General features: G+C 58.7%; 96 protein-coding genes and 1 pseudogene (1 of these 97 running past the window's edge). 46 read left to right on the forward strand and 51 right to left on the reverse strand.

What is annotated here, in order from left to right; all coding sequences use genetic code 11:
- The 4 genes from dnaA (at nucleotide 1) to CFter6_RS25860 (ending at nucleotide 6,614) form a co-directional block, all read left to right on the forward strand.
- Nucleotides 1-1,431, forward strand: coding sequence for a chromosomal replication initiator protein DnaA (gene dnaA / locus CFter6_RS00005; protein WP_061538190.1), 1,431 nt, complete (start codon nucleotides 1-3; stop codon nucleotides 1,429-1,431).
- Between the two features lie 294 nt (nucleotides 1,432-1,725).
- On the forward strand, nucleotides 1,726-2,832 hold the full coding sequence (gene dnaN / locus CFter6_RS00010; protein ID WP_061538191.1) for a DNA polymerase III subunit beta: 1,107 nt from the start codon (nucleotides 1,726-1,728) through the stop codon (nucleotides 2,830-2,832).
- A gap of 112 nt (nucleotides 2,833-2,944) precedes the next feature.
- Nucleotides 2,945-5,425, forward strand: coding sequence for a DNA topoisomerase (ATP-hydrolyzing) subunit B (gyrB, locus tag CFter6_RS00015; RefSeq protein WP_014003997.1), 2,481 nt, complete (start codon nucleotides 2,945-2,947; stop codon nucleotides 5,423-5,425).
- 91 nt (nucleotides 5,426-5,516) lie between these two features.
- Nucleotides 5,517-6,614 (forward strand): AbiTii domain-containing protein, encoded by a 1,098-nt coding sequence (locus CFter6_RS25860; RefSeq protein ID WP_167351324.1) that lies wholly within the window; start codon nucleotides 5,517-5,519, stop codon nucleotides 6,612-6,614.
- A gap of 101 nt (nucleotides 6,615-6,715) precedes the next feature.
- Here the strand turns inward: CFter6_RS25860 and CFter6_RS24665 are convergent, their stop codons facing one another.
- The 6 genes from CFter6_RS24665 to CFter6_RS24675 all read right to left on the reverse strand — a co-directional run bounded on the left by CFter6_RS24665 (nucleotide 6,716) and on the right by CFter6_RS24675 (nucleotide 13,132).
- The gene (locus CFter6_RS24665) at nucleotides 6,716-7,321 is read right to left on the reverse strand and encodes an HNH endonuclease (protein WP_167351325.1); all 606 of its coding nucleotides are present in this window, start codon (nucleotides 7,319-7,321) and stop codon (nucleotides 6,716-6,718) included.
- An 11-nt stretch (nucleotides 7,322-7,332) separates the two neighbouring features.
- Nucleotides 7,333-7,956: a hypothetical protein gene (locus tag CFter6_RS00025; protein WP_150118556.1), complete on the reverse strand. Its 624-nt coding sequence runs from the start codon at nucleotides 7,954-7,956 to the stop codon at nucleotides 7,333-7,335.
- Nucleotides 7,953-10,190: a sensor histidine kinase gene (locus CFter6_RS00030; protein ID WP_061538193.1), complete on the reverse strand. Its 2,238-nt coding sequence runs from the start codon at nucleotides 10,188-10,190 to the stop codon at nucleotides 7,953-7,955. Before CFter6_RS00030 ends, CFter6_RS00025 begins: the two co-directional genes overlap by 4 nt.
- An 81-nt stretch (nucleotides 10,191-10,271) precedes the next feature.
- Nucleotides 10,272-12,083, reverse strand: a complete 1,812-nt coding sequence (locus CFter6_RS24670) for an HsdM family class I SAM-dependent methyltransferase (RefSeq protein ID WP_236904469.1) — start codon at nucleotides 12,081-12,083, stop codon at nucleotides 10,272-10,274.
- Between the two features lie 238 nt (nucleotides 12,084-12,321).
- Nucleotides 12,322-12,753, reverse strand: coding sequence for an SDR family oxidoreductase (locus CFter6_RS00035; RefSeq protein WP_082814479.1), 432 nt, complete (start codon nucleotides 12,751-12,753; stop codon nucleotides 12,322-12,324).
- Nucleotides 12,754-12,919: 166 nt separating this feature from the next.
- Nucleotides 12,920-13,132, reverse strand: a complete 213-nt coding sequence (locus CFter6_RS24675) for a helix-turn-helix domain-containing protein (protein ID WP_082814480.1) — start codon at nucleotides 13,130-13,132, stop codon at nucleotides 12,920-12,922.
- Nucleotides 13,133-13,325: 193 nt separating this feature from the next.
- Here CFter6_RS24675 and CFter6_RS26870 point away from each other — a divergent pair, with 193 nt between their 5' ends.
- Entirely contained in the window at nucleotides 13,326-13,586 is a 261-nt protein-coding gene (locus tag CFter6_RS26870; protein ID WP_150118557.1) for a SymE family type I addiction module toxin, read from the forward strand.
- Nucleotides 13,587-13,628: 42 nt separating this feature from the next.
- Here the strand turns inward: CFter6_RS26870 and CFter6_RS25340 are convergent, their stop codons facing one another.
- The 4 genes from CFter6_RS25340 to CFter6_RS00045 all read right to left on the reverse strand — a co-directional run bounded on the left by CFter6_RS25340 (nucleotide 13,629) and on the right by CFter6_RS00045 (nucleotide 16,025).
- Nucleotides 13,629-13,784 carry a type II toxin-antitoxin system YhaV family toxin gene (locus CFter6_RS25340; RefSeq protein WP_150118558.1) on the reverse strand — a complete coding sequence of 52 codons (156 nt, stop codon included), beginning with the start codon at nucleotides 13,782-13,784 and terminating at the stop codon, nucleotides 13,629-13,631.
- A 139-nt stretch (nucleotides 13,785-13,923) separates the two neighbouring features.
- Nucleotides 13,924-14,571 (reverse strand): CPBP family intramembrane glutamic endopeptidase, encoded by a 648-nt coding sequence (locus CFter6_RS00040; protein ID WP_082814481.1) that lies wholly within the window; start codon nucleotides 14,569-14,571, stop codon nucleotides 13,924-13,926.
- Between the two features lie 242 nt (nucleotides 14,572-14,813).
- Nucleotides 14,814-15,170 carry a hypothetical protein gene (locus tag CFter6_RS25345; protein WP_150118559.1) on the reverse strand — a complete coding sequence of 119 codons (357 nt, stop codon included), beginning with the start codon at nucleotides 15,168-15,170 and terminating at the stop codon, nucleotides 14,814-14,816.
- A 6-nt stretch (nucleotides 15,171-15,176) separates the two neighbouring features.
- On the reverse strand, nucleotides 15,177-16,025 hold the full coding sequence (locus tag CFter6_RS00045; protein WP_167351326.1) for an HNH endonuclease: 849 nt from the start codon (nucleotides 16,023-16,025) through the stop codon (nucleotides 15,177-15,179).
- Nucleotides 16,026-16,449: 424 nt separating this feature from the next.
- Here CFter6_RS00045 and abiEi point away from each other — a divergent pair, with 424 nt between their 5' ends.
- Nucleotides 16,450-17,007, forward strand: coding sequence for a type IV toxin-antitoxin system AbiEi family antitoxin (gene abiEi / locus CFter6_RS00050; protein ID WP_061538197.1), 558 nt, complete (start codon nucleotides 16,450-16,452; stop codon nucleotides 17,005-17,007).
- Nucleotides 17,004-17,945 (forward strand): nucleotidyl transferase AbiEii/AbiGii toxin family protein, encoded by a 942-nt coding sequence (locus CFter6_RS00055; protein WP_061538198.1) that lies wholly within the window; start codon nucleotides 17,004-17,006, stop codon nucleotides 17,943-17,945. Before abiEi ends, CFter6_RS00055 begins: the two co-directional genes overlap by 4 nt.
- Here CFter6_RS00055 and CFter6_RS25350 read toward each other — a convergent pair.
- From CFter6_RS25350 to CFter6_RS00065, 3 genes and pseudogenes are all read right to left on the reverse strand, one after another.
- A complete protein-coding gene (locus CFter6_RS25350; protein ID WP_150118560.1) occupies nucleotides 17,923-18,192 on the reverse strand; it encodes a hypothetical protein in 270 nt (89 codons plus the stop codon). The genes CFter6_RS00055 and CFter6_RS25350 overlap by 23 nt on opposite strands.
- A 13-nt stretch (nucleotides 18,193-18,205) precedes the next feature.
- A pseudogene (locus CFter6_RS00060) lies at nucleotides 18,206-18,721 on the reverse strand (type II toxin-antitoxin system YhaV family toxin).
- Nucleotides 18,718-19,047: a type II toxin-antitoxin system PrlF family antitoxin gene (locus tag CFter6_RS00065; protein ID WP_061538200.1), complete on the reverse strand. Its 330-nt coding sequence runs from the start codon at nucleotides 19,045-19,047 to the stop codon at nucleotides 18,718-18,720. Before CFter6_RS00065 ends, CFter6_RS00060 begins: the two are co-directional and overlap by 4 nt.
- A 375-nt stretch (nucleotides 19,048-19,422) precedes the next feature.
- Between CFter6_RS00065 and CFter6_RS00070 the strand changes: the two genes are divergently transcribed.
- From CFter6_RS00070 to CFter6_RS00080, 3 genes are all read left to right on the forward strand, one after another.
- Nucleotides 19,423-19,740, forward strand: a complete 318-nt coding sequence (locus tag CFter6_RS00070) for a helix-turn-helix domain-containing protein (RefSeq protein ID WP_061538201.1) — start codon at nucleotides 19,423-19,425, stop codon at nucleotides 19,738-19,740.
- Complete coding sequence (locus tag CFter6_RS00075) at nucleotides 19,737-20,981, forward strand: type II toxin-antitoxin system HipA family toxin (protein WP_061538202.1); 1,245 nt, start codon at nucleotides 19,737-19,739, stop codon at nucleotides 20,979-20,981. Before CFter6_RS00070 ends, CFter6_RS00075 begins: the two co-directional genes overlap by 4 nt.
- A 153-nt stretch (nucleotides 20,982-21,134) precedes the next feature.
- A complete protein-coding gene (locus CFter6_RS00080) occupies nucleotides 21,135-21,692 on the forward strand; it encodes a plasmid pRiA4b ORF-3 family protein (RefSeq protein ID WP_061538203.1) in 558 nt (185 codons plus the stop codon).
- Here CFter6_RS00080 and CFter6_RS25355 read toward each other — a convergent pair.
- Entirely contained in the window at nucleotides 21,666-21,872 is a 207-nt protein-coding gene (locus CFter6_RS25355; protein WP_150118561.1) for a hypothetical protein, read from the reverse strand. The genes CFter6_RS00080 and CFter6_RS25355 overlap by 27 nt on opposite strands.
- 103 nt (nucleotides 21,873-21,975) lie before the next feature.
- A complete protein-coding gene (locus CFter6_RS00085) occupies nucleotides 21,976-22,416 on the reverse strand; it encodes a pentapeptide repeat-containing protein (protein ID WP_082814482.1) in 441 nt (146 codons plus the stop codon).
- A 412-nt stretch (nucleotides 22,417-22,828) separates the two neighbouring features.
- On the opposite strand from CFter6_RS00085, the gene CFter6_RS00090 reads away from it, so the two are divergent.
- Nucleotides 22,829-23,275 (forward strand): mobile mystery protein A, encoded by a 447-nt coding sequence (locus CFter6_RS00090; RefSeq protein ID WP_061538205.1) that lies wholly within the window; start codon nucleotides 22,829-22,831, stop codon nucleotides 23,273-23,275.
- A gap of 361 nt (nucleotides 23,276-23,636) precedes the next feature.
- Complete coding sequence (locus CFter6_RS26200; protein ID WP_236904470.1) at nucleotides 23,637-23,858, forward strand: Fic family protein; 222 nt, start codon at nucleotides 23,637-23,639, stop codon at nucleotides 23,856-23,858.
- 19 nt (nucleotides 23,859-23,877) lie between these two features.
- Here CFter6_RS26200 and CFter6_RS00100 read toward each other — a convergent pair whose 3' ends face one another.
- The 6 genes from CFter6_RS00100 to tmpT all read right to left on the reverse strand — a co-directional run bounded on the left by CFter6_RS00100 (nucleotide 23,878) and on the right by tmpT (nucleotide 28,814).
- Entirely contained in the window at nucleotides 23,878-24,468 is a 591-nt protein-coding gene (locus CFter6_RS00100) for a hypothetical protein (protein ID WP_061538206.1), read from the reverse strand.
- 23 nt (nucleotides 24,469-24,491) lie between these two features.
- A complete protein-coding gene (locus tag CFter6_RS00105) occupies nucleotides 24,492-25,256 on the reverse strand; it encodes a DUF899 domain-containing protein (protein ID WP_061538207.1) in 765 nt (254 codons plus the stop codon).
- A 162-nt stretch (nucleotides 25,257-25,418) separates the two neighbouring features.
- Nucleotides 25,419-26,030, reverse strand: coding sequence for a glutathione transferase GstA (gstA, locus tag CFter6_RS00110; protein ID WP_061538208.1), 612 nt, complete (start codon nucleotides 26,028-26,030; stop codon nucleotides 25,419-25,421).
- A gap of 115 nt (nucleotides 26,031-26,145) precedes the next feature.
- A complete protein-coding gene (locus tag CFter6_RS00115) occupies nucleotides 26,146-26,826 on the reverse strand; it encodes a Vgb family protein (protein WP_082814483.1) in 681 nt (226 codons plus the stop codon).
- A gap of 57 nt (nucleotides 26,827-26,883) precedes the next feature.
- On the reverse strand, nucleotides 26,884-28,110 hold the full coding sequence (locus CFter6_RS00120) for a hypothetical protein (RefSeq protein ID WP_061538209.1): 1,227 nt from the start codon (nucleotides 28,108-28,110) through the stop codon (nucleotides 26,884-26,886).
- A gap of 59 nt (nucleotides 28,111-28,169) precedes the next feature.
- Entirely contained in the window at nucleotides 28,170-28,814 is a 645-nt protein-coding gene (gene tmpT, locus CFter6_RS00125) for a thiopurine S-methyltransferase (protein WP_061538210.1), read from the reverse strand.
- Nucleotides 28,815-29,107: 293 nt separating this feature from the next.
- Between tmpT and CFter6_RS00130 the strand changes: the two genes are divergently transcribed.
- Nucleotides 29,108-29,395 carry an XRE family transcriptional regulator gene (locus tag CFter6_RS00130; RefSeq protein ID WP_061542134.1) on the forward strand — a complete coding sequence of 96 codons (288 nt, stop codon included), beginning with the start codon at nucleotides 29,108-29,110 and terminating at the stop codon, nucleotides 29,393-29,395.
- 67 nt (nucleotides 29,396-29,462) lie between these two features.
- Here the strand turns inward: CFter6_RS00130 and CFter6_RS00135 are convergent, their stop codons facing one another.
- The 5 genes from CFter6_RS00135 to CFter6_RS00155 form a co-directional block, all read right to left on the reverse strand.
- Nucleotides 29,463-32,456, reverse strand: a complete 2,994-nt coding sequence (locus CFter6_RS00135; RefSeq protein WP_061538211.1) for a beta-galactosidase — start codon at nucleotides 32,454-32,456, stop codon at nucleotides 29,463-29,465.
- 649 nt (nucleotides 32,457-33,105) lie between these two features.
- A complete protein-coding gene (locus CFter6_RS00140; RefSeq protein ID WP_150118562.1) occupies nucleotides 33,106-34,161 on the reverse strand; it encodes an SEL1-like repeat protein in 1,056 nt (351 codons plus the stop codon).
- A complete protein-coding gene (locus CFter6_RS00145) occupies nucleotides 34,158-36,164 on the reverse strand; it encodes a phospholipase D-like domain-containing protein (RefSeq protein ID WP_061538213.1) in 2,007 nt (668 codons plus the stop codon). The genes CFter6_RS00140 and CFter6_RS00145 overlap by 4 nt, the downstream gene beginning before the upstream one ends.
- Nucleotides 36,165-36,259: 95 nt before the next feature.
- Nucleotides 36,260-36,874 (reverse strand): hypothetical protein, encoded by a 615-nt coding sequence (locus CFter6_RS00150; RefSeq protein WP_061538214.1) that lies wholly within the window; start codon nucleotides 36,872-36,874, stop codon nucleotides 36,260-36,262.
- Between the two features lie 69 nt (nucleotides 36,875-36,943).
- Nucleotides 36,944-39,661, reverse strand: coding sequence for a type VI secretion system Vgr family protein (locus CFter6_RS00155; RefSeq protein ID WP_061538215.1), 2,718 nt, complete (start codon nucleotides 39,659-39,661; stop codon nucleotides 36,944-36,946).
- A 696-nt stretch (nucleotides 39,662-40,357) separates the two neighbouring features.
- Here CFter6_RS00155 and CFter6_RS00160 point away from each other — a divergent pair.
- Entirely contained in the window at nucleotides 40,358-41,395 is a 1,038-nt protein-coding gene (locus tag CFter6_RS00160) for an AraC family transcriptional regulator (RefSeq protein WP_167351327.1), read from the forward strand.
- Nucleotides 41,396-41,437: 42 nt separating this feature from the next.
- On the opposite strand, the gene CFter6_RS00165 is transcribed toward CFter6_RS00160, so the two are convergent.
- The 10 genes from CFter6_RS00165 to CFter6_RS00210 form a co-directional block, all read right to left on the reverse strand.
- Nucleotides 41,438-42,235: an alpha/beta fold hydrolase gene (locus CFter6_RS00165; protein WP_150118563.1), complete on the reverse strand. Its 798-nt coding sequence runs from the start codon at nucleotides 42,233-42,235 to the stop codon at nucleotides 41,438-41,440.
- Between the two features lie 57 nt (nucleotides 42,236-42,292).
- Entirely contained in the window at nucleotides 42,293-43,315 is a 1,023-nt protein-coding gene (locus CFter6_RS00170) for an aromatic ring-hydroxylating oxygenase subunit alpha (RefSeq protein ID WP_061538218.1), read from the reverse strand.
- A gap of 160 nt (nucleotides 43,316-43,475) precedes the next feature.
- Nucleotides 43,476-43,661, reverse strand: a complete 186-nt coding sequence (locus CFter6_RS00175; RefSeq protein WP_014005064.1) for a rubredoxin — start codon at nucleotides 43,659-43,661, stop codon at nucleotides 43,476-43,478.
- On the reverse strand, nucleotides 43,654-44,607 hold the full coding sequence (locus tag CFter6_RS00180) for an alpha/beta fold hydrolase (RefSeq protein WP_061538219.1): 954 nt from the start codon (nucleotides 44,605-44,607) through the stop codon (nucleotides 43,654-43,656). Before CFter6_RS00180 ends, CFter6_RS00175 begins: the two co-directional genes overlap by 8 nt.
- Before the next feature lie 43 nt (nucleotides 44,608-44,650).
- The gene (locus CFter6_RS00185; RefSeq protein WP_061538220.1) at nucleotides 44,651-45,751 is read right to left on the reverse strand and encodes a fatty acid desaturase; all 1,101 of its coding nucleotides are present in this window, start codon (nucleotides 45,749-45,751) and stop codon (nucleotides 44,651-44,653) included.
- Between the two features lie 14 nt (nucleotides 45,752-45,765).
- On the reverse strand, nucleotides 45,766-46,098 hold the full coding sequence (locus CFter6_RS00190; protein ID WP_014005067.1) for an acyl carrier protein: 333 nt from the start codon (nucleotides 46,096-46,098) through the stop codon (nucleotides 45,766-45,768).
- A 43-nt stretch (nucleotides 46,099-46,141) separates the two neighbouring features.
- Nucleotides 46,142-47,110 carry an acyl-CoA desaturase gene (locus CFter6_RS00195; RefSeq protein WP_061538221.1) on the reverse strand — a complete coding sequence of 323 codons (969 nt, stop codon included), beginning with the start codon at nucleotides 47,108-47,110 and terminating at the stop codon, nucleotides 46,142-46,144.
- A gap of 15 nt (nucleotides 47,111-47,125) precedes the next feature.
- Nucleotides 47,126-48,073, reverse strand: coding sequence for an acyl-CoA desaturase (locus tag CFter6_RS00200; RefSeq protein WP_061538222.1), 948 nt, complete (start codon nucleotides 48,071-48,073; stop codon nucleotides 47,126-47,128).
- 3 nt (nucleotides 48,074-48,076) lie between these two features.
- Nucleotides 48,077-49,957 carry a fatty acyl-AMP ligase gene (locus CFter6_RS00205; protein ID WP_061538223.1) on the reverse strand — a complete coding sequence of 627 codons (1,881 nt, stop codon included), beginning with the start codon at nucleotides 49,955-49,957 and terminating at the stop codon, nucleotides 48,077-48,079.
- Between the two features lie 345 nt (nucleotides 49,958-50,302).
- On the reverse strand, nucleotides 50,303-50,935 hold the full coding sequence (locus CFter6_RS00210) for an ABC transporter ATP-binding protein (protein ID WP_061538224.1): 633 nt from the start codon (nucleotides 50,933-50,935) through the stop codon (nucleotides 50,303-50,305).
- A 242-nt stretch (nucleotides 50,936-51,177) separates the two neighbouring features.
- Between CFter6_RS00210 and CFter6_RS00215 the strand changes: the two genes are divergently transcribed.
- Genes CFter6_RS00215 through CFter6_RS00225 form a run of 3 tightly spaced genes read left to right on the forward strand, consistent with a single transcriptional unit; the run spans nucleotide 51,178 to nucleotide 54,925 of the window.
- Nucleotides 51,178-51,456 carry a hypothetical protein gene (locus CFter6_RS00215; RefSeq protein WP_061538225.1) on the forward strand — a complete coding sequence of 93 codons (279 nt, stop codon included), beginning with the start codon at nucleotides 51,178-51,180 and terminating at the stop codon, nucleotides 51,454-51,456.
- Nucleotides 51,456-53,135 (forward strand): PA domain-containing protein, encoded by a 1,680-nt coding sequence (locus CFter6_RS00220; protein ID WP_082814486.1) that lies wholly within the window; start codon nucleotides 51,456-51,458, stop codon nucleotides 53,133-53,135. Before CFter6_RS00215 ends, CFter6_RS00220 begins: the two co-directional genes overlap by 1 nt.
- Before the next feature lie 38 nt (nucleotides 53,136-53,173).
- Nucleotides 53,174-54,925 (forward strand): YadA family autotransporter adhesin, encoded by a 1,752-nt coding sequence (locus tag CFter6_RS00225; RefSeq protein ID WP_061538227.1) that lies wholly within the window; start codon nucleotides 53,174-53,176, stop codon nucleotides 54,923-54,925.
- Here CFter6_RS00225 and CFter6_RS00230 read toward each other — a convergent pair whose 3' ends face one another.
- The 4 genes from CFter6_RS00230 to ahpC all read right to left on the reverse strand — a co-directional run bounded on the left by CFter6_RS00230 (nucleotide 54,926) and on the right by ahpC (nucleotide 61,122).
- The gene (locus tag CFter6_RS00230) at nucleotides 54,926-57,400 is read right to left on the reverse strand and encodes a phosphocholine-specific phospholipase C (protein WP_061538228.1); all 2,475 of its coding nucleotides are present in this window, start codon (nucleotides 57,398-57,400) and stop codon (nucleotides 54,926-54,928) included.
- A gap of 217 nt (nucleotides 57,401-57,617) precedes the next feature.
- Complete coding sequence (locus CFter6_RS00235; protein ID WP_061538229.1) at nucleotides 57,618-58,655, reverse strand: isocitrate/isopropylmalate dehydrogenase family protein; 1,038 nt, start codon at nucleotides 58,653-58,655, stop codon at nucleotides 57,618-57,620.
- Between the two features lie 219 nt (nucleotides 58,656-58,874).
- Nucleotides 58,875-60,470 carry an alkyl hydroperoxide reductase subunit F gene (gene ahpF, locus CFter6_RS00240; protein ID WP_061538230.1) on the reverse strand — a complete coding sequence of 532 codons (1,596 nt, stop codon included), beginning with the start codon at nucleotides 60,468-60,470 and terminating at the stop codon, nucleotides 58,875-58,877.
- Nucleotides 60,471-60,558: 88 nt separating this feature from the next.
- Nucleotides 60,559-61,122, reverse strand: a complete 564-nt coding sequence (gene ahpC, locus CFter6_RS00245) for an alkyl hydroperoxide reductase subunit C (protein WP_061538231.1) — start codon at nucleotides 61,120-61,122, stop codon at nucleotides 60,559-60,561.
- Between the two features lie 444 nt (nucleotides 61,123-61,566).
- Between ahpC and CFter6_RS00250 the strand changes: the two genes are divergently transcribed.
- The 4 genes from CFter6_RS00250 (at nucleotide 61,567) to CFter6_RS00265 (ending at nucleotide 66,735) form a co-directional block, all read left to right on the forward strand.
- Nucleotides 61,567-63,672 (forward strand): bifunctional 2',3'-cyclic-nucleotide 2'-phosphodiesterase/3'-nucleotidase, encoded by a 2,106-nt coding sequence (locus CFter6_RS00250; protein ID WP_061538232.1) that lies wholly within the window; start codon nucleotides 61,567-61,569, stop codon nucleotides 63,670-63,672.
- Nucleotides 63,669-64,421 (forward strand): tetratricopeptide repeat protein, encoded by a 753-nt coding sequence (locus CFter6_RS00255; RefSeq protein ID WP_082814487.1) that lies wholly within the window; start codon nucleotides 63,669-63,671, stop codon nucleotides 64,419-64,421. The genes CFter6_RS00250 and CFter6_RS00255 overlap by 4 nt, the downstream gene beginning before the upstream one ends.
- 249 nt (nucleotides 64,422-64,670) lie before the next feature.
- On the forward strand, nucleotides 64,671-65,486 hold the full coding sequence (locus tag CFter6_RS00260) for a creatininase family protein (protein ID WP_061538234.1): 816 nt from the start codon (nucleotides 64,671-64,673) through the stop codon (nucleotides 65,484-65,486).
- Between the two features lie 55 nt (nucleotides 65,487-65,541).
- Nucleotides 65,542-66,735, forward strand: a complete 1,194-nt coding sequence (locus CFter6_RS00265) for a YncE family protein (RefSeq protein ID WP_061538235.1) — start codon at nucleotides 65,542-65,544, stop codon at nucleotides 66,733-66,735.
- A 30-nt stretch (nucleotides 66,736-66,765) separates the two neighbouring features.
- Here the strand turns inward: CFter6_RS00265 and CFter6_RS00270 are convergent, their stop codons facing one another.
- Entirely contained in the window at nucleotides 66,766-67,848 is a 1,083-nt protein-coding gene (locus CFter6_RS00270; RefSeq protein WP_061538236.1) for an alpha/beta fold hydrolase, read from the reverse strand.
- Between the two features lie 269 nt (nucleotides 67,849-68,117).
- Here CFter6_RS00270 and CFter6_RS00275 point away from each other — a divergent pair, with 269 nt between their 5' ends.
- On the forward strand, nucleotides 68,118-68,834 hold the full coding sequence (locus CFter6_RS00275) for an alpha/beta fold hydrolase (protein WP_236904471.1): 717 nt from the start codon (nucleotides 68,118-68,120) through the stop codon (nucleotides 68,832-68,834).
- Between the two features lie 97 nt (nucleotides 68,835-68,931).
- Complete coding sequence (locus CFter6_RS00280; protein WP_061538238.1) at nucleotides 68,932-69,726, forward strand: SDR family NAD(P)-dependent oxidoreductase; 795 nt, start codon at nucleotides 68,932-68,934, stop codon at nucleotides 69,724-69,726.
- Nucleotides 69,727-69,738: 12 nt separating this feature from the next.
- Here the strand turns inward: CFter6_RS00280 and gstA (CFter6_RS00285) are convergent, their stop codons facing one another.
- Nucleotides 69,739-70,344, reverse strand: a complete 606-nt coding sequence (gstA, locus tag CFter6_RS00285; RefSeq protein ID WP_061542135.1) for a glutathione transferase GstA — start codon at nucleotides 70,342-70,344, stop codon at nucleotides 69,739-69,741.
- Between the two features lie 125 nt (nucleotides 70,345-70,469).
- Here gstA (CFter6_RS00285) and CFter6_RS00290 point away from each other — a divergent pair, with 125 nt between their 5' ends.
- From CFter6_RS00290 to CFter6_RS00310, 6 genes are all read left to right on the forward strand, one after another.
- The gene (locus CFter6_RS00290) at nucleotides 70,470-70,820 is read left to right on the forward strand and encodes a winged helix-turn-helix transcriptional regulator (RefSeq protein ID WP_061538239.1); all 351 of its coding nucleotides are present in this window, start codon (nucleotides 70,470-70,472) and stop codon (nucleotides 70,818-70,820) included.
- Between the two features lie 61 nt (nucleotides 70,821-70,881).
- The gene (locus CFter6_RS25865) at nucleotides 70,882-71,019 is read left to right on the forward strand and encodes a hypothetical protein (protein WP_167351328.1); all 138 of its coding nucleotides are present in this window, start codon (nucleotides 70,882-70,884) and stop codon (nucleotides 71,017-71,019) included.
- A 37-nt stretch (nucleotides 71,020-71,056) separates the two neighbouring features.
- Nucleotides 71,057-71,659 carry an SIS domain-containing protein gene (locus CFter6_RS00295; RefSeq protein ID WP_061538240.1) on the forward strand — a complete coding sequence of 201 codons (603 nt, stop codon included), beginning with the start codon at nucleotides 71,057-71,059 and terminating at the stop codon, nucleotides 71,657-71,659.
- Nucleotides 71,660-71,845: 186 nt separating this feature from the next.
- The gene (locus tag CFter6_RS00300; RefSeq protein ID WP_061538241.1) at nucleotides 71,846-73,810 is read left to right on the forward strand and encodes an arylsulfatase; all 1,965 of its coding nucleotides are present in this window, start codon (nucleotides 71,846-71,848) and stop codon (nucleotides 73,808-73,810) included.
- Nucleotides 73,811-73,817: 7 nt separating this feature from the next.
- A complete protein-coding gene (locus tag CFter6_RS00305; protein ID WP_061538242.1) occupies nucleotides 73,818-74,852 on the forward strand; it encodes a formylglycine-generating enzyme family protein in 1,035 nt (344 codons plus the stop codon).
- 5 nt (nucleotides 74,853-74,857) lie between these two features.
- The gene (locus CFter6_RS00310; protein WP_061538243.1) at nucleotides 74,858-75,622 is read left to right on the forward strand and encodes a MetQ/NlpA family ABC transporter substrate-binding protein; all 765 of its coding nucleotides are present in this window, start codon (nucleotides 74,858-74,860) and stop codon (nucleotides 75,620-75,622) included.
- Nucleotides 75,623-75,637: 15 nt separating this feature from the next.
- On the opposite strand, the gene CFter6_RS00315 is transcribed toward CFter6_RS00310, so the two are convergent.
- Complete coding sequence (locus CFter6_RS00315) at nucleotides 75,638-76,363, reverse strand: GntR family transcriptional regulator (RefSeq protein WP_061538244.1); 726 nt, start codon at nucleotides 76,361-76,363, stop codon at nucleotides 75,638-75,640.
- Nucleotides 76,364-76,622: 259 nt separating this feature from the next.
- Between CFter6_RS00315 and CFter6_RS00320 the strand changes: the two genes are divergently transcribed.
- From CFter6_RS00320 to CFter6_RS25870, 5 genes are all read left to right on the forward strand, one after another.
- Entirely contained in the window at nucleotides 76,623-77,840 is a 1,218-nt protein-coding gene (locus CFter6_RS00320; protein ID WP_061538245.1) for a pyridoxal-phosphate-dependent aminotransferase family protein, read from the forward strand.
- Between the two features lie 108 nt (nucleotides 77,841-77,948).
- Nucleotides 77,949-79,232: an MFS transporter gene (locus CFter6_RS00325; protein ID WP_061538246.1), complete on the forward strand. Its 1,284-nt coding sequence runs from the start codon at nucleotides 77,949-77,951 to the stop codon at nucleotides 79,230-79,232.
- A gap of 67 nt (nucleotides 79,233-79,299) precedes the next feature.
- Nucleotides 79,300-80,067: a 2-keto-4-pentenoate hydratase gene (locus CFter6_RS00330; RefSeq protein ID WP_061538247.1), complete on the forward strand. Its 768-nt coding sequence runs from the start codon at nucleotides 79,300-79,302 to the stop codon at nucleotides 80,065-80,067.
- Nucleotides 80,068-80,110: 43 nt separating this feature from the next.
- Nucleotides 80,111-83,140: an FAD-binding and (Fe-S)-binding domain-containing protein gene (locus tag CFter6_RS00335; RefSeq protein ID WP_061538248.1), complete on the forward strand. Its 3,030-nt coding sequence runs from the start codon at nucleotides 80,111-80,113 to the stop codon at nucleotides 83,138-83,140.
- 439 nt (nucleotides 83,141-83,579) lie between these two features.
- Nucleotides 83,580-84,146 (forward strand): hypothetical protein, encoded by a 567-nt coding sequence (locus tag CFter6_RS25870; protein ID WP_061538249.1) that lies wholly within the window; start codon nucleotides 83,580-83,582, stop codon nucleotides 84,144-84,146.
- Between the two features lie 398 nt (nucleotides 84,147-84,544).
- Here CFter6_RS25870 and CFter6_RS00345 read toward each other — a convergent pair whose 3' ends face one another.
- Nucleotides 84,545-85,117, reverse strand: a complete 573-nt coding sequence (locus CFter6_RS00345) for an HNH endonuclease (protein WP_041740999.1) — start codon at nucleotides 85,115-85,117, stop codon at nucleotides 84,545-84,547.
- Between the two features lie 315 nt (nucleotides 85,118-85,432).
- On the opposite strand from CFter6_RS00345, the gene CFter6_RS00350 reads away from it, so the two are divergent.
- The 3 genes from CFter6_RS00350 to loiP all read left to right on the forward strand — a co-directional run bounded on the left by CFter6_RS00350 (nucleotide 85,433) and on the right by loiP (nucleotide 90,553).
- On the forward strand, nucleotides 85,433-88,204 hold the full coding sequence (locus CFter6_RS00350) for a DUF2339 domain-containing protein (protein ID WP_236904472.1): 2,772 nt from the start codon (nucleotides 85,433-85,435) through the stop codon (nucleotides 88,202-88,204).
- 2 nt (nucleotides 88,205-88,206) lie between these two features.
- Complete coding sequence (locus tag CFter6_RS00355; protein WP_061538251.1) at nucleotides 88,207-89,598, forward strand: DUF3999 domain-containing protein; 1,392 nt, start codon at nucleotides 88,207-88,209, stop codon at nucleotides 89,596-89,598.
- A 175-nt stretch (nucleotides 89,599-89,773) separates the two neighbouring features.
- Nucleotides 89,774-90,553: a metalloprotease LoiP gene (loiP, locus tag CFter6_RS00360; protein ID WP_061538252.1), complete on the forward strand. Its 780-nt coding sequence runs from the start codon at nucleotides 89,774-89,776 to the stop codon at nucleotides 90,551-90,553.
- Nucleotides 90,554-90,591: 38 nt separating this feature from the next.
- Here loiP and CFter6_RS00365 read toward each other — a convergent pair whose 3' ends face one another.
- On the reverse strand, nucleotides 90,592-91,452 hold the full coding sequence (locus CFter6_RS00365) for a CPBP family intramembrane glutamic endopeptidase (protein WP_061538253.1): 861 nt from the start codon (nucleotides 91,450-91,452) through the stop codon (nucleotides 90,592-90,594).
- Between the two features lie 43 nt (nucleotides 91,453-91,495).
- On the reverse strand, nucleotides 91,496-92,401 hold the full coding sequence (locus CFter6_RS00370) for a hypothetical protein (RefSeq protein ID WP_061538254.1): 906 nt from the start codon (nucleotides 92,399-92,401) through the stop codon (nucleotides 91,496-91,498).
- A 162-nt stretch (nucleotides 92,402-92,563) separates the two neighbouring features.
- On the opposite strand from CFter6_RS00370, the gene CFter6_RS00375 reads away from it, so the two are divergent.
- The 4 genes from CFter6_RS00375 to CFter6_RS00390 all read left to right on the forward strand — a co-directional run bounded on the left by CFter6_RS00375 (nucleotide 92,564) and on the right by CFter6_RS00390 (nucleotide 99,435).
- Nucleotides 92,564-93,403, forward strand: a complete 840-nt coding sequence (locus CFter6_RS00375; protein WP_061538255.1) for a M15 family metallopeptidase — start codon at nucleotides 92,564-92,566, stop codon at nucleotides 93,401-93,403.
- Between the two features lie 312 nt (nucleotides 93,404-93,715).
- The gene (tssM, locus tag CFter6_RS00380) at nucleotides 93,716-97,666 is read left to right on the forward strand and encodes a type VI secretion system membrane subunit TssM (protein ID WP_061538256.1); all 3,951 of its coding nucleotides are present in this window, start codon (nucleotides 93,716-93,718) and stop codon (nucleotides 97,664-97,666) included.
- Nucleotides 97,663-98,649 carry a type VI secretion system-associated protein TagF gene (tagF, locus tag CFter6_RS00385; RefSeq protein ID WP_061538257.1) on the forward strand — a complete coding sequence of 329 codons (987 nt, stop codon included), beginning with the start codon at nucleotides 97,663-97,665 and terminating at the stop codon, nucleotides 98,647-98,649. Before tssM ends, tagF begins: the two co-directional genes overlap by 4 nt.
- 3 nt (nucleotides 98,650-98,652) lie before the next feature.
- Nucleotides 98,653-99,435 carry an OmpA family protein gene (locus CFter6_RS00390; RefSeq protein ID WP_061538258.1) on the forward strand — a complete coding sequence of 261 codons (783 nt, stop codon included), beginning with the start codon at nucleotides 98,653-98,655 and terminating at the stop codon, nucleotides 99,433-99,435.
- Nucleotides 99,436-99,442: 7 nt separating this feature from the next.
- Here the strand turns inward: CFter6_RS00390 and tssA are convergent, their stop codons facing one another.
- Nucleotides 99,443-100,531 (reverse strand): type VI secretion system protein TssA, encoded by a 1,089-nt coding sequence (tssA, locus tag CFter6_RS00395; RefSeq protein ID WP_061538259.1) that lies wholly within the window; start codon nucleotides 100,529-100,531, stop codon nucleotides 99,443-99,445.
- A gap of 404 nt (nucleotides 100,532-100,935) precedes the next feature.
- Between tssA and CFter6_RS00400 the strand changes: the two genes are divergently transcribed.
- The 5 genes from CFter6_RS00400 (at nucleotide 100,936) to CFter6_RS00420 (ending at nucleotide 110,655) form a co-directional block, all read left to right on the forward strand.
- A complete protein-coding gene (locus CFter6_RS00400; protein ID WP_061538260.1) occupies nucleotides 100,936-101,445 on the forward strand; it encodes a hypothetical protein in 510 nt (169 codons plus the stop codon).
- Nucleotides 101,446-101,740: 295 nt separating this feature from the next.
- The gene (locus tag CFter6_RS00405; RefSeq protein ID WP_061538261.1) at nucleotides 101,741-103,984 is read left to right on the forward strand and encodes a type VI secretion system Vgr family protein; all 2,244 of its coding nucleotides are present in this window, start codon (nucleotides 101,741-101,743) and stop codon (nucleotides 103,982-103,984) included.
- A gap of 23 nt (nucleotides 103,985-104,007) precedes the next feature.
- Entirely contained in the window at nucleotides 104,008-105,657 is a 1,650-nt protein-coding gene (locus CFter6_RS00410) for a hypothetical protein (RefSeq protein ID WP_061538262.1), read from the forward strand.
- A gap of 13 nt (nucleotides 105,658-105,670) precedes the next feature.
- Nucleotides 105,671-110,269: an RHS repeat-associated core domain-containing protein gene (locus CFter6_RS00415; protein ID WP_082814493.1), complete on the forward strand. Its 4,599-nt coding sequence runs from the start codon at nucleotides 105,671-105,673 to the stop codon at nucleotides 110,267-110,269.
- A 2-nt stretch (nucleotides 110,270-110,271) separates the two neighbouring features.
- Nucleotides 110,272-110,655, forward strand: coding sequence for an SMI1/KNR4 family protein (locus CFter6_RS00420; RefSeq protein WP_061538263.1), 384 nt, complete (start codon nucleotides 110,272-110,274; stop codon nucleotides 110,653-110,655).
- 53 nt (nucleotides 110,656-110,708) lie between these two features.
- Here CFter6_RS00420 and CFter6_RS00425 read toward each other — a convergent pair whose 3' ends face one another.
- The 4 genes in view from CFter6_RS00425 to tssF are tightly spaced (at most 24 nt apart) and all read right to left on the reverse strand, a layout consistent with a single transcriptional unit that may run on beyond the window.
- Nucleotides 110,709-111,077 (reverse strand): hypothetical protein, encoded by a 369-nt coding sequence (locus tag CFter6_RS00425; protein WP_061538264.1) that lies wholly within the window; start codon nucleotides 111,075-111,077, stop codon nucleotides 110,709-110,711.
- Nucleotides 111,078-111,089: 12 nt separating this feature from the next.
- Nucleotides 111,090-113,786, reverse strand: coding sequence for a type VI secretion system ATPase TssH (gene tssH, locus CFter6_RS00430; protein ID WP_061538265.1), 2,697 nt, complete (start codon nucleotides 113,784-113,786; stop codon nucleotides 111,090-111,092).
- Nucleotides 113,787-113,810: 24 nt separating this feature from the next.
- On the reverse strand, nucleotides 113,811-114,893 hold the full coding sequence (gene tssG, locus CFter6_RS00435) for a type VI secretion system baseplate subunit TssG (protein WP_061538266.1): 1,083 nt from the start codon (nucleotides 114,891-114,893) through the stop codon (nucleotides 113,811-113,813).
- Nucleotides 114,857-115,343: the end of a type VI secretion system baseplate subunit TssF gene (tssF, locus tag CFter6_RS00440; protein ID WP_061538267.1), read on the reverse strand. Its footprint extends 1,358 nt past the window's final position; the window shows 487 of its 1,845 coding nt (coding positions 1,359-1,845); its start codon lies off the right edge, out of view — the gene reads right to left on this strand; the stop codon is at nucleotides 114,857-114,859. The genes tssG and tssF overlap by 37 nt, the downstream gene beginning before the upstream one ends.

Consider the following 115,343-nt stretch of genomic DNA (forward strand, 5'->3'; position numbering starts at 1 on the left):
ATGGAAAATTTCTGGCAGAGCTGCTCTACCCAGTTGGAGCAGGAATTGACGCCTCAACAATTTAGCGCGTGGATAAAACCGCTGGCGCCACTCGATTACGAGGATGGACGATTGCGCATCGCTGCGCCGAATCGCTTTAAGCTGGATTGGGTAAAAACGCAGTTCGCCAGCCGCATCACGACCCTGGCGCACCAATATTGGGAGGCGCCGATCGAGGTGGTGTTCGTGCTCGATCCGCGCAAGTCGGCGCCGGCCCCTGCCAGCTCCAGCATGCCGGTTGCTATTAATAATAGTAACGAGCAGGCCGGCGCGCAGTCGTCAGCAGCCAGCGGCGGCAGTTATGGCAACAGCAACTTCGACCGCCTGCCGGAAGTGCAGACCGAGAACAGCACCGCCAGCGCCCGGCGCGACCAGTCGCGCATCAATACCGCCCTGAGTTTCGACAGTTTTGTCACCGGTAAAGCCAACCAGCTGGCGCGCGCGGCAGCGATCCAGGTCGCCAATAACCCCGGCGTTTCTTACAACCCGCTGTTCCTGTACGGCGGTGTCGGCCTCGGCAAAACCCACCTGATCCACGCCATCGGCAACCAGCTGCTGGCCGACAATCCGAACTCGAAGATCCGCTACATCCACGCAGAACAGTACGTTCGCGACGTAGTGACTGCTTACCAACGCAAGGGTTTCGACGACTTCAAACGCTATTACCATTCGCTTGATTTGCTGCTGATCGACGATATCCAGTTCTTCGGCGGCAAGAGCCGCACCCAGGAAGAATTCTTCTACGCCTTCGAAGCGTTGATTGCAGCAAAGAAACAAATCATCATCACCAGCGACACCTATCCGAAAGAAATCACCGGCATGGATGACCGCCTGATTTCGCGTTTCGACTCGGGCCTTACGGTGGCCATCGAGCCGCCGGAACTGGAAATGCGGGTGGCGATCCTGCTTAAAAAAGCGGCATCCGAAGGCGTCACCTTCTCCGACGACGTCGCGTTTTTTGTTGCCAAACATCTGCGTTCCAACGTCCGCGAACTGGAAGGCGCACTGCGCAAGATTCTTGCTTACTCTCGTTTTCATGGCAAAGACATCAGCATCGATGTGGTCAAAGATGCATTGAAGGACCTGCTGTCGGTACAGAACCGCCAGATCTCCGTCGAGAACATCCAGAAGACCGTGGCTGACTTTTTCAACATCAAAGTTGCCGATATGTACTCGAAAAAGCGCCCGGCCAATATCGCCCGTCCGCGCCAGATTGCGATGTACCTTGCCAAGGAACTGACCCAGAAAAGCCTGCCGGAAATCGGCGAACTGTTCGGCGGCCGCGACCACACCACGGTGTTGCACGCAGTCCGCAAGATCGCCGGCGACCGCACCAAGAATCCGGAATGCAACCACGAATTGCACGTGCTGGAACAGACCCTGAAGGGCTGATGTCGATATGCCGGGCGATTGTGCACGTTGCCTGCGGCCCTGTGGATAAGTTTGTATAGGGCAAGCTGAAAACTGGGCGGCGACTGTGGTTTTTTTGTCGATTGTGTGAAACGCAGCAGCTTGTTGGTTTATTAACTAACAATCGCAAAAAAGCCGGGAAACGGCGCAGATTTCCGGGCCGGATGGGTCCGTAGAGGGTCGATTTAAGTTACATTTACAGACTGCTTACCAAGCATTCAAACCCGTACTTCAGCAAGCAGCAATATTTGATTTTTAAATAACAAGGATATAGCTATGCAATTGGTCAAAACCAACCGAGATACCCTTCTCCGGCCACTGCAGATCGTGAGCGGTATTGTCGAGCGTCGGCACACATTGCCGATTCTGGCCAATATCCTCATTCGCAAAGAAGGCGAAAAGGTCTCTTTCCTGTCGACCGACATCGAAGTGCAAATCACCACCAACGCCAACGTCGGCAGCGGCGGCGAAACCGCAGCCACCACCGTTGCGGCACGCAAGCTGCTGGACATCCTGCGCGCCCTGCCAGACACCGGCGAAGTCTCGCTGACCCTGAGCAACAAACGCATGACCGTGCAGTCCGGCAAATCGCGTTTTGCGCTGCAAACCCTGGCCGCCGAAGAATTCCCGACGGTAGCCCAGGCAGACCATTACAACGCCACCGTCACCCTGCCGCAAAAGACGCTCAAGCACCTGTTCAACATGGTGCACTTCTCGATGGCGCAACAGGATATCCGTTACTACCTGAACGGCTTGCTGCTGGTCCTCGACGGCAAGAACGTCATCGCGGTCGCCACCGATGGCCACCGCCTGGCGTTTTGCCAGGTCGCCACCGAACAAGAGTTCGCGCGCCAGGAAGTCATCATCCCGCGCAAGACCATCATCGAACTGCAGCGCCTGCTGGAAGAAACCGACGAACCGGTCCAGCTCGAAATCGCCAACAATCAGGTCAAGCTGTCGTTCGCCGATATCGAACTGATCTCCAAGCTGGTCGAAGGCAAGTTCCCTGACTACACCCGCGTGGTGCCGAAGGGCTACAAGAACGATTTCACCATCAGCCGCGACCAGCTGCTGCGCTCACTGCAACGCGCCGCCATCATGACCAGCGACAAGTTCAAGGGCGTGCGCTGGGTAGTCACCCCAGGCAGCCTCAAGATCAGCTCCACCAACGCCGACCAGGAAGAAGCGATCGAAGAACTGGAAATCGATTACGGCGGCGATAGCGTCGACATCGGCTTCAACGTGACTTACCTGCTCGACGTCCTCAACAACCTCAAGGGCGACAACGTCAACATCGCCCTCGGCGACGCCAATTCCTCGGCACTGATCACCGTGCCGGAAAACGCTGACTTCAAATACGTCGTCATGCCGATGCGGATCTAGTCTGCATAAAAACAGGGCGGAAAGCATCGAGCTGTTCCGCCCTGTTTACTTGTAAAAATAGCACTCAGCCCCAATATAAGCAGTTCCGAAGTAAGCTTTTCAGAAGGTAGCCATGTCATCAGCCCCAGACAACACCAATCAGCCGCAACCCAATGCATACGGAGCGTCCTCGATCCAAATTCTCGAAGGCCTGGAAGCGGTACGCAAACGCCCCGGGATGTACATCGGCGACACCTCTGACGGCACCGGCCTGCATCACCTGGTGTTCGAAGTGCTGGACAACTCCATCGACGAATCGCTGGCCGGCCACTGCACCGAAATCCACGTCACCATCCACGCCGACAACTCGATCTCGATCACCGACAACGGCCGCGGCGTGCCGACCGGCATCAAGTTCGACGACAAGCACGACCCGAAACGCAGCGCCGCCGAAATCGTCATGACCGAGCTGCACGCCGGCGGCAAGTTCGACCAGAACTCGTACAAGGTATCCGGCGGCCTGCACGGTGTGGGTGTGTCTTGCGTTAACGGCCTGTCCAAGCTGCTCAAGCTGACCATCCGCCGCGACGGCAAAGTGCATTACATGGAATTCGTGCGCGGCGTCCCGCAAAACCGCGAAACCGAAACCATCGACGGTATGCTGGTCTCGCCGATCAAGGTCATCGGCGACACCGACAAGCGCGGCACCGAAGTCCACTTCTGGGCCGACGAAGAAATCTTCACCCACGTCGAATTCCACTACGAAATCCTGGCCAAGCGCATCCGCGAACTGTCCTTCCTCAACAACGGCGTGCACATCAAGCTGACCGACCAGCGCACCGGCAAGGAAGAAAACTTCGCCTTCGAAGGCGGCACCCGCGGCTTCGTCGAATACATCAACAAAGCCAAGACCGTCCTGCACCCGACGATTTTCCAGGCCACCGGCGAAAAAGACGGCGTCAGCGTCGACGTCTCCATGCAATGGAACGACGCCTACAACGAACAAGTACTCTGCTTCACCAACAACATCCCGCAACGCGACGGCGGCACCCACCTCACCGGCCTGCGCGCGGCGATGACCCGCATCTTGAACAAGTACATCGAAGAACATGACTTCGCCAAGAAAGCCAAGGTAGAAACCAGCGGCGACGACATGCGCGAAGGCCTCACCTGCGTGCTGTCCGTGAAAGTGCCAGAGCCGAAATTCAGCTCGCAAACCAAAGACAAGCTGGTCTCCAGCGAAGTGCGCCTGCCGGTAGAAGAAATCGTCGCCAAGACGCTCAACGACTACCTGCAAGAACGCCCGAACGACGCCAAGATCATCTGCGGCAAGATCGTCGAAGCCGCCCGCGCCCGCGACGCCGCCCGCAAGGCGCGCGAACTGACGCGCCGCAAAGGCGTGATGGACGGCCTCGGCCTCTCATCCAAACTGGCCGATTGCCAGGAAAAAGACCCGGCGCTGTGCGAACTCTACATCGTCGAGGGTGACTCCGCGGGCGGTTCCGCCAAGCAGGGCCGCGACCGCAAATTCCAGGCCATCCTGCCGTTGCGCGGTAAAGTGCTCAACGTCGAAAAAGCCCGTTTTGAAAAGATGCTGTCGTCGGAACAGATCACCACCCTGATCGCCACCCTCGGCACCAGCATCGGCGCCGACGAGTTCAACGCCGACAAGCTGCGCTACCACCGCATCATCATCATGACCGATGCGGACGTCGACGGCGCCCACATCCGCACCCTGCTGCTGACCCTGTTCTACCGCCAGATGCCGCAACTGGTAGAGCGCGGCCACATCTACATCGCCCAGCCGCCGCTGTACAAGGTCAAGCACGGCAAGGACGAGCGCTACCTCAAGGACGACGCCGAAGAAGTCTCCTACATGATGCAGGTCGCCCTCAACGACGCCGCCCTGGTGCCAAGCGAAGGCGCGCTGCCGATCAGCGGCCCGGCCCTGGCCGAGCTGGTGCGCCAGTACAACATGGCCAACTCCATCATCACGCGCCTGACCCGCGCGGTAGACGGCGCCGCCCTCACCTCCATCATGACCGGCGTCACGCTGAAGCTGGACACCCTGGCCGACGCCGAAGCCTCGGCCCAGGCCCTGCAAGCGTCGATCAACGAGCCATCGGTACAAGTCGTCGTCAAATCCGACGAACTCTCCGACAAGCACGCCCTGCGCATCCAGCGCCGCTACCACGGCAACATCAAGGTCAGCGCCATCGACAGCGATTTCGTCGCCAGCCCGGACTACACCGTGCTGGTCAACGCCGCAGAAACCTTCAAAGGCCTGATCGGCCCAGGCGCCCTGATCCGCCGCGGCGCCGGCGAAAAAGTCAAAGAGTCAGCCATCATCGATTTCCACCAAGCCATGGCCTGGCTGCGCGACGAAGCCGAACGCGGCGTCAGCAAGCAGCGCTATAAAGGTCTGGGCGAGATGAATCCATCGCAGCTGTGGGAAACCACGATGGATCCGACTGTGCGCCGCTTGTTGAAGGTGCAGATTGAGGATGCTATTGCTGCAGATCAGATCTTCATGACGCTGATGGGGGATGATGTTGAGCCGCGTAGGGCGTTTATTGAGTTGAATGCGCTGCAGGCGGGGAATATTGATGTTTGATTTGTAAGCTGCAGTGTCAGCAAACCATTTTTGTGCCTTCGCGTTAGTAAGAATATGGCGCAATCGTCTAAGATAAACTAGGTACTTGACCATGTCCGATGCGATTAAACCAAATGCGGTGGCGCGTAGAGAAGCTTTGATCCTTTCTGAGGAACTCCTACGGAATATTGAGCTTTCCGAGATTCCTTTGACGAATGCGGTGTTAAAAGCGTCGCGCTTGGCGCGGCTCCTAAATGAGTTTGAGTTTCAGAAGATTTTTGAGTACGAGGCAGGTGGCTATCCATCAACGCCAGAAGGTGTAAGTCCTGAAATTTGGACATATCTGGAGTCCGCAGGTCGGATATTCCAGGATAAGAACAGCGAAGGGGAGATCAAATCCTTTGGTGTGATGGAGTCAATTGAACAGCTTGAAGCAAAAGTGGAAGGGACTAAGCTAGGTCTCGACGCTGCTCGAGACGCGAGTGTGTCAATATCATCGGCGAACCCACATCAGTTTGTTAGTGCTGTTAAAGGTAATGCGGTAGAGCGAGGAAAACTTCATACAGAGCTGCAAAGAGCAGTTAAGCGCTTGGGTACTCGACGCGCATTCCTACACAGTTACGTCGTTCAACGAAATCTTGAGCTTAAATTTTCTACAATTGCTAGCGATGCATTTTCACGTATTCGTGAGCTTGTCGATAAGTCGGTAGGCGATCTTCTTCCCTCAACTGTACAAAAATTCACCGCTATTTACGAAAATCTTCAGTCAGAGAATCCTGAAGATTGGTCGAACGCAGTACACGGCTGTCGACGCGTGCTTCAAGACCTGGCTGATGTCGTTTTTCCTGCTACAGACCAACCCCGAAATATAGACGTTGGTGGGAAAAATCGTGAAATTAAGTTAGGTCCGGACAATTATATTAATAGATTGATTTGTTTTGTTGAGGATAACTCGACTTCGGGAAGAACCCAGGCAATAGTTGGCTCTCAAATGTCGTTTCTGGGTGATCGCCTTGATGCCCTTTTTCAGGCTGCACAAAAAGGATCTCATGCAACTATTGCAAGTCGCGAAGAAGCTGATAGATATGTGGTTTATACCTATATGGCGGTTGGAGATCTTTTGCAATTGCGCACCGATACTGATCAGGGGGGCAGAAAAACAGCTGTCTCTGAAAAACTAACGGTGGACATAAACTCAGCTATGCAATAAAACAATGAATGTCTATTTGAGCTAAATTGACTTAAGTATAGTGTGCGGTGTTACTCAAAATTATGAGAAATCGGGTGGATAGAAAGCTGTAGCGATATTTCTTAGGCTTCAGCCAGCATTTGTCGAATGCTGACAAGAGCATCGCTCAAAATCGGTAATCGGACTAGAACCTCATCGGAAGGCCGAGTGCTTAATGTAGAGATCTCTGCGTTAATTTGGTCAAATAGTGCAAATGCTGCTGCCCTTAGCGAGCGAGCTCGACGAATATGGCGACGAGTAGGGCGATTTAGTGCCATAAGATCGATCATATATTGTGATGGTTTCCGCAATGATTCTAAATTTCCCCCCTCATCAATACGAAAATAATCAAGTAGATGTTCATTGAATGGGTCAACGAAACCGTTTAGCCCGTCTTGGGCTGTCCCATCTTTTTCAGGCCACCAGTCAGATTTGAGTTGATTACATTTGGGGCACGCGAGCACTAAGTTGCAGGGATCATTCTCGAGCTCAGGAAAATGATTCTTCGGCCGGAAATGATCAAGATTCATGCTCTCCCCGCCTACTTCGACAACCAACACGTCGCAATATACGCAACGATGCTGACAATCCTCAGCTATTTCTTCGTAATAGGCGGAATAAGTTGCGTACCGTTCTCCATTTTTCTTAGTTTTATAGGCTGTTCTACGAGCAATTTTAGGAAAATACATATGGTCGCCTGTCATTTCAATGAATTCGAAATCTTAGCGAGCGCTGCTTGTGCTGTATCCAATTTTCGTCCGAGTTCAGTACTATCAAGTAATTCGGAAAATGCGATTTTTCGCTCACGCTGAAAACTTAGTTGTTGAAATTCCTCACTTTCAGCGGCAGTTAACGTGTCTTTATATCCTTTTCGCAATAGCTCTTCAAACCTAACTTCGCGTTCGACGAGAATATCTTGGAATACATTTATGTGCCGCCGCAATCGGGCCGCAATTGCATGCAATCGATTATCTTCACTTAAGTCATCCTTAGCGAGAACATATTCGATGTCTCCCAAAGCACCGTCTACATCATCAACAAAATTTGTCAAAATATAAATGGGAATTTTATGATCAGTTTGACGAATTGCGCCGGCAAGCTGAGTCCCAACATATGTCGCTGTGCCGGCAGCAAATAATTTTTGATCGATGACTATAGAGACGACTGGATGATAGGATTCAATTTTTTGAATCATCTTTTCTATCGTTTGATCGGGGGATATTGGGGTAACTTGAATTTCATTTCCAAAGCATCGCTGCAGTCGTTTTCCCATCGTGCGCAATGCCATTTCCTCTTCATCTATATAAAGCACAATTGGTTTCATTGCTCACGCTCGACAGGTATAGTAATAATAAATTCAGCTCCACCAATTCGACTGTCTGAAAGTGCTCTAATCGCTCCGCCGGAGTGTTCATTGACAAACGTTCTTACAATGGACAAGCCCATACCCGTCCCAACGGTGTTTCCTCTATCGTCCCTTCTGGTGCTATACATAGGGTCAAAAATATGTTCTTCAGAGCCCTTCTCGATCCCTTGTCCACTATCTAAAAAGCGAATTTCAATTCCCGAAGAAAGATTTTTCGCTTTGACCTGTATCGTTCTCTTATCATGTTCTGTTTTTGCCATAGCCCATACCGAATTCGATATCATGTTTACGAAGATGCTCTCCCAATCAATTTCATAAGCTTTTATAAATGCCAGGTCAGTTGATACCTCTGATAGATCAACCTTAATTTTTTGACGCTCAAGAGATTCGGCGAGGGCAGCGAAGACACGCTCGACAACCGCGCTAATACTCACTTTACTTTTCCTTCGCTTTTCTGTTCGCACATTACCTAGGGAAAAGGACGCAAAATTTTTAACAAACTTAGTACTGCTAATTATTGTATCAATGTCCTTTAATACCTCGATCTCGATCTCAGGTGTGACCATAAATTTTCCATCTAAAAAATCGTGTCGTAATTCCGCCGCCGCTGCCGCTGCCAGATTGCAGAATTCTTTGGCCTCATGTCCAAAGCAAACCGTCAGAATTCCTATTGACGCTAGGTTCGCTAACGTATCTTTTTCTCGTTCTAGTTCTTCGCGTTTCTGATCATAAGCAGCTTTTTGTTTTTCTGATGCAGCTTGTGTCGCAGCCACCAGTCGCTCCATTTCTTCGAGCTTCTCTTTAAACTCTTCGTGCTGTACTAATTCGCTATCTGCTACTGCTTTACTGAGGTTCGCGACGGCTTCACGACTCTTATCAATTGATTCGCTTAGTTCCGTCGCAGTCGATTCGACGGGATCAATTACTACCTCCATACGAGCGTATTTTGTAGCAATGATTTCGAATGTGGAAAGAACCTTAAGAACGAATGCACGCATGTCTCGGAAGGCATCGGATTCAACCATACCTTCACGATTGGCTTGATCGATAAGTTCGCTGTTCTCAATGCGACTGATGAAAATAGCCCCCAATAATTGCCTAGGCCCTACTTTCCATGGTCCTTGACGTATGCCAGATGGATTGCTTGCTTTACGCAAACCCAGATCAAGCCAATCTCCTCTACCGGTTGGTTCACCATATGGGCGAACGCGAAAATTATCTCGGTAGACTCGCACCCCATGATGGAGGTCCATAAACTGACTCCAATCTTTGCGCTTTACACTGGTTGAAACAGACGAGCTGGGTTGGGGAATATAATAGAACTGCAGAGATAGTGGGCCGCAGGCAGGTTGCCCATTACGTTCAGGAAGCCATTCTTGCCAAGATACACTCAAGGGTGTCGGGCCGATTTTCTTATGCGGTTGAGTGTAGCTAACAATAATTTTCCCCTCATTGTCCAAGCTAGCATCTATAGCCCAAACCGCTGCGTCAAGATATTTTTCCGAACTTAGTTTTCCATCGAGGTGATGAATACCACTAGTAAACTCGATTGAGAAATCTGCGACATCGGTGAATGGACTGACCAGCATAGACAACTCATTACGCAATTCAGATAGACGAAGTTTGTCCCACTTTTCTTTGAGCCCAACAAGGATAAGCCTTGTACCACTCGTTTTATTTTTAAAGAAACTACTATATTTATTATTCGACAAAGCATCGATTTTATAGATCTTGTGGTTTATGCTTGAAATTGTTGCATCGCGACTATTGTAACGACTCCAATTGATGTGTACTTCGAGGACATGGTCCATCTCTGCGGTCTTCGTTTGAAGAATCATTTTTTTGCACAAACGATCGATTCCCAATCGACCTAAGCCTTTGGCACCTGTCATAACTCGTTGTTTGCGGACGGAGCGCTCATTATCAACTTTGTGTTCGGTTCCAATGCGAAGCCAAACGTTCTCCAAAGTAGTTAAGTCCATTCCATCGCCATCATCTTCGATCTGAAGTATCTGAATAGGTGCTGAGCGCTTGACGAAAGTTATTAGAACATTTTCGGCGTTTGCGTCATAGGAGTTCTTTATGAGTTCCCCAATCGCAGCGGTAGAGCTAGCAATGCTTTCTCTTCCCAGCTGCAACGGTAAACGGGCCGCTATGTCGAATGGCAGACTTTTCAACAATGTTCTTGTCATTATCATTTCCTATTTTCCCCAAAGACAATTCATCAAAGGGGTGATTCAGCGGCTGTAACCATATTGCGATTGCAGTAAATATTAGCGTTCAACAGTCAAATTACCAACGTCGGTCAAGGATGATGAAAGTCTGAAAGCCGTATTGATTGCCGTCTCCATTTCCATGCCTTCCTTCAAGAATCGAGTTAGATAAATTGGGGACGGTAGTGGTAGTTGATTCAGTTCAAATATTGATACGTTCGTAGCTCCGGAAATGCAGCGAAAATTTCTATCGATTAATGCTGAAGAAAATAATTGAGTGAGCGTCTCTGTTGACACAATTGGAGTTGGTGAAGTCGCTTCAAGGATTACAACGTGATTTTCCCCGATAAATCCACCAAACTGCGCTGTAATGTCATTTGGAACGCATGCTGTGACTAAACGTCTCGATTGGTCATTTGATGTAACTCGCTGAAGCAACACAGCGGGATTTCGCACAATTGAGCGATGATTTGGGTCAGACATATCAACAAAGGCAGGTTCATCGTTATGCTTGGTACAATTTAAAAACTGTACCGTGCCGCCTTGTTCTATATCGCTAGACCATAACAAAGGAATGGCTTTTTTCGCCAGAGCATTTATAGCCTGTTGTAGGGTAAAAAAAGTGGATCGCTTGTCGCGATTCCAAACAAATGAGCCGACTCGAGCGATATAACCGTAATCCCTTATTCTGAAAGGGCTAGCGAAAGCATCAGCGAGAATTGCTACATCTTCGGCTCTGCGCGGAATTGGCCACGTTAATCCGTCCCCTGGTAGGATTGATCTTCCGATTGTGTGGTTTTCCCCATTTTCGTGTATCACCGAAATTTCAACGTTTGAAGCCTCAATTTGACCTTTGAGGGAACGCTTTAGCAGCGTTAAGGCGGTTTCTTGTTCAACATCGATAAATACACCTGATCGCTCACTAACCACTCCGATTCGTAAAATTTGGGATCGACTCAATAAAAAATGACGCAGTTTCGAAAATGATTTTCCAGATAAGTAGCTCATTGGAGTTATCAGACTGACTATGCCAGATTCTTTTACCAGTTCCAAGCACAGGGCAATAAAGAGGCCGTATAGATTTGGTTGGTGTTGCATAACAGACGAAAATTCATTCTGATACAGATGAATCTCATCCGTTGTTAGCTTACGGTACGGTGGATTGCATACCACAACGTCGATTTTTGCGAACATTGGAGAGACAGAGGTAAGCGAGTTTGCACTTGAGATATGAAAAATCGGCTCGTAGTTCTCTGAAAGGATTTCATTTGCGAGGACCATTCGCAAGAAGAATTGAGATATGCGGCAAAGAATCGGATCAAGATCCGTACCGAACAGATTTAGCTCAATATGCTTCAGAATTTCAAGAGATGTCTTACCGCGAGCATACAACGAGTTCTTCATTCGTTGAGCTACGGGAGCTAAGAAGGCCGCGCCTCCACACGCAGGGTCAAAAAAAGAGTTTTCCGCAAAGGATATGCCGGCGGTTTCAAGATCGTCTAGCATCCTCTTCGTCAAAGATGGGGGCGTAAAGAACATTGCGTATGATTTACGATATTTTTTCCCCATCCAAATAGAGTATGCTGAGCTAATCCAGTAAGCTGAGTCGAGCATTTCTTTCGTTTCGAGCCAGGCCAAGAAACTTAGAATGTGAATATTGGTAGCTACCTGATGGGCATTTTGGAGTTCTCCAGGGCTGAAATCTGCAAAAATTCTTCGACTCCAACTAACAACTAGCGTTTCAGCGACTGTGCCACAATTTAAAGCGTCCGAAATTACGTGGGAAGCAATATTGCGGACGTGCTTATAAAATTCCGCTCTTTCTTGGTTTCGAGACTGACGTTTGGAAACAAGTGCATCACGAGGCATCATGCAATCCACAGGGAACATTCCCAAGCTAGATGGAGTCCGTCAAATGCAAAAACTTCCATTAACTTCGGAGAAACAATGATTGATAATTGATTCACAGGTATAAATCTCTGATTGTACCGGCGAAAATGAGCCTGAGTGTAGCGCTTCGGCACAATCATTTGTGCTGCCAAACTTTGAAGGTATGGGGGACAGCTATCAGATGGGGTCGCGTTTGCTACGATAAACTGGCGCTAGTAAGTCATCGCCAACTGTAGCCAGCATCAATTACCAGTTCGCTGCCAGTAATAAAACGCCCTGTTTTCGACACTAGATATAGAACAGCGGCAGCCACATTGCTGCTTAACCCGATATCTTCAGTTTGACGACTCTGTTTTATGTCAATTAAGGTCTGCGTCAAATCGCCCTCCTTGCGCATAGCCGCCTTCGCTGCAAAATCCGCAGAGGTTTGCTGGCGGCCTGTCATGTCGCACAACGACAATACATTGACGATCGCTCCGCCACCCGCCCTTTCCATGGCGTCGACAACGTGCTTGCTACACAAAATGCTGCCGTTGACGTTGAGCTGCATAGCACGCTGCCATCGCGCAATCGATGCTCCTTGGACAGGCGGTGGATCGGCATCGACGCCGGCGCTGTTGATGGGATGCGGGGTCAAGTCTTGCAATGACATATTACGTAGTCGGCGCAATCATCGAATGCGTTATTGCAAGACTTGACCCCGACATTCTGACCCCGACATTCTCACTAATCCCGGAACGGGATTAGGTGAGTATGCGAGTAGCGCTTTGTTCAAAAGGTGGTCGAAATGACTCTGTTGAACGATAACAGCACTAACGCTAAAGTCCGCTAAAAAGCTCAGCCACTGTGACATTCAATGCGATAGCCAAAGCTTCAATCGCAGACAGAGAGGGATTGCGCACCCCTCTCTCAATTCCACTGATGTATGTGCGGTCAAAACCACACAGGTCGGCAAATCCCTCTTGAGAAAGAGCCCGCTCTTTCCTCAATTCTCTTATGCGTTCACCGAAGCGTATGGATAAAATTTTCACATAAGCATTAGCGCATTTTGTAGACTAATCGAACACGGACTAATCGTCACATGTTACGTTGTAGACTAATCGGCACTTTTGGGCGGCGCGGGTTCTGAGCAATTCAAGGTCTCACAAGGCTGCTTTGCGAAAATTTTATCTTGAGCCCTGCCGTCTCCACGGAATTGCCGATTGTTCGCCCTGACTTCAGACAATGGCAAAGGAGTTCCTTGTGACAAACATCCGTACACGACCTACAGAATCCGCGGCATCTGCTTCAGACTGTTCCGAAGCGATCAGCAAATTCGCCACGAATATTCAGAATCGACTCACCGTGTCCTTTTATCAGGAGGATGACCCCGAAATCTTCTGGATACGACTGCATGGTGCGGGACTCAAACGAGCCGGTTTTGCGCCTCATTCATCGTTGCGCGTCAGAATTATGAGCGGCTGTCTTATGATTACCAGCGAATAAGGCCAAGCGTTCCCTCAATTCAGGGCGGCACTAGTACCTCCACTACCGCGATGTCCTGCAGACGATGTTTTGGGCGCGCACCTCGGCCAGTAGCTGATTCCAGTCGTCCGGAGGATGGCCGCTCTTCAACGTTATGCGGAAGACTCGGCAGGCATCGTCGCTGCTCTCATAGGCGTACTTGATGCTTTCGCTGTTCATCCACGCGCAGACAATCACTTGGCTCGGTGCGCAGAATTCGGAGTCAAGTCTTGCAATTACATATTATGCAGTCGGCGCAGTCATCGAATGCGTTATTGCAAGACTTGACCCCGACCTTTCGAGTTAGAGCTCAAACAATTCATAAGAATGGAATGATGTCCGCCAGAATGTGTGCAAACACGGCCGAAAATAACGAACCCGTTCTGACGTAATTGAGGCTCAGCACTAGGCCAAAGGCCAAGATTGAGATTGCTCCAAGTGGTCCTTGATAAAGGTGATAAAGCACTCGCACTAGTAGCGACACCCCCATCGCAATTGAAAGACCATAGCTTCTCAATCCGCGCAGGAGGAAGCCGAGTAAAAATATTTCCTCGTACGCGCCGTTTATCAACGCCACTAGGACAACGGTCGATAAGGAAACAGATGCATGCGACACCATGCTATCGATAGGCTGAGCTCCTTGGCTAGATACGAATGGTGCGGTAAACACCCACACGGCTACCAATGTCGCCACATAAGTAGCGATCCCAACCGCAACCCCGACGAGGGACGGCGCCGGATAGAGCGTAGAGATTGCGAATCCTCGGATGTACAGGACCAGAAACGCAATGACTCCGAGGATCAGTTCCATGACGATGATGGAATACAGATTTGCATCTGTAAATACGCCGCTGTTGAAACCTGCGGATACCGACTGAATTGAAGAGTAAATTGCCAAGCCGAAGCAGATCATCGCAATTGAAAAAGCCTCGAGCGGGCTTGTAGTCGTGCGCAGCGTGGAACGCATTCATGAGTCCTAACTAGTTTTGTGCGGGGAAAAACCGGGCGTCCGTATATCACGACAACTACGGTCAAGCTTCCTGTGCGCCCTATCGACTGATCTCGCCATTGGCAAACGTCGTTTGTCGATCAGTTCTTGCCCGGTGTATTTTGAAAAGAGGATGCTCGTCTTTGATTTAACGTAGAGGCGAGCGACGCATTTGCGTTACAGCGTCATCGATGTGCAGGATTTGTAGCCGCTGCCAGCCATTAATATGTCCTTGCAGGTTGAAGTGTCGGCTTATTGCCACCCCAGAGCCTATTGCACAGATAAGGAGAGTTCGCCCCGTAACAATTATTTGGCCGATAGCTGTTCAAATTTAATACGAAGCCATTTTGAGACATGCATGCCTCACTCTGGCTAGCTTGTTCTTTCGTTAGGTCGTTTGCCAATGCTAGATTTTTGTAACCACATGACTGCATTGCATCTTTAGCGTCCTGAATAGAAGCGCCTTGTTTTTCCCACGCTTCGAATATGTATTTAGGCGGCTGATAGGAATCTTGGGCCATTGAGGTACAACCTGCGATGGCAAAGGAAAAAAGGGCATATAACAGGTAAGTTTTCATTTTTGGCTATTGAGCGGCTACATCAACAAACTGCGAATTTTCAAAGTTCTTGATTTGAGCCTGTAGGATCTGATTTTTCATTGCACCATCTTGCCCGTGATGAATCTCGCGATGGCAGTTTGGACAGATTGCTGCCATCCAAGAAGGAATGTCTAATCCATCATCTGATAATTGGCGAATGTGATGTGCTTCCAAATACGACTTCCCGCCTTTATTTAAGAATGGTGCCGCCTTCCCGCATGATTCGCAAATACCTTTGGCACGGGCTAAAACATAGGCTTTAACGTCTTCGCTACGCTTGTATAAGTTCTTTTTTGAAACCACAGGTGCAGTGCATACTTTGTTTTCAACGGCGGCGTAAGCACGCTTTCTCATCTCGTCCAGGCTGATATTTTCGGTGACTACGATTTCACTTGATTCATCCTGGAGATGTGCGGCTACCACTGACGAAGGCGTCAAGTGAAATTGTATTAATCTCCTCGGATTGCCTTCTGTATCTGGTCCGATCTTTTCGTCGTCGCATCCTGCGCACACAAACGTTCCTTTAAATCGGTAGATTCCACTTTTCTTTGTGGAGGCAAAGAGGAGTAATTCTTTCCCATCGTTGATATGGTCGCGGATCGCACGATTTCCCCTGAGGAACTGCATGGGGCCAACCTGGCCTTCACCTGTGTAGATGAACAAGCCGTTCTCGTCGTAGCCGTCATGGTAGCCGTGCTGTTCGCCAGCTTCGCTCGTAAACAGAAAGATATAAGGTGCGCTCGCCGGCGTGGAGATTCCGCCTTGCTGCTGTCCACCGAACTTTTCGTGGATATCCCTGCGACGGCTATAGAGTTTTTCGAGTTCGAATGCCACGATCATTCTTCATTCTTGATAATTTCCAACATATTAACTTAAGGCAATTGAATTTATGCAACATTTTGCCGGTAAGTATCAAGAAATGAAGATGAGTGGTATCTAGTGTCTGCGGCACAGCGCTTGCCGCCATTGGCTTTCTATAACGCAGCGACAGCCTCCGCGACTCCATCAACCTCCCGCGCTGGATGAGCACATTTCTTCATAGTGCAAAGGTGGGCCCGGTGTTCGCTGCTTTCCCAAGACAGTGGCACGCAGACAACCGAGCGTCCAGGAAACGTCAGTTAAAATCGACGTAATGCGAACAAGTATCCAAAATCCCTACAAAAAAATAGGGGAAAAGAATACTTGTTGAATTTTTAGCATTGAGGATTTATACTAAGTCTACCAATTCCCTACTTTAAGATCGGGTTGACGGTAACTTATGAAGAAAATCGAATTGATCCGCAAGCTCTCGGAGCTCGATAGGCGCGGGGTGTATGTCCTGGCCCGACGCGACATCGAGAAGCTCTTCCCTGACGAGGGCGAGAAGGCGATGGAGAAGTCCTTGCAGCGGATGGTCGCCGACGGCCTCCTGCAACGAGTGGCCAAGGGGCTCTATCTGAACCCGGCCGCGACGAGCAAGAACCGCTGGATCGCCGAGGAGATCGCCAGGGCGCTGCGCCCTGGATGCCTCTCCTACGTCAGCTTGGAGTCGATCCTGTCCGAGTATGGGGCAATCTCGCAGATTCCAATCAACCGGATGACGGTGATGACGACCGGCAAGAGTGGCGTGGTCGACACCCCCTACGGAATGATCGAGTTCACGCACACCAAGCGGGGAGCTGCGCAGATCATCAAGCGCACGCTGCAGGCCAAGGGCCGGCCGCTTCGGATCGCCACTAGGCAGGCGGCGGTCCGGGATCTCTTGCGCGTGGGGCGCAACGCCAACATGATCGATCGCAGCGAGCTCGAGGACGAATTACAAGGAGAAAACGCATGAGCGAAGACCAGCAGGATTTCAACGCGCTTGTCGACCTGGCCATGGCCAACCCGGGGCTGTCGGCGATGCGGCCGGTGGTGGAGAAGGAGCTGCTGCACTACGAGATTTTCCAAGCGCTCGATGCCGAGGGATTGCTCAAAGGGCTGGTGTTCCAGGGCGGCACCTCGCTGCGGCTGTGCCGCGGATCGGATCGGTTCAGCGAGGACCTCGATTTCGCTGGCGGCAAGGACTTCTCGGCCGACAGCATGCAGAAGATCAAGGAGTGCGTGGAGAAGCGCATTGGCGAGCGCTTCGGCCTGAAAGTGACGGTCAACAATAAGCCGGCCAAGGCCGGCGACGACGGGATCAAGCATGTCCGCGTCGACAAGTGGTGGGTCTCGATCGAGACCTCACCGGAAAATCCCGCGATGCCGAGACAGAAGATCAAGCTGGAGATCGCGAACATTCCTGCCCACACCCGCGAGCTGCTGCCGCTTCGGGCCAACTACGACTTCCTGGCCGGCATGCCCACGGTGCTGGTCAACGCCGAATCACTCGACGAGATCATGGCCGACAAGGTGCTGGCGTTTCCAACCTCGCTTCTGGACAACCAAGGTCAACCGGTGGGACCTGACTCGGCCAAGATCCGCCACCGCGACATCTGGGATCTAGCCTGGATGGCAACGCGCGGCGCCAAGCTAGTCCCGGACCTGGTGCTCTCCAAGATCGAGGACTACGGTGTGGTGGACTACCTCGGGCTGTTGGAGGCCGCGATCAAGCAGATTCCACAGATCGTCAAGAGCCCTGAGTTCACGGCGCAGATGACACGCTTCGTCGCTTCGTCGACGGTCGCCAAGACGCTGGCCACCGACGGCTACGCCGACTACTTGGCGACGTCGGTCGGAGGCTTATTCATCCAGATGCGGACTGCGCTTTTCAAGAGTGGCTATGAACTTTGACTTTTGAGTAATCAACCGAGTCGCGAAATATCAGCTTAGCCATTGCAATGTCGCCTGCGGTCAACGGCCGCACATTCTCTTCAACGACATGATCTTTTACGGAAGAACCGATGTTGTCGGCGTCGGTCTGCGCTCCTTCCAGCTTCACGTCAATACTCTCTTCATGAGGATCGCTGGCATTGTCAGCTTGTTTTGAACAGCAGAATGCCCTCTCCGGTGTCTTATGATTACCAGCGAATAAAGCCAAGCGTCCCCTCAATTCAGGGCTGCACCAGCGGCTCCGCTGCCGCGATACGCCGCAGACGGTCGCCTTCGGAACGCGCCTCGACCAATAGTTGATCCCAGTCGTCCGGAGGATGGCCGCTCTCCAGCATCTTGCGGAACGCCCGGTAGGCATCGTCGCTGCTCTCGTAGGCGCGCTTGGTGCCCTCGTCGCTCACCCACGCGTAGACGATCACTTTGCTTGGCCCATGGTAGCGGAAGAACAGCCGGTACTGCTGGAAGAACTTGGCTCGGAACCAGTGCTTGTGGTCTTCGCCGAGGGTGTTTCCCTGCCGGTATTCGGCCCGCGACGGATCTTGCGGAATCACCTCGAACGCCAGTTCGGCGATTGCTGCCAGCCGCTTGCTGGCGTTCTTTTTTGTGTATCCGGCGGGATCTTTTTGCTTGAGTGCCTCGACCTGCCGCATCAGCGTTTCAATTTGCGCAAGGAATAGCGGGTGAGCGAAAACTGTTCACCCGTTGACGACCAGGTGCGCAGGTTTGCCGCCGGTCATTCATCATCTGCCGGCAAGGCGGCATCCAGATCGACTTCAACACTGCCGACCAGCGACCGAATGCGTTGCACGAAATTGGCGTCGACGGCTTGGAGTCGTTCCGGATGGCTGGCAATGTCGCGGGCCAGAAAGCCCAGGAACTGCCCGAGCACCGGGTCCTCTTCCCCGGCCGCTTCCACGCGGGAGAGTACGACCTCACCGCCGGGGCGGATCGTGTAGTGAATCTTGTCCCACTTGTTCAGCCTCAGGGCGCGGCGAACGGTTTCCGGCACCGTTGTCTGGTAGCGATCGGTCAGGATCGATTCGACTTCAAGGGTGGCAGTCATGGCGCACTCCAATCAATGGGATGGATGACATTCATGGCAATGCATTTGCATTGCCATGTCAAAACAAGCGCATTGCTTCCAGCCGTCACATCGAGGATTGAATTTGCAGAAGAAGCCAAACTATAAACGCGCGATCTACAATTTAAACTTCTAATATATTGATTTATATAAGTTTTCGGTATGAATTTAAATATTCACGAAATATACCGAAGGGCCCCTATGCTGGAACTGCCAGACGACGCAACCCGCCAGAAGACTGTGTGTGGGCACAGGCATCAAAGCCATGGGGTAAAGAGACGAAAACATATGAATCTATCAAAGCAGTATAATTCCATTGGATAGTAATGTTTTTTTATACTAATCAATGGAAATACAATGGATTTCTCTCTATCACTTCCAAGTGAGATTTGCACCGAGCTAGGCGCCCGCGCCAGAGCGCGCCGCGTGCAGATGAACATCAGCGTCGAGGAACTGGCGCAACGCATAGGCGTGTCTGACCAGACCGTCAGTAACTTCGAACGTACCGGAAAATGCACGTTAGCCACTTTTGTGCGCATACTTGAATCGCTCAATGCGACGCCGGACCTGAACGACGTCCTTGTTCCAGAGACCCGCAGCATAGAAGAAATGCGCGCAAAATCTGCGGCGGTCTCTCGCCAGCGCGCTTACCGCAAAGCGAGGAGCACGCCATGAAAGAGCTCAAGGTGATGTACCAGGCGCGTGGCGAATCGCATTGGCTGGGCACGCTGGCCGATGACGGCCGCGACGTCTTGTTCCAATACGCACCAGATGCGCTTGGGCGTGGTTTCGAACCGTCCCCGCTGCGCTTGCCCTTGCGTCCCAACGCGTATCCAGACAAGCAAACCGATTACCTGCAGCTATTGCGCGTACCCGGGCTGGTCTATGACTCTTTGCCAGACAGCTGGGGTTTTCGCCTGATGAATCGCCGACTGGCGGCCACGGGTATCGATGCAGATAAGGTTTCCATCCTGGACCGCCTGGCCTACCTGGGCCAAAACACCATGGGTGCGCTGACCTATGAGCCCGCCAGCGAGAGCCTGGTCGACAGCAAGGATCTGGTGCTGATCGACCTGGCAAAAGAAATACAAATTCTGCTGACCGATGACAGCCATGAGGTGCTGGATGAACTGGCCAGGGCTGGAGGATCGCCCGGGGGCGCAAGGCCAAAAGCCGTGGTCAGCTACAACCCGGATAATGGGCAGATGAGTACCCGGGTGGGACAGGTAGCTGACGGCCAGCCTTGGCTGATTAAATTTCCGGCAAAGGAAGACCAGAGCGACAGCTGTGCGTTGGAAGAACTGTATGCGCGCATGGCGCGTCGATGCGGGCTGGGCATGGGGGCGACACAATTTTTTGAATTACCAGATGGCGCCACCGCATTTGGCACTAAGCGCTTTGACCGCGAACAAGGTCAGCGTGTCCATACGCACTCACTGGCAGGAATGCTGCACGTGAATTTTCAGATCCCGTCGCTAGGTTACGGAGAATTCATGCGCGCCACACGTCGCCTCACCCGCGACGCCAGGGAACTGAAAAAATCCCTGCAACGCTGCATCTTCAATGTGCTGATGAACAACCGGGACGACCACGCCAAGAATCTGGCATTTCTGCTGAATGCACACCAGGAGTGGGAACTGGCCCCGCCGTTTGACCTGACCTATTGCCCTGGCTACCAGGGCGAACACTTTATGGACGTGGCCGGCGAAGGCAAAAACCCGACACGCGCACATGTGCTGAAGGTAGCGCAGACCGGTGGGTTGAACGATAAAGATGCCGAAGACCTCATTGACGAGATGCTGGATCTGATTACCGATGCGGTTCTCAAAACTGCTGCGAGCGAGTTGCCTATCTTGAAAAAAACCATGGCTGCAGTGGTCAAGGACATCGATGCCAACCGCATGAAGCTTCGATAAGTACTAAAGGTGGGGTAGGGTGGGCACGCTTTTGTGCCCACGCGGAAGCGCTACAGCGTGGGCACAAAAGCATGCCCACCCTACTTCTTGACAAGCCAGGCGCGATAGCATCCCCTTTACTCACAGAGAAGTCTGAAGAAACATAATTTCAATATGAGCTTATCCACAAATTACTATAGTTTGCGTCTCGAACTGACGCGCATCGAACCTTTGATCTGGCGCCGTTTGCTCGTGCCAGTCACGATCACCTTGCCTAAACTTCATCGTGCCATTCAGGGCGCCATGGGCTGGACCAATTCGCATTTGCATCTATTTCATATAGGCGATGAACTGTACGGTGAACCTGATCCGTATGGCGAGATGCTTCTGATCGACCAGAAGGGAATCAAGCTATCGTCCGTGCTTGCCGGGAGCGTGCGTGAATTCGTCTACGAATACGATTTTGGCGATGGCTGGATACATCGGGTAGTGGTGGAGAATCTGCAAGAGGCGCATCCTGCGTGGAGTGGCTCGCTTTGCGTGGGCGGTCAACGGGCATGCCCGCCGGAGAACGTCGGAGGAATCTACGGCTACGGTGAATTCGTCGGCGCCATCGCCGATTCCAAACATGAACAGCATGTCGATATGTTGCGCTGGGTCGGCGGTGCATTTGATCCGGAAGGATTCGATATTAACTCCGCAAACTTACGTATCCGTCGACTGAAGGGGTAGCTCATCGAACTCCTGTTTGGCCTCATCAGGCCGAGGCAACATGCCGTTGACCGCCACGAAGTACTCGGGATTGGCAACGAAGAAATCCTGCAGGGCGGGAAGATCGTCTTCAGTTAACCTTCGGGCTTCAAAGTCTGCGGCACCGAAGAGCCGCTGCGATGACGGAGGTGATGGAATCATGCGCGCTAATGTGAGGTAAAGGTTATTTCGAAAAATCGGGCGGCGAACGGGAGTTTAACGCGGCCATAGGAATATTTTTGTCATATCCAACCGCAAGTGAAATTTAGTGCTTGTTCCGGAACTCGCCTTCAAGTCCCTTGCAATTATTTTGCTTGCATTTGTACCAAGCTACATCATCAAAGGAACAGTCGCCATTTAAATTATCTTTTGTAAATTCACAATCTATGAATTCACATTCGACAAATTTGGACCCCGAGAATGCAGTGCCGCGAAATGTGCAACCCTTGAACTTCACCTGCACAAGGATGGCCAGGTTAAAGATCCCCCAATACCATTCGCAATTTTCAAATGTGCAGCCGACAAAAATCGAGTCTATGCTGCCGCCCTCGCTGTCTATGTCAGCGAAGTTGCAGTAGCGAAAGACACAATCTTCCCAACTGGCGGGTTTTGTTAAACGGGATTCAAATCTTTCGGTCTCAAACAGCATATTGGAGTGGCATTCAAGTGTAAAAGTGGATTGAGTGCTGCTTTGCAATGTTGACATCGTATCAGCAGATTGGTTTATTGCGCGATTGCCTCGTCAAGACAGTGCGCGGCCATCCGTCGCCTTCGGTGTCGCGCTGGAGGCAACTTCTGCTTAAAGCCATGAAGCAAACCGCCGCAGACGCCAAAGCCACGGCGGGGAGGTTATCGATCAGGTCCATTGCACTATTTTGATCGGTTATATCCAGTACAAATATATAAATTTAATCGTCTATAAGCGATCAATAAAAAGATTTCCACTGATCTTTTCTATTTACATGAACGGATTACAGGTGTTCGGCACAGCTTACAAAAAACTGGTTAAACCCGATATAATCTATAGTATTGAACGTTTATAAGCGATAAAATAAGTATAAATTGATCGGGTATAACTGTTCAAGATGTATTAATTCAACCGGGTGTAGACTATCAAAATGGACATTCAAAAACTGCGGCTGTCGCAAGTCGATAGTGCCGTGAAACAGGCATCTGTGCCGTCGCGCCCGTCGATCGGCTGGATCCAGACCATACGCACCGCATTGGGCATGACGACGCGTCAGCTGGCTGCGCGCATAGGTGTAACGCAGAGTACCCTGGCTGAACTTGAAAAATCCGAAGCCGCAGACAAGATCACGCTGCACTCACTGCGGCGAGCGGCTGACGCCATGGACTGCGATCTCCAATACGTCCTTGTACCACGCAGTTCCTTGAAAAAGCGCGTTGAGAATCAGGCAGAAGCTATCGCACGTCAGCGTGTCAGCCGCGTCTTCCATACGATGCAGCTAGAGGACCAGGCGCCTACGCAGAAAGTGGATAAAAAGGAAATTTCCAGAATGCAAACCAGTTTGCTGGCAACAAATTGGAAGCACTTATGGGAGTAGGGCTCGGCCAACAGCATGCGCCAGGCGCTACCCCATTGGATCCGGACGAACTTGCTGGCTTGATCCCACGGCATATCACGCTCAAGCGTGAGCTGGATGAATACGAACAGGCCAACATCCTGCAGGCGCAGGCATGGGCGGAGTCTCGCATTCGAAAAAATATGCTGAACGAACGCGATCTGCGTCAGCTACACAAGCGCATGCTCGATAAGACCTGGCGATGGGCGGGGACATTTCGCAAGACTGAAAAGTCCATTGGGGTGGATCCAGCCAGGATCAGTGTCGACCTGCATAATCTCCTGGAGGATGCAAATGCTGGCGGGAGTTCAACGCCTATCCGATTGACGAGCAGGCTGCACGATTGCACCACAAACTGGTTCTCATCCATCCATTTCCCAACGGGAATGGAAGGCACGCTCGCCTGTTCACGGACTGTTTCTTGCGCTACTGCGGGGTGCAGCCGTTTACATGGGGTAGCGTGAACCTCGTTGATGCGTCAGATACGCGCGCTGCTTACATCGCGGCATTGCGGGCAGCAGATAATAGAGACTATGGTCCGCTCTTGGCATTTGTGCGGACTTAAGCAGGGTTGGGTTAAATCATCATGTGTTTGCCGCCGGAAGCAGCTTTCGTCTAAGCTTCTGAAGCAAGCGCCCGCCGTCATCAAAGCCCCAGCAGACACCGCAGGCGATCCCGCCGGTGACGGCTAGCATCGCCACAGTGTGAACCCCCACTGCCGCCAGCGCCAGCATCAGCGAACCTGATGCGGTGATCTCGCGCGCCGGCGTGTCGGCCATGCACAGCGGGATGAACGCCGGCACCAGCATCAAGCCGGCGCCGTGCGCGGTGGACATCATGAAGGACCAGAGCGCCAGCCCGGCGTGACTCGCCGGTACCCGCGCCCGCCTGGCTTTCCGGCCAAGCAAGTGATACACCACAACGCCCGCCAACAGCACGCCCGCCACGACTTGCAGCGCGCTGCGATCCATACCCAGCCCAAGCGCTACCGCAGCAGCCACCAGCGCGACCGATACGGCGTGCCCGGCCGCAATCGGTGCCAGGGCCCGCAGCGCCTGCATCCGGTCGCCCGACCGCACGCCCCAGGCGACGGCAAACATCCAGCCGGTGGCGGGGTTCAGCCCGTGCAGGGCGCCGACTCCTGCCACCGCCAGCCATGGCCAAAGATTTGACATGATGCGCTGGGATAGCTCACGTTTCAGGTATGCGCGCAGCAGGAAGAAGCGGCCGCCGGTCCCGGTTCATAGCGGTCATGGTGACGCACCCACTCCATCTTGTGCGGTACGTCGCGCTCGCCGCGTCCCTCGGGCGTAAGGTCCATCATGTTGTACGCGCCCATCATCACTTCCACGCCGCGGCCATAGGTTGAGTAGGTGTGGAAAATGTCGCCGGCGTCGTCCTTGTAGAACACGCTGACGCCGGGCGCCTCTTCGTGCGGGAAGGATTGCGTGACGTAGTTGTAGCTGACCTCGCCCTTGGCCCGTTCTTCCGGCGTGAAGCTGATGTTGAAGTCGTAGTTGAAATCGCTGCCGTGCGAGGACGCCCAGCGGAACTGCCAGCCCATGCGCTGGCGGAAGCGTGCGATCTCAGCCAGCGGCGCGCGCGAAATGGCGATTAGCGTGATGTCGCGCTGCGCCAGGTGGACGTTCATGCCGTCCGTATGGTCGGCCATGAATGAGCAGCTCGGGCAACCCTCTTCCCATCCCGGGCCGAGCATGAAGTGCTGCACCAACAGCTGACGGCGGCCGTCGAACAGTTCGGACAGCGTGCGCCGGCCTTCGGTGGTGTCAAACACGTAATCCTTCTCGACGCGCTCCCATGGTAGCGCGCGGCGTTCACGGGCCACCTGGTCATGCAGGCGCATCAATTCCTTTTCGCGCGCCAGCAGCGTCTTGCGCTCGCTCAGCCAGCGCTCGCTGGAGACGACGGGATGATTCTTTATTTCGGAAATAGTGGTGTTCATGATCTGCTCCTATTGATACTTCCTTAAATGATGACAACTCTTGTCCATCCATCACTCGTAGGGTGGGCACTTGTGCCCACGCGGAAATGGCGGGACGCGCAGTCCGGGATGGATAGCCAGGGGCGGCACAGCGTGGGCACAGGTGCCCACCCTACAAACGGTTCAGCCAGCTGCCGGCTGTTCGCGGCGCAGCGCTGCTTGCACGGCTGGGCGGGTCGCGATGCGTTCCTGGAACGCCTGCAAGTGCGGGAACGGCGCCAGGTCGAGGTTGACGAACGCCGCCCAGCGCGTCACCACAAACAGATAAGCATCGGCGATGCTGAATTGTTCACCCAGCAGGAATGGCGTGAAGCCAAGCGTGGCGTCGATCAGCGCATAGTGCTTGCGCAGATGGGCCATGCGTCCGGCGCGCATTTCATCGCTGGTCTCTGGGTAGAACAAGGGCAGGTAGCCCTGGTGCAGCTCTGAATTGATGTAGCCCAGCATTTCCTGCAGGCGGTAGCGTGCCATGCTGCCGTTGGCGGGCGCCAGCTGTGCTTCGGGTTTCAGGTCGGCCAGGCATTGCACCACTGCCGGGCCTTCGGTCAGCACACGGCCGTCGTCCAGCTGCAGTGCCGGCACATAGCCTTTGGGATTGATGGCGAGATAATCGTCGCCGTGTTCAGTGCGTTTGGTCTTGCTGTCGACCTTCACCAGTTCGATAGTCAGGCCGAGCTCGTTGGCGACAATGTGCGGCGACAGCGAACAGGCGGATGGAATGTAGTACAGCTTCATGGTCATGCTCCTTGGATTGGGGTTGTTCAGGACAGTGCCTGAATGCGATGGGCGTACGGGGTCCCTCGGCTATGCCGAAGAGGTAGTCCTGCCCAACGTGCTACTGCGGTGATTGTTAGCTGGCTGCTTTCGGACGCCGCACGGCGCGCACCTTGCCGCTGCCGCCGCCGCCACAGTAAAACAGGCCGGCGCCGTCGGATTCGAGACCGCTGACGTTGGCGCCGGGCGGCATTTCCAGTCGCTCGAGCACGGCGCCGCTGTCCGGATCGACGCGGCGGATTTCGCTCTCGTCGCCTTCCCAGGTGCCGTGCCACAGCTCGCCGTCGACCCAGGTCACGCCGGTGACGAAGCGGTTGGATTCGATGGTGCGGAGGATGGCGCCTGTGGCCGGATCGATCTGGTGGATCTTGCGGTCGCGGTGCTGGCCCACCCACAGGCTGCCTTCGGCCCAGGCCATCCCGGAGTCGTTGCCGTGGCCGGGCGCCGGGATCGAGGCTAGCACCTTGCCGCTGGCGGGATCGATCTTGTCGATGCGCTGCTCGGCGATCTGGTACAGGTGGGTGCCGTCGAAGGCGGTGCCGGCGTCGCAGGGAAGGTCCAGCGTGCGCGTGGTCTCGCCGCTCTCGGGATCGAAGGCGATCAGCCTGGCGCCGGTGGCGGCCCAGACGCGCTGGCCGTCGTGGGTCACGCCGGCTACCTGGTTGACGTCGGCGAAAGGGCCGTATTCGCGCACGATCTCTGCCATGCGCACCTTGGCCTGGGGTTTGTCTTTGTTTGTACTGGCTTTGCGGGTCATGGCTGTCTCCTTGCGGTTGTCTTGTAGCGTGCCTTGAAGCGGCGCCGTAAGACAACTCTATTCCATCTGAAGCGCGGCGGGGAGTAACAAGATTGTCGTGAATCCCGCCAGCGGCGGCGACAGCCAGCGCTGCGTCCGCGCCCGCCCGATGGAACGCACCCGTCCGCTCGCCTCCAGCTCGGCCAACGCGCGTTGGACGGTGCGCTGGCTGGCCCCCAGGGCCAGCGCCAGGGCTGAGGTCGACCAGGCCGCGCCGTCGGCCAGCAGCGCCGCCAGCGATGCCTGGTCGCCGTCTATGGGCGGCGCCAGCAGCGCCACGGTGCGCTCATCGCGCGGCTTGAGCACGAAACCGCGCGCGGTGGCCTCGATCTGCGTCAGTTCTGTGACGAGCGCGCGCAGACGGCCGATCTCGACCCGCAGGCGCGCCCGGTGTGTTTCGTCGGGATGGCGTGTGTTGAATGCCGCCGCAATCAAGGTTTCCCGGTCGACATCGCCAGGCCACGCCTCGGCCAGCGCGCGCACCAGGGCGAACAATACCGGCCGCCGCGCCAGCGTTTGCCAAGCGTTGCCGGCACCGACCCCCAGCCCGCGACGGCAGGCATCAACTACCAGCGCATCGGAAGCCAGCAGCGTTGCGACCTCGTCAAGACGCAGCGTCTGCTCGCCGCCGGAAAACAGGCGTCGGGCGGCGGGACGTTCAAGCGCGGCCAGCGCCTCCGCCACCTCGGCCAGCAGCGCCGGCACGCGCGCGCGACCGGCCGCCTCCTGCGCGCGGGCCAGCGCCGCCCGCGCCGGACCTATGCGCAGCGAACGCAGCGCCAGTTCCGCTACAGCCAGCTCTGCCACCGCGGCCAGCGACGGCGGCAGGCTATGTCCATCGAGTTGAGTCAGTGCCGCTTCGGCTTCGTCAAGGCGGCCGAGCAGCAACAGCTTGCGCGCCGCGATCAGCCTCGCCTGCAACGCATTGGCGCGATCGCCATGCGCTTCCAGCGTGGCCAGGGCCGCCGCCAGCGCGCGCGGCGAGCTGCCGAGGTCGCGCACGGCCAGCGCCACTTCGGCCTCGGCGACGATGCAGCGAGCGCGCGACAGTTCCTCATGAGCGCCGAAGCCGCGGGCAGCCCGCCGCAGCAACTCACGGGCGCGCGGATGCTCGCCCAGCTGAGCCATGGCGATGCCGCGCAAGGCCAGCGCCGGCGGATCGTCGCGCAGGGCGACACGCTTGAGTGCGCCGAGCGCATCGCCGGCGGCGAGAGCCCGCGCGGAGGCGGCTATCAGGGAATCCATGGTGACAGGATACACTGCCGTGCTGGTGAGATTGCTGCCGTCGACTGCGCTTTAACGCTTTATCCGCTGATTTTTTGAAGGAGCCAGACGGTCTCCGTTGATGCAACTTTCCCCTTCAATCCGCCCGCCACGTCCCTGATCTCAACGGACGTCAATTGGTAGGTAGCGCCATAATGCTGCCTTACTTCATCCTCGTTCACTGAAAACGGCGGACCGTCGATCTTCGATTGGTCGTACACGTAAGCGACCAGCAGCTGCGGCGCCGCACCGGTTATTTGCATCAGGTGTGCGGCATATTGCTTTCGCATGTCTGCCGGCAGCGCAACCAAGGCGGCGCGATCATATATCGCATTTATTGGGCCAAGATATTCCGCGGACACGTCAAAAATATCGCCCACCCATATGTCGATATCGTCAGCGCTGTAGCGGGTCAAATTCCCCACTTTGGAGATGTTCGGCGCCAACCCGAGTTCTTTGAACAATTCGTCAATTGCTTGTCCGCTCAACTCTGCGCCGGCAACGCGATAACCGTTGGCCAGCAGCCATGCGATATCGCGTGTCTTGCCGCACAACGGCAGGAATACGCGGCTGCCCTTTGCCAGGTTTAACTTTTCAAAATGCGCTGTCAGTAACGGGTTTGCCTCGCTTTGATGGAAATTGATTTCGCCCCGTTTCCATTTTTCATGCCAAAAACTAGCTTCCATATAGGCTCCTTAAACTCTTCATAAATAAATAACATCCTACCAATTTAATGATTTAAGTCATGTACTAAGTTGTATGCAGTGCAAGGATACGAGTTAAAGCCAACTTTAAGTCAAGCCTTATTGCTGCAGATGAAATAATGGATATGACACAAGACGAACGAGAGCAAGCAAGATAGGCGGTTTTTTGGCCGTATATGGCGCCGTTGCACGGTTTTATTAAAAACGTCAGCCCTCTCTAAAAAAAGGCGACTGAAAACAGGAATGAGCCGCAGGAAAAAATCAAGAGGTGAATGATGAATGGAAAACATATGGGGAGCAGTTTCGATGACTCTCTTAGAGAGGATGCGACTTTGCAGGAGATAGCCGCCGTGGCCGTTAAACGTGTGATTGTGTGGCAAATTGCAAGTGAAATGAAGAGGCAAAAAATAACCAAGACCGCGCTGGCCCGTGAGATGCATACCGGTCGCGCTGCTCTAAATCGCTTGCTGGATGAAAGCGATACGAGCCTGGCCCTGACTACGCTAGTGGGTGTAGCGGCGGCATTGGGCAAGAAAATCAAGATAGAACTGGTTCCGGCCTGATTTCGAGCATGACTTTGCCGGGGATGGCATGTGAAGCCCTCTTCTCCCCGACAAGCCACCTCTTCTGCTACCCCACCTTGGTGAACTTCCAGCTCTGGTTGCCGCCGCCATTGTCATCCCACAGCGTAATCGCAGATACATTGGTAGTGCCGTAGCTGGTGGGCGACGTGCCCGAATTGTTATCGTCGATGACGCGCCCGCTCTGCACACCCTTGATCCCGTAGCTCACGCCATCCGGCCGCGGCACCAGCGCGAACTGCTGGTTGGCGCCGCCGTTGCCTTGCCAGATTTCCAGCGCGGCGCCGTTGTCGGTCTTCTGGCCGGTCACGTCCATCACCAGGCCGCTCTTGATGTTGGTCAGCTGCCAGTTGCCGCTGGAAATGGTCAGCCGCCATTGCTGCTCCTGGCCGCCGGTAGCAGCGGCGATGCCGAGCCGGGTGCCGGCCGTCGTGCCGCCCTGGTAGACGCCCAGCAGCAGGCTGCTGATGGCGCTGGTGATGGTGTAGACGCCGTTGTTGACGATGGCCGGCAGGAAGCGCCACTGCTGGCTGAACGGCCATTGCTGGCTAGGGTTGTCGGCCGGATTGATGATGACGTTGGCGGATGCGCTGGTGGACGAGATCGAAGTCGGCGCCTTGGATGCGCCATTGATGTCCAACAGCAGCTGGCTTTGCTTGCCGGCCAGGGTGTAGATGCCGGTGCTGACGCCGGCCGCTTTCCAGCTCTGGTTGGCGCCGCCGTTGGCCGCATACAGGATCACCGAGGAGCCCGCCGCCGTGCTGTTGTTGGCGACGTCCAGCGTCGCGCCGGTGCTGGCGTTGACGATCTTCAGGTTGCCGAAGCTGTCGGTGCTTACTGTCCAGCCCTGCGTCGCGGCGGCGCTTAGCGGCTGCACGCCGGGATAGGTGTAGGCCGATCCCGCCACCGCCGGCATCACGTCCAGGTACAGGCCGCTGTTGACGTTCTGCAGGAAATAAGTGTTGGCGGCAGGCGGCGGCACCGCTGCCGTGCTGGCGGGGCCGGTGATATTCTGCGGCATGCCGCTCGCACCATAGAAACTCAGGCTGCCTGCGCTGCCCTGGATGAACTCGAACACCACGATCGTATTGCTGCCGCTGGTCAGCCACACGCCGGGGCAGTACAGCCGCTTTTGCGGACCGGCGGCGGTCCAGTAGCGGCCCAGGTTGTAGCCGTTCACGAAGACATAACCGCTGCCCCAGGAGGACATGTCGATATACATGTCTTGCGGCGTCGCGATGTTGACCGTGGCTTTGGCAAAGAACGGCTGGCTGCCGGCAGGCGCGGTTGCGCTGAAAGTGAGCGCCGCGACCTGCGCCGCCGACAGGGGCGCGAGCGCCATGCTCCAGTTGATCAGCGCGGCGCCGTTGGCGTAGACGTTCAGCGACAATCCCTTGCCTTCGGCATTCATGCCGCCGGCGCCGAAGTTGACCCGTCCGAACGGCATGCAGACGATCTGCAGCGTGGCATTCGGCGCGGCGTTGCTGATGGTCAGCGATGTGGTTGGAGATAGTGCGCCGTTGGACGCCGTATTTAGCACCTGGCTGGAAGCGCGCACGCCGTTGACGAACACCAGTGCATAGTCAGGAGCGCGGTCAAAGGTGATGGTGAAGTTGCCGCCGGATGCCGGCAGTGTGGTTTGGTAAACCGCCACGCCGGAGGGATACACACCCGCGCTGGCCGGCTGGTTCTTGTTCAGCGCCATCGCCATCGCTTCCATGGTTTGCGGCAGCCGGTTCTGGATAGTCAGGTTGAGGCCGGGCAGCAAGCCGCAGTAAGTCAGCTGGCTGCTCGGCACCGCCGCGATATCGCCATCGCTGATATGCGGGATGCCGGCCGGCGTGGCGGCAAACGGCACGCTGTACGACGCGTTGGCGACGTAGGCAGCCTGGATCGGCGAAAAGTTAGGATTGGCGCCGCCGGATTCCGAGACCGGCGCGCCGTAGTCGTAGGAGGTGATGGTTCCCTGGGAGCTGGAATCGCTGACGCCGTTGGAGCCGGCGGTAAACCCGAAGTTGGTGCCGCCGTGCGCTACATATAGTACAAACGAACACTTCGACGTGGTCAACGCCGTGACCTGGCTCACAAAATCCCCTACATGCAAGGTCTGGCTGGCGTCTCCCCAATGGCAGATCCAGCCCGGATAACACTCCGCCCCGAACGCGCCTACGCCGTAATTACCGGCGGCGGTCGCATAGTTGCCGGCCGACGCGCCGTCCGCGGTCATGCCGTAGGCGGTGTTGGTCGGCAGGGTGATATGGTTGTTCTTGAAGCCGTTGGCATAACCGTCGCACACGCAGAATTTTTCTGCATAACCGAGCGCCGTCCATTGCTGCGCGATCGCGTTCGGATAAGTGCCGTCGTCGGGCGACCAGGAAGTGTACTCATTCTCCACCGCCACCAGCATGATCGGACCGCCGGCCGCCAGGGTGCGGCCCTTCACCACATTGTTGTAGAGCGCGGTGTTCCAGCTGTTGACGGCCGCCATGTAACTGGCGAAGTTGCCGCGGATCTGCAGGTTGCCGGCGCTATCCCTGAATTGCGGATCGGCCAGCATGCGCGGCGGCAGGCCACCGAAATCCCATTCGGCGCAGACGTAGGGGCCGGGGCGCAGCAGCACCCACATGCCGTTCTGCGCGCACAGGTCGATGAAGTGGCCCATGTTCTTGTCGGGCGAGCTGAAGTCGAACGAGCCGTCGGACAGTTCGTGGAAATTCCACATGAGGTAGATCGAGATGGTGTTGCAGCCCAGCGCCTTGATCATCTTGATGCGGTGGTCCCAGTATTGCGAAGGGACACGCGCCGGATGGATCTCACCACCGAAGAACTGGAACGCCGAACCGTCCATGAACCAGTTGCCGCTGCTGTTCCAGGAGAGAGCGTGGTTGCCGCCGCTGGCGAACACGGCGTTGCTTGCATCGCCGGCAGCGGCAAAGGCTTTTGCGCTCGGCGAATTGGTTGGCGCGCTGTCCTCGCCGCCGACACCGCAAGCTGCCAGTAGCGGCGTGACTACTGCATAACCAAGGAAGTCTCTTCTTTTCATGGTCTGTCTCCTTTTTATGAATCTGTCGTCGTTTTTTTGAAGCTACGTCACCTGCTGAGAAAGATTTTCTGGATGGTTTTGTTGCGGTAGCGCGTATCGGGAGGATGGCGTGTCGGAGTGCCGGATTAATGATGCGCCGATTGTATGAGGCACCACGGCAGATATCCAATGAAGTTTCTCATGGCAGCGATACCGTATTGGGTATTGATTGCGTGGCTTGCGCGGCGTGTTTTTAGGCTGGACTGGCGGGAATCGGGAGTGGTTAATGTGAAAGAATATTCGGCAATGACATGTGCGAGTTTGTACACATTCGGTAACCCGCATTGTAGGCGTATTTAACATTCAACCCGTGGTGAATGTTGGATTGCGTGGCGTCGGGAAAACAAGACGCACGGGTAGGTTTGCCCATCTGAATTTACTTGTACGAAACCTTCTCCATAGCTCCCAGAAAATGATGAACAAGAAAAGATCGCTAAAATGCACCGCAAACATTTTTGAATGTTCATCGGCTGGTCAAAATAGGTAGTTTGCGTGCATTTCAGGTTGTCGCCGATGAGCTTGCCGCTGCAGCCTGCGGTATTGTACTTTTGACGATGCGTTGTCCTTCCATGGTCGCGAGCTTAAACCTGCGAATCATTGGGAGATCCAGCTAGCTTGCAGCGTTTGTCGCAGGCTTTGGCGGCACAGGATGTATTTCTTTGGCAGCGTTGATCAGGTCTTCCGGTTTGCCGCTCCACTGAGGCAATTTGGCCGGAGGTAATGGCAGGACGTTGTCGAGATTAGGAAAACGCAGATCTGAGTCGTGTTCCAAAGCTTTCTTGAAGACTCGATAACGATCAGCTCGCGAGTTATCAACACCAGCAGGCGCGAGACCGTCAACCTTTTGGAATTCGCCGCGTAAATAGTCAGCCGATGCGGCGCTCCCGAACTTCACTCCCTCGTGAAAATAGTGCAGGGCTCGTGACTTGTCCTTTTGAATGACGTCATATTCGATCCCCAGTGCTTCGGCAGCATCACCGTTACCCTGCGCAAAAGCGCATTCAAGCATTTTGAGGCCGATCACTTCATTGCTCCAGCGTTCACGCTCGGGCTCATCTTTTTCTAATACCGCATTCAAACTGCGTCCGATCGTAAATTGCGCAAAACTGCTGCCCATGTCGGCGGCCTTTTGCCAAAACGCCCAGGCTGCAGTCGGATCTTTTTTGACGATAAAGCCGTCAGCATAATAGTTGCCCATCACTGCGTAAGCCAGCGGCACACCCATACGCATCGCGTCCTCGGTCAAGGTCATCGCCGCGTTAGGGTTGCGTTCTACAAGTATCTTTTTGGAATCCTTCAATCCCCAAACACCGGTCTGGTAGAGGGTCGCCAGATTGTTCATGGCTTTCCAATGCTTACGCTCTGCGGCCTTTGTGTACAGTTCGATGATGCGTGGCCAGTTGCGGTCGTCCTTCCACAGATCAGGTGTATCTAACGCCAATGCTTCCTGATACCAGATATCAGCCTCCCGGTCCAACGGTGGTGCTGCCGTCAGTTCACTCTTGCAAGTGAATTCAGTGCGATGCGGATGGAACAATTCAGGAATGTGGTTGCGAGGCAAATCGTTGTCCATAGAACAGGCCGTTTGAGAAAGTGGAAGGCAAATAAGAAAGAGCGACAGGTAACGGCGCCAAGTGCCGCTAGATAGTGTGGTCAATGAGGTCATGCAGTAGCTTCCCCCGTTTCGGTAGTGGCGGCAGGGGCTTGCGCCAAACGAACACCGAATCCGGTGCCGCCGCGTGAATCAGAGAATTTGACAATATGATTGTCAAGACGATCAATTCCGTTGCTGTTTTTTGCCGCCTTGTCGATAACAGCAGCGTTCTTTTTCATTTTCTTGGACCAATCCCCGTGAGTATCTTCTAATTTAGTTCCTGTGGCATCTCCGCCATCTAATTCGCCTCCGGCTAAATTAGCCCATACCTTTTGTCGCATTGTCCTCGGCAAGGTTTTATCCATGCAAGCGATGTTGATTTCGCTGTCCCCAGCCATGCTGCGTAAATTCAGATTGGCGCTGCCTAGCGTGAAGAAGGCGTCGTCAATAATCATCAATTTGCTGTGAATATAGATTTCTCTGCATTTGCCTGTGCCGCCTTGCGTGTACAGTTTTCCGATCAACACTTTGATGCCGAGGGCCTCCAGATCGGCGGCGCTGACTGGTGGCCGGTTAGCCGAGTCTAAAACATCGCCGGCTCCGATTCGATTGCCGATTTGCGTGCCAAGATCGGATTGGGCGCGGCTTTTCACCAACTTCTCAAAAAAAGAATCGTCTGCCTTCGGCTGCATGTCCCTGTAACTCTTGACACCGTCATCGTATTTCTTGATGCTGGCGCCTTCGCCGAGCTCGGCAACGGTATCGTAAGTGCGCGGCACCATCCCGCCTTTTTCCGGTTCAGGTATGAGGATAAACACATACAGATTAGGAATCGACGGTTTTCCGGGAGCCTTTGCCATGCCCTTGGCATATTTCAAACGCATGGCTTTAAGATGTTCAGCCCAGGGAGTGTGCTGGAAATACTGGTTCTCTATGTAGATGTAGCTACGCGCCTGGCTGGTCGCCAGCCAATAGGCATCCTGAATGGTTTTATCTTTTTCTTCGGGTTGTGTACGAATGATCTGGGAGATATGCTTGTCTGCGCCTGCGGGCGGCGCGAATTGATCTCCCTTGAACCGCGCCCGTAGCGCAGACAGCGATCCTGCGGAAGGAGTCGTATCCCATTCCTTCGCGGCGCGATCCCATGCGGTCGAAAAATTACGATTCAAACAAAATAGAGCTGGTCCCTGTACCCTGATTGCATAGTCGCGGTAGGGTTTCAGGCGTAGGCTGAGATTGGCTGAATCGCTTGTTCCCTCCCATTGATAGCCGCGCAACGGATCGTCGTAAATATGTTCAGGCGTGTCCCAGTAGTCGGTAGTCGAGTTCAGTCCCATCACGTACCCTACCGAGGTGGGACCAGGTAGTTCATAATCGATCAGGATGGGCTTTTGGTGATGCGTCGGCACTCTCTTCAATCCCGCAATTTCAATGGACGTATAACCTTTGGTTTCACCCTTCATGCTCTGTTCAACGGAATCGGCGCTCTGGCAGCGATGACGCACATGTAAATTCGGCATTTTCCCCGTCATGGCTTTTTCCCACCAGTCGACACAGTGTTTCGCGCGTTCAGGCGTTTGGTGGAAGGCGCGGTAATAGTTGGCGAGATCGGGATCGTCCTTGTCATTGAAAGCCCTGACAACGCGCTCGAGATCGGACTTGTTGGTATAACCAGGCAAGTTATTGGCCATCAACCCGAGTTCCTTGCCGACACCGGCGGGATACCACACCATCAATCGCACGATGACACCCTTGGCGGCGACCTGGGATAACAAATCACCATACGTCAGGCCGCGCGGCCAGGTTCCGCCCTGGCGTTTGCCGATCTCCATGCCCGGGTCGAATCCCCAGCAAACCAGGTCGACGGTTTCTTTTGCCGCTTGAATATCTGCAACGATCTTTGGAAATGCGTTCGACGCGCAAACAAAAAAATCCAGATGGTTTGCAGAAATTGGATGATCCCAGGGGTTGTTGATATTTTCGAGCAACCACTGCTTGCTGATATTGGCCTCGCGGGACAATTCATCAATATGAAATTCCCCGGTTCGAAACAGCTTGTTGATATCTGGCGGCATGGTATTCGGTGTCCTTCAAATCGTTGAGAGCGAATCAGTCCCAAGCGGTTTTCGATTTAATAATGCGATATTGGATTACTTTGTGCTGAATCAGTTTATTTTTTTTCCAGGGGTAGAATTTCTGGGACCGGCATGCCGGTTTTCCAGTCCAGGAAAATGGCGATATAACGAGTTTTCTGTATGGTGTCGGCATTCAGCGCACGCCGCGGCAGCGTTCCCACATCAAATACGTAATTCTTGCCTCTGCTCTGCGCATCTTCCAGAAAAGCGCCCCAGTAGTCAGTAATGCCTTTGGTGACATCTTTGAGGGTCGCTGCGTCACTCTTGCTGAAATCGACCTGGTACACGACCAGATCGTTCCCGATTTTGTAGAGGCATGGCGTATCGATTCCATCGGCGAAAGTATCCGAACCGCCAGGTTGCGTGGTTTTCAATTCGATCGGAACACGTGTCCCGCTGACTAGTCCCGTATGCCAGGCTTTGTCATTATCTATCGCCACTGTAAAAATGGGTTCGCCTGGCACGTATGTCGGGATGTTCAACACATATCGGCTTATTTCAGCCAATCCGCGCGGCTCGGTGATGGGAGCGACCTGATATGTTCCTGCCATGTCTTTGCATTCTTTCGGTATGGCGGAAAGCGCCGCTTGCGAAAATGCCATGATGCTCAATGCAAGGAAACCCATGGAAATCTGACGGCAATAGTTCATTGTTGTCCCAAGCTTTGTAATGGATAAAATAATTTCCTGGGGACCTAATCAGGGCCAGGGATTGTTTTTCTACACTTGCGATGTCAGTCCGTCCGATGCGTCGCCCAAATCGCGGAATCCAAGATTAGAGATACGCTGCGGTTCTTCTTTGTTTTCCGGATTCACTGGCAAGGCAAGACTGCTGCCTTCGCTCAATTTCACTTCATATTTACTGGTCGGAACGTGATCTTTCACCACGATGCGCCCCCATTCGTCGGTAACGCCGTGTTCTACCAGAGCGCCATCGCGATACAGTTCATAAGGTTCAGGGATACTGTGACTCTGCCCCGCCAAGGTGTGCAGGTTAAAAACCATTTGTTCTGGCATTTTCACCGGAACCGGCAATTTTGGCGTCGACAGATTGGCTGGTCCCGGCAGACTATGTGTAGCGGCATGCGCCACATAGATGCCGTTTGTCCCATGCTCGATGCCGGCGGCGTTGTACTTGACGTAGCTGCCGCCGCCGTTAATCATCACCTCTTCCTTGGCGACGATGGTAATGCGATTGGCGGTGTGCGTGATATTGAGCTTGGCAAGAATATTGATGCCGTTGGTCAGCGCCTGCACATCAATGTCGCCTCCGGCTGCAATCATCTTCATGCCGGCTTTGTACACGAACAACCTGAAGGTCTGACGGATGCTGGCAAACAGGCTGTCGCCGCTGGCGATGGATAAACTCTTGCCGGTAGTGATCGCGGTGTTCTGAGCGCTGGCGATATGGGTGCTGCCGCTGGTTGTGGATTCGATGCCGGCAGGACTGGCCAGCACCAGGTGCGGTGACGACAGCTCTGGGAAATTGCCATCGCCGCCAGCGCCACTACCCTTGATCGCATCATTCTGCGCCTTCAGGATTTTCGCAATATCGACCTGCTGCCCTTGCTTTTCCTGCGCTCCCGCCTGCTGCGCCATGTCGGCCAGCGTTTCATGCTGGTCGCGCGCAGAGGTGAGGCGCTGCACGGTCTCGCCCATGTCCTTGATATGCGAAGCAGCATTGCCGCGCGCTTCGGTAGTGATCAGCATGCCCTTGGCCGAGCGCACCACGCCGTGCCCATCGGTCCGCAATTCCCAGCCCTCGCCGCGCGCATCCTTGCGGCCTGCATTGTCTTCGATGCGGGTGATATGCCCCAGGCTCAGCTGGCTATGCTGATGATCGCTCTTGAGTTGCGCCTGGATTTTTCCGTTGGAGTCATCCAGGATCAGATGGTTGCTGCGGCCGCCTGGCTGATTGCCGCCGTTGGGGGTCAGCTCGCGGCTCCTGAAGCCCATCAGCGGCTGCTGGGTCGCCAGTTTCCACGGCGGCATGTTGCGCTGGTTGTAGACGCTGCCGGTAACGATAGGCCGGTCTGGATTACCATCCAGCCACTGCACGACGCACTCCGATCCCACGCGCGGAATCGATTTGGCGCCCAGCTCGCCGCCGGCCCATGAGCTGGCGACACGCACCCACGCCGAACTCTTCTCGTCGTTATTGCCGATGCGGTCCCAATGGAACTGCACGCGGATGCGGCCGTATTCATCGGTATGGATGCTGCCCTGCCCTGACGGGCCGACTACCGTGACGGTTTGCGGCGACAGGATCCTGGTGGCGACGCTGTTGAAACCGCGGCCCGGCCGCCATGGAATGCTCTTGCGGATGCAGGTCAGGCGGTTGCTGTAGTCGGCTTTCTGGTCGGCCTGCTGCAGGTAATTGTTGCTCGCAACGTGGTGTACGGAAAGAATCAGGAATTCATTCTTGCCCGCTTCCTCATGGATGCCGAACGGATTGAAGGCAAAATGCCCTGTCAATTGATACCAGCGCCCCGGCAGGACCGAACGGTTATTGCCTGCTGCTTCAAAGTGTTTGCCCGCCGCTTCGATTTCTTCCATGCGCAAGCGCGACAGCTTGTCTGCATCCTGCGCGTTCTTGACGCCGTAGGCGCCGACATATTCATAAGATTCGATGTCGAGCACGTTGCCTTGCTTGTTCAGCGTCGGCACGCCGGCATTGATCGGCACCGGACTCTTGAAATTGAATCCCGACAGCGATACCGAGCCAGGCACAATCTGCCGCACCGGCGAAAACTCGCCGATGCCGTCTTCCTCGGTGGCGCCGCCGTGGCGCTGGAAGCGGATCTCCGGGCCGCCGTCGATGGCCGCTGCCTGGGCGGAATCGTCCGTGATGACCAGCTTGTGGCCTTGCGCGCTGTGCTCGTAGTAATACAGCAGGCCGGCGGCTTCCAGGCGGCGGTGCACGTAGTTGCTGTCGGATTCGTCGAACTGGAAGGCATCGGTCATTGCGGGATCTTCGCCGCTGACGCGGAAATCCCAGTCGGGCAGCGTGCCATAGTCGCTGAAGATGCTGTCGAGCTGCTCGCGCAGGGTCTTGCCGTGGAAAATGAAGTTGTCCTTGCGCAGGTGCAGGTACTGCAGCCACGGACCCAGCCTGGCCTGGTAGAAGCTGATGCTGCCGTCGGTTTTAACCAAACGGAATTCAAAGCAGTAGCCGTTGAAGTAGCGCAGGCTGCCATCGGCGCGCACCAGTTCTACGGTGAACAGCTTGCCCTGCAGGTCCTTGAGCGCCAGGCCAGCGTCATCGGACAGCAGCTCAACGGTGAAGGCGAAATCGCGCGACAGGCTTTCGGCGGCATCGAGCTTGTTGACTAGCAGTTGTGCCTGCGGGCCGTCGTCGTGCGGGAAAGAGAGGCGCAATATACGATCATGCTGCCGGCCTTGTATCAAGGCGGACAGGGATTGAAGCAGGCTGCTCATGAGGGGTTCCCCGAAATGGAACTGCTACCGACAAAATATTATTTTAACAACATATTGTGCGGTTATGGCAATTGATAAATATCCCACAATCATACCTGCTGCCATCCTTAATTGCTAAGGAGAAATGTCTGCAGGCGGTGGATTTTGCAAGAATTCACACTCTTGTTGTATATGAAGAGCAGCCGGCGCCGGCCTGAAAAGACGGTTCTGTTTCTCGGCATGCGGATCTGAAAATAATATTTTATGGCTGGTAACGCTATCAGTTCCGATCTCGCTAGAGCACCGGCTCAGTTTCCCAAATAAAGCCGGGCTACCTGTCAATAATGTCAGTTGATTTCGCCTATTCCTGCTCATATGCTGCATTACAGCATTATTTTGTAGCAGACTACAGCCGCTCAATTTAGCGCCACCTGAACGGCATTCGCAGCAATACCATCCCGGCCGGGCGGGACGTCTGGCTGGCTCAGCCGATACCGGACCAAACATCGATAGGACCAGGATTGTCCAGCCGTCATGCGGCCTGGCATGGCTTGCTGACGCTGACGTATTTACCACTGGGAGCCAAGAAGAATGCAACATGCGCAGCCCGTTTCTCTCTCCCATTCAGACAAAGGCACCCCGCATCTTCGTTTCCCGATTCCCACGCTGACGAGCGATCACGGCAGTTTTCGAACAGACGCAAAGAAAGGAGAAAAAATGAACCCCAGCCATCGCCAGGTAAGTACGTTGACTTGCTCTACCACCTGGGTCAAAGGCGTGGCAGAGATGTTCAAGGCTGTCGGCCTGGATGTACCGGCACTGTTCGCCGAAGCAGGCATGGATATCGCCATATTGAATGATCCTCACGCCAGTTATGCAACGGAAAAGCTTTGCGCCTTGTGGAAAATAGCCGCTGCCCGTTCCAACAACCCGGCGATCGGACTGTCGGTTCCCGAGGTGACCACGCCAGCCATCTTCGACGTGGTCGGCTACGCCATGATGTCCAGCGAAAACCTGCATGCCAGCCTGGAACGGCTTATTTGTTACCTGCGCCTGGTTACCGACGCCGCCACCATCGTGCTCACCGAAGAAGACGGCGGCTACTGGTTCACGCTGGCCATCAACGGCGACCTGCAGAGAAACGTGCCGCGGCAGCGCTTCGATTTCAACCTGATTACGCTGGTCACGTTTTGCCGCTGGGTCACCAGGCAAGACATCAGGCCGCTGGCGGTCGAATTCACCCATCCGGAACCGGACGACCGGGCGCCATACGAGGATGCCTTCCGCTGTCCATTGCGTTTCGGGGCGGTAGCCAACCGTTTCTTTCTTTCGAGGACAGACATATTCACGCCACTGCCATCATCCAATCCATCGCTGGCAAGCTTGCATGACCGGTACGCCAGCGAACGCCTCGGCCGGCTCGACCAGCACCGCATCCGCGCCAAGACGCAGGAGCTGATCACGCGCCGGCTGGCGCACGGTGAACCGTTACGGGCCGACATCGCCAGTGCGTTATGCATCAGCGAACGCACTTTGCAAAGGCGCTTGCAGGACGAGGGCACCAGTTTCCAGGAACTGGTGGAGCAAACGCGATACAGCCTGGCGCAGCAATACCTGGGGCAGTATCAGCTGCCGATCTCGGAGACGGTTTTCCTGCTCGGTTTTACCGACCAGAGTGCGCTGTTCCGGGCTTGCAAGCGCTGGTTCAATATGTCGCCCAAGCAGTACCGCAACCATCTGCTGCTGTCGCGATGATCCGGCGTATTGTCCGGGCTGCATAGCCATATCCCGCTGTCCTCAGGCGAGCGCGCTGCGCGTCGTCAGGAAAGCGCGCGCGGCTTCGATCACTTCAGGCGCTTGCAGGATCCGGCGATGGCCGAGGCCGTCGAAGCGGAGCAGCCGGGCACCTGGCCAGGCCTCGGCGATTTCGACACCAAGCGATACCGGCACCACGCGGTCGTCGTTCGAATGCAGGATCAGCACCGGCTGCTTGAGATTGGCAGCTGCTTTCGGTGTATCGACATCGGCGACATCGACGCCCTGCTCTTGCAGCAAGGCGATCATGGCTGCTACCTGATGCCGGTCGAGGCCGGCCTGGACGCCGAAACCGACGGCGTAATCGAAGTAGCGCGCCGGCGGCGCGATCAGGACCAGGCGCTCGACCTGCAGGCCGTGCCGCACCGCTTCCACGGTAAGGGCGCAGCCGACCGAATGAGCGATCGCGGCATACACCGGGCCGATCAGGTCCTGGAATTTCAGCAGCGCGGAGGCGCAGGCCGGGATCGACGAGGTGGTTCCTTCCGACTCGCCGTGCGCCGGCAGGTCGACCAGCACCACGCGGTAGCCGGCTGCCAGCAGCGGCGGAATGAACGGCGCCATGTCGCTGGAGCGGCCTTCCCAGCCGTGCACCAGCAATACCGTCGGTCCGCGGCCTGCCTGCCAGGACACCAGCTTGCCGGTCGGGCCGTTGGTTTCCACCCGGCTCGCGCCTTCGAAACCGGCTATGACGGGAGTACGCTCATCGGTCCTTGGCGTGAGGAAGGCCTTGGCGACAGATTCGGGGGTAGGCACTAATTTTTCGACAGGGGTGCTCACGATGACGGTCTCCGGTAGATATTATGGTTTGCTGTGTTGCGCTGTTACGAGGATTCTTTACGCCGATTTCACCAGCGTGGGCGGCTGCACCTGGGTTTCCTTTTGCAGCAGCACGTCGAGGATCTGGCGCGCGGCAATCGAGGCCTGGTCCACCGCCAGGTGGATGAACACGGCGTCGTTGTCCCAGTTGGCCTGCGCCTGCTGGCAGATATACACGTCTTCGGCGATGGTGGTGCGCAGCTCCTTGGCGATGGCGTCCGAGAGTTGCTGGTTGTCGATGCCGAAGTCGCGGTAGAGGCCGGCCCAGAGGTGGCAGGTGGTCTCGGTTTCCGGGGTAAAGATGCCCAGCGTCGACAGGCGCATGTTCATGCCTTCCGGCTGGCCCGGCGGATGGGCGATGGTGTCTATCCTGGTGTTCCCGACCGGGAAGAAGATCGCGTCCTGGATGCGGTCGATGTGATCCAGGTTCATCATCTTCTTGAGCAGCGGCGAGCTTTTCTCCATGCGCAGGATGCGCCGTACCCGCACTTCGCCCGGGGTCACCATGATTTCCGGCGAGGCTTCGGTGACGGCTTGCGACATCACGGTGCTCAAATGCACGTAGGACACGTGCGAGGGGTCGAGAAAGTTGTCGATGCCGAGGCGGTAGTCGGTATTGGCATGGGCGTAGAACATCTCGCCGGCATGGCGCGCTGAAGTGCATACGGAATGATCCGGGATCAGCGCTTCATCGCAGAGATCGCGCTCGCCCATCCAGATCCACGCGAAGCCATGTTTTTCCACCAGCGGAAAAGACTTGACGCTGGCGCGCTGCGGAATGATTTTCTGGCTGGGTATGTGGACGCAGGTGCCGCCGGCATTGAAGCGGATGCCATGGTAGGCGCACTGGACCTGGTCGCCGATCAGGCAGCCCTTGGACAGCGGCACATGGCGGTGCGAGCAGCGGTCTTCCAGCGCCGCCAGCTTGTCGTCGGAGGTGCGGTACATCACGATCTGCTTGTTCAAGACGGTTCTCGGGAACAGCTCGGCCTTGATGTCGGACGCCAGCGCCGCTACGTACCATGCGTTATGAATAAACATTGTGTCTTCCATTTCTAGTTGTATCGATGACAAGCTGCGAGCTGACTGACACGGTCAGAAATCTTACCGCCGCCGCCGGTTTTCAACAGCCTGTCAAAGTTGATAGGTTCCCATGCGCTTGTGGCAACGCTATTGTTGCAATTGATGCAAATGCGGCAGCTTAAAATTCCACCATGGTGAAATCCTCTTTCTTGACGCCGCACTCCGGGCAGGTCCACGTGTCCGGGATATCGTCCCAGCGGGTCCCGGCCGCCAGGCCTTCGCTGGGCGCGCCGTCCTTTTCCGAGTAGATCCAGCCGCACACCAGACACATCAGTGTCTTGAATTCAGTTTCTGTTTCAGTCATTGCTAGGTTCCAGGCTAGTTGGGGTCAGATGGGATGGGCCGATGAAGCGGGTGATCAGTTCCTTGACCGGCGTGGCAGACAGTATCCGGCTGTGGCCGAGGCCTGAGGTCTGCTCCAGGCGTACGTTTTTCAGGCTGCGCATCAGCTTTTGGGCTTCGCTGAGCGGCACCACCGGATCGTGCTCGTCGTGCACCACCAGCACCGGCACCTCCATGACCGCGCCCAGCACGCTGATGTCCCAGTAGCTGACGGGGACGCCGTTCTGCACCTGCAGGCGGTCGTAGATCTTGCCGATCACGGCCGGCGGTAACTGCTGGTGCTGGTTGGTCGACCAGCGCTCCAGTACGGTCGACAGGGATACCGGTGCGGCTATCAGCACCAGGCGTTTGACGGCTTCCGCGTGCCGCGCATCGGCGTGGGCGATGGCTGCCACCGAGGCAATCGAACCGAGCGAATGGCCGACGATCACCTGCACGTTGTCCAGCGACTTGATGGCGGCGCCGACCGCTTTGACAAAACGTGTCATGGTGGTCTTGTTGCCGGCCGATTCGCCATGCGCCGGCGCATCGAACGACGCCACCTGGAAACCGAGCGCCAGCAGCGGCTTGACGAAGCCGATCATGCTGCTGCTGTCCGAACCCCAGCCATGCACCAGCAGCACGGTAGGGCCATGGTTTTTCCACAGATAGCCATGGCGCACGTCGTCGTTGCCGGCAATCTCGAAGGTCTGCGCGCCGAGCGGCATGCGGAACAGGGTGCGGCCGCCTTTCGAGCGCGAGCGGCCGAAGGCGTCCGCCGCAATCCGTCCGGCCAGGGTTGGCGCCAGCATGCCGCCCAGCTGGTAGCCCGCCTTTGCCAGGCTGGCGCCGATGCCGAGGGCCGGCGCCGCCGCCGGCTGTTGCGGCTGTTGTGATAGCGGCGGCGAGGGTGAAGTGATGTCAGTCATGTCGTCAGGTCCTGCGGTTGGCCCGGCACGGATTGATGGAGGATCAGGTATTGGCGACCGAATTGGCGCCGCCGTTAACCACGGCGCGCTGTTCCGCCGAATCCTTGTAATAGCCGGAATCGAGGTCGTAGAAATGGCAGTTCCTGATGACCCACAGCAGGTCGCCGAAGCTGAAATCCTTTTCCCTGATCATGCCCGGATAAGCCTGCTTCAGCGCGACCTGCGCTTTCTGCAGGTTATAGAACGGCACCACCGGCGCCACGTGGTGGGCGGTATGGATGGAGATGTTGTGGGTCAGGAACAGCAGCCATTTCGGATAGCGGTAATCGGTGGTTACCAGCATGCGGCTGGCGTTCGGCGTCCAGTGTTCAGAGGTCAGGAACGGGATGTCGGCCGAGGTGTGGTGCATCAGCGTGGTGACGCTGAACCAGGTATGGATCGCAATCCACGGCGCAAAGAACAGCAGGAAGAAGCCGCTGATGCCGGTAAAGTAGATCAGCGCCGAAAAATAGACTATCGAAGCCAGCACTACGAAGGCAATCGAACGCTTGACGTCGGTGCGCATATCCTTCTTGGGGAAAAAGCCTGGCCGGAAGCCTGACACGATCCAGTAGTTGATGGTGCCGGCCCAGAACAGCCAGGTCCTGGTGCCCATGTAGACGAAACGCTGGCCGAACGACATGCGCTTGTACATGTCGCGCGGGATCGGCCGCCAGTCGGTGTCGAGCTCGAGGTTGTTGGTGTGGAAGTGATGCAGGTTATGCACGTGCTTCCATGAATAGAACGGATACAGCAGCGGCAGCAGCGACAGGTGGCCGATGACGATGTTGAGCTTCTTGTTGCGCGAGAACGAATTGTGGCCGCAATCGTGCGCGATGCAATGCAAGCCCCAGCCGCCCAGCCCGGCGACGATGAACAGCGGGATGTAGAAGCCCCAGTGCGGCGCATAGGCGACGCCGACGATGGCACCGATATACAGCGCGTAGCTGATGAAGAAGCCGGCCAGGCCGCGCCAGGCTTGCGGTTCGAAATACGATTTGGGAATCGCTTCGGCCAGGCGGGCGCCTTCCAGCGTCTTGCTCTTGTCCAGGAACGCCTCGAACTCGGGCCCCGGCGATGAAGGATAACTATTTGCGGACGGCATTGATTTCTCCCAGATTATGCGATGGCGTTGAGCCCGAGTTCCGTGGCCAGGTGAGCGCTCAGCTCGTCGATGCTTGGGTGTTCGAACAGCAGCGCCGGCGACAGGCGCTGCTCGACCAGCTTTTCCAGGTCGCCGGAAACCCGCACCGCGACGATCGAATCGAGACCGTACAGTTCGAACTTCTTGGCGGTGTCGATGGCGCTCGGGTCGACCTTGACTTGTTTGGCCAGACGCTTGACCAGCCACTGACGGATCACTTCCTCGCTTAACGGAACGTTGCTTTCAACTTCCTCTCCGCCTTTGCGGAAGAAGCCGAACAGGCCGCCCGATTTGTTTTCTTGAGACATGGTTTCTCCTGGGATGAATGTGAACTAAGGATTCTTGCTGGGTTTAGCGGGCGCGCATCTTGGCGACGGCTTTTTCGTCGGGCGAACGCAGGTTCCAGACCACGCCGATCTTGCCGAAGCCGGCCAGCAGCCAGCCGCTCAGGTCGGGCTCCCACCATTTCACGCCGTGACGGTACGATCCCGGGAACGCATGGTGGTTGTTCTGCAGGCCTTCGCCGAAAGTGAGGATGGCGACGGTCCAGTTGTTGGCGCTGTTGTCGTCGGTCTTGAACGGCTTGCCGCCGATCATGTGGCACACCGAACCGACGCACCAGGCAGCCTGGTTGGCCAGGAAAATCCGCGCCAGTCCGCCGAACAGGAAGCCGCTGAAAGCCGCGTCCCAGCTGCCGCCGACCGCGCCGCCGATGGCAGCCGGCAAGACCAGGCCGAGCACGATCCACAGGCCATAGGTGCGGTGGTAAAAGAACAGCTTGCGGTTGGCCAGGATGTCCGGCGCAAAGAAATTCCAGCCCGACACGTCCTTGGCCAGCATCCACGGCATGTGCGCATACCAGATGCCGCGCAGGCGGCCCAGCAGGCCCGGTCCGTGCAGGTTGGGCGAATGCGGATCGCCGTGCTGGTCGCTGTAGGTGTGGTGGCGGCGATGGGTGGTGACCCAGAACATGATCGGCCCTTGTGCCGCCATCGAACCGCAGATCAGCAGCAAGCCCTCGAAAAACGGCGAGGTATTGAAGGTCTTGTGCGCCAGGTAGCGATGGAAACCCATCGTGATGCCGCCCATGTGGAGGAAATAGAAAACCCCGAACAGCACCAGGTCGGTGGTCGACATGCGCCCTTCCAGTGCGCGCTGCAGCGCCACCGCGAAGCCGGCCAGCGGCACCAGCATGACCACCAGCGCGGTCACCTGCTTGATGGTGGCGCCGGCGCCGGTCAGCGGTGCGACGCCCGGCCTCAGTGCAGGACCGGCGGCGTTCGCCGGTTTGGGAGGTAAGACATTGGTTTGCGTAGTCATGGCGTTTTCCCGACGTTAATCGTTATTGAAAAGTTTCTGGTCCAGCGGATCTGCGCTCTGGCGTTGGCGGATATCCCAGGCCAGGCCGAGCAGTCCTAACAGCCGGATCACCCAGGCGGTGGTATCGATCTGCCAGAAATGGAAATCGTTGTGCGCCAGCGCCGGGTTGGCGTGGTGGTTGTTGTGCCAGCCGCCGCCGGCCGACACCAGCGCCAGCCAGCCGATGTTGCCGCTGGTGTCGCGGGTCTGGTTAGGCCGCTTGCCGAAGGTGTGGCCGATCGAATTGACTGCCCAGGTCACCTGGTCGAGCAGGAAGATCCGGGCCAGGCCGCCCCACAGCAGGCCGCCGATCGCGCCTTCGATGCCGCTCAGGGCGGCGCCGATTGCGGTCGGCAGCGCCAGGCCGAGCAAGACCCAGATCAGATAATGCTGGTTGACGAACAGCACCAGCTTGCTGCCGAACAGGTCCGGTACGTAGGTACTCCAGTTGCTGCGCTTGACTGTAAACAGCCAGCCGACGTGGCCGTGCCACAAGGCTTTGATGCGGCCGCGCAGGCCGGGCGACAGTACCCGCGGCGAATGCGGATCGCCGTCCTGGTCGGTGAAGACGTGGTGCATGCGGTGCGTCGCCGCCCAGAACAGGATGGGCCCTTGCGCCGCCATGCAGCCGAGGATGCCGATAACGGCGGTCACGACGGGCCCGGCCTTGAACGCGCGGTGCGAAAAGAAGCGGTGCAAACCGCCCTCGACGCCGAACGACGTCAGGAAATACATGGCGCCGAGCAGGATCATGTCTTGCTGCTTGAAGCCGAACTGGATCGAATACCACAGCGCGGCGACGAAACCGACGGCGGGCGTCAGCACGGTCAGGTAAGCGAGCCTGCGCGCCTTGCTGTCGCCGTCCCTGAGCGCTTGCACTTTCTCGTCAAGCGCTGCGGCAGCGGGATGTTTGGTATTGGTCACTGCTTACCCCTGTTGGAAAAGTGTGGTGCTGTCGGTTTCCGTCGCCGTTGCGGATGGCGTCGGACGGGCCTTGGCATACGCTAGCGAGCCGGCGTTGAAGGCATCGCGGCAGGCGCTGCGGCGCACCTTGCCGCTGGTGGTCAGAGGGATGGTCGACACCGGGGCCAGATGCACGGTGTGCGGCGCCACGCCATGGCTGCGGGTGATGGCGGCGGCGATCGCGTCTTCGACGTTTTCCAGGTCTTCGCCGTTCAGCTTGGCTGAGCGCAGGATCTCGGCCACCACCACCAGCTGTTCCGTGTCGTCTCGTGTCACTGAAAAGGCTGCGACGCCGTTGGTGCGGATCGCCGGGTGGCTGGCCTGGGCTGCGGCTTCGATATCTTGCGGATAGAGGTTGCGGCCGGCGAAAATGATGACGTCCTTGATGCGGCCGGTGATATACAGTTCGTCGTCGAGCATGAAGCCGAGGTCGCCGGTGCGCAAGTAGGGGCCGTCCTGCCGATCGTCGGCAATGAAGGCATGGAATGTTTCGGTGCTGGCTTCGGGCTGGTTGAGATAGGCTTGCGCCACGCTGGCGCCCTTGAACCACAGTTCGCCGACCGCGCCGGCCGGAAGCTGCTGCCGGGTGTCGGGATCGACGATAGCCATTACATGTCCACTGGCCACCGTGCCGCAGCTGATGACCGCCGTGGCAGGCGCATCTGCGGTAGCCGGCTTGGCCTGGCCGCAGGCCAGCGCTTCATGGTCCAGCAGCAGCGTCTTGGGTATGGCGTCGCGGTTCGCTTTGCCGGAAATGAACAGGGTGGCTTCGGCCAGGCCGTAGCATGGAACAAACGCTGCGCTGGAGAATCCGGCCGCTTTGAATTTTTCCGAAAAGCGGTCAAGCGTGGCTTGCCGCACCGGCTCGGCGCCGCAAAACAGCATCTTCAGCCTGCTCAGGTCGAGTTCGGCGATTTCCTCATCGGTAATGGTGTCGACGCACAGGTCGAGCGCAAAATTCGGCGCCACCGAGGTCGTCACCCGGTGCGTCGACAGGCCTTTCAGCCAGCGCAGCGGTCGCTGCACGAAATGGGCAGGCGTCATGACCACCAGCGTGAATCCGCTGTACACGGACAGCAGCAGCGCTCCCATCAGGCCCATGTCGTGGTAGGGCGGCAGCCAGGTGAAGCCGATATGTTTTTCTGCCGATCCCAGCCGGATGTCGAGCACGCGGCTGTTGCTGATCAGGTTGGCGGCGGACAGCACCACGCCCTTGGGATTGCCAGTGGAGCCGGAGGTATATTGCAGCAGTGCCGGAAACGGTTCGCTTGTGCCGACGTCGTCGGTGGCATCCGCAGCTATTGGCTGCGTGTCCTGCGCCTCGAAAAAATCGCTGCCGGCAAACAGCCATTCAGGAAAATTTCCCTCGGCGGAGAGCGAGGCGTTGAGACGGTCCACAGCTGCGTGCAGGCTGCCTTCTGCGATCACCAGCTGCGCATTGCAGTCGTTGCAGATGCTGGCGAAGCGCGCCACTGCGCGGCTGCCGACTGGCGGGAACGACGGTACAGCAGTAGCGCCGGCCTTGAAAATGGCGAACAGCGCCGTGACATAATTCAGGCCCGGCTCCAGCACCAGCAGCACGCGGGCGCCTGGCGCCAGTTGCTGTTTGAGCTGGCGCGCCAGGCGGGCGGCGCGCAAGTCGAGCTGGCGATAGGTCAATTCGGCGATGTCGTCTTCGCCGTTCTTGAGGAAACGCAACGCTACCGCGTCTGGCGTTGCCGCGGCGCGCCGGCGCAGGATGGCGTCCATGTCGATATCCTGCGCGGCCGCGGCTATCGAAGATTCCGGACCGCTTTGGCCATGGGCAAACGCTACCGCTTCGCTGATGCTCAAGCTGGATGTCATTCGATACTCCGTATTTAATTGCCAGGCAAAGGCCGTGCGACCGAGGCCGGATGTGGTCTCGATCACGCCACGCCGCGCTGCGGCACAGCGGGGAACCCGCTGTTGCGCACGGTCGGCTCAATCTGTGAAACGACTATATGGATTAGCTTGTTCTGTGTCTGTTGCGGCAGCGGCCAATTTGATTGCTGCGCGAGACAATTTGCGGTTGCGCGCGGTTCCAGGCATTGGAATGCGCATATCGATCTGCGGATTATTCATATGGCAAGGAGCGGAAAACGCGGCCCTTGCCATATTCATATCGGCGGCGGTCTCGTTGCGAGACTGTCGAGGACAAGCAGGCCGGGTTCAATCCCCCAGTTCTATCAATGCTGCCAGCGGCACGCCTTCCGGCGCTTCATACAACGCAATCACCCAGGCTTGCGCCGGATTGGCCGCGGCCTGGCTGAGTCTCTTGACGACGAAGTTGATGGACGCCTTGTCCAGCCCGGCAAACGGATCGTCCAGCAAATTGAGGCGGGCGCCGGCGGCAAACGCTGCAGCCAGCCAGACTTTCCGTTTGCTGCCGGTGGACAGCATGAACAGCTTCTTGTCCAGGTGCGGCGTCAGCGACAGGCCGTCGGCCAGGCCGGGCAGCAGCGTGTCGTCAAAGCCGGGATACGCGGCGTGCAGCGATGCGAAATATTCGCGCGCCGTCATCTGGTCGAACGCTTCCGAACGCGGCTCCACCCAGAATACCTGCCGCCGATAGAGGTCCGGCTGTCGTTCCAGGGACACGCCATTGAGATGCAGTTGGCCGCCCTGGGCCGGCAGATCGCCGGCCAGCAAGCGCAGCAGGCTGCTTTTGCCCCGCCCGTCGCCGCCGCGCACCAGCGTCACGCCGGCGGGAATCTGGGCCGACCAGGCGCTGAATAGCTCCCGTTCGGGATAGTGAAAAGTCAGGCCGGCGGCCTCGAGGATAGCTGTGGGGTGCTGTTTCATGGTCGTGGTTTTCAGGTTTCTGCGCGGTTCTGCTTGCCTGGGATTGTAGAGGAAAGCATATGTGTATAAATAATTTGCTGGTTTATGTCCCCTTTTTTTGTCTCGCGGGGCAACCCACATGAGAATCAGAGAAAGAGTCTCGTCGCCGTGATACGCGGTTTAGTACGAGATCCATCCGTAAGAACCGGTATCACCTACCGTTCCCGCAGGAACAAGCAAGGCCTCACAAAGGAATCTCGGCAATGAATATGCATACCAGGTACACATGTAGCGGTTTGTTGGGTTTGTCGCTGGCTTTCGCTGCAGCATCCGCATCGGCTGCGGACCAGCCGGCCGCTCCGGCCAGCACCTCCAAAGCAGGAACGGCAGCTCAGAACCAGGTCAAACGTCCTGGCGACGGCGTCGAACTGACGGAAACGGCGCCTTCGCCGCTGGTCGCGGTGAAGGGAGCGGACGGTCGTGTCGTGGTGCAGCACTCTAACGACACGGTAGCGCCTCAAAAGAAAAACGAGGTGCGCTGATGAAAACCCTCGCTTGCTGTGCCGGACTTGCCGTCCTTCTTGCTGCTATGCCGGCGGCCCATGCCGCTGATTTTGTCCTGGTCAACCAGGATCCTGCCGGGGCTGGACTGAATGACCTGACCGCGGCGGCGCCGGTGGGCGGCAATCCCGGCAAGACCCTGGGCGAACAACGCCGGCTGGTCTATCAGTTTGCCCTCGAGATGTACGGCGCGCTGCTCAACAGCGCAGTGCCGGTGCGGGTGCAGGCCTCCTTCGCGTCGCTGGGCCAGAATTCCGCCGGCAACAATATCCTGGGGCAGGCTGGCCCGATCAATAGTTACCGCGATTTCGCCAATGCACCGCTGGCCAATACCTGGTACAACGCCGCGCTCGCCAATGCCTTGCGCGGCGCCCAGAACAACCCGGGCAAGGACGATATCCAGTCGCAGTTCACCACCGACATCGATGTCGGCGGCGCCGGCCAGGGCTGGTATTACGGACTGGACGGTCGTACGCCCAAGGGCCAGACCAATTTCCTGGATGTGGTTACCCATGAAATCGGCCACGGCCTGGGTTTTACTGGCGATAACGCAACGGCGCGCGCCGCAGCCGATCCGAGCCGGATCTACAACCGCTACATGCGCAGCGCCGGCGGACTCGACTGGAATGCAATGAGCGACGCTCAGCGCGCCGCCGCCCGCATCAGCGACAAGCTGGTGTGGACCGGGCCGCAGGTGACGCTGGAAGTTCCGATGAAGCTGCAGCCGGAGATTGCCTTGCAGATTTCGGCGCCGGCAGCTGCGGCAGGATATAACCCCTACGCCACCGCGGATTTCGGTGCGGCCGCCAGCAGCGCGGCGTTCAGCGGCAGCGTGGTGCTGGCGACTTATACCGATGCCGGCAATGTAGTGCACACTGACGGCTGCCTGCCGATCACCAACGGCGCGGCGCTTGCCGGCCGGATCGCCCTGATCGACCGCGGCGTCTGCAATTTCTCGCAGAAGACGCTGTACGCCCAGCAGGCCGGCGCGGTGGCGGTGATCATCGCCAGCAACAAGCCTGACGCCCTGGCGCCGATGGCCGCCGGCGACGCCAACGTGGCGGCGCTGATCACCATCCCGACCGTACTGGTGACACAGGCGCTGGGCAACCAGCTCAAGGCCAACCTGCAAGGGCTGGCTGCGGCCGGCATCGGTCCCTACGCGGATCGCCACCTGGCTGCGGTGCTGGCGGACGGCGTCGACGGCGCCGGCCATGCGGTCCAGCGCGTCAAGCTCTACGCGCCTCCGGGGTTCCTGCCGGGTTCGAGCATTTCGCATTTCGACCAGCTGACCGTGCCGACCGCGCTGATGGCGCCTAGCGCCAGCGCTACCGTGATCGCCCAGGCAGACCTGGACTTGACGCCGGCGCTGTTCATGGATATCGGCTGGACCGTCAACCGCGGCAACCTGAGCCTGCTGGACTGCAACACCAGCGTGCCGATCTCTTCCCCGGGCGGCCTGATCCCAGGCGCCAACGCTCTTACCAACCTGAAGCTGTGCGCCAAGACCTCGGCCACCGTCGGCGACTATCGCGACTGCACCGGCCGTTACGTGCAATCGCGGCTGGAAGCCAAGCTGTTCAAACCGGCGCAGGCGCAGAGCCTGAAGATGTGCCTGGTCGGCAGCAAGGCGGATGCGCAATACGCGGCCTGGCACTGAACTGTTCCTGTCTTTCACTTTAGCTTGGGGAATTTCTGATGATGAATAGCCGCACAAAAGATGGCGTACCGGGTTTTTCGCTGCTGAAAATGAGCTTGTGCATCGCTGCACTGGGCTGGTTGCCGGCCGAAGCCGGCGCACAGGTTGTACCTGCATACTTTCAGGCCAAGGGCTTGAACGACGGTTCGGATGACGCCAAGGCCACGGGCGCCGATGCCGTGGCTGCCGGCAGCAGCAGCGTCGCTTCAGGCGCCCAGGCTACGGCCTTGGGCACTGGCGCCCTGGCCAACGACGACAACACTACTGCGGTAGGCGCCTATGCCGCGGCTGCCAAAGCCAATGCATCGGCGCTGGGCGCCAACAGCTTTGCCGGCGAGGCCAGCAGCACTGCGCTGGGGGCCAACGCCAATGTGTTTGACGTCAACGGTACGGCCGTAGGGGAGTCGTCGCTGGTCAATGGCAAGAACAGCACCGCGCTGGGCCGGATGAGCCGCACCAACAGCGACAACAGCGTGGCCTTGGGCGCCAATTCGGTGGCCGACCGCGCCAATACAGTTTCGGTTGGCAGTACACAAAGCACGACCGACAGCGCCGGCGTCGTCACCGCGCCGTTCCAGCGCCAGATCACCAACCTGGCGGCAGGCACGGCGGATAGCGACGCCACCAACCTTGGCCAATACCGCGCCGTGGTGTCGGCGCTGGGGGGCAATGCCTCGATCAACGCCGCCGGCGGCCTGGTTGCGCCGTCCTATGTGATCCAGGGCGTGGCTTCCTCCAAGGTCGGCGATGCTTTTGCGTCGGTCGATGTCTGGATGACCGGCATGCGTTCCTCGTTCACGACGCTCAATACGCAGGTGGGCGTGATCGACAACCGGGCGACCAAGCTGGAGCAGGCTGCCGGTTCGGGCGGCACCGGCACGACCGGCACCACCACCGGCACGACCGGCAACTCGGCTCAATACAACAGCGGCGGTACGGCCCTGGTGCTGAATGCCAACGGCGGCAGCGGCACGGTGATCAATAACGTCGCCGCCGGTACGGCGGCTACCGATGCGGCCAACGTCGGCCAGTTGACCGACATGCAGAAGGCGCTGGTGTCCTTGTTCAACAGTGGTGCTTGCCGGGTCGGCGCCGGCGGCGGCATTGCCTGCGGCAACGGCGTCAGCGCCAAGGGCGCCAATGCCGTCGCCCAAGGCAACAACGCCAGCGCCAATGGCGACAATACGGTTGCCGTCGGCGCCGGCGCCACCGCCAGTTTTGCCGGTTCGGTGGCGATAGGCGCCGGCGCCCAGGCGATTGCGGATCCGGCCACGGCGGTCGGCAACAATGCGATCGCCAGCGGCAACAACTCGGTGGCGCTGGGCGCCAATGCAGTGGCTTCCGCTTCCAATTCGGTAGCCTTGGGACAAGGTTCGGTCGCGGCGCGCGCCAATACGGTGTCGGTCGGTTATGCCGGCGGCGAGCGGCAGATCAGCAATGTCGCAGCGGGCACCGAGGGCACCGATGCCGTCAACCTGAACCAGATGAAGGCGGCGGCGCAGGACACGCTGAACCAGAGCAAGAGTTACGCTGCGCGCGCCGCGGCGCAGGCGATGGCAATCCCGCATGTATATATGGCGCGCGGCGACAGCAGCGGCATCGCGGTGGGCACCGCCAGTTACGGCGGCTACGGTGCGCTGGGGGTGGCGTTTGCTTCCAGCGTTTCGCAGCACACGCAACTGGCGGTCGGCGCCAGCGCCGCCAACGGCGGCAAGATGGCGATCCAGGGTAGCGGCAGTTACTCCTGGTGATCAGGCGACTATGGTGAAAACAACTGGCCCTGCCAGTTGTTCCGCGTAGGCGTCGTTGGCGAGGAACCAGGCTTTGTACGAACCGGCTGCAAGCTTGCTGATATCCAGGGTGACCTGGCCGCTGAGCGACGACGCGTACTGGTACACGCTATAGGTTTTATAACCTGCTTGGTCCGGGACCCTGCTGTTCAATGGAAATACGCCGACCCAGTTGCGGCTGTTCAGCTTCTGGGCCGGGGTGCTGTAGTTAAAGACAATCGTGCTGCCCTGGCGCACGATCGGCGTCGCTGTCGACAAGGTCGATGGCGTGATGACGCCGATCTGCGGATCGGTCCATGCCGGCCAGGGGCTTTCCACGTGCCCTGCCAGACGGCGCCAGAAACTCGGGTCGGAATCGGCTTTCACGCTGAAGTCATACCACCCTTTGGCAGCCCAGACCGGCGCCGGTATGCTGAGCGTTTGTCCAGCGCCGACCAGGTAGCGCTGCGGCAGGCCGGAAAACGGGCCGGTGTTGTGGGTGATGGTGAAGGTGCAGGGCCTGGACGCCGCCTGGTTGGACAGCGTCAGCACAATCGCGGCGCGGAAAAAGTCGTCGTGGGCGCGCACTTCCGGCAGGCCGTTGGAGCCATTGCCTGCATTTAAAAAACTGCCGCGCATTTCCCTGAAAAACCCGTTCGGGCCGTGCACGCGCAGTTCGTAGTCATTGCTGGTCCAGTTGCCGATCTTGACTTCAGGCAGGCTCTTGCCTGCTTCAACCGCGTAGTGCCATGGCCCGTCCGTGCGCAGGTTGGAGTAGGCGATGAATGCTGCGCCGGTGCGCCCCGTGTTGCCGAACTTGAGCGTCAGCTCGCGGTGACCGGAGGATGCCGATACCTTGCCGTCGACGCACAGCTGGTACGGCAGCGGACAGGCAGGACGCGGCTTGCGGTTCGATTCCTGCACCGGCAGCGTTTGCTGCACGGGAGGAACCGCATCTACCGGGGAATTCACTTCATGGTAGGGTGGCGCCGGCGTGATCCGCGGCCATGCCTTGTTCGGATTCTTGAAATCGAAAGCCGACGTCAGGTCGCCGCATACTGCGCGGCGCCATGGCGAGATATTCTGGCAGCTGATTTTTTCCCGCTCCAGTCCTTTGCCGGCCACCAGCCACTCTTCCAGGAAGCGCAGCACGGAGGTATGGTCGAACAGCTGGGAACAGACGCGCCCGCCTTTGCTCCACGGCGAAATCACCATCATCGGCACGCGCGGCCCCAGGCCCTTCGACTCCTGGTTGTAGAGTTCGCCTGCGGTCGGATCGGTCAGCGTGGTCAATCCCTTGTCGGCGTTGAGCGGCGGGATATTGGGCGGCATGTGATCGAAAAAGCCGTCGTTCTCATCGTAGTTGATCAGGAATACGGTCTTCGACCACACCTCGGGATTGCTGGCGAGCGCATCCAGCAGCCGGGACGAAAGGTCTTCGCCGGCGTTGGGCGAGGCCTCCGGATGTTCGCAGTATTCGTAGGGAGCAAAGATCCACGACACTTGCGGCAAGGTGGTCTTGCCGGTGGTGCTGTTGATGCCGTCGATATCGCGCTTGAAGGCCTGGACCAGCAGATCACCTTTGGTTCCTGCCGTGTTGTCCTTGGTCGAGCCAGGGATCAGCGCCCGTCCCTTGATATATAAGGGCGAGGTCGGTTTCAGCCTGCTGCCGTCGCTTTCGACGCGGAACTGCTTGAAGTAGGCCAGGTAGTTGTCGCCGTAGTTGTCGAATTCCTGATAAGCCTTCCAGCTGACGTTGTTGGCTTCCAGCACTTCGGCGTAGGTTTTCCAGTTTGGCGCGCCGGCGATGGTTGCCGGGCTGATATCGTCGTTGTTGATGTCGCCGTTGTAGATCGGGTTGGCGTTGTAGAGGCTGCCTTGGTTGAGTCCGGTGATATTGTCGCCGGCGCTGCCGGACAAGGCATAGAAGCGGTTGGGGTCGGTCGGCCCGAAAATCGAGCAGTGGTAGGCGTCGCAGATAGTGAAGGCGTCCGCCAGCGCGTAGTAGAAAGGCAGGTCGCCGCGGTCGAAGTAGCCCATGGTCTTGGCGCCCTTCTTGGAAATCCAGGCATCCCAGTTCTTCCAGGTGTTCTCGGACCCTTTCCAGCTGTGGTTCAGGCCGACCTTGGTGGCGTTGCTGCCTTGCGCATCGAAATGATAGGGCAGCACGTAGGAAGCGCCAGCCTGCGTCGGCTGGTACCAGACCGGCTTGCCGCCGGGAAGCGAAATGGCGCGCGGATCGCCGTAGCCGCGCACGCCGGCCAGCATGCCGAAGTAATGGTCGAACGAGCGGTTTTCCTGCATGAAGATGACGATATGTTCAACGTCTGCAATCGTGCCGGTGCGGTTGTTGGCGGGCACCGCCAGCGCTTTCTGGATTGCGTCGGGAAGCGCGAAAGTGGCGCCGGCTGCGGCTGCGGCGCGCAGGAAATTACGTCTCGCTTTTGAATCCATCATCGTCCCTCAGTTGGCTCAGTTGATCTGCACACCAGGATTGATTTGAGCGCATTGCCTTGGCTGGATAAGCAAGGTTGCGCATCAGCGGCGTTGAGTCTAACGGGGGTTTGTTACTGCGTGATGACTGGCGCGGACCGAGCCGCGCGCCGGCAGTGCATGCCGGCGCAAATACGGCTCCAGGATGGAAGGTAGTTTAGCGTGCGCAGATCGTTGCGGTTCAGGCCGCCTGCAGCCTGCGTATGATCGCTTCGGTGAATTCGCGGGTGGATGCCTTGCCCTTGAGATCGCCGGTAGCCACATGGTCTTTGTTGAGCGTATCGGTAATCGCGGTGCGCAGCCGCAGCGCCAGGTCCTTGTGGCCGACATGGTCCAGCATCTGGCCGGCTGCCAGCAGCAGCGAAATCGGGTTGGCGATACCCTTGCCGGCGATGTCCGGCGCCGAGCCGTGCACTGCTTCGAAGATGGCGCAGTCGTCGCCGATATTGGCGCCGGGCGCCATGCCCAGGCCGCCTACCAGGCCGGCCATCTGGTCCGACAGGATGTCGCCGAACAGGTTGGTGCACAGGAGCATGTCGAACTGCCAGGGATTGAGCACCAGCTGCATCGCGCAGGCGTCGACGATCATGTCGTTCATCTGTACCCGGCCTTCGTATTCTCGTGCGATTTCCCGCGCGGCTTCGAGGAAGATGCCGGTCAGCGCCTTGAGGATATTGGCTTTGTGAACTACGGTGATTTTCTTGCGGCCGTTCTTGACTGCGTATTCGAAGGCGAAGCGCGCGATCTTCTTGCAGGCTTCGCGCGTGTTGATGCCGGTCGAGACTGCCACGGCGCGTGGATCGTCGCCGACCGGGATGTAGTATTCATGCGCCACATAGAAGCCGCCGATGTTTTCCCGCACCAGCACGATGTCGATATCTTCGAAGCGGCCGGGCACGATGGTCACTGCAGGGCGCACATTGGCGTACAGCTGGAATTCTTCGCGCAAGCGCACGTTGGAGGAACGGAAGCCTTCGCCTATCGGCGTGGTCAGCGGGCCTTTCAGGGCCAGTTTGTTCTTGCGGATGCTGGCCAGTGTGGCGGCCGGCAGCGGGTCGCCGGCGCTGGTGACGCCGGCCACGCCTGCCTGCTGGATATCCCAGGAAAACGGAGAGCCCAATGCGTCCAGCACCTTGACCGTGGCTTCGACGACTTCAGGGCCGATGCCGTCGCCGGGAATCAGCGTGGCGGGAATTTGGTTTAGTGTCGGGCTGTTCATGGAATCCTCTTGAGTGCATACGTGGTACAAACGTGTGGGGCAGGCGGTGAGATTCACAATATTAGCACCGCGAAGCTTTCGGGTAGTTTACAAAGACGTTACACGAGACAAGGCCCGCGGCATCGTTGTCGCGTTGAATTTCAAACAAGGGAAGTGGGGCAGGTTGCCGCTGCGCCAGCCGCGGAATCGGGCTGGCGCAAATACTGCGTTGGTTACTTCTTAAGCAGCGACAGTCTCGGCCGCGGCAGCGACGTCTTCTTCATCCGACACCGAACTGCGGATCAGGTGATCGAATGCGCTCAGCGATGCCTTGGCGCCCTCGCCGACCGCGATCACGATCTGCTTGAACGGCACGGTAGTGACGTCACCGGCGGCGAACACGCCGGGGATCGAGGTCTGGCCCTTGGCGTCGACTTCGATTTCGCCGTGGCGCGACAGGGCGATCGTGCCCTTCAGCCATTCGGTGTTCGGCACCAGGCCGATCTGCACGAACACACCTTCCAGCTCGACCTTGTGCACGGCATCGGTCTTGCGGTCCTTGTAGACCAGGCCGTTGACCTTCTTGCTGTCGCCGGTGATTTCGGTGGTTTGCGCCGAAGTGAACACAGTGACGTTTTTCAGGCTGTGCAGCTTGCGTTGCAGCACGGCGTCAGCGCGCAGTTCGTCGCCGAATTCGATCAGCGTTACGTGCGACACCAGGCCGGCCAGGTCGATTGCCGCTTCCACGCCGGAGTTGCCGCCGCCGATCACCGCCACGCGCTTGCCCTTGAACAGCGGGCCGTCGCAGTGCGGACAATAGGCGACGCCGTGGTTACGGTATTCGCGTTCGCCCGGCACGTTTATTTCGCGCCAGCGGGCGCCGGTGGCCAGCACCACGGTCTTGCTCTTGAGCGAGCCGCCGTTGGCCAGCTTGATTTCGATCAGCTTGCCTGGCACCAGCTCTGAGGCCAGCTGCACGTTCATGATGTCGACTTCATAGCTCTTGACGTGCTGTTCCAGCGCAGTGGCGAATTTCGGTCCTTCGGTTTCCTTGACGGAGACGAAGTTCTCGATCGCCAGCGTATCCAGCACCTGGCCGCCGAAACGTTCCGACACCACGCCGGTGCGGATGCCCTTGCGTGCGGCATAAATCGCAGCCGCAGCACCGGCAGGGCCGCCGCCGACGATCAGCACGTCGTAAGGCGCCTTGGCGCTCAGTTCGACCGCCTTGCGGGCGCCGGCGCCGGTGTCCAGCTTGGCGAGGATTTCTTCGACGCTGGTGCGGCCCTGGCCGAACACTTCACCGTTCAGGTAAGTGGTTGGCACGGCCATGATTTCGCGTTTTTCCACTTCGTCCTGGAACAGTGCGCCGTCGATGGTGGACTGGCGGATGCGCGGATTGATCAGCGCCATCACGTTCAGGGCCTGCACGACTTCAGGGCAGTTCTGGCAAGACAGGGAGATATAGGTTTCGAATACATAATCGCCATCCAGGTTGCGGATCTGCTCGATCACGGCTTCGTCCAGTTTCACCGGGTGGCCGCCGACTTGCAGCAAAGCCAGAACCAGCGAAGTGAATTCGTGGCCCATCGGGATCGCGGCAAAGCGGATGCCGGTATCGACGCCAGGGCGGTTGATGGAGAACGACGGTTTGCGTTCGTTGTCGTCGCTGCGCTCGATCAGCGTGATGCGATCCGACAGCGTGGCGATTTCCTGCAACAGCGATTGCAGTTCACGAGACTTGTCACCGGTGTCCAGCGACGCAACGATCTCAATCGGTTGCACGATTTTTTCCAAATAGCTTTTCAATTGGGTTTTGAGATTTGCATCCAGCATGGCGGTTCCTTGCATTCGTGACAATAAATTAGGGGTGCTGCGGGTCCGAACCCCGCCTGGGGCCCGGACCGTAAAACACTTGCGGGTATTAGATCTTGCCGACCAGGTCCAGCGATGGCGTCAGGGTAGCTTCGCCTTCTTGCCACTTGGCTGGGCAAACTTCACCTGGGTGCGATGCAACGTATTGCGCTGCTTTGACTTTGCGCAGCAGTTCGGAAGCGTCGCGGCCGATGCCGTTGTCATGGATTTCGTACAGCTTGATCAGGCCTTCCGGATTGATCACGAAAGTACCGCGCAGGGCCAGGCCTTCTTCTTCGATCAGCACTTCAAAGTTGCGCGACAGGGTTGTGGTTGGATCGCCGATCAGCGGGTAGTTCACTTTCTTGATCGCGTCCGATGTGTCATGCCATGCTTTGTGAGCGAAATGGGTGTCGGTCGAGATGCCGTAGATTTCCACGCCCAGTTTCTGGAATTCAGCGTAGTTGTCGGCCAGGTCTTCCAGCTCAGTCGGGCAGACGAAAGTGAAGTCAGCCGGGTAGAAAACGAATACCGACCATTTGCCCTTCAGGGTGTCCTGGGTGACCGGCACGAACTTGCCGTTATGGAGAGCAGTTGCAGAGAACGGTTTAACTTGGGTATTGATCAAAGACATAGTGTTTTCCTTACTAAGGCTGGGTTGAAGAAATCTAGGTAGCAACGATAAACCAGGTTGGTTCATTTGTATAATTGATTTAATTTTGTGTTTCGATTCATAATAACTATCGACAACAGGTCAAATTCTCCTTTAAGTGCGGTTTTGCTTGGTATAAATCATGCTTTCAGGCAATCGATAGAAAACTGGGCCAGAAATGAATGGACGTTTAATCGGGCTATTAGTTTAAGCAAACTGCCCGGATTCGTCATGCCGAGATCATAGTCGAAGAACAAAACCCTGCGGGCGTGCAAGGTAGTGGCGCATGTATCAGCGCATGTAACGCAATGTAATGACCCGGAAATATTTCCAAAATATAATTTCCGCCCGGAACGCCTCAAAAAGCGCGTAACAGTGGCGCCAGCTTCTTACCAAGATCAGCCGATAATATTTCCGAAAGTTCTCATGCACAAAAAGATATGTCTGACCGCCCTGGCCGCATTGGCCGCTTTGGCTGTTGCCGGTTGCGGCAGCAACGGCAGCAGCAACCTTGGCGTCAACAGCCCCGACAATGCGATTCCCGAGGGAACGGTACTGAAGCTCGGACTGTTAGAGACTACGGATATTCACCAGAACGTGCTGAGCTACGACTATTACGGCTTGAAGGCCGACACCAGCCTCGGCCTTGAGCGCACCGCGACCTTGATCAAGGGTGCGCGCCAGGAAAACCCGAACAACGTCCTGCTGGACGACGGCGACGTCATCCAGGGCACCTTGCTCGGTGATTACCAGGCGGTGGCTGCGCCGGTCACCTGCAGCGGCACGCTGGCGGTGCACAAGGTGATGAACGCCCTGAAGTACGACGGCGCCGGCATGGGCAACCACGAATTCAACTACGGCCTCGATTTCCTGAGCCAGATCACCAATACCGACTTCGGCGTGCCAGGCGTGCAAAAAGGCAGCAACTGCGGCGCGCCGAATTTCCCGCTGGTGCTGTCCAACGTGGTTGGCGTTTCGTCAGGCAAGCCGATCTTCAATCCCTATGCCTTGGTCGCCAAACAGTTCACCGCTACCAAGCCCGACGGCAGCAGCATGAATGTGCCGCTGAACGTCGGCATCATCAGCTTCGTGCCGCCGCAGATCATGGACTGGGACCAGAAAAACCTGGCCGGCAAGGTCATGGTCAACGGCGTGCAGGAATCGGCGCTGAAGTATGTGCCGGAGATGCGCAGCAAGGGCGCCGACCTGGTGGTGGCGCTGTCGCACGGTGGCCTGGATGCCTCGCCGTACAGCCCGAAAATGGAAAACGGCAGCCTGTACCTGGCCACCACCGGCATCGACGCCTTGATGCTGGGCCACGCCCACCTGATTTTCCCGCAAGCGCGTGAAGCCGGCGCGCCTGCCATCGACGCTTCGCTGGCGGCCTTGCCGAGCACCCTGGTCGATACCAGCAAGGGCCTGGTCAACGGCATTCCGGCAGTGATGGCGCAGAGCTGGGGCCGGCGCCTGGGCATCATCAAGATGGTGTTGAAATACCAGGGCGGCAAATGGGTAGTGCAAAAAGACCAGACCAGCGTCGAAGCGCGCGGTTTCAAATATGCCGACGGCAAGACCAATATCGACGCCGATCCTTCGATTGCGCCGCTGGTCGCCACCGAGCACCAGGCTACCTTGTCCTACGCCACGCAGCCGCTGGGCACTACGACGGATTTCGAGATGTCGGCGTACTTCTCGCTGGTGGGCGACGTCAGCGCGATCCAGATCGTCAACCAGGCGCAGATCGACTATGTGAAAACCTTCCTCGCCAGTTCCACCGATCCGGTCCTGGCCAGCTACAAGTCGATTCCGGTGATTTCCTGCAGCGCGCCGTTCAAGGCCGGCCGCAATGGCCCTACCGACTTTACCGACGTCGCTCCGGGCGCATCCCCGGCAACGCCGTTCGGTTTGCAGGTCCGCAATCCGGGTGATTTGTACTTGTACGGCAACAACAACCTGCAAGCGGTCAAGATCAAGGGTTCCGACCTGAAAAACTGGCTGGAAACCGCGGCCAAGCAATTCGCCATGATCAATCCGGCCAGCACCGGCGAGCAAGACCTGGTGCCGTCCTATTCGACCATCTTCAACTACGATGTGTTCTACGCCGAAAACAACGCGATGCAGTACCAGATCGACGTCACCAAACCGGCCGGCAGCCGCATCGTCAACCTGACCTACGCCGGCAAGGCGGTAGCCGACAGCGACGACTTCATCGTCGCCACCAATGACTACCGCGCGGGCGGCGGCGGCAACGTGCCGGGCATCGACGGCAGCAAGACCATCATCAAGTCGCCGGACGCCAGCCAGGCGGTGGTCAGCGCCTACCTGAAAAAACAGGGCAAGGTCACCAATGCGGCAAACGGCAGCGGGCAAAGCTGGAGTTTCGTCAAAGTGGCTACGCAAGGCCCGGTCATCCTGCGTTCGGCGCCGGGCAAGATGGCGGTGGCGCAAGCGTTGGGCCTGGGGCGGGTGACGGCGGAAGGCGCGCTGGATGCCAGCGGTTTTGCCAAGTATGCAATCGACTTGAGCAAATGATGAAAAACAGGAAACCGCTTGCCGCTCTTGATAAGATCGCGTTCTTGCTGGTGGCTGCGGCGCTGGGTGCCTGCACCGGCGAGGTAGCACCGGACAATGCCCGCATCGAGTCGGTCGGCATGCTGGCCTTGCACGGCCGCCAGGTCAGCGCGATTACCCAGCTGCAAGCCTGGGCAGCAGCGGGGCGGCCGGTGGCGCAGCGCGAACTGGCGCTGGCGCTGGCGTCGATTCCCGACCAGTCCGCGCAAGCCGGCGCCTGGCTGGAGAAAGCGGCGGCGGCGGGCGATACGGAATCCCGGTTTCAATTGGCGCAAGCGCTTTATCAAGGCAGCCTGGGACTCAAGCTTGACCAGGCCCAGGCCTGGAGCTGGTATGAGCGCGCGGCCAAGTCGGGCAATGCAAAAGCCAGTTTCATGCTGGCCCGCATGGCCAAATACGGCGAAGGCGTGCCGCGCGACCTGAAACTTTCGGCCACCTGGCTGCTGCAGGCCAGCAAGCAGGGCAATGCGCAGGCGATGTTCCTGCTGTCGAACGCCTATGCCGCAGGCGAGGGCGTGGAGCAGAATCCGCAACTGGCCCGGGAGTGGCTGGAACGTTCGGCCGAAGGCGATTTCCCGGTAGCGATACAGGCCCTCGCCATGAGCCTGGAAGGCGGCGACCGGCATGGCGAACCGGATCCTGTGCGGGCGCGCCACCTGATCAAGGAAGCCACCGACGAGCGCAGCATGCGCTGGAATAACTACCAGTAGGGTGGGCGCCTGTGCCCACGCGTGACCGCGATAACCGGAGTACATACCTGCGTGGCGCTGGAACGGTATGCATGTGATGTGAATTTCCGCGTGGGCACGATGTGCCTACCCTACGCGCTGGTCCTCATACTCAACGGAGTAGAATTAACCAGGAACCTGTGTGCCCGTCCGGCGTCATATGCCGGCTGCCGGCCTTTGCATCGGCAGTATCTGCACACACCAGACCCGGATTTTTCATGAGGATTTTTCATGCTTTTGTCACCACGACGAACTTTCGTTGCCGCCCTCCTCCTCACCGCCACCCAGATCGCCTTTGCGCAAGCGCCGAAAACCGTCTTCCTTGAAGAGCTGACCTGGACCGAGCTGCGCAGCCAGGTCCAGGCCGGCAAGACCACCATCCTGATCCCCATCGGCGCGACCGAGCAAAGCGGCCCCGATGTCGCGCTGGGAAAGCACAACATCAGGGTGAAAGTTTTATCGCAGCGGATCGCGGAAGGCCTGGGCAATGCGCTGGTGGCGCCGGTGATCGCTTACGTGCCGGAAGGCAATTATGCGCCGCCTACATCCCACATGCGCTTCCCCGGCACCATCACGATCCCGGACGATGTTTTCCAGAAGACGCTGGAATCGGCCGCCAACAGTTTCAAGGTCCACGGTTTCAAGAACATCGTTTTCCTGGGCGACCATGGCGGTTACCAGAACGATATCAAGAAAGCCGTGGCGCAGCTGAACAAGAGCTGGTCCGGTTCGCCGGCTCGGGCCATCCTGCCGCCGGAATATTACGCCGCCAGCTCGGACGGCTATGCCGAGATACTGCGCAAGCGCGGTTATCGCGACGATGAAATCGGCACCCATGCCGGCCTCGCCGACACCTCGCTGCAGCTGGCAGTGGCGCCGCAGATGGTGCGCCAGGACAGCTTGCGCAATGGTCCCAAGCTCGGCCTGGCCGACGGCGTCTATGGCGGCGATCCGCGCCGCTCCAGCGCTGAAATCGGCCAGCTCGGCATCGACAACATCGTGGCGCAGACCGTCAAGGCGCTCAAGGCCGAGACCGCGGCCCGCTGAATTATCACTTCAATTACTGGCACTACTTTGCTGCTTATTTAATCAAGGAACCATCATGCAATTTCGTTCTTGCCGCTCTGGTCATTTATCGCGCCTCGCCGTCTCCGTCAGCAGCGCCCTGGCCGTCTTGTCCGTCGCCGCCGGCGCATCGGCCGCGCCGGCTGCTCCAGCAGCCATCGCCACCGTGGCCGGCATGCCGCCCGTGGTCAATCCCGCCAACCTGTACAGCGAAGCCGGCGCCGGCCACCTTAGCCCGGTGGTGGCCGACGCATTGCCACGGATCTATGTGCCTAACCTGCGCTCCAACGACGTCTACGTGATCGATCCGGCGACCTTCAAGGTAGTCGAGAAATTCCGCGTCGGCTACAGCCCGCAGCACGTGGTGCCGGCCTGGGACCTGAAAACCCTGTGGGTGGCGAACAACGCCGAAGGCCGGCCCGACGGCAGCCTGACGCCTATCGATCCGAAGACCGCCAAGCCGGGCAAGGAAGTGGCGGTGGAGGATCCCTACAATATGTACTTCACGCCGGACGGCAAGGAAGCCATCGTGGTGGTGGAAGCCCATGCCCAGCTGGACTTCCGCGATGCGCACACGATGGCCTTGAAATCGAGCCTGCCGGTGCCGGAATGCAAGGGCATCAACCACGCCGATTTTTCCATCGACGGCAAATACGCCCTGTTCACCTGCGAGTTCGGCGGCAAGCTGGCCAAGATCGACATGGTCAACCGCAAGGTGCTCGGTTACCTGCTGCTCGACAAGAAAGGCATGCCGCAAGACATCCGCATCGCGCCGGACGGCAAGGCGTTTTTTGTGGCCGACATGATGGCCGATGGCGTCTATGTGGTGGATGGCGACAGCTTCACCAAGACCGGTTTCATCAAGACCGGCGTAGGCACCCACGGCTTGTATCCGAGCCGCGACGGCAGCAAGCTGTACATTTCCAACCGCGGCTCCAACAAAGTCCACGGCGCGCGCCATGGCAAGGGCAGCATCTCGGTGCTCGATTTCGCCACGCGCCAGGTGGTGGCCAACTGGCCGATCCCGGGCGGCGGCAGCCCTGACATGGGCAACGTTAGCGCGGACGGCAAGATGCTGTGGCTGTCAGGGCGTTTCGACGATGTCGTGTACGCGATCGACACCAGCAGCGGCGCGGTCAAGTCGATTCCGGTCGGGATGGAGCCGCACGGCCTCACCGTGTGGCCGCAGCCGGGCCGTTATTCGCTGGGCCACACCGGCAACATGCGCTGATCGGCGCTGACTTCCACTGACCTGACCGCGTTACGGCGCGCTTGGGCAGGACGCCGGCACCCGGCCGCCGAACAAAACTGCCTGGCCGCAAGCCGATGCAAACATGGCGCGGTTGTCGTGGCCGACGCCAGGCACTTGCACCACGCTCTGCTGCAATCCGGACGGATGACGTTTCTGCAGGTAGCTGAAATAGGACAGGCCGCGCGCCAGGCGATAAGGGCCTTGCGCCATCGCCGGGCAGGAGCGGTCGATGAAGTGCGTGTAAGGATTGGTGTCGGCCATGCCCAGCAGATAAGTCACCTTGCGCGCGGCATAGCGTGTTTCAAGTCCAGCCACGTCTTGCCCGGCGACATAGGCCGGGATCGCGTTCAAACCATATTTCCACTGATTCACGGCCGGACATGCAGTCGTGTCGGCCGGCTGGAAAGCGCCGTCCGGGCCTGGCCTGCTGTTGTCGAAATACAGGTAAGTCGAGGGATTCGCCACCACGTAACGCACGCCGATCCCGGCCTTGCGCAGTACCGCTTCCGCCTGCCCCGCCACGGCGTAGCGCTGGACGATCTGGGCGCCGGCGGAATGGCCCGCCACCACCACCTCGGCCAGGGCCGGATAGAGCTTGCGGTCGGTGAAATGTTCAAGCACGGCATCCATGGCGCTGAACGAGCTGACGGCGGCAGGACTGCGCGCCGGCTCGCCGCCCTTCCAGCCCTCTTGCGTCCAGGCCAGCGTCGCGGCCGGCAGCTGGAACGCTCGCAGGTCAGGCGGCGTCAGGAATTGCGGCGCGATCACCAGGCTGCCGGCGCCGGCAGCACCGGCGTCGGCGACCGCCTGGCGTCCCGATTCGAAATAGACGTCGGCATTGCGCAAAGTACCGTGGACCACGATCAGCACCCGCTTCACATCCGGCGCCGGCGCATCGATCCGATGGTCGGCATAGACCGGCAGCAAACCTTCGCCCTGCGCGGTTTTGACGGTAATCCGCTGGTCCGCGATTTTTTTCACGGGCGCATCCAGCACCGACTCTTGTTTTGGCGCTTGCCTGGCTACCTCGCCGGCGCAGCCGGAAACCAGCAAGACCAAGGCCGTAAAACCTGCTGCACGATTGACTGGCATGGACGATCTCCGCACAAAATTGAGTGCTTCGATTCTGGATGAAAACGGCGCAGAACAGAAGTCCCGCGAGCGCTTTTCTCCGCGCCCGATTGATGATGCCAATCCGTACATGATCGAGGCGGTGGCTGCCGGTTATGGCTATTGCCGAGGTTTTTCCAGGCCGGCGGCGGCAATCGCCGGCTTGTCATATTGCTGGGTTATAGTTATCGTGCAGCCTGCGCGCGCTGCCGTCCCGTTGTATCTGTCTGACATCAACTTTCCACCTGATCATGCAAGACATAGAATCTTTCGAAGTCGCCTACGAAAACTTCGCGCTGAAAGGCGATTTCCATCCTGCCGCATCGTCCAGCCATGTCCTGATACTGCACGGCGCGGGCGTCAGCTCGCGCGCTACCGCCAGCCGTTCAGGATTGCGGCCGGCGCTGCAGGCGCGCGGCATCTCCAGCACCTCCTTCGATTGCATCGGCCATGGCGACACCGGCGGCTCGCTGCAACATTCCTCGCTAAGCAGCCGCACGCGCCAGGCCGAAGCGGTGATCGCCGCGCGCAAGCTGGCGCAGCCGCTGGTGATCTGCGGCAGCAGCATGGGCGCATACAACGCCATCAGGCTGACCCAGACCCATGATGTCGCCGGGTTGATCCTGATTGTGCCCGGCGTCTACACGCCAGCGGCTTACAACGTGTCGTTCGGGCCGCAGTTCTCCGCGATCATCCGGCGCGACCATAGCTGGGCCGACAGCGACGCCTGGGCGATCCTGGCGGAATTCAAGGGCAAGCTGCTGGTGATCGCCGCCGAACACGATGCGGTGATCCCGCCGGAAATACCGGAGCGGCTGCTGATGTCGGCGCGCAAGGCGCGTTCGCGCCGGCTGCGGGTGGTGGCAGGGACCGACCACCAGTGCCTGTTCCCGCTGGTGAGCGAAGAACGTCCGGACGAGTTTGACGAACTGATGGACTTGATTGTCGGCTGCGCGAGCGATTCCTAGGGCCGGCGCCGGACCAGTACCGATTCCCGATTTCCTCTATGATGCAAGACAGTGGCCGCATTGCGCGCCAGCGTTTCTAACTGTCAGAGAGAATTCCATGAAAATCGATCTAAGCGACAAACATGCAGTAGTGAGCGGCTCGACCGCCGGCATCGGCCTGGCGATTGCGCTCGGCCTGGCGCAGGCGGGGGCAACGGTGGTGGTGAACGGCCGCACCCAGGAACGGGTCGACCAGGCCCTGGCGCAGATCCGCGACAAGGTCCCCGGCGCCCGTCTGCAAGGCATCGCCGCCGACCTCGGCACTCCGGACGGCGCCGCCTTGCTGTTCAGGCAAGTGCTGGAGACCGATATCCTGATCAACAACCTGGGCATTTTCGAAGCCAAACCTTTCTTCGATATTACCGATGAGGAGTGGCAGCGTTTCTTCGACGTCAACGTGATGAGCGCTGTGCGCCTGTCGCGCCACTACGCGCCAGGCATGGTCAAGCGCGGCTGGGGCCGGGTGCAGTTCCTGTCGAGCGAATCGGGTTTGCAGATTCCCAAGGAAATGGTCCACTACGGCATGACCAAGACCGCCTTGCTGGCAGTCTCGCGCGGACTGGCTGAAACCCTGGCCGGCAGCGGCGTCACCGTCAACGCCGTATTGCCTGGTCCGACCCGCTCCGAGGGCGTCGGCGATTTCTTCGCCTCGATGGCGCGCGACCAGGGCATAGCAAGCGAAGCGCTGGAACGCGATTTCCTCAAAGAACATCGCCCCAGCTCGCTGATCCAGCGCCTGGCGACGGTAGAAGAAGTCGCCAACATGGTGGTCTACCTGGCGTCTGTACAGGCATCGGCCACGACCGGTGCGGCCCTGCGCGTGGATGGCGGCGTGGTGCGTTCGATTTCCTGATCCACCTGGGTCCTAGGCGGCGGCTTCCGCTGCCAGCGCGGCCTTCACCGTGGCGCGCGAGCCGATGTTTTCCATATAGCGGGCGATGGCCGGCCATTGATTGAGGTCGATCGCAAACAATGGCGTCCAGCGCAGCACCGTGAACAGGTAGGCATCGGCCACGCCGAACTGGGCGCCGAGCAGGTAGTCGTGCTGCCCCAGGGTGGATGCGACCTGGTCCAGGCGCCGCTGCAGCTTATCCTTGAAGACGGCTTTTACGCCGTCCGGGATCGTCGTGTTGAACAGCGGGCTCAGTCCCGCGTGGATTTCGCTGGTGATGAAATTCAGCGATTCCTGCAGGCGCACCCGCTGCCAGCTGCCGTTGGCCGGCGCCAGGCCGGCTTCGGGTTTCAGGTCGGCCAGATACTGCACGATTGCCGGCCCTTCTGTCAGCACCTCGCCGTTCTCCAGCTGCAGCGCCGCTACGTAGCCTTTCGGATTGATGGCCAGGAAATCCTGGCCGTCGGCAGTGCGTTTGGTCTTGTTGTCGACCTTCACCAATTCAAACCGCAAGCCCAGTTCACGCAGCACGATGTGCGGCGACAGCGAACAAGTCTCGGGGGCAAAATACAATTTCATCATCCAGCTCTCCTGTGGGATCGCAGCGGTGCGCGGCGACGCAGGAGAGTATGGTGACCTCGGTTACTATTGTAAAGAAGGGAGATTTTTGTTATATAGGTACATAAATTATACTTAGGCCGATCATGAAGACCAATGTTTCAGGCTGTTCGGTGGAAGAAGCCATGCTGCTGCTGGGCGGGCGCTGGCGCATGCTGCTGGTGTCTTACCTGCTGGACGGCCCCAAGCGTTTCAACGATTTGCGGCGCGATGTGCCGAACATTTCCCAGCGCATGCTGACGCTGGACCTGCGCGCGCTGGAAGCGGCCGGACTGGTGCAGCGCACGGTTTACGCCGAGGTGCCGGTCAAGGTGGAGTACTGCCTTACCGCCGACGGCCAGCGTTTGCGCAAGGTGGTGGAAGTGCTGAAGGAGTTCGGGCTGTGGCTGAAACAGGAACAGCAGCTTAGCCCGGATCAGGCTAAGCTGGCGCATTGACCGGAACATTTCACTCTACAGCCGGGTCTGTTAGAGCTACCATCCACATTACGAGACAACGATGCGCCTACTGTTTGCCCTGATGACAAGCCTGCTGCTGGCAGCCTGCGGCCATGTAACATCGCCTTCCGGCGAAAGCGGCACCACCATCACCCCTTACGGCGTGATCGATGCCGGCGTCACGCGCACAAATCGCTGACGTCCGAACTCATGTCGCTAATTTATTCGAATGGAGTATGCAATTGAAGCAACACATTAACGCCAGCCTGGTCGAAGCGCAGCAATCGCTGGAAGCGCTGCTCGCCAACGACGCGGCGCTGCAATCGATTGAACGGGCGGCGGCGCTGCTGATCGATGTGTTTGAACGCAAGGGCCGCGTGTATTCGTGCGGCAACGGCGGCTCCATGTGCGATGCCATGCATTTCGCCGAAGAGCTGACCGGCCGCTACCGGCTGGACCGGGCGGCGCTGGGCGCAACCGCGATCAGCGATGCCGGCCACCTGACCTGCGTCGGCAATGACCATGGTTACGAGCAGGTGTTCTCACGCTATATCGAAGGACACGGACGCGCCGGCGATTGCCTGGTTGCGCTGAGCACCAGCGGCACCAGCAAGAACATCATCCGCGCGGCGCAAACCGCGCGCGAGCTCGGCATGCATGTGATCGTGTTGTCCGGCAAGCAGGCCGAACTGCTGTCGTCCTTGAGCGATGTTTATATCTGCACCCCGGGCGGCGCCTTTGCCGACCGCGTGCAGGAACTGCACATCAAGGTGCTGCACATCCTGATCGAGCTGATCGAGCGTCATTTCTTTCCAGAGAATTACGCCTCCAAGGCATAGTTTCGGCAGCCTGCTGCATTTCTGTAATAAAGAAATGCAGTAATCGCGCATGGCTTCATTTCCGCGCAAAACGCAGGCGGGGCCTGGTTCCGCATGTGGATACATAAGCTAATAGATAGTATGTAGTTGGGATCGAATCCGGTTTTTTTTACGATGCATGCTCACTAAAGTGGGATGACATCAACAATGAAAAAAGCCAGATCGCAATCTCTCGCGCAATTTTTTTTTATTCGCCTCGGCGTGATCGCCGCCGCAATAGCCAGCCTGGCCACGCTCGCGTCGTGCGGCGGTTCGGACACCGGCCTGGCTGCGTCAGCCCCCGCCGTGCCTGTGGTGCAGAAACGCCCGAACATCCTCTACATCATGGCCGACGACCTCGGTTACTCGGACATCCGGGCCTTCGGCGGCGAAATCAATACGCCCAACCTCGACGCCCTGGTGCAGTCGGGCCGCATCCTGACCAACCACCACACTGGCACCGTCTGCGCGATCACGCGCTCGATGCTGATTTCCGGCACCGACCATCATTTGGTCGGCGAAGGAACGATGGGCGCGCCGGCCGACGAGCGCAAAGGTTTGCCGGGCTACGAAGGTTACCTGAACGACCGCGCACTGTCGGTGGCGCAGCTGCTGAAGGATGGCGGTTACCACACCTACATGGCGGGCAAGTGGCATATCGGTTCGGGCATTCCGGGCAGCGCCAGCGGCGGCGGACAGACTCCCGACCAGTGGGGCTTCGAGCACAGCTACGCCTTGCTCGGCGGCGCCGCCAGCAATCACTTCGCGCATGAACCGGCGGGCTCAAAGAACTACACCGAAGACGGGCAGTATGTACAACCCGGCCAGCCAGGCCAGCCGGGCGGCACAGGCGGCAGCCCGGCGGTGTTCTATTCGACCGATTTTTATACGCAGCGCCTGATTTCCTACATCGATGCCAACAAGGCCGATGGCAAGCCGTTCTTCGCTTACGCGGCCTTCACTTCGCCGCATTGGCCGCTGCAAGTGCCGGAGCCCTACCTGCATAACTATGCCGGCAAGTACGACCAGGGTTATGACGCCATACGCAACGCCCGCATCGCACGCCAGAAAGCGCTCGGCATCATCCCGGCCGATTTCACGCCGTTTGCCGGGGTGCCGGAGAAACTGGCGTCGTCGCCAGCCACTGTCAACAACGGCACCGCCAACGCCAAATACATCAACGCCGTGCACAGTGCGGCGCAAGGGTATTCGGACTATGGCCCGGGCGTGGTCGACAAGGCATGGAACAGCCTGTCGCCGGCGGAAAAGAAAGCCCAGGCGCGCTACATGGAAATCTATGCCGGCATGGTGGAAAACCTTGACCACAACATCGGCCTGCTGGTCCAGCACCTGAAGGATATCGGCGAATACGACAATACGTTCATCATGTTCCAGTCGGACAATGGCGCGGAAGGCTGGCCGATCGACTCCGGCGCCGATCCGACCGCCACCGATACCGCCAATGCAGCCGATCCCGTGTATGCGGCGCTGGGCAGCGACAACGGCAAGCAGAATGCACAGCGCCTGCAATACGGCTTGCGCTGGGCTGAAGTCAGCGCCACGCCGTTCCGCCTGACCAAGGGCTACGCCACCGAGGGCGGCGTGTCGACGCCGCTGATCGTGCACCTGCCGGGCCAGACCACGCAGCTGCCGACCTTGCGTCCGTTCACCCACGTGACCGACAACACCGCGACCTTCCTCGCCGTGGCCCAGATCGCCCCGCCCACACAGCCGGCGCCGCCGCTGCTCAACAGTTTGAACGGCGCCGACCAGAACAAGGGCAAGGTGGTCTACAACAACCGCTATGTCTATCCGATCACCGGCCAGTCCCTGCTGCCGTTGCTGAACGGCCAGGGTGCGGCCGTGGTGCATAACGCACCGTTCGGCGACGAGGCATACGGGCGCGGGTACCTGCGCAGCAGCGACGGCCGCTGGAAAGCACTCTGGACCGAACCGCCGAACGGCCCGCTGGATGGTCATTGGGAGCTGTTCGACGTGACGCTGGACCGCGGCGAGAACCATGACGTATCGACGCAGAACCCGTCTGTCATCGGTAGCCTGATCCAGCAATGGAACGACTATATGAGCGGCGTCGGCGGGGTCGAACCGCAGCGTCCGCGCGGCTATTACTGAGCGTTCGATGAGGACGCGGATCTGGTTGACCGGAGCGGCAGGCGCGGCAGCCTTGCTGGCTGCTGCAGTTGTTTTGCCGCTGGCGGCAAGCGGCGGCGGCCTTGACCAGCAGAACCGGGCGCGCAGCCTGGCGCCGCTGGGTTCGGAGCCGCAGTGCGAGGCTTATTCGGGTTTGCCGGCGCACTGGGGCAGCGATCCGCAAGCCGGCATGGTGCACCTGGGCGCCGGCGCATTCGTCTTCGGCAGCAAGTTCGGTTACGAAGACGAACGCCCGCGCGGCGACGGCAAGACCAGGGTGCGCGGATTCTGGATCGACCAGACCGATGTCACCAACGCCCAGTTCGCCTCCTTCGTTGCCGCAACCGGCTATGTCAGCGACGCCGAGCGCCAGGGCGGCGGCGCGGTGTTCCACAAGCCGACGCTGGAAGAACTGAATGCGCGCGACCTGGCATGGTGGACCTGGGTAGCCGGCGCATCATGGCAACACCCGGCCGGCCCCGGCAGCAGCCTGGAGGGTATCGGCAACCAGCCGGTGACCATGGTGACCCAGGCCGACGCTCTCGCCTACGCGCGCTGGCTGGGCCGCGACCTGCCCAGCGAAGCCGAATGGGAATACGCCGGCAAGGCCGGGCACGATGGCGCCGAACTCGACACCGCGCCGCGCGACCGGCACGGCAAACCGACCGCCAACTATTGGCAGGGAGTATTTCCGTTGGTGAACAACAACGAAGACGGCCACATCGGCCTGGCTCCGGTCGGCTGCTACGCGGCTAACGACTTCAAACTCTACGATATGGTTGGCAACGCATGGGAATGGACCAAAGACATCTACAGCGGATCGCATCAGGCGCACAGCAACGGCGATACCGCGGCAGTGGCGCCGGCATCGCGCCGCCACGACACGCCGGTGGTGATCAAGGGCGGCTCCTTCCTCTGCTCGCGCGACTACTGCGTACGTTACCGTGCTTCGTCGCGCGAACAGCAGGAAGCGGACTTGCCGGCATCGCATATCGGCTTCCGCACCATTTTGCGCGACAGCTGACGCATATGCTGGCCGCCAGCCTGCTCGGGATTGTTGTGCCGCACGCACATGCAGCGCCGAGCGTGATCAAGGTTGGCGTAACGCCCGGCACGCATGCGGAGATCATGGAACAAGTGCGGCGTCATGCGCTAAACGACACCCTGAAGCTGGAGGTGGTCGTATTCGACGACAACAAGCGCATCGATGCAGCGCTGGCGGCCGGCAAGATCGACGCCGCCAGTTTCGAGGACGGCCCGGCTTTCGAAGCGCAGCGGCGGCGCTACGCGCTGGCCAGCATAGGCAGCACCGTCACCTTGCCGATAGCGCTCTACTCGCGCCGGCTGACCTCGCTCACGCAGCTGCAGCGCGGCGCCACGATCGCCATTCCTGCCGATGCGGCCGGCACGGCAAGGGCGCTGGTGTTGCTGCAGAATTTCAGGCTCCTGACATTTTCCGATCGCGCCGGCCTGCACGCAACGCTGGCCGATATCACTGGCAACCGCCTGCATCTGAAGATCAGGCAAGTGCCGCAGGCGCAGCTGTTTGCCGCATTGGATCAGGTGGCGTTCGCGGTGATCGGCAGCGCCGACGCCGCCAAGGCCAGCCTGTATCCGGCACGCGACAGCATCGGTATCGAGGATGCCCGCTCGCCCTGGCAGAATGTGCTGGCGGTGCGCGCCGGCGACCGCGGCGAGCCCTGGGTGACGCGGCTGCTCGCCGCCTATCATTCCGAACCGGTGGCGAAATTCATCCTGGAGCGTTACCAGGACTCGGTGCGCAGGCCGTGGTGAAGCGCCGCGGGTGATTCAGGCCTGGTGATCGGCTTTGCCTTCACCCGGCAAGGCCGCAGCCATCAGCACAGCATCGCGCTTGTCCAGCAAGTGCTGGCGCAATATCGCCGCCAGCCGTTTGCCGTCGCGCGCTTCCAGCGCTTTGACCATCTCGTCGTGGTCGTGCGCGGCGCTATCCCATTTGGTCGGCTGGAAATTCGATTTGAAGCGCAGTGCCTTCAGGCGCCGGTTCAGACCCAGGTAAGTCTGGCGCAGGACTGAATTGCGGGCTGCATCGTTGATCTTGTCGTGTATCGCCTGGTTGCGGCTGTAGTAGCCCGGCAGATCGTTCTGCGCCTTGCAGGCCAGCATCGCATAGTGCAGGGCCTTGATCTCGGCCAGTTCGACCGGCGTGATGCGGTCGCAGGCCAGTTCGCCCGACATCGCTTCCAGTCCGCTCATCAGTTCGAAGGTTTCCCAGATTTCGGTTTCCGACATCTTGGATACCGACGCCCCCCGGTTCGGCGATATCTCTATCAAGCCTTCGGCCGCCAGTACCTTCAGCGCTTCGCGCAACGGCGTGCGCGAAATCCCCAGCGTCTCGCATAACTCCCGCTCATTGAGCTTGGTGCCCGGCGTCAGCACCGCTTCGACGATCAGGTTGCGCAAATGGTCAACCACCGTGTCGTGCAGGCGCTGGCGCTCCAGTTTGGGCACCAGCGGAGCAGGTTTTTCTTCTTGCTCGATTATCGCATTTTGCATTCAAAATCCTTTTTTACGCGTTTGATCGTATTTTAACATCAAATACAGGGCGCAAGAATCGCTGTCTGGCGCCATTCGATATGAATGTAAAAAAGAATAAAACGGCAAAATATGATCATATTTCATTGATTATTAAGGGTTTATGCTTATTTTAAGCCATTGTCGTCACTCGCATATTGCGAAAAATCTCTTTACGCCCGGAATTTGGACTGATAAAGTATTTTGAATGCAAAATACAATTTGTTCAAAGGAGGCATAAATGTTGACATTAGATTTCCATCCGGCCGGCCGTCATTTCCTGCAGATCCCGGGTCCCAGCCCGGTGCCTGACCGGATTTTGCGCGCCATGAGTTATCCGACCATCGACCACCGCGGCCCGGAATTCGGCGCGCTGGGTTTGCAGGTATTGGCAGGCATCAAGAAAATTTTCAAGACCGTGCAGCCGGTGGTGATCTACCCGGCTTCCGGCACCGGCGCCTGGGAAGCAGCGCTGACCAACACCCTGAGCGCCGGCGATACGGTGCTGATGTACGAGACCGGACATTTCGCCACACTCTGGAAAAAAATGGCCGAAGCCCTCGGTTTGAAGCCGGAATTCCTCGGCTTGCCTGGCATCGAAGGCTGGCGCCACGGCGTGCAGGCGGATCGCATCGAACAGCGCCTGCGCCAGGACAGCGAGCATCAGATCAAGGCTGTGTGCGTGGTGCATAACGAAACCTCGACCGGCGTCACCTCCGACATCGCCGCAGTGCGCCGTGCGATTGACGCCGCCGGCCATCCGGCCCTGCTGATCGTCGATACGATTTCCGGCCTGGCTTCGGCCGATTACCGCCATGACGAATGGGGCGTCGACGTCACCGTGTCGGGATCGCAAAAGGGTTTGATGCTGCCGCCGGGCATCAGCTTCAATGCGGTATCGCAGAAAGCCATCGCGGCCAGCAAGAACGCCAGGTTGCCGAAAGCATTCTGGGACTGGACTGACATCATCGAGATGAACCAGAGCGGCTACTGGCCCTACACGCCCAACACCAATTTGCTGTACGGACTATCGGAAGCGCTGGAGATGATCCTGGGCGAAGGCCTGGACCATGTCTTCGCTCGCCATCAACGTCTGGCCAGCGCTTGCCGCGACGCCGTGCGCGCCTGGGGCCTGGAAATCCAGTGCGCCGATCCTGCGCTGTACTCGCCGGTGCTGACCGGCGTGATGACGCCGCCTGGTTTCGACGCCGATGCGATCCGCAAGACCATCTATGAAAACTTCAACATGTCGCTCGGCACCGGCCTCGGAAAAATGAAAGGCGGCATGTTCCGCATCGGCCACCTGGGCGAAGCCAACGACCTGACCCTGATGGCGACCCTGGCCGGCTGCGAAATGGGGCTGAAGCTGGCGGGCGTGCCACTGGCCGGCAGCGGCGTGGTGGCGGCGATGGACAACCTGGCCGCGCAAAAGAGCAAACCGGTATTGAAAGCCGCATAGGAACAGACACAGCGGAAACCGCTCCGGCACCGTCCCGCAGAGGACGGGCGGAGCAAGGATAAAGATGTCCTGCGGCGTTTGCCGGCCACCATAATATTGGAGACAACAATGAAACACCTGCGTTTGCGCGCGACCACGGTCGTGCTGATCATGTTATGCCTGATGTATTTCATTACTTACCTGGATCGCGTCAACGTCAGCACCGCCGCGGCCGGTTTTGCCAAGGAATTCGATCTTTCGAAAACCCAGATCGGCCTGGTGTTTTCCGCATTCGCCTATCCCTACCTGGTGTTCCAGATCATCGGCGGCTGGGTCAGCGACAAGTTCGGCGCCAAGCGCACCCTGATCTACTGCGGCATCCTGTGGGGCATTGCTACCATCCTGACCGGTTTTGCCGGCGGCCTGTTTTCGCTGCTGCTGGCGCGGCTGCTGCTGGGCCTGGGCGAAGGCGCTACCTTCCCTGCTGCAACCAGCGCCATGTCGCGCTGGGTCGCCAAGGAAAACCGCGGTTTCGCCCAAGGCATCACCCATGCATTCGCCCGCATCGGCAATGCAGTCGCGCCCACCCTGGTGGTGTTCATCATGGCCACCCACGGCTGGCGCGAATCGTTCTATATCTGCGGGGTGATCAGCCTGGTCTGGGTACTGGTGTGGGCATTTGTGTTTACCGAACATCCGGAAAAACATCCGCGCATCACCAAGGAAGAACTGGCGATACTGCCGGCAGTCAAGAAAAGTACGCCGAAGATTCCATGGGGGCCGCTGTTCAAGCGCATGCTGCCGGTGACCATCGTCTATTTCTGCTACGGCTGGACTTTGTGGCTGTTCCTGAGCTGGATTCCGCAATATTTCCTGCACAGCTACGACCTCGATATCAAGAAATCGGCGCTGTTCGCTTCCAGCGTGTTCTTCGCCGGGGTGATCGGCGATACCCTGGGCGGTATTGTCAGCGACAGGATCCTGAAGCGCACCGGCAACCTGAAGCGGGCGCGCAGCCAGATGGTGTCGGTCTGCATGCTGCTGACGCTGTTGTCGCTGCTGCCATTGCTGGTCACACACAATGTTTACGTCTCGATACTTTGCCTGAGCGCCGGTTTCTTTTTTGCCGAAATGACGATCGGGCCGATGTGGGCGATTCCGATGGATATCGCTCCGCAATACTCGGGTACCGCCAGCGGCATGATGAATACCGGCTCGGCGCTGGCGGCGATCATCTCGCCGGTGCTGTCCGGCTACCTGATCGATCGCTTCGGCAGCTGGGAACTGCCGTTCGTCGGCAGCATGATCCTGATGGGATTCGGCGTGCTGCTGGCGTTCCGCATGCAGCCCGACAGCAAGTTCGAGCACAGCGTGGCGGATGGCGGGGCCAATCCGGTGAAGGCCGGCGCCTAGGCGGGGCCGCCCAGGCGCGCTGTTCGATCTGGCTATACAGTCACAGTTACTACTACCAAGGGTTTTCATGATTTCCTCACAATCTCCGCAAGAGCGGCTGGCGCATCTGCTGAGCACGGCATACGGCAAACATGCGGCAGCCGAATGCATCCCGCAGGAGCTGGAGCCGGCCAGCGCCGAGGAGGCTTACCTGGCGCAGCAAGCATTCCTGCGGCAAAGACAGGCACGGATCGGCGGCTGGAAGATAGGCGCAAAATCGGACAATGGACCGATACAGGGAGCGCCCTTGCCGGCGCAGCGCATTTATCCGGCCACCTCGGTCATCGAACGTGCTGATTATCCGGTGCTTGGCATCGAGCTGGAAATCATGTTTTGTTTCGATACCGATTTCCAGCCCGGAACAGCGCTGGTCTCGGAACAGGAAGTAATGCGCCATGTAAGCACGATGGCGGCGTCGATAGAGATCGTTTCCAGCCGCATCGCCGGCTGGCCGGAGGTGCCCAAGCTGAGCCAGCTGGCGGACCTGCAAAACCACGGTGCCCTGGTCAGCGGCGAATTTGTCGCTTACGACGCTGCTTTCCCGTTCCTGCACCCGGCCGCGCACCTGACCTTGAACGGCAAAGACATATTCAAGGGCAGCGCCAGCAATCCAGCCGGCGACCCGCGGCGCCTGCTGGGCTGGCTGGTGAACCACTGCAGCACGCATGGCATAGCCCTGCCTGCGGGCACGGTAGTCACTACCGGGTCCTATACCGGCATCCATTTTCCGGACGAACCAGGCCTGGTGATCGGCCAGATTGCGGGTTTGCCGCCGATTCATTTCGAGCTGGCTTAGGCCGGGCATCGGCAATTTTTCAAGTTTTTGACAGGACTCCATCATGCTGGTCAAGCCTATCCACCTGGTTCCTCGCAGCCCGACGCTCGCTACGCCGCTGGCCGTGCAATTGCGGCGCGAGCTGAGGGGCGAGGTCTTGTTCGAGCGGGCCGACCGCGGCCGCTACGCTACCGACGCCTCGATCTACCAGATCATGCCGCTCGGGGTAGTGGTGCCGCGCGACCAGGACGACCTGCTGCTGGCGCTGGACATCGCCCGCAGCCACCACATCCCGGTGCTGGCGCGCGGCGCCGGCACCAGCCAGTGCGGCCAGACCGTGGGCGAGGCGCTGGTGCTCGACAACAGCAAATGGCTGAACCGGGTCATCGATTTCGATCCAGCGGCACGCACCGTGACAGTAGAACCCGGCATGGTTCTCGATCATCTCAACGCCTGGCTCAAGCCGCACGGCTTGTGGTTCCCGGTGGATGTCTCGACCGCGGCCCAGTGCACCATAGGCGGCATGGCAGGCAACAATTCCTGCGGTTCCAGGTCGATCGAGTACGGCAATATGGTGCACAACGTGGCCGCCATCGACGCCGTCCTGGCGGACGGCACGCAAGGGCGCTTTGAACGGCTGGACCGCATGGCGCAGAACGGACGGATCGGCGCCATCGTCGCCGGGCTGCAGCACATCGCCCAGCGCGAACGGACCGAGATCACGGAACGCGTGCCCAAGGTGCTGCGGCGGGTCGGCGGCTACAACATCGATCTCTTCGATTGCCAGAACCCGCGCGCCTACACCGATGACGGCATCGCCAACCTGGCGCATATCCTGGTCGGATCCGAAGGAACGCTGGCCTACAGCCGCCAGCTCACCCTGTCGCTGGCGCCGCTGCCGGCGCACAAGGTGCTGGGCGTGGTCAATTTTCCGACCTTCTACCAGGCCATGGACATGACGCAGCATATCGTCAAGCTCGGACCGACCGCGGTCGAGCTGGTCGACCGCACCATGATCGACCTCTCCATGAGCAATCCGGCATTCAAGCCGGTGATTGAAAAAGCCCTGGCAGGCCAGCCGCAAGCGATCTTGCTGGTGGAGTTTGCCGGAGACGATCACGCCGCGTTGCTGAACAAACTGGCCGGCTTGGACCAGTTGATGGCAGACCTGGGATTGCCTGGTTCCGTGGTGCAAATGAGCGGCGCGGCCGAGCAGAAAGCACTGTGGGACGTGCGCAAGGCCGGCCTGAACATCATGATGAGCATGAAGGGCGACGGCAAGCCGGTATCCTTCATCGAAGATTGCGCCGTGCCGCTGGAGCACCTGGCGGAATACACCAGCCAGCTGACCGAGGTGTTCCATCAATACGGCACCGAAGGCACCTGGTATGCACATGCCAGCGTCGGCACCTTGCACGTCAGGCCGATACTCGACATGCGCCGCGGCGGCGCCAAGGACATGCGGGAAATCGCCGAAGCCGCCTCGGTGCTGGTGCGTAAGTACAAAGGCGCCTACTCCGGCGAACACGGCGACGGCCTGTGCCGCGGCGAATGGGTGGCCTGGCAATACGGCCCGAAAATCAATGCTGCCTTCACCGAAATCAAGGAGCTTTTCGATCCGGACAACCGCTTCAATCCGGACAAGATCGTGCGTCCGCCCAAAATGGACGATGCCAGCAATTTCCGCTTTGCGCCGGGTTACGGCGAGTTGCCGCATCGTCCTTTGCTGGACTGGTCTTCCTGGAACGTCAGGCGCAATCCCCTGACCGGCGAAGAAACCGCGGCCGGCAGCGGCGGCGACAAGACCGGCGGCCTGGCCAAGCTGGTTGAAATGTGCAACAACAACGGTCATTGCCGCAAATTCGACGCTGGCACCATGTGCCCCAGCTATCGCATCACCAAAGATGAAAAGCATGTCACGCGCGGTCGTGCCAATACCCTGCGCCTGGCGTTGTCGGGCCAGCTCGGCAGCGAGGGGCTGGCCAGCGCCGAGGTCAAGGAAGTGCTTGACCTGTGCGTATCGTGCAAAGGCTGCAAGCGCGATTGCCCGACCGGCGTCGACATGGCTAAAATCAAGATTGAAGCGCGCGCCGCATGGGCCGATAAACATGGCCTCAGCCTGCGCGACAAGCTAGTCGGTTTCATGCCGAAATATGCGCCCTACGCCAGCGCCATCGGCGGCCTGATCGCCTGGGCCGAAGGCATTCCGGTGCTGTCCGGCTGGCTGAAAAAACAGATAGGCCTGGCGCCGCAGCGATCTTTCCCGCGCTTTAAGAATGCCTTCCTGGACAATGCAAGATCGGCCGTAAACCTGGCGAAAAACAGCGAACGCGAAGTATTGCTGTTCGTCGACACCTTCAATAATTACATGGAACCGGAAAACGCCCGCGCCGCACAAACGGTGCTGGAAGCAGCCGGTTACAAAGTGCATTTCAACACGATGGCGGGCCAGAAACCTTTGTGCTGCGGCCGCACCTATCTGTCCGCCGGCCTGGTCGGACAGGCAAAAGCGGAAGCACGCAGGACGCTGGATGCATTGATGCCCTTCGTTGAACGCGGAATCGCCATCGTCGGGCTGGAGCCATCCTGCCTGCTATCTTTGCGCGACGAGTTCCTCAGCTATGGTTATGGCGAGGAAGCGCAGAAACTGGCGAAGTCGGCCTATCTTTTTGAAGAATTCCTGGTGAAAGAAAAAAAGGAAGGCCGTTTCCACCTGGACCTGAAACCGCTGCCAGGCAACAAAGTCCTGGTGCATGGACATTGCCATCAAAAAGCTTTCGACGCCTTTCGTCCGGTGCAAGCGGTATTGCAGTGGATTCCGCAAATCGAACTGGCCACGGTGGAATCCTCCTGCTGCGGCATGGCCGGCAGCTTCGGCTACGAGGCCGAACACTATGATGCGTCGATCGCCATGGCTGAGCTGGCGCTTTTGCCGGCTGTTCGCAAGGCTGGAAAAGACAGCATCGTGGTCGCCGACGGTACCAGCTGCCGGCACCAGATCCACGATGGGGCGGATACGGTTGCGTTGCATGTGGCGCGTGTGCTTGCCATGTCGTTGCCGGGAAATGCGATCGCAGGTGAACCCGGCAAATAGCCGGAGCAAAAAAAAGACCCTTTCGGGCCTTTTTTTGCGGAGTGTTCAGCTGATATTTCTGGATTTCCCGTGAACTTAGCTGGCGCTTTCGTACGGCATACAGCGATGCGCAACCGTAGTAATCCTGGCTGCTTCCTGCCGGCGCCATGCGGGCTTTGTTTTCACGCGTCACCCACGCCTTCCGGATAATGTCCCAGCGCTTGTCGCAGACGGATTTTTTGGTGACTACGCCGTCGATTTCGTGCGGGACCACACGTGCCGCAGGCAGCTTATCCAGCGTCACCTCGTACCAGACCTGATTGAGGAGGTGCAATTGCACACGATCTGAAACAATGCGGCGAATTTTGCCCTTTTCCTGTTCCAGCGCGTGCTCCTGCCTGTTCCTGGCCGTGTAATAGTTTGTATAAAAGCGATTGCGCAGCAGGATTCCGGTCAGCGGATGGACAAACATTTCAGCGCGCGACTCCGCCAGCCCGACATAATGTCCGGACCAGCTGTTTTGCCTAAGCACGACCCGGCCGTCAGCGCCGTTCCCTTCCCAGTGCGTCTGGATCGCCACGAAGTTATCCAGATGCTGCAGGATATGCTGCTTGACCGTGCTGCGTGCATCTATAACAGCGCGGATTTCGCCATAGACTTTATCCCACGGCCGGTTGATCTGTTTTTCCAGGAACCGCTTCAACGGCGCCAGGTTTTCGTTGAGGCCCTTGCGATCGTTGTAGCCTTTCTTCATGCCGAGCAGGCCAGGTCCGTCTTCCCGATTGCGGAAAGGACGGCCGTCGCCTTTGTACGCATTGCTGTGGACGCGGCGAGGCCGTTCGACTATCACCTTGAACATATCGTCACGCATCTTCGCCACCGTCCCTCTTTCGTCCCGAAAGCAACAGATTCAGGTTCTGTTTTTCGATGCGCCGTGTCCGGCGCGCCGGATTATGCGCTGCATGTGCTCCTGCTACCCTTGCCCGGGCCGGCGCCACCAGCGGATTGCGCGGTTTCGGCAACTTGATCGTCATTTTCATATTCATTCTTTCACGCAGATGACCTGGCGCCGCGTGTGCGGCGCCATTTGTCATGCCGGTGCGTCTGCTGCGGGCCGCTCAATGCCAGGCCCGCAAAAGCAAAAACCCCGGCGAGTTTCCTCACCGGGGTTCATGATTGGAACGACCGGCTCGGGTCGGCAATATCGCCGAAGACCCCGAGCAGTCATGCGCGGGGCTATTTATTTTTTGAATTGTTGATAGCCGTCCGTGGCATAGCCGTTCCTTTCCTGAAAAAATGCGTTGGTCAAAATGCTGAGTTGCGATTCTGCGCTCGATGAAAACGCAGTATCAAACATTTCGTCGCTGCGTAGCCGTGTTTTGTTGTTTTTTGCGCGAATCTTCACGCCGAAGACGGTGGCGCGACTTAATTCAAATCGCGCATCCTGCTGTGCTTGGGCAGCCTGGCCGCCAGGTAGTCATGCTGGTCAGCCAGCACATTCCTGCCACTCAGCAGGTAATGCTCGGCGCGGCATGGCACATAGGGCACATACAGCAACGGACGGAAGCTTTCCAGATGCTTGTTGCCCTTTTCCTGGTTGCAGTCCTTGCATGCGGTCACGCAGTTCATCCAGGTGTCCTTGCCGCCATGGGAACGCGCATGTATGTGATCGCGCGACAGTTCGTTGTGCGGAAAGCGGCCGCCGCAGTAGGCGCAAGTGTAGCGGTCGCGCCGGAACAGCAAGTCGTTGTGGTGGCCCAGCGGCAGTTCCAGGTGCAGCATGCGCGCCATGATGGCGCTGCCGGCGATGGCGATGATGGGCTTGACAGAGATGCGCGACTGCACGCCGGCGCGGGAATAACCACCGCGGAAAACGATGTCGCCATCTCCCAGTTCCCAAGCCACCTTCCCGCTCGCATAATAGAGCACAGCATCTTGCGGCGAGATCCAGTCGAACGGATTGCCTGCGATATCGAGAGTCAGAATATGGGAGATCATTTTCTTCACCTTTGCTGCTGATTATAACCAGCATCTTCAGGTTACGGAAACCCCTTCGCGCCGCCAAGCCAAACCAGGAAATCCTGGCGCCTTGCATGCATCATCGGTCACGCTTCTGTCATTTAATTGAGCGTCCGCAAACCTGGTGTTACGTGCCGCGCGATTCGAATCATTGCATCGGGCAGGCACATAACAGACAATACCAGAGCTAATCACAACAAGCGAGCTAACACTATGATTATGTGGGGAATTTTGTGCGGAGCTGTGCTGGGTTGGTTATGGCCTAGCTCGGGATACGGCGACTTCGGCATTTTCTTGGGCGGTGGACTCGGTTTACTGGCGGGACTGGGATTGCAGCGTGCGATCCGCACCGAGATTCGCACGGCCAATGAAAAATTGCGGCTGGAAATGCTGAAGCTGCGAACGGGACCAGGCGAGCAGGTTGCGGTTCCTGATTCAAAGCCGGCCAGCAAACCGGCGCAGGCAACCGGACTAGGCCCTGCTCCGGTTGCAGCAGCGCCGGCCGTAATCGCCGCCCAGCCGGCGGCTCCCAACATTCCCCCCAGTACGCAGCCGGCAGCGCCGCCTGCACCTGGCCGCGTCCTTCCACCCGCTGAACCGAACGCCGTGGAGCTGGCTTTCGCCGCGGCCAGGAACTGGCTCCTTGGCGGCAATACGATCGTGCGTATCGGCCTGGTGATCCTGTTCATCGGCCTGTCTTTCCTGTCCAGTTATGCGGCGGCTGCCGGCCTGTTTCCGGTGGAGTTGCGGCTGGCGGCGGTTGCTGTCGCCGGGATCGTGCTGCTGGCCGTCGGTTTCGGCAAGCGCCAGGCCAAGCCGGCTTTTGCGCTGGCCTTGCAGGGCGGCGGCGTGGCGGTGATCTACCTCACCGTATTTGCCGCCTTCCGCCGCTTTGACCTGATTTCGCCCCTGCCCGCTTTCGGTTTGATGATCGTCGTGTGTGCCCTGAGCTGCGCGCTGGCGCTGCTGCAAAACTCGCGGGCGCTGGCGGTGGCGGCTTTTGCCGGCGGTTTTGCGGTGCCGCTGCTGCTCTCTACCGGAGGCGGCAGCAGTGTCGCCCTGTTCAGCTATTACACGGTGCTGAACCTGGCGATCCTGTTCATCGCTTATAAACGTTCCTGGCGCGTGCTGAACATGGTGGGTTTTGTCGCCACCTTTGGCGTGGCTACGCTGTGGGGCGTGCTCAAGTACCAGCCGGCGCAATACATGAGTTCGCAGTTGTTCCTGATCGTATTCGTGCTGATTTATGTGGCGGCGGCGATCCTGTATGCGCGCAACACGCCGACCCGGCTTGGCAATACTGTCGACAGCACGCTGATGTTCGGCACCGCGCTGGTCGGTTTTGGCTTGCAGGCCGGCTTGGTCGACCAGTTCAAGTTCGGCAGCGCTTTTTCGGCATTGGGATTTGCCGCGCTGTATCTGGTGCTGGCGGCGCTGCTGCTGCGTCGCGGACGGGACAGTTATCGCCTGATGATTGAATCGATGATCGCCATCGGCCTCGGTTTTGTGACTTTGGCTGTGCCGCTTGCCCTCGACATGCGCTGGACCTCGGCGGTGTGGGCACTCGAAGGCGCCGGCGCGTTCTGGGTCGGCATGCGTCAGGCGCGCTGGATGCCGCGCGCGTTCGGGCTGCTGCTGCAAGTGGTGGCTGCCGGTGCTTTCCTGGCAGGGATCGATGACAATGTGTCGGCCTGGCCGCTGGCCAATCCGATGTTCATGGGCGCCATGTTTATCGCCTTGCCGGCATTCGCCATCGCCTGGTGGCTGCGCGGCGTGTTGCCGCACAGTGAGTCGCGCTGGGCCAGGGAATTTGCCAAGGCCGAAGCCATGCTGTCGCAGCCGGTCTACCTGTTTGGTTTTGTGTTCTGGTGCCTGGCGTGGATATTCGAGATATGCCGCGAGCTGCCCGGCAGCGAAACCGGCATGGCCAGCGTGCCCGTTTTCGGCGACGGCACCCAGCAGTTGCTGACAGTGCTGGCGCTGGTGGCGAGCGCATGGCTGTCGCTGCTGCTGGCGCGCCGTAGCAATTGGACGGTGGCCGCCTGGCCTAGCAGGATTACCTTGTTGCCGCTGGCGCTCGGTTTTATCGCGCAAGAGCTGTCCGGGGAGCGCGTCCTGTACACGCCGGCCTGGGCCATCTGGCTGCTGGCCCTTGGCTTGCATTACTGGATGCTCTACAAGAACGATACGCAAACCCAGAGCCATATCGCTGCCCTCAAACTGAATCGTGCCGTTCACGTCGGCAGCGTATGGTTGCTTACGCTGCTGCTGGCCGATTGCCTGTGGTTTGGCATCGAGCGCGGCGATTTGTGGCGCAGTTCGTGGGCCAGCGTGGTGCTGCTGGTCAGCGCGATCGCGGTGCTGCTGGCTTTGTCGGTATGGGCCGGCCGGGCCAACCGTGTTTCGCTGCTGCCGGCATTCAAGTGGCCGCTCAATGCGCATGCCGTCGCCTATTACTGGCATGCGGCTTTGCCGCTGGCGCTGCTGGTGTTTCTTGGCGCGCTGCTGATGGCGCTGCTGTCGTCGGGACATACGGCGCCGCTGCCCTATCTTCCCCTGCTCAATCCTACCGACCTGGCGCTGGCCCTGGCTCTCGGCGCGCTGGTATTCTGGCGCCGCGCAATCGTCGGCGCCCAGCCGCTGCCTGCCGGCGCCGCCTGGGTGCCGCGCAAGCAGACGCTGCTGGCGCTGGCTGGGCTGGCGTTTGTCTTGCTCAATACCGTCTGGCTGCGCACCGTGCATCACTTCTTCGGCGTGAGGTGGGACAGTGCGGCGCTGTTCGACAGTTTTGTGGTGCAGACCGGCTACGCTATCTTGTGGACACTGCTGGCGCTGGGCCTGATGCTGCTGGCGCACCGCCGTGTGCAGCGCGGATTGTGGCTGGCCGGCGCGGCGTTGCTGGGGCTGGTGGTGGTCAAGCTGCTGCTGGTTGACCTGTCGAACGCGGGCGGCGCGGAACGCATCGTCACCTTTATCGCGGTGGGCGCGCTGATGCTGGTGGTCGGTTATTTTGCACCGCTGCCGCCGAAGAGCGCGGCGGACGCCGCAACTGTGAAGGAAGCGTAGAGATGAGGTATTTCCTGATGCGTGCTGTCATCTGCGCAGCTGCCCTGTCGGTAGCCGGCGCTGCCTGGCCGGCTGCCGACCCTAACAGCTCGCAGTCGTATGCGCTGCACCTGCCGCTTGCCTTTGCTCCAGATGCGCCGCTGCAGCGCCTGATCCTGCCCGCGCAGGTGCTGGTGAACCTGCAAACCGGCGGCCTGGGCGACGTGCGGATTTTCAACGCCAAGGGCCAGCCTCTGGCCATCGCCTTGTCCGACAGCGCCAGCCTGCGGCAAACGGAAAAACGCAAGATCGAACTGAAATCGTCGCCCATCATGGGCAGCGCCGATCTCACCGACATAGCCGCTTCCTCGCTGCGGATCGAAGAACAGCAGGGCAAGCGCATCGTGCAGATCGAGAGCAGTCCGGCAGGCGCTGCCGCACCGGCTAAAAAAGTGCTGGGCGCGCTGCTCGACACGCGTGCCATCGATGATCCTGTGGTGAGCCTGGCGCTGGACGTCGATTTGCCCGATGCACAGCCGATCACCTTTGATGTGCAGGCCAGCAAAGACTTGAAATACTGGCGTTCGCTGGCGGAAACCGTCTTCTATCGCGCCGAAGCCGGGAGCAGCGGCCTGGGCGCAGATCATATCGAGTTGCCCGCCGCCGATCTCAAGGATCAATACCTGCGCATCACCTGGACCGACACCGCGGGGCGGACGGCGCCGGTAGTCATGCGCAGCGCCACATTGACTACTGCCCGCGGCGTCAGCAGCACCGCGCGGGTCACCGCCGCGCTGGCGCAGCCGGTGCTGGACAATCCCCATACGCTGCGGTTTTCGCTGCCCTTCGCGACACCGGTGGCGGCGCTGAAAATCAAGCCGGCGGGCGACAATGTATTGCTGCCGGTACGGGTGCTGGGCCGCCAGGACGTCGGCCAGCCGTGGACCATGATGACGGCGAGCGTGATTTACAAATTGCAGACGGCCGGCAAGCTGCAAACCAGCGCAGCGATCGAATTGCCGCCGACCGCATATCGCGAAATCAAGATCGAAGCCGACAAGAAAACCCAGGGTTTCTCCGCGCCGCCGGAAATCACCCTGGAATTCGAGCCGGTGCAGGTCGTGGCGCTGGTCAACGGCCCTGCACCGTTTACCCTGGCGGCAGGTCTTGCCAACGCCACCAGTCCTTATCTGCCGATGCAAAGCCTGATGCCGGATTACCGTCCGGCGCAAGAGAACAGCTTGCCGCTGGCGCAGGCAGACGGCGCAACAGCGCTGGTGCCGGCATCCGCCGGCCGCGACGGCATGCCGACGCGCAATATCATCCTGTGGGCAGTATTGCTGCTGGCGGCTCTGGCGCTAGCGGCGATGGCCTGGGTGCTGCTCAAGCAAAATGCCCGTCCGCCTCAGCAGTGACCAAGCAGCCCTGTTGTTTTTGGGAAACGGAATTGCCTAAAATTTATTGGTATTCTAGAAAGTAAGTTATTGTACTATTGGGCTGTTATTGGTGATTTTAGTAACTTTTTTCATCAATTAACTTTCCATTACTTTCGTTATTGACCAAAACAACAATTTCACAGAGGGGATTCAGATGAACTTGAAATTTAAGCTGTTGGCGTTAGCTGCGACCACGGCATTGGCCGGTTGCGGATCGGCAGGCGGTGGCGGCGTCGCCGGCCTGAATATGGACGGCATGATGGCGGCAGGCAGCACTGCACTCAAGGCGACTTCCTTGAGCGATGCCGATGTCAAGACCATGTCGGATGAAGCGTGCGCCGCCAGCGACAAGCAAAACAAGATTGCAGCGCCGAAAAGCAAATACGACGTGCGTCTGACCAAGGTAGTGCAGGGTTTCAGTCCGAGCCTCAACGGCGCCCAGACCAATTACCGCGTTTACATGACCAAAGACGTCAATGCCTGGGCCATGTCGAACGGCTGCATCCGGGTGTACAGCGGTTTGATGGACATGATGAACGACAGTGAACTGCGCGGCGTGATCGGGCATGAAATGGGCCACGTTGCGTTGGGCCACACCAAAAAAGCCATGCAGACCGCGTATGCCGTGACGGCTGCGCGCACCGCCGCGGGCGCAACCGGCAATGCGGTGGTAACCAACCTGTCGTCGTCGCAACTGGGCGAGCTGACCGAAAAAATCATCAACGCCCAGTTCTCCCAGGTGCAGGAAAGCGCCGCCGACGACTATTCGTTTGACCAGCTGACCAAGATGAACATGGACCGCAAAGGGCTAGTGACAGCATTTCAGAAGCTGGCGAAACTGGACGGCGGCGCCGGCGCCAGCATGCTCAGCTCGCATCCGTCCTCGACTGACCGTGCCCAGCATATCCAGCAGCGCATCGATCAGAACAAGTGAGCCGGCACAAACATCGGACTTTGCCTGTGCCCGTCTGGTCAGTTGAGGTGGGGATAGGTGAAGCCGATGAAGTGAACCGCATTGACCGCGAAGTGGACGATGATCGCGGCTTCAATGCGTTGCGTGACGTAATAAGCATAGGCATAAGCCAGGCCGGCGACCGTGGCCAGCAGCACATAAGTGCCGCCGCCGGCTATGTGCGCCGCGCCGAACAAGAGAGCCGAGCAGGCGACCGCCAGCAGCGGGCCATAGCGAAAACGCGCCAGCGACAAGGCCAGGCGATCTTGCAGCAGGCCGCGGAAAAAAGCTTCTTCCGCAACTACCGTAAAAAACAGGTTGGTGGACAAGAACAGCGCACTAACCTGGCTGATCTTGAAATCCGGCTTGACGTAGCCGATGGCGGTGGCCAGGCCGAGCACGGCAATTACCGCGCTCAGTGCAATCGGCCCGGTTTGCCGCAGCAGCTTGCGCCAGTCTGCGGCGGAGCTGGCGCGGGTGCACATGAACGCCAGCAGGACCAGGCCGGCGGCGCCTTTGTCGAAGTTTGCATATTGCGTGAAGGGCGCGGAGTCGGCGGACAGGCGCAGCTGGAATAGCAGTATCGGATTATTAAATCCCGGCAGCTTATGCAACGCCAGCGCCAAAGCCAGGATGGCAGCGACGACGCCGAACAGCAAGCGCAGATTGCGCCGGGCCGTGGTGGCCAAATAAGCGAGCAGGCAGAACAGCGCCAGTTCCAGCACTGCCATGGGACTCAGGACAGCGGACGCCAGGCCGCTGAGGAGCGCGCCGGCAGCGATCACCATCCAGGGCAGCAGGATGATGCGGTCAGTCAGTCGGAGAGGTTTCAGCCAGACCGCGGCGATCGCGACGGCGAGTAAAACAAAGGTAATCAACATCGGCCCTGGTGCCCCACGATGGCGGCAACCAGTCCAGAAGAGATTAGCGGTTTACCTTGCATGCAGCGTCGGTATCCCAGCGTCCGGAACAAATGCGCCAGCGGCACAATTCGCCTTCGATCATGCCCAGCTGCTTGCAGCGTTGCAGCAAGCCTGAGGTGCTGTCGCCGGCCTTGCGTTCGACGATGTCAGGTCCGTCAGAACTATTTTGCGCGAGCGCAGGTTCTGCCGCTTTCTTCTTTGCCTGCTGTTTCGATTTGGCGGTTTCCTTGGCCTTGGGCGGCTGTTGTTCGGTCACGCTGTCGCCGTGCGAAACCAGCGCAGTCAGGATGTTGACGTCGCTGTCGGCAGGCTGGGCGCCGGCTTTTGCCGGCTTCGGCGCAACCGCTTTTTTCTCCTGCACATTGCGGTTCACCAGCGGCGCATTCACGCTCTTGGGAGCGGGCTTGGGTTTGGATGCCTTCGGTTCTTCCAGGGCTTTTTTCAGCGCGGTCGAAGTGACCGGCACGCCTGCCTCCAGGGTTTCCGTCAGTTTGGCGCGGGGATCCGCCGATGCTTCGTCGGCTTTATCAGCATGGGCGGCAGGATCGTTTTCAATTACCGCCGCTTGCGATTCTGTTTTTTCAGCTGGCGCGGCATCGTTTGCGGCAAGCGCTGGAGTGCTTGGCGGCAATTCCTTGGGCGCCGGTGCGCTGGCTGCGATGGCCGTTTCGGGCTGAACGCTGCGTTGGTTCCAGGCAAAATATCCGCCCGCGCCGATCGCCGCCAGCAAGACGACTACGAGCGCCGCGCGCAAGGCGCCGGATTTTTTTTGCGCGCTGGCCTTCGAAGGCGATTCCTTGCCTTCCAGGGCATTCAGGATGCTGCCGCTGCTGTTTTCTGTCGCCGTCGAGCCCGATAACAAATTCGGTTTTACGGAGCCGCGCGCAGTTTCTTCAGATGGTTGCAAGACACAAATCTCCAAATGTCAGTTATTGGGCAGTTATTGAGCACGGACCGACGTGACGCCAAGTTTGATAAGGTATACTCTCTGACAACTAAATATGTCAACTGGCAATATATTACCAAAAAATTATAATTTTTCTTTGGTAATATTCACGAGAAGGTTTTTGTGTTCGTCTTAGTCGTCGCCCTTTACTTTTTGCTTGCATGCGCTGTCGCCGGACTGCTGTTATTCCCGGCTGCCCGCGAGATTGTTTATTTGGCACTGGTCAAGCGGCGGCAGCAGATTGGGACGCAGGTCCAGAACTGGCGAGACCGCCGGTCGCAGACCACCAGATCCCTTTCGCAAAACCTGCAGGCATCGAGACTCTCAAGCTGGCAGTTCATCAAGCGGCATCAGTGGATTCTACTCGCCGGAATGGCGGTTGTGCTGATCCCGCCCTTGATTGCTTGGCTGTTGAGCGGTAAAACCATGCTTGGGAGTTACGATGATTCCGGGCAAGTAGTTAACCAGCAGATTGCCGCGTTGCTGGAAGGAGAGCAGTTAGTACCGCCGCCGCCGCTGCCGCCTGAGGTGTTTACCACGCAGGAAGTGGCGCAAGTGCGGCCTATGCTGGATACCGCGAGCCGTAACTGGCAGGCGCTGGATGCCGATTTCACCCAGCGTTTGCTGATGACTTTCAAGATCATGAAAGAGAAGTACGGTTACGACATGGTCATTATTGAAGGTTATCGTAGTCCGGAACGGCAGAACGCGCTGGCGCAAATGGGCGGCAGCGTGACCAACGCCAAGGCGTTCCAGAGCTACCACCAGTACGGCCTGGCAGCCGATTCTGCGTTCATGCGCAGCGGCAAGCTGGTGATTACGGAAAAAGACCCGTGGGCCATGCGCGGTTACCAGTTGTACGGCGAAGTGGCGGAATCGGTTGGACTGACCTGGGGCGGCCGCTGGAAAATGATGGACCTGGGCCACGTGGAATTCCGCAAGCCGGGCGTAATGAAAAGATAAGAAAAGTCATAAAACCGTTGTATCTGCGCAAAAAAATCGACAAAAAGAGGGATGGCATGGCGAGGCGATTGATAGTATCGGGCAATAAAATTTCACGTGACGGCATAACCGTCCGGCGGGCGAACTCCGTTTTTCGTATTGCAATGCTGGTCCATTGTCCAGGCTGACACCGTCATGCAGCACAGCTTGTTCAGCGACCAACGCGGTCATTAAGTTGTTGTGAGAAAGCAACAATTTGTGGCCGTTGGCGCGTGCCGTTCGCATCCCTTCCAAAAGAATCAACCACTTAGTTACTCTTAATTACTGATACCTATGCAACGAATTTGGCAATTCCTGACGAATACACGAACCCTGGCGGTGGTCGGATTTGTGGCGCTGGCCTGCTTTCTCTTTCTCGCCGCGGACGCCTTGCAAATCGACGGCATCTGGGTCGTGGTTTTCCTGGTTGCAATCCTGCTGATATGGGGATTGGTCGTGCTGTACCGCAAACAGCGGACCAAGACGGCGTCGAAAAATTTCAGCTCGATGCTGGAAGGCCAGGCCGAGAAGGGCAGCGACAAACCGAGCGTGGTCGGCCGCGACGAAACCGAGACCATACGCAAGCGGATGCTGGAAGCGATTTCCACCATCAAGAATTCCAAGCTTGGCGAAAAGTCCGGCGCTACCGCTTTATATGAGTTGCCGTGGTACATGATCATCGGCAATCCGGCCGCCGGCAAAAGCACGGCGGTCGCCAATTCCGGCCTGCAGTTTCCGCTGGCCGACAAGAACAGCAACATCGTGCAGGGCGTAGGCGGCACCCGTAACTGCGACTGGTTCTTTACCACCGACGGCATCCTGCTGGATACCGCGGGACGTTATTCGGTGCATGAAGAAGACCGCGCGGAGTGGTTCAGTTTCCTCGGCCTGCTGAAGAAGCACCGCAGCCGGGCGCCGATCAACGGCATCATCATCGCCGTCAGCGTCGCCGAGCTGGCCGGCAACCGGCCTGAGTTCGGCATCAACCTGGCCAAGAACCTGCGCCAGCGAGTGCAGGAGCTGACCGAAAAGCTGGAAGTGTTCGCGCCGGTCTATGTCATGTTTACCAAGGCCGACCTGATTACCGGCTTCACCGAATTTTTCGTCGACATGGACCGCGGCGAAAAAGACCGGGTCTGGGGCGCGACCCTGCCTTACAGCCGCAAGACCAGCAGCCAGGATGTGCTGGCGTATTTCGACGAACGCTTCGATGAGCTGTTCGAAGGCCTGAAAGAAATCAGCCTGGCCAACATGGCCCTGAGCCGGGGCGACCGCCTGCCGCCCGGGGTGCTGACCTTCCCGCTCGAATTCGCCGCGGTAAAGAGTTCCTTGCGTGCCTTCATCGCCACCCTGTTCGAAGAAAACCCGTTCCAGTTCAAGCCGGTATTTCGCGGCTTCTATTTCACCAGCGCCTTGCAGGAAGGCAGCGGCCTCAGTACTTCGTCGGAACGGATCGCGGAGCGCTTCGACCTCAAGCTGCAAGCGCTGGAGCGCCCGGAAATCCATTCCAAGCACGGCTTCTTCCTGCTCAACCTGTTCCGCAAGGTCATCTTTGCCGACAAGGACCTGGTCTCGCAATACGCCAGCCGTCACAAGACGCGCTTGCGCTACACCATGTTTTTCGCTGCCACCGCTTTCGTCGGGCTGGCCCTGGCGGGCTGGAGCTGGTCTTACATGGGCAACCGCCAGCTGACCGCCAACGTGCAGGCAGACCTGGACAAGGCCATCAAGCTGCAGGAAAAACGGCTGGACCTGCAATCGCGTTTCGAAGCGATGGAGATCCTGCAAGACCGCATCGAACAATTGCAAAAATACGACAACCACCGGCCTCTGTCGCTCGGCTTCGGCCTGTACCAGGGCGAGTTGCTGGAGCAGAAGCTGCGCGAAGAATATTTCGCCGGCATCAAGGACATCATGCTCAAGCCGGTGACCGCGAATATCGAATCCTTCCTGTCTGAAATGAATGCCCATGCCGGTTCGCTGGAGCCGATGTCGCGTCCGGTGCAGCTGGTGGCCGGTGCGGCGCAGCCGGCGGCTGGCGCCGCAGCCGCAGCAAGCACGGCGGCAGCGCAGGCGGCCAATGCCGGCAGCACCCAGCAATACAAGGATTCTTCGCCTACCAATGTGGAAGACGGCTACAACGCCCTGAAGACTTACCTGATGCTGAGCGACCGCTCGCGCGCCGAGTCCAGCCATCTGAACGACCAGCTGACCCGCTTCTGGCGCGGCTGGCTGGAAAGCAACCGCGGCAACATGACGCGCGAACAGATGATCCGCAGCGCCGAACGCCTGATGAGTTTTTACCTGTCGCAGGTAAGCGATCCGTCCTGGCCTACGATTGAAAGCAAGCTGACCCTGGTCGACCAGTCGCGCGACAACTTGCGCCGCGTGGTGCGCGGCATGGCTGCGCGCGATCGGGTATATGCGGATATCAAGGCGCGCGCCTCGACCCGCTTCCCGTCGATCACGGTGGCCAGCATCGTCGGCGACCAGGATAAGGAACTGATTGTCGGCAGCTACGCGATTCCGGGCACCTTCACCCGCGACGCCTGGGAGAAATTCGTCCAGGGCGCGTTCAAGGAAGCCGCCAACAAGGAACTGCAAAGCGCCGACTGGGTGCTCAAGACTGCATCCAGCGACGACCTGACATTGGAAGGCAGCCCGGAACAGATCCAGAAAGCCCTGGTTACCCAATACAAGACCGAGTACGCCAAGGAATGGCAGAAGTTCATGCAAGGCGCCAATATCGCCGACCTCGGCGGCTTCGACAACGCGGTCAAGGCGATGAACCGTTTCGGCGACCCTTCCACCTCGCCGATCAACAAGTTCATCACCGCTGTCTACCAGCAGACTTCCTGGGACAATCCGTCGCTGCTGAACACCGGCCTGGGACGCGCGCAAAGCGGCTTCATCGCCTGGTTCAAGCAGACCATCCTGCGCCAGGCGCCGTCGGGAGTGAACGTCAACGTCAACCTGAACGCCAATACCGACCCCACAGCCGCGCCCATGGGCCCGGTCGGCAAGGAATTCGCCGGCGTCGCACGCATGGTGACGGCCAAGGACAAGGACGCCACGCTGATGCGCGGCTACATGGAAAGCCTGTCGAAACTGCGTACCCGCTTCAACCAGATCAAGAACCAGGGCGATACCGGCCCCGGCGCCAACCAGCTGATGCAGCAAACCTTGAACGGCAGCGGTTCGGAACTGGCTGACGCGCTCAAGTATGTGGATGAGCAGATGCTGGTCGGCATGAGCGATTCGCAGAAACAGGCGATCCGTCCGATCCTGGTGCGGCCGCTGATCCAGGCTTTTGCTGTCACCATCAAGCCGACCGAGGCGGAGATGAACCGCACCTGGCTGGCGCAGGTTTATTCGCCGTTCGAGAAAACCCTGGCGGAAAAATATCCGTTTGCCGCCAATTCGAAAATCGAAGCGACCAGCGCCGAAATCGGCCAGACCTTCGGCCCGGACGGCAGCATCGCCAAGTTTGTCAATTCGTCGATGGGTCCGCTGGTGGTGCGTCGCGGCGATACCTTGGCCGCCAAGACCTGGGCCGACATGGGCATCACGCTGTCGCCTACCATGGTGTCGAGTTTCGCACGCTGGGTAGCGCCATTGGGCGCCAGCAGCGCGGCAGCCGGCGGCAGCGCCGGCGGAGCGGATGCGCAAACCGTGTTCCAGATACAGGCCCTGCCGGCCGGCGGCACCACTGAATACACCATCGAAATCGATGGCCAGCAACTGCGTTACCGCAATACCCAGGCGCAATGGACCAACTTCGTGTGGCCCAATCCGCAAGGCGTGGCGGGCGCCCGCATCACGGCCGTTACCTTCGACGGCCGTACTGTTGAAATCGCCAACCAGCCCGGCCGTTTCGGCCTGGAGCGCCTGATCAACACGGCGGTGCGCAAGCGCAAGGACGGTAACTTCGAACTGAGCTGGACCAACGAAAACATCACGGTGCCTATCAACCTGAAGATCATCAGCAGCCCGCAGGTCAGCGCCAAGTCGCCTGACGGCGGCGCCCAGCAAGGCCAGGGTTTCCGCGGCATGAGGCTGCCGGAAACGATTGTCGGCACGGCGGCCAGCCCGGTCAGCAATCCTGCTGCGCCAGCGGTCGGAGCAGCGCCGGCCCCGGCTGTCGGCGCGGCGGGTACGGCACCAGCTCCCGCAACAACGGCTGCCGCAGCACCGGCTGCCGTAGCACCGGCTACCGTAGCAACTGCAGGAGGGGCCGCACAATGAGCGTAGGAGAAAAATTGGCTAACATCGGTTATTTCGGCAAGATCCCCAGCCGCGGCGATTTCATCAAGGCCACCGACAACATGCCGCTGGTGTCTATCCTTGACGAATGGCTGGCGCAAGCGATGGACCTGCTGTCGGCCGAGCCGCGCTGGAAAATCGCTTACGATGCTGTCAGCCCGCTGCATTTCGCTTTCATCGGCCCGCGCAGCAAACGCGCCATCGCCGGCCACCTGATCGCCAGTAACGACCAGGCTAACCGCCGTTTCCCTTTCCTCGCGGTCAGCACCATGGAAATCGACGAGCCGCAGGATTTCACGGCGAAGAGCCCGATGGCGTTCTCGCGCCTGTGGAACCGGCTGGAAACCCAGGCTTCGGAAGTGGTGGCCGCCACCGATCCGGCGATCTCCCTGCAGAACCTGACCGCCACCGGCATCCCCTTGCAACTGGGCAGCGGCGCTTATCACGCGGCTTTCACCGATTTCATGGAAATCCAGACCGTAGGCGGCCTGGAGAACATGCTGCACAGCGCAGGTTTCAAGGGCTCTTTGCGGCACCTGGTGCTGGCGCTGGGCATCTTGCTGCAGCCGGTGATGGCGAGTTCGTCGTCGCGCCTGGAAAAAAGCCTGGTGATGCCTTTGCCGGACGACCCCATGTACCGCAACCTGGTGGCGTCCTACTGGCTGCACCTGATCACGCCATTCCTGTTGCGCGGCAATTTCGAACTGGCGACCTTCGTGACCAAGATCAACGACCGGCCGTCCATGGTGATCGGCTTCAGCGGCGCTTCGCCGCGCACCCTGCAAGCCATCATGGATCCGCAGGTCGCGCTGGAGCACCATATTTCTTTCGAGGACGCCAGCTGGGTCGAAGAACAGGTCAAGTCGGATTACAGCATCACGAAGATCGCCAGCTACCTGGCGCAACCCACCCTATCTTTAAAATCGGCTCATGATTCGTTTCGTGACGCATTTATTGGAGCCTGACGCATGCGTTATCTGAGCATTGCCCTGACATCGTTATTCGTGTCGAACCTGGCGCTGGCACAAAATGTCGCGCCGCCCGTGGCTACCCCGAAACCGGGCCAGATCCTGGTCAGCGGCACGGTGCCGGACGAAGCCAGCAAGCAGAGCGCGCTGAGCAAGCTGCAGGAACTGTACGGCGCCGACCGCGTAGTCGACCAGATCTCGGTCGGTTCGGTGGTGTCGCCGGCCAACTGGAACGGTTATGTGCAGAAGCTGATCAATCCGAGCCTGAAGCAGGTCAGCCGCGGCCAGCTGAAGATCGACGGCAATACCGTCACCATCAACGGCGAAGTCAGCAATGAAGCGCAGCGCCAGCAGATCGCCAGCGAAATCGCCGGCAACCTGAATCCGACTTACACCGTCAAGAACGGCTTGCGGGTTTCTGCCTCGGAGCAGAATGTCCTCGACCAGACCCTGGCCAACCGCACCATCGAATTCGAAAGCGGGCAAGCCACGCTGACGCCGTCCGGCATGCGCATCCTCGACGAAATGTCGGCCGCGCTGCTGAAGGTGAAAGACAAGAAGGTGGAAATCATCGGCCATACCGACAACCAGGGTTTGCGGGCGCGTAACGTCTCGCTGAGCAAGGCGCGCGCCGATGCGGTGAAGGATTACCTGGCGCAGAAGGGCATCAATCCGGACAGCGTCGTGACCTCGGGCCAGGGGCCGGACCGGCCGATCATGACCAACGATACCGCCGACGGCCGCTCGCGCAACCGTCGTATCGAATTCCGGGTATCGCAGTAAGCGGCTTTTAGTTTTCGTCGTTCTGCTGGTTGCCGTGCAGCCCGAGCAGTTCTTCCACATGCGCCAGCGAGCCTGGATCCTTGATGACCGTGCGCAGCCAGTGGTGCAGCGGCAGGTCGCCCCAGCTGGCAGCCTTGTCCGCCAGGTAGGCGACCGGGCTGTGCGGCTCGGTGCGGCGGAAAAAATCGGCCACATGGCGCAGTTGCGCCAGCGCCTGGGCGCGGTTCTGTATCGGGCCGTTCAGCGTGGCTTGTGCTTGCTCCACCTTGCTTACCTCCTGCTGCACCGTGGGTGCGGTTTGTGTATCGTTGCTGCCGGCTTTCGGCGCGCTGCCCGTGTTGACCCCGGCTTCCTGGGCGAAGCGGGTGATGACCGCAATCACACTTTCCAGGGCGTCCTTGGCCGCCGAAAAAGCCGGGCCATCCTGGCCCACGCGGAAATCGATCGATTTTTCCAGCTGCAGCAGCGCTTGCTGGCACAAGCTGGCGTCGGCCAATAATTTTTCATAAAACTTCGGCGACGATTTGCGTTTTGCCGCTTCGATGTCCGCCAGCTTGACGCCTTCGTTGCTGACGCTCTCGCCGTTGGCCCGGTCTCGTTCTTCACTGGCTGCGCGGATGCGCGCCGATTCAAAATCGACGCTGGAAAAAGCGGTGCCGCGGCCTTCAGTGATCGGTATTTCGCGTATCAGCTGCACCGAGCGCGTCAACAGCCAGCTCAGGTTGCCGACCCGCAATTCCTGGTCGTCGTCATCCGGCACCGGATGCAAGTTTTCCCAATACCTGTCGCTCAAGCCGGCCAGCAGCAGGTAGCCGTCAGCCAGGCCGCTGAAATGGCGTACCTTGGCATTGGCTTCCGCCAGCCAGACCGCCAGCCGCAGATCCTTGCTCTGGGTTTCGATCAGCCGCGCGCAATTGTCGACGACGAAACCCCAGTCCGCCTCCTTGAGTTCGGTGACCCATTCGCCCTGGTCGAGCGAGGGATCGTCAAAGCGCCGGGCGTTGGCAATCGCATCCAGGTCGCTTGAGAAAGACAGGTCGGCGCCGCACGGTGCGGCATCGCTGACGGGATTGAGTAATTGATCGACAGAAAACATAAATGACAAATCCAAATAAAAGTGATTCAAGCCGGCAAGCGGCGACGCTCTTGCGAGATATTCATCAGAATTTCCTTGGCACAATCATACCCTAGCGTTTCAAAAAAGGAATCTAAGTTGCTCCTGTAATGTGGCGCAAACCCGGCATCGGCGATGGGGAATGGATATGCCAAAATGTCAAAGGAGATGTTTCCGTAGTAACATGTGTCCTGAATGCATCCCTAAAAAAGCATCGATATCCTGCATTTGCAGCAGTTGATGTCTGCCGTGGTGATTGTTATATTTGCAATGGCTGTGTTGTGCCTGTCTGTGCCCGCCCAGGTCTTAATATTTTCAGGAAAGTGAGTAAAGCTATGAAGCTTTGGAAAACCAAGTTGGTTTGCAGTGTCGCTTTAACATGTTTGATGATTCCATTCGCTGCGTCGGCAGCTCCCGCCGCGCCAGCTGTTGCAGATGCGGCGCAGAAAAGTGCGGCCGACCAGGAAATCCAGGTGCTCAAGGATGTGGCGCAAGCCCGTCCGACCGAAAAAACGCCATGGGTGCGCATGACCCAGATCAAATACGAGGCCGGCAGCTACGGCGATGCGGTAGCTTATGCATTGCAGGTATTGCAACGCGATCCGGCCGACAAGTACGCCAAGGGCGTGGTGGCTTTGGGCAGCCTCAAGTTGTCGATCAAGGCCCTGAACGACTTGAGCGCGCAGAGCGACTTGAATGGCGGCGTGCTCAGCGACGCCCAGAACCAGACAAAATTGCTGCGTGAGAGCCTGGGCGAAACCGTGGTCGATCCGGCCGCAGTGGCCGACACCAAGCCTAAGGTGAGCCGCCCGCTGAAGAAAAAGGCGACGCGCGCCGCCAAAACCGCGACGCCGGATGCTGGCGGCGAGGGCAAGCCGTTCGGGGCTTTGCAATAAGCCGGCAAGCGTCAAATATTGTTTTTAAAGTAATTAAAGTACCACCGCGGTCCGGCTTGGCATGCCGGCCGCCACCTCGCCGCCGCTGTCACTCGCCGGTAACGCCAGCGCTGTAAATTATTGAGACATGGCGTTGCGACGGCCTCAAATACCGATATAATTTCAGATCGGCAATACTTCTGCCGCATATTCGTTCCATCAGTTATAGCGGGAAAAGCCGACGTCCTCATCCAGGATCGTGGCTTAAATAGCTGCTCTATGCAAAGCCATTCCTTTTGCAAAACGGAGAATGCCAATGTATCCAAACCCTTCTGCAATGCTGGCCCGGGTAGGCCGCTTCAACCAGGACCGGCGCCTGGTCCGGATCAAGACCCCGTTGGATGCCGACCTGCTGCTGGTGCACCGGATGTACGGCAGCGAAGCGCTGTCCAAGCCGTTCCAGCTGACGCTGGAATTACTGTCGCCGTACGACCAGCTTGAACTCAAGCAACTGGTCGGCCAGCCGGTGCTGCTGACCATGCTGACCGCTGGCGACGAGCGCCATTTCCATGGTTTTGTCCAGGAATTCAGCCGCACCGGCAGTGACGGCGGCCTGGCGACTTACCAGGCGCAGCTGGCGCCGTGGTTTTCCTTCCTCGACTACGCCAGCAACTGCCGCGTGTTCCAGGACCAGTCGGTGCTCGATATCGCCCAGGAAGTATTCAGCAAATACGGCCAGCTGGCCGATTACCGCTTTGACCTGATTGCCGGCCGCTATCCAAAACTGCCGTACTGCGTGCAGTACAACGAATCCGATTTCACCTTCGTCTCGCGCCTGCTGGAGGATGCCGGCATCTACTACAGCTTCGAGCACAGCGAGAGTGGCCACAAGCTGGTGCTGGCCGACGACTCCACCCAGTGCAAGCCGCTGGACGGCGACGCCACCGTGCGTTTTCAGCCCAACCAGGAATTGCAGGCCAGCGACGTGCTGGACGACTGGCGGCCGCGGCGCCGGGTCGGGCCTTCGGTGCACAGCATCAAGAGTTTCGATTTCAAGCAGCCGCGCAATCCGCTCGCGGTCGAACTGAAGAACGATGCGCCGCGCGGCACCCTGCCGCAATTCGAGCATTACGCTTACGATGGCGCGGCCAGCTACGGCAACAGCTCGGTCGGCGAGCAGCTGACTGCGGTGCGCGCCGAGGAAGCCGGCTGGCAAACCAAGCTGTTTGAAGGCGCCGGCACTACCCGGGTGCTGGAGATTGGCCGCTATTTCGACCTCAGCGGCCATTTCGAGCATGAGGACGACGACCAGACCGAACATCGCTTCATGGCGCTGCAGGTCAGCCACGATGCCCGCAACAATTTCTCCAGCGATTTCAGCGAAGCCCAGGATTGCATGTACCGGGTCGAGGTCAGCGCGCTGCGCCGCAAGATTCCGTACAGGCCCTTGCGCGAGACCGCCAGGCCGCGCATGCCGGGGCCGCAGACGGCGACCGTGGTGGGACCGAAAGGCGAGGAGATCTGGCACGACAAATACGGCCGCGTCAAATTGCAGTTCCACTGGGACCGGCTGGGCCAGTTCAACGACCAGAGTTCTTGCTGGGTGCGGGTCGCCAGCCCCTGGGCCGGCAGCGGCATGGGCGGGGTTTCGGCGCCGCGCGTCGGGCAGGAAGTGGTGGTCGATTTCCTCGATGGCAATCCGGACCGGCCGATCATCACCGGCCGCGTCTACAACGCCGACAACATGCCGCCGTTCGGCCAGGAAGTCAGCGGCATGCGCTCCAAGACGGTGCGCGGCGGCGGCTTCAATGAAGTCACCATGCACGACACCGGCGGCAGCGAACTGCTCAACATGCATGCCCAGCGCGACATGGCGGTGACGGTGCTGAACGACCATAACAGCACCGTCAACAACAACAAGGCGACCAAGGTAGCGGTCAACCATAGCCTGAATGTCGGCGCCAACCAGGATATCTCGGTGGGCGGCAACCGCGGCGCCACGGTCACCGGCAACGATACCCGCACCGTCACCGGCACCTCCACCGCCACCGTTACCGGCGCGGTGACGCAGACCTACCAGGCGGGCCAGAAACGCACCATCACTGCCGCCGGTTATAACGAAAACATCACCGGCGACTACGGCAGCACTCTGGTCGGCAACTATAGCGGCAGCACCAGCGGCAACTGGAAAAGAGATATCACCGGCACGCTCACCCATACCGTTACCGGCGCGGTCAGCGACACCATGCATGCCGGCCGCGAAGTGACGGTAACCGGCACCGACAAGCGCACGGTGACCGGCCCGGTAGAAGACGGCAACACAGGCGCGCGCCTGCTGTCGGTGACCGGCAACATGCAGCATGAAGTGTCCGGCACCCACAGCGTGTATTCCGGCTCCGACCAGACAATTACTTCGGGCAGCAAGGTTGACCTGATGGTCGGCGGCGCCGGCATCAGTATCGTAGGCTCCGAAATCATCATCACCGCAGGCGGCTCGATCATCAAGATCAATGGCGGCGGCGTCTCTATCAACGGCAGCAAGATCAACCTGAACAGCTGAGACCTTATTGAAAGGACGCGAACATGGCGAAGAATCCTGTCGAAAAGCGCGTCGAGACCCTGCGCGACCTGTGGCTGGAACATACCGAAGACCCGCAGGTGCGGCTGCTGGTGTGGCGCATTCCCGATAATGCCGACCGCATGCTGCAAGCGTTTTTCGAGATGCAGCAGCATGCCGGCGACTGGACCACGCCGGACCTGTTCCTGCGCTTCGAGGTGCCGTTCGACACTGGCTTCGGCTACAGCCGGGCATTGCGCCAGGCCCTGGCCGACAGCTATGTCGACAGCAAGGACAGCCTGCGCGAGCAAGGGGTAGCGGCAGACTGGCCGTTTTCCCAGCTGCCGCTTCACGATTCTGCTTCCGGCGTAATGGTCTTGCTGGCTTCGTTCGCGCAGCATCATCACGCGCAGCTGGCGCATTTGCGTTATGTGAATGCAGTGCTGGCGCCTAACGGCGTGACCAGCCAGGATGGCTGGGAAGCGTGGCTGGACGCGGCGTTGCGCAGTCCCGCCCTGGCCGCGGATGAGGCCAGGGTGCGCCTGACGCTGGTCGATACTCTGTCCGACCGTCGCTGGGAGGCGCTGACGCAGCGCCATGGCGCCAGTGTGCGTGTGGTGGAAGCGCCGATCGACATGTTCGACATTGCCCGCGAAACGGTAGCGCAGTCAGGCGGCTCCGGCCCCACGGTAGCCTACCGCCAGCTGCTTACCGACGTCATCACCCTGGTCGAAAAAGGCAGCGCCGCGCAAACCGCGGCGCGCGCCGAAAAAGCCATGCAGATCGCGCAGCGCGAGCGGTGGCCGGACCAGCAGGTAGTGCTGCAGATGGCGGTCGCGGGCGCTTACGTAAAAGAAAAGAACTACGTCGACGCCATCAAGCGCTATCGCGACGCCCGTGAATGCGCGATCCAGGCGGAACAGGACAAGCATCCGATGGCGGCCGACCTGATCATGCAAACCTGGTTTGGCGAAGCTGGCGTGTGGCTGGTGGCGAAGCAGCCGGAAAAGGCGGCGCAAGCCTACTGCAGCGCCGCGGAGCAGGCGCAGCGTGTGCCCAATCCGATGTTTGAAATCGAAGGTTTCCGCATGGCCGGCTACAGTTACGCGCAAGCCCGGCAGGAAAAACTGGCGCGCGACCACGGCGCCCTGGCGCTGCGCGCTGCAAAAGCGGTCGCTCCGGCTGAACGTCCGCTCACCACCATGTCGCTTGCCCTGCAGGATCTGTTGCGCCTGCAAGACCCGGGGCGCACCGAAAAACTGGAGCGCAGCGCAGCAGATTACCAGGCCGCAGTCGCTGCCGCCCATCTGCATGCCGAACAGCAGGCTGGCAAGCTGGGAGAGCAACCGGCGCCGGCCGACCTGGAAAAAATCGAAACGGCCATGCACGCGCGTTTCGAAAGCAGTTTCCAGCGCCAGCGCCAGGAACGCGAGCACCTGATCGCCGGCGGCGACGAATTCTTCCGCAAAGTGGTGGCGCTGGCGCGTGAACTGCTCAATCCGCTCTGGAACGGCCTGCCCGAAGTCAAGCATCCGCTCGACAAGGATGTCCCGGAATGGAGCGAGCCGCCGCAGTTCACCAAATTGCCCGATCCGGCCGGCGTGATCGAGACCGCCGCGGCGGCCCATTCAAACGCAGCCGCCAAAGCGCCGGCAAGCGCCGCCGCGACCGCCTGAAAAGGAAGCGTCCATGACCAACGCTGCCAAGCATTTCGACCCCCAGATAGGCATCGATATCCACATGTACGTACTGGTGCCCGGCACGCCGCCGGTGCCGCTGCCCACTGCGCATATCTCGATGGTGCTCGATCCTTTCGATTACCTGCCTTTTATCGGCGCGACAGTGCAGGTGGCCGGCGTCAAGCGCGCCACGGCGGGAACCGGCGGCCTGTCGGTGCATATCCCGCTGGCGATCTGGGTGCCGCCCCTGCGCGCCCCCGGCGGTCCGCAGTTCGACGACGAGTTGTTCATGGGCAGCAAGACCGTGCTGGCCGACGACTCGCCGTTCTCGCGCCTGGGCATGCCGGTGCTCGATTGCAGCGTGGTCGGCATGGTGCCGCCGTTCCGCCTGAAGAAACCGTCCAAACCGCATCTGTCGATGACCTTGCCGACTTCGGTCAACCTGGCGATACCGGACAGCGTGTTTGTCGGCGGGCCGCCGACGATTTCCCTGATGGGCATTGCATCCAAGCTGGGATTTGCGGCCCTGGGCAAAGGCTTCAAGGCTTTACGTCGAACCAAGGGCTTTCAGCGAGTAGGAGAGGCGTTCAAAAAGGCGCGCCAGAAGCTGTTCAAGAATATGGAGCCCGGCTTCCTGAAATGCAGGGTGCTGCGTGCGGAGCCGGTCGATATCCGCGATGGCAGCGTTGCAGTTTTCCATGAAGATTTTTTCATTCCAGGCCGCTTGCCGCTGACCTGGAGCCGCGGCTATTCCTCGAATAACAACCATGATGGCATCTGTGGATACGGCTGGCAGACACCTGCGGATTTTCGGCTGGAAATTGAGCCGGATGGCATGGTGCTGTTTTTCGAGGCAAGCGGCGCGGCGGTGTTTTCCCAATTGCCTGAAGCAGTGGGTGCCGATCACGCCGTGACGGAATTTGTCGACGGCGCGCAGTTGCATTGGGCCAGAAGCGACGATGCCGATGAACTGCATGTCGTGACCAAGGACGATCTTCGTTACGTCTTCCGCAAGCCTGCGCCCAATATCGCACCATTGCATCAAGCCCTGTGCCTGCAGATCGAAAGGATCGAAGATCTGTGCGGTAATCATTGGCGTTTTGAACGTGTCGATGGCCATCTGACACGAATCATAGAGAGCGGTATCGGTGAACTTCCGGGACGCTTTATCGAAGTGCATGAATACGACGGTAAAATCCATCAGCTAAGCCTGCACGATCCTGCTACCGGACTGAACTATCCGCTGGTGACATACAAGTACCAGAACCGCGATATGGTCGCAGCATTCGACGCACTTGACGCCGCCCGTACCTTCGACTATGACCATCATCGCCTGGTGCGCCATGCTGACCGCCTGGGTCTCTCGTTTTATTATGCTTATGACGATGAATGGCGCGTTATACACGCTTGGGGTGAAAATGGCCTGCATGACAGCAGCTTTGTGTACAACACGGTATTGCGCGAGACCGAAGTCACTGATTCGCTCGGCCATGTTTCGCTGATCAAGTTCGATGAAGATAATTTGCCTTTATGCGAAATTGACCCGCTGGGCGGCGTTACGGTATTCGAATACGATGCATTAGGACGGACTACGGCAGTCCTTGATCCTGCTGGATCAAGGACGGAATTTGAGTATGACGAGCGGGGTAATTTGCTGAAACTGCTGGACCCAGAGGGCAACGCGACTGTCATGGTGTTCAATGACGCTAATCGTATTACTGAAGTGGTCGACCCGCTTGGCAAGCACTGGCGCCGCAGCTGGAGCGAAAACGGTTTGTTGCTCGAACAAAGTACGCCAATGGGGGCGCGTTCGCATTTTACCTACGATGCTCATGGCCAGCTGCTTACCTTGGTGAATCCACGCGGCGCTGTTACGGCGCTGGCGTTTGACCGTTACGGCAATCTTTCGTGTTTGACCGATGCCCTCGGCCACCGCAGCCATTTCGAGCACGATGCCCTTGGATATCTGAAGCGTATTACGGATCCTGCCGGCACCGCTACCGAATATCGCTACGATGCCAAAGGACGTTTGCTGCAGACGCTTGATGCGGATGGCGTGAGCTCTTTTTGCGATTATGACGCAGAGGACCAGTTGATCAGCTACACGTCTCAGGACGGCGCCAAAACCGTTCTGGAGTACGCGGGCACAGGCAGGCTCGCAAAGCGCCTGCATGCGGATGGCCAGACTGTCGAGTATTTGTATGACACCGAACAGCAATTGGTCGGAGTGGTAAATCAGCGCAAGGAAACCTACCGGCTCAAGCGCGATGCCTTGGGCCGTATTGTTGAGGAGTGCGATTATTGGGAGCAATCGCGTCGATATCGCTACGATGCCAGGGGCGCTTTGCTGAGCAGCCGTGACCCTTTGGGACAGACGATCAGTTACGCCACTGACCGTTTGGGCCGGATTACCAGAAAAACGCTGCCGGACAGCGATGATCCCGCGCGGCAAATACAGGAAACCTATGGCTACGACAGGAATGGCGCTTTGATCGAGATGCGCAATCCATGTCGCCATGTATTGCGTAAATTCGATGCCGACGGCAATCTGAGCGAAGAAAACCAGGATGGTTTCAAGATCGAGAATCGCTATGATGAAGTGGGCAACCGTTTATCGCGGCAAACCAGTGCCGACAATAAGGTCGTTTGCAGTTTCGATTTGTGCGATCGGGTAGCAAGTGTGGCCATCAACTCGGAACCCCCTGTCCTGATCGAACGCGACGTCCTTGGACGCGCAACCAAAGAACATCTGAGCGGCAAGGTCCAGCGTCATCTGAGCTACAACGCGGCCGGTCATTTGAACGCCCAAACGGTATTACGCGACCAGATGCCGCTGTTCGATACCAGTTACGATTATGACCATGCCGGCAATCAGACGCGGCGAAGCGACAGCGGCCATGGCAGTAACCTGTATCAATATGACCCGCTAGGCAATCTCTTGCAACATACCGATCCTGCCGGTCACGTCACGAAGTTCCTCAGCGATCCTGCCGGCGATCGCTTGCGTACGCAGATTCGGAAAATGGAAATGCGGCAAGCTGCGGGCGCTGAAAATCAGGTCGAGATTACCTGGAGCCGCGAAGGTGATCACGAGGGACGGCATTATGTATTCGACCGCGTCGGCAACCTGATACGCCGTGAAGCTGGTTCGGTGATTTCGCCGGCTGCACCGGATGTGGCATCCCTCCGACTGCGCTGGGACGCCAACCAGCGTTTGATCGAAAGCAGCAAAGGTAGCCAGTCGACCCGCTATGGCTATGATCCGTTGGGGCGCCGGGTGTTCAAGCGCAATCAAAACCACACCACCTGGTTCTTTTGGGACGGCGACGCGCTGTTGGGAGAAGTCCGGCAGTCTAACAACGCCGGCAGCCTTGCGGATATCTGGTCGGCTGGAAACGTTGCGGATCTGATGGCCGCGCGCCGCCGCCTGACTGCTCTGAAGGCAATGCATGGCCAGGTTAGAGAGTTTGTTTATTATCCCGCCACGTTTGTGCCGTTCGCTTTGATCGACCGTCCTGCTGAAGGAGATGTGGCGAGCGGCATCAATGCAGCGGTAGAGAAAAATATGTCTCGTGCCGCTACCAGCGCACCTGAAACTTTGAAAGCAAGTGGGCCCGGCGCCGGCGGCATGGGAGGCTTGGGTAGCGTCAAGCTCGGTGTTTTAGACGATCCTGCATCGCCAGTGCATGAAAACCAGATCTCGGCCCGCCTCGGTCGGCAGCAATTGGATAATACCGGACTGGGCGCTGGAATACAGCTGAGTGGCAACGCCGGCGCGCCATCGCTTGCATTCGGGTCAGCAGCTGGAACGCCGCCGGCAGCACCGGAAATGGATGCCGGCGCCGCGGGCTCGAAACGACCGGCGGTGGCTGGTCATGTGTTTCATTATCACGTTGATCCCAACGGCTGTCCGACAAGGTTGACGGATGCTGACGGAACAGTGGTGTGGTCGGCCAGCTACACGGCCATGGGAGCGGTGCGGCAGCTGCATATGCAGGCCGTGGATAATCCGCTCCGGCTGCAAGGTCAGTATTCTGATGCTGAAACCGGCATGCACTACAACCGTTACCGATATTACGACCCGGATATCGGACAGTTTGTTGGACAGGATCCGATAGGACTGGACGGGGGGATAGCTCTGTATTCCTACGCACCCAATACCTTCGCCTGGATAGACCCGCTTGGCTTGACCATTCGTCCTGGCGGAGCACAGACGCATGATGTCGGATCTCACAGCGAACTGAGTCCTGGTGTAAATCGTGCTCCAGGACATACCAATACCTTGCCGGACCTGCGCGTTCAATCGCACCATCCTGTCCAGGACGCCTGGGCCAAGGCAAACATTGCAAACTACAACAGCGGTGACGCTCCTACGATATTATTGAGATCTTCCAGCGGCTACGAACATGCCCAAGTCTCGGCGGCGCAAAGAGCATGGCGGACACGGCTGTCAGCACTGCCCGGAGGAAAATGGGGATCAACTACGCTCAGAGAAGAAATGAATACCGGGTATAAGCAGCTGATTGACGCCGGTGTTCCCGAAGGTCGAGCGCGCAGAGCGATCGCCAGTTCTTATAAATACTTCACTTCTTTAGGATGCCGGATTTAACGATGGATATCACAAATATTATTGCCTTGGGCGCGGCCGTGGCGCCGGCCTCGCAAGTAGAAATCGACCAGATGCGGCAACAGCTTGGACGACCGGTCCCGGCGCAGCTGGAGGATTTTTATCGCAGCACGAATGGCTTCATTACACCGCAAGGAGCGACGCTATACGATACCGCATCAATGTTGGAACGCAACACAACATATGAGATAAGTACCTATTGTCCGGAATACCTGCTGGTCGGTGACGACAGCGGTGGCCGCGGTTTCCTGATGCGGTCAGAGTCGGACGACTTGTCCATCTATAGTTCGGATCTTGGCGACCTGGGGCCGGAAGATTTCGAACAAGAGGCCGCTTCATTGCAGGACTGGATTTCATCGCTGCGCTAAAGCCTTCTGGCCGGAAGGGCTCTAGCGCATTACTTATGCAGTTTTCGTAGAGCCTATCCGGTAATCTGGATAACGTGCAACCCAGGCTGCTCCTTGCAGCGCAAGTGATAGCTCTTGTCTCCCACCTTCAGCGTGATGTGCAGGTTGTTGTCCACCCCACGCTGATCGCCGGTCCCGCCTTCATGCGCCGTCGCCGACGGCAGCCATGGCCGCCCCTGCATCAGCTGCAGCAGCTGGCGCGCCTGTGAACGCGCCGATGCGGAAGCCATATCCAGCAGGTCGATGATATCGGCCGGCGTCAGCTTGACGAAATTGCGCACGTCGGTGGCCTTGTCCTGGTACTGGAATTTGCGGCTGTATTTCTCGTCGAAGCGCTTCGAGTAGCACTGCTTCAAGATCTTTTGCTTGGTTGCTGCATCCATGTTCTCTCCGTTCTATTTGATCGCGTACTTGAATTGCCCCTGCTTGTTGGCAGTGACCTTGATCTTGGCGATGCTGTCGCCTTCGGCCATCCTGGCCAGCACGGTTTCGGCAATTTCCGGCAACAGCGTGCCGTTGAGGATATTGTCGACGTTGCGGGCGCCGGAATCGACTTCCGTGCAGCGCGCCAGCACCGCTTCCACCAGCGGTTCGTCGTAGCTGAACTCGGCCTTGTGGTTGATGGCGATGCGTTTCTGGATGCGTCCCAGCTTGAGATTGATGATCTCGACCAGCACGTCGTCCGAAATCGGATAATAAGGAATCACTTTGAGGCGTCCCAGGAAGGCCGGCTTGAACGCCTTCACCAGCTGCGGCCGGATCGCCTGTTCCAGGTCGTCGGTGCTCGGCAGTTCCGCCGCCGCCTTGTTCAGGCAGCTCTGCATGATCAGGCTGGAGGCGACATTGCTGGTGAGGATGATGATGGTGTTCTTGAAATCGATCTCGCGGCCCTCGGCGTCGTCCAGCACACCCTTGTCGAACACCTGGAAAAACAGCTCGAGCACGTCCGGATGGGCTTTTTCCACCTCGTCCAGCAGCACCACGCTGTACGGATTGCGGCGCACCGCCTCGGTCAGGACGCCGCCTTCGCCATAGCCGACATAGCCCGGCGGCGAGCCTTTCAGGCCGGAGACGCTGTGCGCTTCCTGGTATTCGCTCATGTTGATGGTGACCAGCTTGCGTTCGCCGCCGTACAGTACATCGGCCAGCGCCAGCGCGGTTTCGGTCTTGCCGACGCCGGACGGGCCGACGAACAGGAACACCCCCTTGGGTTTGTTGGGGTCGTCCAGGTTGGCGCGCGAAGTACGCACACGCTGCGCCACAGCCTCGATCGCATGCGGCTGGCCGAGCACGCGTTCGTGCAGCAGCGAGCCGAGGTTGATCACGGTCTTGATTTCATCCTTGACCATCTTGCCGAGCGGGATGCCGGTCCAGCTGGCGACGATTTCCGCCACCACCAGGCCGTCGACCTGCACCGGCACCATCGGTGTTTCGCCTTGCAGCGTTTTCAGTTCCTCGATCAGCTTTGCCAGTTCCTGGCTTTCCTTGCTGTCCTTGGCGGCGGCTTTTTTCGATGGCTTGGCGTCCTCTGCCGGGGTTTGTTCGGCAGCCGGTATTGCTTCCAGGTCGGTGCGCGCGGCCTTGATGCGGTCGGTCAAGGCTTTTTCCTTTTCCCAGCGTTCGCGATGGACCGCCAGTTCCGCATTCAGCGTGGCCTGCAGTTCGCGCAATTCCTTCAACCGTTCGGCATGCTTGCCGCCGGCGTTCGATTCGCGCTCCAGCGAATTGAGCTCGGCCACCAGGCGATCCAGCTTCTTGACGATGTTCTCGATCAGGGCCGGCGTTGCATTCTGGCCCAGCGCGACTTTGGCGCAGGCGGTGTCGAGCACGCTGATCGCCTTGTCGGGCAGCTGGCGGCCGCTGATATAGCGATGCGACAGGCGCACCGCTTCGGTGATGGCCTCATCGAAGACCCGCACGCCGAAGTGTTTTTCCATCAGCGGCGCCATGCCGCGCAGCATGGCGCAAGCCAGTTCTTCGCTCGGCTCCTCGACCTTCACTACCTGGAAACGGCGTGCCAGGGCGGCGTCTTTTTCGAAATATTTCTTGTACTCGCTCCAGGTGGTGGCGGCGATGGTGCGCAGTTCGCCGCGCGCCAGCGCCGGTTTCAGCAGGTTGGCGGCGTCGTTCTGGCCGGCCTGGCCGCCTGCGCCGATCATGGTGTGGGCTTCGTCGATGAACAGGATGATGGCGTGCGAGCTTTTCTTGACTTCGTCGATCACGCTTTTCAGGCGGTTTTCAAACTCGCCCTTGACGCTGGCGCCGGCTTGCAGCAGGCCCATGTCGAGCGTATGCACTTCGACGCCTTGCAGCACGTCGGGCACGTCTTTTTGTGCAATGCGCAGCGCCAGGCCTTCCACCACCGCGGTCTTGCCGACGCCGGCCTCGCCGGTCAGGATAGGATTGTTTTGGCGGCGCCGCATCAGGATGTCGATGGTCTGGCGGATTTCGGTATCGCGGCCGATCACCGGATCGACCTTGCCTTCGCGCGCACGCTGCGTCAGGTTGGTGGTGAACTTGTCGAGCGACGGGGTTTTCGAGGCTTCGCCGGTCAGGTCCTGCACCGGATCGCCGCCTTCATCTGCAGCCGTGGCGACGCCGCCATCTGCTGTCGTGCTTTCCTGCGAACCTTCGGTCAGTTTTTCCAGGTCGTGCTTGAGGTCGTCCAGCTTGAACTTGATGAACAGCTTGGAGCCGCGGTAGGCCAGCTGCACCAGGTCCGGCTCGGTCAGCAGCGCCAGCAGCAGGTGGCCGCTGCGGATCCGTCCCGACTGGTTATCCAGCGAGGCGATCAGCCAGGCGTGTTCGAACAGCTTGGGCAGGTGCGGCGAAAATACCGGGGTGCGCGCATTGCCGTTCTTGAAACGGTCGATTTCGCCCTGCAGGTCGCTTTCCAGCGCAGCCAGACTGATGCCGGATTTGCGCGCGATGACTGCAAAGTCGCTCTTGGGCTGTTCCAGCAAGGCCAGGAACAGATGTTCGATATCCACTTCATACTGGCCGCGTCCGACGCAGATGTTTGCCGCACGTTCCGCCGCCAGGCGCGAGGTGTCGTTCAGTTTGCTGATTAAGGTTTTGAGATTAATGCTCATTGAAGCCTTCCCATCCATGCATGGTCAAAGTGAGTGAATTTCGTAACAGACATCGGTGCGGTCGCTTTCTTCCGGTTTGCTGGTGACAAAAGTATCCCAGCCCAGCCGTCCGCTTTCGCGGTCGGAGTTGAGGATGACGCTTTGTACCTGGTCTGCGCGCAAGATCAGCTGTATTTCATACTCCAGGAAGACGCTGGTAAACATCGCCAGTATTTTTTGCAAGCCGATGGCGGCAGCGCCGCCCGGCAAAAAACTCTCGAACTTCTTCTTCGCCAGCGGGCCGATTTTCAGGCGCATGCGCAGATCGCGCTGCCATACCCGCTCGCCCACCATCGCCACGCTGCCTAGCAGGGCGTTGGTGGAACCCAGCACGGTTTGCTGGTCCACCGGCACGTTATACCAATGGCCGACAAACTGCTCGATGGTGATCGGCACCGAAAAATATTCGCGCAACACCCGCTGCATGTACGCTGCCGACGGCGGCCGATGGCGGATGGCTGCGGCGAAATGTCCGATCGACTCGTCCAGCACGCCGGCGCCGTCTTCCGACATGCGGTCGCGCAAAGTGCGGTGGCCGAGGCCGGCGAGCGACATCAGCAGCGGCAGGAAACTGTCGGTGCCGTCGATCTGGTACTTGAATTCCAGCCGGTACTTGCGCCAGGCCTTGAAAAAAAGCGCTACGCTGCGATTCGAGAAAACATCCAGGAAAGCGCGCGGCCCGTGATCTTTTTCATACAGCTGGTGTGCAGCGATGCGTTCCGAGTAGTGGCTGGGCAAGGTGCCGTTGCTGCCTAAGAAACCGATGAACGCCGGCGTCAGCGCAATGCTGTCGAGCTGGTTGGTCTGCAATGCTTCCAGCAGCGCTTCCACCGTTTTTTCGGTCAGCTTCGGCGTTACCTCCAGCGCCTCGATTTCGCTCGGAGGAAAATTCAGCGACACGGTGTTCTGGAAACGCAGGAAATCGCTGACGGCCTCCTCATGCGGGATGCCGTTGCGTTTCAACCACAGCTCCAACATCATCACAGCCTGGAAAAACTGGAACCGATGCGGCTTGTCCAGCAAGCGCTGGATTACACTAGGTTCGAATCTCCGCTGCGCGGTAAGCATCGCAGTATCTCCTCACCTGTTCGTTTGGAAGCTATCACCAATTGCGTAAAGCTGTTGGCATGCACATACAGGCCGAGGAAGCGGTCCAGGACATTGGCAAACACATGGATGCCGCTACCGACAAAACCTTCCTCGTCCAGCGTGACCCTGATCTCGATGCCGCGCACCAGCGATGCAAACGGATTGCCGGGCAGCCAGGCGGTGGCAGCCTTGTGGTCGATGCCGACCACGCTGCCGATCTGGCGCTGGGAAATCGCCGAACGCGGCAAGTCGTACAAGCTCAGGGTCTCTTGCAAAGCCTCCAGGCCGCCCTTGGCCAGCGACAGGTGGTTCAATGCAAGATGGGAAATCAGGCGCCAGTGGGCGCCGCGGCCGCGCTCGAAGCGGCAAGGCTCGGATGGCTTGCGCAAGAAGCCGATGGAGTTCACCAGCGAACCGCCTTCCAGGAAC

It is taken from the genome of Collimonas fungivorans, assembly GCF_001584145.1.
Lineage (GTDB): Bacteria > Pseudomonadota > Gammaproteobacteria > Burkholderiales > Burkholderiaceae_D > Collimonas > Collimonas fungivorans.

Excerpts from the sequence above, each read along its gene's own strand:
- dnaA (WP_061538190.1), top strand. The coding sequence starts at position 1 with ATGGAAAATTTCTGGCAGAGCTGCTCTACCCAGTTGGAGCAGGAATTG.
- dnaN (WP_061538191.1), top strand. The coding sequence starts at position 1,726 with ATGCAATTGGTCAAAACCAACCGAGATACCCTTCTCCGGCCACTGCAG.
- gyrB (WP_014003997.1), top strand. The coding sequence starts at position 2,945 with ATGTCATCAGCCCCAGACAACACCAATCAGCCGCAACCCAATGCATAC.
- CFter6_RS25860 (WP_167351324.1), top strand. The coding sequence starts at position 5,517 with ATGTCCGATGCGATTAAACCAAATGCGGTGGCGCGTAGAGAAGCTTTG.
- CFter6_RS24665 (WP_167351325.1), bottom strand. The coding sequence starts at position 7,321 with ATGTATTTTCCTAAAATTGCTCGTAGAACAGCCTATAAAACTAAGAAA.
- CFter6_RS00025 (WP_150118556.1), bottom strand. The coding sequence starts at position 7,956 with ATGAAACCAATTGTGCTTTATATAGATGAAGAGGAAATGGCATTGCGC.
- CFter6_RS00030 (WP_061538193.1), bottom strand. The coding sequence starts at position 10,190 with ATGACAAGAACATTGTTGAAAAGTCTGCCATTCGACATAGCGGCCCGT.
- CFter6_RS24670 (WP_236904469.1), bottom strand. The coding sequence starts at position 12,083 with ATGATGCCTCGTGATGCACTTGTTTCCAAACGTCAGTCTCGAAACCAA.
- CFter6_RS00035 (WP_082814479.1), bottom strand. The coding sequence starts at position 12,753 with ATGTCATTGCAAGACTTGACCCCGCATCCCATCAACAGCGCCGGCGTC.
- CFter6_RS26870 (WP_150118557.1), top strand. The coding sequence starts at position 13,326 with ATGGCAAAGGAGTTCCTTGTGACAAACATCCGTACACGACCTACAGAA.
- CFter6_RS25340 (WP_150118558.1), bottom strand. The coding sequence starts at position 13,784 with ATGAACAGCGAAAGCATCAAGTACGCCTATGAGAGCAGCGACGATGCC.
- CFter6_RS00040 (WP_082814481.1), bottom strand. The coding sequence starts at position 14,571 with ATGCGTTCCACGCTGCGCACGACTACAAGCCCGCTCGAGGCTTTTTCA.
- CFter6_RS25345 (WP_150118559.1), bottom strand. The coding sequence starts at position 15,170 with ATGAAAACTTACCTGTTATATGCCCTTTTTTCCTTTGCCATCGCAGGT.
- abiEi (WP_061538197.1), top strand. The coding sequence starts at position 16,450 with ATGAAGAAAATCGAATTGATCCGCAAGCTCTCGGAGCTCGATAGGCGC.
- CFter6_RS00055 (WP_061538198.1), top strand. The coding sequence starts at position 17,004 with ATGAGCGAAGACCAGCAGGATTTCAACGCGCTTGTCGACCTGGCCATG.
- CFter6_RS00065 (WP_061538200.1), bottom strand. The coding sequence starts at position 19,047 with ATGACTGCCACCCTTGAAGTCGAATCGATCCTGACCGATCGCTACCAG.
- CFter6_RS00070 (WP_061538201.1), top strand. The coding sequence starts at position 19,423 with ATGGATTTCTCTCTATCACTTCCAAGTGAGATTTGCACCGAGCTAGGC.
- CFter6_RS00075 (WP_061538202.1), top strand. The coding sequence starts at position 19,737 with ATGAAAGAGCTCAAGGTGATGTACCAGGCGCGTGGCGAATCGCATTGG.
- CFter6_RS00080 (WP_061538203.1), top strand. The coding sequence starts at position 21,135 with ATGAGCTTATCCACAAATTACTATAGTTTGCGTCTCGAACTGACGCGC.
- CFter6_RS25355 (WP_150118561.1), bottom strand. The coding sequence starts at position 21,872 with ATGATTCCATCACCTCCGTCATCGCAGCGGCTCTTCGGTGCCGCAGAC.
- CFter6_RS00085 (WP_082814482.1), bottom strand. The coding sequence starts at position 22,416 with ATGTCAACATTGCAAAGCAGCACTCAATCCACTTTTACACTTGAATGC.
- CFter6_RS00090 (WP_061538205.1), top strand. The coding sequence starts at position 22,829 with ATGGACATTCAAAAACTGCGGCTGTCGCAAGTCGATAGTGCCGTGAAA.
- CFter6_RS00100 (WP_061538206.1), bottom strand. The coding sequence starts at position 24,468 with ATGTCAAATCTTTGGCCATGGCTGGCGGTGGCAGGAGTCGGCGCCCTG.
- CFter6_RS00105 (WP_061538207.1), bottom strand. The coding sequence starts at position 25,256 with ATGAACACCACTATTTCCGAAATAAAGAATCATCCCGTCGTCTCCAGC.
- gstA (WP_061538208.1), bottom strand. The coding sequence starts at position 26,030 with ATGAAGCTGTACTACATTCCATCCGCCTGTTCGCTGTCGCCGCACATT.
- CFter6_RS00115 (WP_082814483.1), bottom strand. The coding sequence starts at position 26,826 with ATGACCCGCAAAGCCAGTACAAACAAAGACAAACCCCAGGCCAAGGTG.
- CFter6_RS00120 (WP_061538209.1), bottom strand. The coding sequence starts at position 28,110 with ATGGATTCCCTGATAGCCGCCTCCGCGCGGGCTCTCGCCGCCGGCGAT.
- tmpT (WP_061538210.1), bottom strand. The coding sequence starts at position 28,814 with ATGGAAGCTAGTTTTTGGCATGAAAAATGGAAACGGGGCGAAATCAAT.
- CFter6_RS00130 (WP_061542134.1), top strand. The coding sequence starts at position 29,108 with ATGAATGGAAAACATATGGGGAGCAGTTTCGATGACTCTCTTAGAGAG.
- CFter6_RS00135 (WP_061538211.1), bottom strand. The coding sequence starts at position 32,456 with ATGAAAAGAAGAGACTTCCTTGGTTATGCAGTAGTCACGCCGCTACTG.
- CFter6_RS00140 (WP_150118562.1), bottom strand. The coding sequence starts at position 34,161 with ATGACCTCATTGACCACACTATCTAGCGGCACTTGGCGCCGTTACCTG.
- CFter6_RS00145 (WP_061538213.1), bottom strand. The coding sequence starts at position 36,164 with ATGCCGCCAGATATCAACAAGCTGTTTCGAACCGGGGAATTTCATATT.
- CFter6_RS00150 (WP_061538214.1), bottom strand. The coding sequence starts at position 36,874 with ATGAACTATTGCCGTCAGATTTCCATGGGTTTCCTTGCATTGAGCATC.
- CFter6_RS00155 (WP_061538215.1), bottom strand. The coding sequence starts at position 39,661 with ATGAGCAGCCTGCTTCAATCCCTGTCCGCCTTGATACAAGGCCGGCAG.
- CFter6_RS00160 (WP_167351327.1), top strand. The coding sequence starts at position 40,358 with ATGAACCCCAGCCATCGCCAGGTAAGTACGTTGACTTGCTCTACCACC.
- CFter6_RS00170 (WP_061538218.1), bottom strand. The coding sequence starts at position 43,315 with ATGTTTATTCATAACGCATGGTACGTAGCGGCGCTGGCGTCCGACATC.
- CFter6_RS00175 (WP_014005064.1), bottom strand. The coding sequence starts at position 43,661 with ATGACTGAAACAGAAACTGAATTCAAGACACTGATGTGTCTGGTGTGC.
- CFter6_RS00180 (WP_061538219.1), bottom strand. The coding sequence starts at position 44,607 with ATGACTGACATCACTTCACCCTCGCCGCCGCTATCACAACAGCCGCAA.
- CFter6_RS00185 (WP_061538220.1), bottom strand. The coding sequence starts at position 45,751 with ATGCCGTCCGCAAATAGTTATCCTTCATCGCCGGGGCCCGAGTTCGAG.
- CFter6_RS00190 (WP_014005067.1), bottom strand. The coding sequence starts at position 46,098 with ATGTCTCAAGAAAACAAATCGGGCGGCCTGTTCGGCTTCTTCCGCAAA.
- CFter6_RS00195 (WP_061538221.1), bottom strand. The coding sequence starts at position 47,110 with ATGACTACGCAAACCAATGTCTTACCTCCCAAACCGGCGAACGCCGCC.
- CFter6_RS00205 (WP_061538223.1), bottom strand. The coding sequence starts at position 49,957 with ATGACATCCAGCTTGAGCATCAGCGAAGCGGTAGCGTTTGCCCATGGC.
- CFter6_RS00210 (WP_061538224.1), bottom strand. The coding sequence starts at position 50,935 with ATGAAACAGCACCCCACAGCTATCCTCGAGGCCGCCGGCCTGACTTTT.
- CFter6_RS00215 (WP_061538225.1), top strand. The coding sequence starts at position 51,178 with ATGAATATGCATACCAGGTACACATGTAGCGGTTTGTTGGGTTTGTCG.
- CFter6_RS00220 (WP_082814486.1), top strand. The coding sequence starts at position 51,456 with ATGAAAACCCTCGCTTGCTGTGCCGGACTTGCCGTCCTTCTTGCTGCT.
- CFter6_RS00225 (WP_061538227.1), top strand. The coding sequence starts at position 53,174 with ATGATGAATAGCCGCACAAAAGATGGCGTACCGGGTTTTTCGCTGCTG.
- CFter6_RS00230 (WP_061538228.1), bottom strand. The coding sequence starts at position 57,400 with ATGATGGATTCAAAAGCGAGACGTAATTTCCTGCGCGCCGCAGCCGCA.
- CFter6_RS00235 (WP_061538229.1), bottom strand. The coding sequence starts at position 58,655 with ATGAACAGCCCGACACTAAACCAAATTCCCGCCACGCTGATTCCCGGC.
- ahpF (WP_061538230.1), bottom strand. The coding sequence starts at position 60,470 with ATGCTGGATGCAAATCTCAAAACCCAATTGAAAAGCTATTTGGAAAAA.
- ahpC (WP_061538231.1), bottom strand. The coding sequence starts at position 61,122 with ATGTCTTTGATCAATACCCAAGTTAAACCGTTCTCTGCAACTGCTCTC.
- CFter6_RS00250 (WP_061538232.1), top strand. The coding sequence starts at position 61,567 with ATGCACAAAAAGATATGTCTGACCGCCCTGGCCGCATTGGCCGCTTTG.
- CFter6_RS00255 (WP_082814487.1), top strand. The coding sequence starts at position 63,669 with ATGATGAAAAACAGGAAACCGCTTGCCGCTCTTGATAAGATCGCGTTC.
- CFter6_RS00260 (WP_061538234.1), top strand. The coding sequence starts at position 64,671 with ATGCTTTTGTCACCACGACGAACTTTCGTTGCCGCCCTCCTCCTCACC.
- CFter6_RS00265 (WP_061538235.1), top strand. The coding sequence starts at position 65,542 with ATGCAATTTCGTTCTTGCCGCTCTGGTCATTTATCGCGCCTCGCCGTC.
- CFter6_RS00270 (WP_061538236.1), bottom strand. The coding sequence starts at position 67,848 with ATGCCAGTCAATCGTGCAGCAGGTTTTACGGCCTTGGTCTTGCTGGTT.
- CFter6_RS00275 (WP_236904471.1), top strand. The coding sequence starts at position 68,118 with ATGCAAGACATAGAATCTTTCGAAGTCGCCTACGAAAACTTCGCGCTG.
- CFter6_RS00280 (WP_061538238.1), top strand. The coding sequence starts at position 68,932 with ATGAAAATCGATCTAAGCGACAAACATGCAGTAGTGAGCGGCTCGACC.
- gstA (WP_061542135.1), bottom strand. The coding sequence starts at position 70,344 with ATGAAATTGTATTTTGCCCCCGAGACTTGTTCGCTGTCGCCGCACATC.
- CFter6_RS00290 (WP_061538239.1), top strand. The coding sequence starts at position 70,470 with ATGAAGACCAATGTTTCAGGCTGTTCGGTGGAAGAAGCCATGCTGCTG.
- CFter6_RS25865 (WP_167351328.1), top strand. The coding sequence starts at position 70,882 with ATGCGCCTACTGTTTGCCCTGATGACAAGCCTGCTGCTGGCAGCCTGC.
- CFter6_RS00295 (WP_061538240.1), top strand. The coding sequence starts at position 71,057 with ATGCAATTGAAGCAACACATTAACGCCAGCCTGGTCGAAGCGCAGCAA.
- CFter6_RS00300 (WP_061538241.1), top strand. The coding sequence starts at position 71,846 with ATGAAAAAAGCCAGATCGCAATCTCTCGCGCAATTTTTTTTTATTCGC.
- CFter6_RS00305 (WP_061538242.1), top strand. The coding sequence starts at position 73,818 with ATGAGGACGCGGATCTGGTTGACCGGAGCGGCAGGCGCGGCAGCCTTG.
- CFter6_RS00310 (WP_061538243.1), top strand. The coding sequence starts at position 74,858 with ATGCTGGCCGCCAGCCTGCTCGGGATTGTTGTGCCGCACGCACATGCA.
- CFter6_RS00315 (WP_061538244.1), bottom strand. The coding sequence starts at position 76,363 with ATGCAAAATGCGATAATCGAGCAAGAAGAAAAACCTGCTCCGCTGGTG.
- CFter6_RS00320 (WP_061538245.1), top strand. The coding sequence starts at position 76,623 with ATGTTGACATTAGATTTCCATCCGGCCGGCCGTCATTTCCTGCAGATC.
- CFter6_RS00325 (WP_061538246.1), top strand. The coding sequence starts at position 77,949 with ATGAAACACCTGCGTTTGCGCGCGACCACGGTCGTGCTGATCATGTTA.
- CFter6_RS00330 (WP_061538247.1), top strand. The coding sequence starts at position 79,300 with ATGATTTCCTCACAATCTCCGCAAGAGCGGCTGGCGCATCTGCTGAGC.
- CFter6_RS00335 (WP_061538248.1), top strand. The coding sequence starts at position 80,111 with ATGCTGGTCAAGCCTATCCACCTGGTTCCTCGCAGCCCGACGCTCGCT.
- CFter6_RS25870 (WP_061538249.1), top strand. The coding sequence starts at position 83,580 with ATGGACAAACATTTCAGCGCGCGACTCCGCCAGCCCGACATAATGTCC.
- CFter6_RS00345 (WP_041740999.1), bottom strand. The coding sequence starts at position 85,117 with ATGATCTCCCATATTCTGACTCTCGATATCGCAGGCAATCCGTTCGAC.
- CFter6_RS00355 (WP_061538251.1), top strand. The coding sequence starts at position 88,207 with ATGAGGTATTTCCTGATGCGTGCTGTCATCTGCGCAGCTGCCCTGTCG.
- loiP (WP_061538252.1), top strand. The coding sequence starts at position 89,774 with ATGAACTTGAAATTTAAGCTGTTGGCGTTAGCTGCGACCACGGCATTG.
- CFter6_RS00365 (WP_061538253.1), bottom strand. The coding sequence starts at position 91,452 with ATGTTGATTACCTTTGTTTTACTCGCCGTCGCGATCGCCGCGGTCTGG.
- tssM (WP_061538256.1), top strand. The coding sequence starts at position 93,716 with ATGCAACGAATTTGGCAATTCCTGACGAATACACGAACCCTGGCGGTG.
- tagF (WP_061538257.1), top strand. The coding sequence starts at position 97,663 with ATGAGCGTAGGAGAAAAATTGGCTAACATCGGTTATTTCGGCAAGATC.
- CFter6_RS00390 (WP_061538258.1), top strand. The coding sequence starts at position 98,653 with ATGCGTTATCTGAGCATTGCCCTGACATCGTTATTCGTGTCGAACCTG.
- tssA (WP_061538259.1), bottom strand. The coding sequence starts at position 100,531 with ATGTTTTCTGTCGATCAATTACTCAATCCCGTCAGCGATGCCGCACCG.
- CFter6_RS00400 (WP_061538260.1), top strand. The coding sequence starts at position 100,936 with ATGATTCCATTCGCTGCGTCGGCAGCTCCCGCCGCGCCAGCTGTTGCA.
- CFter6_RS00405 (WP_061538261.1), top strand. The coding sequence starts at position 101,741 with ATGTATCCAAACCCTTCTGCAATGCTGGCCCGGGTAGGCCGCTTCAAC.
- CFter6_RS00410 (WP_061538262.1), top strand. The coding sequence starts at position 104,008 with ATGGCGAAGAATCCTGTCGAAAAGCGCGTCGAGACCCTGCGCGACCTG.
- CFter6_RS00415 (WP_082814493.1), top strand. The coding sequence starts at position 105,671 with ATGACCAACGCTGCCAAGCATTTCGACCCCCAGATAGGCATCGATATC.
- CFter6_RS00420 (WP_061538263.1), top strand. The coding sequence starts at position 110,272 with ATGGATATCACAAATATTATTGCCTTGGGCGCGGCCGTGGCGCCGGCC.
- CFter6_RS00425 (WP_061538264.1), bottom strand. The coding sequence starts at position 111,077 with ATGGATGCAGCAACCAAGCAAAAGATCTTGAAGCAGTGCTACTCGAAG.
- tssH (WP_061538265.1), bottom strand. The coding sequence starts at position 113,786 with ATGAGCATTAATCTCAAAACCTTAATCAGCAAACTGAACGACACCTCG.
- tssG (WP_061538266.1), bottom strand. The coding sequence starts at position 114,893 with ATGCTTACCGCGCAGCGGAGATTCGAACCTAGTGTAATCCAGCGCTTG.